The organism is Hymenobacter sp. B81 (assembly GCF_044628455.1).
Classification (GTDB): Bacteria; Bacteroidota; Bacteroidia; order Cytophagales; family Hymenobacteraceae; genus Solirubrum.
The window spans coordinates 2,100,037-2,211,488 of the sequence record NZ_JBIYZW010000001.1 but is presented as its reverse complement, the minus strand read 5'-3'; the positions used below and the strand labels follow the sequence as shown (position 1 = coordinate 2,211,488).

The 111,452-nt window shown below is 64.1% G+C and carries 108 protein-coding genes and 2 tRNA genes (2 of these 110 only partly in view); 64 read left to right on the top strand and 46 right to left on the bottom strand.

The window, feature by feature from the left end; translation table 11 throughout:
• From ACE191_RS09795 to ACE191_RS09745, 11 genes are all read left to right on the top strand, one after another.
• Positions 1-444: the final stretch of a glycosyltransferase family 2 protein gene (locus ACE191_RS09795; protein WP_400192021.1), read on the top strand. It extends 501 nt beyond the left edge of the window; the window shows 444 of its 945 coding nt (coding positions 502-945); its start codon lies beyond the left edge, outside the window; its stop codon occupies positions 442-444.
• 88 nt (positions 445-532) lie between these two features.
• Complete coding sequence (locus ACE191_RS09790) at positions 533-1,522, top strand: NAD-dependent epimerase/dehydratase family protein (RefSeq protein ID WP_400192020.1); 990 nt, start codon at positions 533-535, stop codon at positions 1,520-1,522.
• Between the two features lie 3 nt (positions 1,523-1,525).
• Positions 1,526-2,737, top strand: a complete 1,212-nt coding sequence (locus tag ACE191_RS09785) for a glycosyltransferase family 4 protein (protein WP_400192019.1) — start codon at positions 1,526-1,528, stop codon at positions 2,735-2,737.
• Complete coding sequence (locus ACE191_RS09780) at positions 2,734-4,284, top strand: oligosaccharide flippase family protein (RefSeq protein WP_400192018.1); 1,551 nt, start codon at positions 2,734-2,736, stop codon at positions 4,282-4,284. The genes ACE191_RS09785 and ACE191_RS09780 overlap by 4 nt, the downstream gene beginning before the upstream one ends.
• Before the next feature lie 92 nt (positions 4,285-4,376).
• Positions 4,377-5,654, top strand: coding sequence for a glycosyltransferase family 4 protein (locus tag ACE191_RS09775; protein ID WP_400192017.1), 1,278 nt, complete (start codon positions 4,377-4,379; stop codon positions 5,652-5,654).
• 45 nt (positions 5,655-5,699) lie between these two features.
• Positions 5,700-6,668, top strand: coding sequence for a glycosyltransferase family 2 protein (locus ACE191_RS09770; RefSeq protein ID WP_400192016.1), 969 nt, complete (start codon positions 5,700-5,702; stop codon positions 6,666-6,668).
• Complete coding sequence (locus tag ACE191_RS09765; RefSeq protein WP_400192015.1) at positions 6,665-7,387, top strand: GNAT family N-acetyltransferase; 723 nt, start codon at positions 6,665-6,667, stop codon at positions 7,385-7,387. Before ACE191_RS09770 ends, ACE191_RS09765 begins: the two co-directional genes overlap by 4 nt.
• A 179-nt stretch (positions 7,388-7,566) precedes the next feature.
• Positions 7,567-8,814: a glycosyltransferase gene (locus ACE191_RS09760; protein WP_400192014.1), complete on the top strand. Its 1,248-nt coding sequence runs from the start codon at positions 7,567-7,569 to the stop codon at positions 8,812-8,814.
• Positions 8,811-9,998: a glycosyltransferase family 4 protein gene (locus tag ACE191_RS09755; protein ID WP_400192013.1), complete on the top strand. Its 1,188-nt coding sequence runs from the start codon at positions 8,811-8,813 to the stop codon at positions 9,996-9,998. Before ACE191_RS09760 ends, ACE191_RS09755 begins: the two co-directional genes overlap by 4 nt.
• A gap of 157 nt (positions 9,999-10,155) precedes the next feature.
• Entirely contained in the window at positions 10,156-10,866 is a 711-nt protein-coding gene (locus ACE191_RS09750) for a haloacid dehalogenase-like hydrolase (protein WP_400192012.1), read from the top strand.
• 32 nt (positions 10,867-10,898) lie between these two features.
• A complete protein-coding gene (locus ACE191_RS09745; RefSeq protein WP_400192011.1) occupies positions 10,899-11,669 on the top strand; it encodes a hypothetical protein in 771 nt (256 codons plus the stop codon).
• A gap of 296 nt (positions 11,670-11,965) precedes the next feature.
• Here ACE191_RS09745 and rffA read toward each other — a convergent pair whose 3' ends face one another.
• Positions 11,966-13,132, bottom strand: coding sequence for a dTDP-4-amino-4,6-dideoxygalactose transaminase (rffA, locus tag ACE191_RS09740; RefSeq protein ID WP_400192010.1), 1,167 nt, complete (start codon positions 13,130-13,132; stop codon positions 11,966-11,968).
• Between the two features lie 196 nt (positions 13,133-13,328).
• Here rffA and ACE191_RS09735 point away from each other — a divergent pair, with 196 nt between their 5' ends.
• The 3 genes from ACE191_RS09735 to ACE191_RS09725 are packed head-to-tail and all read left to right on the top strand — an operon-like array spanning position 13,329 to position 15,540.
• A complete protein-coding gene (locus ACE191_RS09735; RefSeq protein WP_400192009.1) occupies positions 13,329-13,724 on the top strand; it encodes a MaoC family dehydratase in 396 nt (131 codons plus the stop codon).
• Between the two features lie 12 nt (positions 13,725-13,736).
• Positions 13,737-14,600 (top strand): carbohydrate deacetylase, encoded by an 864-nt coding sequence (locus ACE191_RS09730; RefSeq protein WP_400192008.1) that lies wholly within the window; start codon positions 13,737-13,739, stop codon positions 14,598-14,600.
• Entirely contained in the window at positions 14,584-15,540 is a 957-nt protein-coding gene (locus ACE191_RS09725; protein ID WP_400192007.1) for a GNAT family N-acetyltransferase, read from the top strand. Before ACE191_RS09730 ends, ACE191_RS09725 begins: the two co-directional genes overlap by 17 nt.
• Before the next feature lie 24 nt (positions 15,541-15,564).
• On the opposite strand, the gene ACE191_RS09720 is transcribed toward ACE191_RS09725, so the two are convergent.
• Complete coding sequence (locus tag ACE191_RS09720) at positions 15,565-16,974, bottom strand: hypothetical protein (RefSeq protein ID WP_400192006.1); 1,410 nt, start codon at positions 16,972-16,974, stop codon at positions 15,565-15,567.
• A gap of 9 nt (positions 16,975-16,983) precedes the next feature.
• Positions 16,984-18,246, bottom strand: coding sequence for a tol-pal system protein YbgF (locus tag ACE191_RS09715; RefSeq protein ID WP_400192005.1), 1,263 nt, complete (start codon positions 18,244-18,246; stop codon positions 16,984-16,986).
• Positions 18,247-18,355: 109 nt separating this feature from the next.
• Between ACE191_RS09715 and ACE191_RS09710 the strand changes: the two genes are divergently transcribed.
• The 6 genes from ACE191_RS09710 (at position 18,356) to obgE (ending at position 25,791) form a co-directional block, all read left to right on the top strand.
• A complete protein-coding gene (locus ACE191_RS09710; RefSeq protein WP_400192004.1) occupies positions 18,356-19,270 on the top strand; it encodes a M20/M25/M40 family metallo-hydrolase in 915 nt (304 codons plus the stop codon).
• A 157-nt stretch (positions 19,271-19,427) separates the two neighbouring features.
• Complete coding sequence (locus ACE191_RS09705) at positions 19,428-20,618, top strand: acyltransferase family protein (RefSeq protein ID WP_400192003.1); 1,191 nt, start codon at positions 19,428-19,430, stop codon at positions 20,616-20,618.
• 133 nt (positions 20,619-20,751) lie between these two features.
• The gene (locus ACE191_RS09700) at positions 20,752-23,013 is read left to right on the top strand and encodes a sodium-translocating pyrophosphatase (RefSeq protein ID WP_400192002.1); all 2,262 of its coding nucleotides are present in this window, start codon (positions 20,752-20,754) and stop codon (positions 23,011-23,013) included.
• A gap of 186 nt (positions 23,014-23,199) precedes the next feature.
• Entirely contained in the window at positions 23,200-23,739 is a 540-nt protein-coding gene (gene hpt / locus ACE191_RS09695; protein WP_400192001.1) for a hypoxanthine phosphoribosyltransferase, read from the top strand.
• Positions 23,740-23,825: 86 nt separating this feature from the next.
• Positions 23,826-24,449, top strand: coding sequence for an adenylate kinase (locus tag ACE191_RS09690; protein ID WP_400192000.1), 624 nt, complete (start codon positions 23,826-23,828; stop codon positions 24,447-24,449).
• A 223-nt stretch (positions 24,450-24,672) separates the two neighbouring features.
• On the top strand, positions 24,673-25,791 hold the full coding sequence (gene obgE, locus ACE191_RS09685; protein WP_400191999.1) for a GTPase ObgE: 1,119 nt from the start codon (positions 24,673-24,675) through the stop codon (positions 25,789-25,791).
• Here obgE and ACE191_RS09680 read toward each other — a convergent pair.
• On the bottom strand, positions 25,788-26,276 hold the full coding sequence (locus ACE191_RS09680; RefSeq protein ID WP_400191998.1) for a hypothetical protein: 489 nt from the start codon (positions 26,274-26,276) through the stop codon (positions 25,788-25,790). The two genes, obgE and ACE191_RS09680, sit on opposite strands and share 4 nt — an antisense overlap.
• A 282-nt stretch (positions 26,277-26,558) precedes the next feature.
• Here ACE191_RS09680 and ACE191_RS09675 point away from each other — a divergent pair, with 282 nt between their 5' ends.
• The 9 genes from ACE191_RS09675 (at position 26,559) to ACE191_RS09635 (ending at position 34,729) form a co-directional block, all read left to right on the top strand.
• A complete protein-coding gene (locus ACE191_RS09675; protein ID WP_400191997.1) occupies positions 26,559-27,140 on the top strand; it encodes a nucleotide exchange factor GrpE in 582 nt (193 codons plus the stop codon).
• 120 nt (positions 27,141-27,260) lie between these two features.
• On the top strand, positions 27,261-28,409 hold the full coding sequence (gene dnaJ / locus ACE191_RS09670) for a molecular chaperone DnaJ (protein ID WP_400191996.1): 1,149 nt from the start codon (positions 27,261-27,263) through the stop codon (positions 28,407-28,409).
• A 234-nt stretch (positions 28,410-28,643) separates the two neighbouring features.
• Positions 28,644-29,594 (top strand): ABC transporter ATP-binding protein, encoded by a 951-nt coding sequence (locus ACE191_RS09665; RefSeq protein ID WP_400191995.1) that lies wholly within the window; start codon positions 28,644-28,646, stop codon positions 29,592-29,594.
• A 48-nt stretch (positions 29,595-29,642) separates the two neighbouring features.
• Positions 29,643-30,980, top strand: coding sequence for an ABC transporter permease (locus tag ACE191_RS09660; RefSeq protein ID WP_400191994.1), 1,338 nt, complete (start codon positions 29,643-29,645; stop codon positions 30,978-30,980).
• Positions 30,981-31,075: 95 nt separating this feature from the next.
• Positions 31,076-31,546, top strand: coding sequence for a hypothetical protein (locus tag ACE191_RS09655; protein ID WP_400191993.1), 471 nt, complete (start codon positions 31,076-31,078; stop codon positions 31,544-31,546).
• Between the two features lie 29 nt (positions 31,547-31,575).
• Positions 31,576-32,460, top strand: a complete 885-nt coding sequence (locus tag ACE191_RS09650; protein ID WP_400191992.1) for a ChaN family lipoprotein — start codon at positions 31,576-31,578, stop codon at positions 32,458-32,460.
• A 41-nt stretch (positions 32,461-32,501) separates the two neighbouring features.
• Positions 32,502-33,134 (top strand): hypothetical protein, encoded by a 633-nt coding sequence (locus tag ACE191_RS09645; protein WP_400191991.1) that lies wholly within the window; start codon positions 32,502-32,504, stop codon positions 33,132-33,134.
• Positions 33,135-33,252: 118 nt separating this feature from the next.
• Positions 33,253-33,978 (top strand): YqjF family protein, encoded by a 726-nt coding sequence (locus tag ACE191_RS09640; RefSeq protein WP_400191990.1) that lies wholly within the window; start codon positions 33,253-33,255, stop codon positions 33,976-33,978.
• Between the two features lie 94 nt (positions 33,979-34,072).
• A complete protein-coding gene (locus ACE191_RS09635; RefSeq protein WP_400191989.1) occupies positions 34,073-34,729 on the top strand; it encodes an intradiol ring-cleavage dioxygenase in 657 nt (218 codons plus the stop codon).
• Between the two features lie 98 nt (positions 34,730-34,827).
• Here ACE191_RS09635 and ACE191_RS09630 read toward each other — a convergent pair whose 3' ends face one another.
• Positions 34,828-35,184: a HesB/IscA family protein gene (locus ACE191_RS09630; protein ID WP_400191988.1), complete on the bottom strand. Its 357-nt coding sequence runs from the start codon at positions 35,182-35,184 to the stop codon at positions 34,828-34,830.
• Positions 35,185-35,386: 202 nt separating this feature from the next.
• Here ACE191_RS09630 and ACE191_RS09625 point away from each other — a divergent pair, with 202 nt between their 5' ends.
• Positions 35,387-35,920, top strand: a complete 534-nt coding sequence (locus tag ACE191_RS09625) for a hypothetical protein (protein ID WP_400191987.1) — start codon at positions 35,387-35,389, stop codon at positions 35,918-35,920.
• Positions 35,921-36,072: 152 nt separating this feature from the next.
• Here ACE191_RS09625 and bshA read toward each other — a convergent pair whose 3' ends face one another.
• Complete coding sequence (gene bshA, locus ACE191_RS09620; RefSeq protein ID WP_400191986.1) at positions 36,073-37,212, bottom strand: N-acetyl-alpha-D-glucosaminyl L-malate synthase BshA; 1,140 nt, start codon at positions 37,210-37,212, stop codon at positions 36,073-36,075.
• A 258-nt stretch (positions 37,213-37,470) separates the two neighbouring features.
• A complete protein-coding gene (locus tag ACE191_RS09615; RefSeq protein ID WP_400191985.1) occupies positions 37,471-40,443 on the bottom strand; it encodes a glycoside hydrolase family 3 N-terminal domain-containing protein in 2,973 nt (990 codons plus the stop codon).
• A gap of 420 nt (positions 40,444-40,863) precedes the next feature.
• Here ACE191_RS09615 and mutL point away from each other — a divergent pair, with 420 nt between their 5' ends.
• From mutL to ACE191_RS09600, 3 genes are all read left to right on the top strand, one after another.
• Positions 40,864-42,819 (top strand): DNA mismatch repair endonuclease MutL, encoded by a 1,956-nt coding sequence (mutL, locus tag ACE191_RS09610; RefSeq protein WP_400191984.1) that lies wholly within the window; start codon positions 40,864-40,866, stop codon positions 42,817-42,819.
• A 146-nt stretch (positions 42,820-42,965) separates the two neighbouring features.
• Positions 42,966-43,763: a rhomboid family intramembrane serine protease gene (locus ACE191_RS09605; RefSeq protein ID WP_400191983.1), complete on the top strand. Its 798-nt coding sequence runs from the start codon at positions 42,966-42,968 to the stop codon at positions 43,761-43,763.
• 13 nt (positions 43,764-43,776) lie between these two features.
• Positions 43,777-44,673 (top strand): rhomboid family intramembrane serine protease, encoded by an 897-nt coding sequence (locus ACE191_RS09600; RefSeq protein WP_400191982.1) that lies wholly within the window; start codon positions 43,777-43,779, stop codon positions 44,671-44,673.
• A gap of 58 nt (positions 44,674-44,731) precedes the next feature.
• Here the strand turns inward: ACE191_RS09600 and ACE191_RS09595 are convergent, their stop codons facing one another.
• The 3 genes from ACE191_RS09595 to mdh all read right to left on the bottom strand — a co-directional run bounded on the left by ACE191_RS09595 (position 44,732) and on the right by mdh (position 47,138).
• Positions 44,732-45,445, bottom strand: a complete 714-nt coding sequence (locus ACE191_RS09595) for a DNA alkylation repair protein (RefSeq protein WP_400191981.1) — start codon at positions 45,443-45,445, stop codon at positions 44,732-44,734.
• Positions 45,446-45,447: 2 nt separating this feature from the next.
• Positions 45,448-46,080, bottom strand: coding sequence for a macro domain-containing protein (locus ACE191_RS09590; protein WP_400191980.1), 633 nt, complete (start codon positions 46,078-46,080; stop codon positions 45,448-45,450).
• A gap of 113 nt (positions 46,081-46,193) precedes the next feature.
• A complete protein-coding gene (mdh, locus tag ACE191_RS09585; protein ID WP_400191979.1) occupies positions 46,194-47,138 on the bottom strand; it encodes a malate dehydrogenase in 945 nt (314 codons plus the stop codon).
• A gap of 657 nt (positions 47,139-47,795) precedes the next feature.
• Between mdh and ACE191_RS09580 the strand changes: the two genes are divergently transcribed.
• Positions 47,796-48,377, top strand: coding sequence for a hypothetical protein (locus tag ACE191_RS09580; protein WP_400191978.1), 582 nt, complete (start codon positions 47,796-47,798; stop codon positions 48,375-48,377).
• 51 nt (positions 48,378-48,428) lie between these two features.
• Here ACE191_RS09580 and tilS read toward each other — a convergent pair whose 3' ends face one another.
• A complete protein-coding gene (gene tilS / locus ACE191_RS09575; RefSeq protein ID WP_400191977.1) occupies positions 48,429-49,766 on the bottom strand; it encodes a tRNA lysidine(34) synthetase TilS in 1,338 nt (445 codons plus the stop codon).
• A gap of 149 nt (positions 49,767-49,915) precedes the next feature.
• Between tilS and ACE191_RS09570 the strand changes: the two genes are divergently transcribed.
• The 9 genes from ACE191_RS09570 (at position 49,916) to ACE191_RS09530 (ending at position 59,297) form a co-directional block, all read left to right on the top strand.
• Positions 49,916-50,860 (top strand): glycerophosphodiester phosphodiesterase, encoded by a 945-nt coding sequence (locus ACE191_RS09570; protein ID WP_400191976.1) that lies wholly within the window; start codon positions 49,916-49,918, stop codon positions 50,858-50,860.
• Positions 50,861-50,889: 29 nt separating this feature from the next.
• Complete coding sequence (locus tag ACE191_RS09565; protein ID WP_400191975.1) at positions 50,890-52,623, top strand: OstA-like protein; 1,734 nt, start codon at positions 50,890-50,892, stop codon at positions 52,621-52,623.
• A 115-nt stretch (positions 52,624-52,738) separates the two neighbouring features.
• On the top strand, positions 52,739-53,584 hold the full coding sequence (locus ACE191_RS09560; RefSeq protein ID WP_400191974.1) for an outer membrane protein assembly factor BamD: 846 nt from the start codon (positions 52,739-52,741) through the stop codon (positions 53,582-53,584).
• A gap of 91 nt (positions 53,585-53,675) precedes the next feature.
• On the top strand, positions 53,676-54,020 hold the full coding sequence (locus ACE191_RS09555; RefSeq protein WP_400191973.1) for a DNA-directed RNA polymerase subunit omega: 345 nt from the start codon (positions 53,676-53,678) through the stop codon (positions 54,018-54,020).
• Positions 54,021-54,035: 15 nt separating this feature from the next.
• Entirely contained in the window at positions 54,036-54,578 is a 543-nt protein-coding gene (locus tag ACE191_RS09550) for a flavoprotein (protein ID WP_400191972.1), read from the top strand.
• Positions 54,579-54,649: 71 nt separating this feature from the next.
• A complete protein-coding gene (locus tag ACE191_RS09545; protein WP_400191971.1) occupies positions 54,650-55,363 on the top strand; it encodes a phosphopantothenoylcysteine decarboxylase in 714 nt (237 codons plus the stop codon).
• The gene (locus ACE191_RS09540; RefSeq protein WP_400191970.1) at positions 55,353-56,291 is read left to right on the top strand and encodes a DUF4835 family protein; all 939 of its coding nucleotides are present in this window, start codon (positions 55,353-55,355) and stop codon (positions 56,289-56,291) included. Before ACE191_RS09545 ends, ACE191_RS09540 begins: the two co-directional genes overlap by 11 nt.
• 306 nt (positions 56,292-56,597) lie before the next feature.
• The gene (gene recN / locus ACE191_RS09535) at positions 56,598-58,277 is read left to right on the top strand and encodes a DNA repair protein RecN (protein WP_400191969.1); all 1,680 of its coding nucleotides are present in this window, start codon (positions 56,598-56,600) and stop codon (positions 58,275-58,277) included.
• 189 nt (positions 58,278-58,466) lie between these two features.
• Positions 58,467-59,297, top strand: coding sequence for an enoyl-ACP reductase (locus ACE191_RS09530; RefSeq protein ID WP_400191968.1), 831 nt, complete (start codon positions 58,467-58,469; stop codon positions 59,295-59,297).
• A 71-nt stretch (positions 59,298-59,368) separates the two neighbouring features.
• On the opposite strand, the gene ACE191_RS09525 is transcribed toward ACE191_RS09530, so the two are convergent.
• Together ACE191_RS09525 and ACE191_RS09520 are read right to left on the bottom strand one after the other, a co-directional pair.
• Positions 59,369-59,632 carry a Kazal-type serine protease inhibitor family protein gene (locus ACE191_RS09525; protein ID WP_400191967.1) on the bottom strand — a complete coding sequence of 88 codons (264 nt, stop codon included), beginning with the start codon at positions 59,630-59,632 and terminating at the stop codon, positions 59,369-59,371.
• Between the two features lie 112 nt (positions 59,633-59,744).
• Positions 59,745-60,680, bottom strand: coding sequence for a D-2-hydroxyacid dehydrogenase (locus tag ACE191_RS09520; RefSeq protein WP_400191966.1), 936 nt, complete (start codon positions 60,678-60,680; stop codon positions 59,745-59,747).
• A 231-nt stretch (positions 60,681-60,911) separates the two neighbouring features.
• On the opposite strand from ACE191_RS09520, the gene ACE191_RS09515 reads away from it, so the two are divergent.
• The 3 genes from ACE191_RS09515 to ACE191_RS09505 all read left to right on the top strand — a co-directional run bounded on the left by ACE191_RS09515 (position 60,912) and on the right by ACE191_RS09505 (position 63,664).
• Positions 60,912-61,694: a rhamnogalacturonan acetylesterase gene (locus ACE191_RS09515; protein ID WP_400191965.1), complete on the top strand. Its 783-nt coding sequence runs from the start codon at positions 60,912-60,914 to the stop codon at positions 61,692-61,694.
• A gap of 180 nt (positions 61,695-61,874) precedes the next feature.
• Positions 61,875-62,702, top strand: coding sequence for a rhamnogalacturonan acetylesterase (locus ACE191_RS09510; RefSeq protein ID WP_400191964.1), 828 nt, complete (start codon positions 61,875-61,877; stop codon positions 62,700-62,702).
• Positions 62,699-63,664, top strand: coding sequence for a pectinesterase family protein (locus ACE191_RS09505; protein ID WP_400191963.1), 966 nt, complete (start codon positions 62,699-62,701; stop codon positions 63,662-63,664). Before ACE191_RS09510 ends, ACE191_RS09505 begins: the two co-directional genes overlap by 4 nt.
• An 11-nt stretch (positions 63,665-63,675) precedes the next feature.
• On the opposite strand, the gene ACE191_RS09500 is transcribed toward ACE191_RS09505, so the two are convergent.
• The 3 genes from ACE191_RS09500 to ACE191_RS09490 all read right to left on the bottom strand — a co-directional run bounded on the left by ACE191_RS09500 (position 63,676) and on the right by ACE191_RS09490 (position 66,242).
• Positions 63,676-64,908, bottom strand: a complete 1,233-nt coding sequence (locus ACE191_RS09500) for a porin (protein ID WP_400191962.1) — start codon at positions 64,906-64,908, stop codon at positions 63,676-63,678.
• 91 nt (positions 64,909-64,999) lie between these two features.
• Positions 65,000-65,662 (bottom strand): NAD-dependent epimerase/dehydratase family protein, encoded by a 663-nt coding sequence (locus tag ACE191_RS09495; RefSeq protein ID WP_400191961.1) that lies wholly within the window; start codon positions 65,660-65,662, stop codon positions 65,000-65,002.
• A gap of 85 nt (positions 65,663-65,747) precedes the next feature.
• Complete coding sequence (locus ACE191_RS09490) at positions 65,748-66,242, bottom strand: hypothetical protein (RefSeq protein WP_400191960.1); 495 nt, start codon at positions 66,240-66,242, stop codon at positions 65,748-65,750.
• Positions 66,243-66,358: 116 nt separating this feature from the next.
• On the opposite strand from ACE191_RS09490, the gene ACE191_RS09485 reads away from it, so the two are divergent.
• Complete coding sequence (locus tag ACE191_RS09485) at positions 66,359-66,982, top strand: pentapeptide repeat-containing protein (RefSeq protein WP_400191959.1); 624 nt, start codon at positions 66,359-66,361, stop codon at positions 66,980-66,982.
• A 12-nt stretch (positions 66,983-66,994) separates the two neighbouring features.
• Here ACE191_RS09485 and ACE191_RS09480 read toward each other — a convergent pair whose 3' ends face one another.
• The gene (locus ACE191_RS09480; protein ID WP_400191958.1) at positions 66,995-67,627 is read right to left on the bottom strand and encodes a DUF3885 domain-containing protein; all 633 of its coding nucleotides are present in this window, start codon (positions 67,625-67,627) and stop codon (positions 66,995-66,997) included.
• Positions 67,628-67,777: 150 nt separating this feature from the next.
• Here ACE191_RS09480 and ACE191_RS09475 point away from each other — a divergent pair, with 150 nt between their 5' ends.
• Both ACE191_RS09475 and ACE191_RS09470 read left to right on the top strand, forming a co-directional pair.
• On the top strand, positions 67,778-68,542 hold the full coding sequence (locus ACE191_RS09475) for a lysostaphin resistance A-like protein (protein WP_400191957.1): 765 nt from the start codon (positions 67,778-67,780) through the stop codon (positions 68,540-68,542).
• A 93-nt stretch (positions 68,543-68,635) separates the two neighbouring features.
• Positions 68,636-69,403 (top strand): creatininase family protein, encoded by a 768-nt coding sequence (locus tag ACE191_RS09470; protein WP_400191956.1) that lies wholly within the window; start codon positions 68,636-68,638, stop codon positions 69,401-69,403.
• Between the two features lie 452 nt (positions 69,404-69,855).
• On the opposite strand, the gene ACE191_RS09465 is transcribed toward ACE191_RS09470, so the two are convergent.
• Positions 69,856-70,554 (bottom strand): hypothetical protein, encoded by a 699-nt coding sequence (locus tag ACE191_RS09465; protein ID WP_400191955.1) that lies wholly within the window; start codon positions 70,552-70,554, stop codon positions 69,856-69,858.
• 222 nt (positions 70,555-70,776) lie between these two features.
• Between ACE191_RS09465 and ACE191_RS09460 the strand changes: the two genes are divergently transcribed.
• The gene (locus tag ACE191_RS09460) at positions 70,777-71,256 is read left to right on the top strand and encodes a cupin domain-containing protein (RefSeq protein WP_400191954.1); all 480 of its coding nucleotides are present in this window, start codon (positions 70,777-70,779) and stop codon (positions 71,254-71,256) included.
• 89 nt (positions 71,257-71,345) lie between these two features.
• Here the strand turns inward: ACE191_RS09460 and ACE191_RS09455 are convergent, their stop codons facing one another.
• The 3 genes from ACE191_RS09455 to ACE191_RS09445 form a co-directional block, all read right to left on the bottom strand.
• A complete protein-coding gene (locus ACE191_RS09455; protein ID WP_400191953.1) occupies positions 71,346-72,347 on the bottom strand; it encodes a hypothetical protein in 1,002 nt (333 codons plus the stop codon).
• 58 nt (positions 72,348-72,405) lie between these two features.
• Positions 72,406-74,217 (bottom strand): ABC transporter ATP-binding protein, encoded by a 1,812-nt coding sequence (locus tag ACE191_RS09450; RefSeq protein ID WP_400191952.1) that lies wholly within the window; start codon positions 74,215-74,217, stop codon positions 72,406-72,408.
• An 83-nt stretch (positions 74,218-74,300) separates the two neighbouring features.
• A complete protein-coding gene (locus ACE191_RS09445; protein ID WP_400192303.1) occupies positions 74,301-74,513 on the bottom strand; it encodes a carboxypeptidase-like regulatory domain-containing protein in 213 nt (70 codons plus the stop codon).
• Between ACE191_RS09445 and ACE191_RS09440 the strand changes: the two genes are divergently transcribed.
• A complete protein-coding gene (locus tag ACE191_RS09440) occupies positions 74,460-74,693 on the top strand; it encodes a hypothetical protein (protein ID WP_400192307.1) in 234 nt (77 codons plus the stop codon). The genes ACE191_RS09445 and ACE191_RS09440 overlap by 54 nt on opposite strands.
• A gap of 247 nt (positions 74,694-74,940) precedes the next feature.
• Complete coding sequence (locus tag ACE191_RS09435) at positions 74,941-76,512, top strand: M28 family metallopeptidase (RefSeq protein ID WP_400191951.1); 1,572 nt, start codon at positions 74,941-74,943, stop codon at positions 76,510-76,512.
• An 85-nt stretch (positions 76,513-76,597) separates the two neighbouring features.
• Here the strand turns inward: ACE191_RS09435 and ACE191_RS09430 are convergent, their stop codons facing one another.
• The 6 genes from ACE191_RS09430 to ACE191_RS09405 form a co-directional block, all read right to left on the bottom strand.
• Positions 76,598-77,050 (bottom strand): SRPBCC family protein, encoded by a 453-nt coding sequence (locus ACE191_RS09430; protein ID WP_400191950.1) that lies wholly within the window; start codon positions 77,048-77,050, stop codon positions 76,598-76,600.
• Position 77,051: 1 nt separating this feature from the next.
• Positions 77,052-77,912 (bottom strand): dienelactone hydrolase family protein, encoded by an 861-nt coding sequence (locus ACE191_RS09425; protein WP_400191949.1) that lies wholly within the window; start codon positions 77,910-77,912, stop codon positions 77,052-77,054.
• A gap of 89 nt (positions 77,913-78,001) precedes the next feature.
• Positions 78,002-78,667 (bottom strand): hypothetical protein, encoded by a 666-nt coding sequence (locus ACE191_RS09420; RefSeq protein ID WP_400191948.1) that lies wholly within the window; start codon positions 78,665-78,667, stop codon positions 78,002-78,004.
• Positions 78,668-78,718: 51 nt separating this feature from the next.
• Positions 78,719-79,090, bottom strand: a complete 372-nt coding sequence (locus ACE191_RS09415) for a cupin domain-containing protein (RefSeq protein ID WP_400191947.1) — start codon at positions 79,088-79,090, stop codon at positions 78,719-78,721.
• A 20-nt stretch (positions 79,091-79,110) separates the two neighbouring features.
• Positions 79,111-80,049, bottom strand: coding sequence for a GNAT family N-acetyltransferase (locus ACE191_RS09410; protein ID WP_400191946.1), 939 nt, complete (start codon positions 80,047-80,049; stop codon positions 79,111-79,113).
• 7 nt (positions 80,050-80,056) lie between these two features.
• Positions 80,057-80,314: a Kazal-type serine protease inhibitor domain-containing protein gene (locus ACE191_RS09405; RefSeq protein WP_400191945.1), complete on the bottom strand. Its 258-nt coding sequence runs from the start codon at positions 80,312-80,314 to the stop codon at positions 80,057-80,059.
• A gap of 232 nt (positions 80,315-80,546) precedes the next feature.
• Here ACE191_RS09405 and ACE191_RS09400 point away from each other — a divergent pair, with 232 nt between their 5' ends.
• Both ACE191_RS09400 and ACE191_RS09395 read left to right on the top strand, forming a co-directional pair.
• Positions 80,547-80,981, top strand: coding sequence for a YtxH domain-containing protein (locus ACE191_RS09400; protein WP_400191944.1), 435 nt, complete (start codon positions 80,547-80,549; stop codon positions 80,979-80,981).
• Between the two features lie 148 nt (positions 80,982-81,129).
• A complete protein-coding gene (locus ACE191_RS09395) occupies positions 81,130-81,735 on the top strand; it encodes a YtxH domain-containing protein (protein ID WP_400191943.1) in 606 nt (201 codons plus the stop codon).
• 369 nt (positions 81,736-82,104) lie between these two features.
• Here ACE191_RS09395 and lysS read toward each other — a convergent pair whose 3' ends face one another.
• The 6 genes from lysS to ACE191_RS09365 all read right to left on the bottom strand — a co-directional run bounded on the left by lysS (position 82,105) and on the right by ACE191_RS09365 (position 90,272).
• The gene (gene lysS / locus ACE191_RS09390) at positions 82,105-83,667 is read right to left on the bottom strand and encodes a lysine--tRNA ligase (RefSeq protein ID WP_400191942.1); all 1,563 of its coding nucleotides are present in this window, start codon (positions 83,665-83,667) and stop codon (positions 82,105-82,107) included.
• Positions 83,668-83,964: 297 nt separating this feature from the next.
• Positions 83,965-85,014 carry a hypothetical protein gene (locus ACE191_RS09385; protein ID WP_400191941.1) on the bottom strand — a complete coding sequence of 350 codons (1,050 nt, stop codon included), beginning with the start codon at positions 85,012-85,014 and terminating at the stop codon, positions 83,965-83,967.
• Positions 85,015-85,267: 253 nt separating this feature from the next.
• Positions 85,268-87,400 carry a carboxy terminal-processing peptidase gene (locus tag ACE191_RS09380; RefSeq protein WP_400191940.1) on the bottom strand — a complete coding sequence of 711 codons (2,133 nt, stop codon included), beginning with the start codon at positions 87,398-87,400 and terminating at the stop codon, positions 85,268-85,270.
• A 203-nt stretch (positions 87,401-87,603) separates the two neighbouring features.
• Positions 87,604-88,392 (bottom strand): hypothetical protein, encoded by a 789-nt coding sequence (locus tag ACE191_RS09375; protein WP_400191939.1) that lies wholly within the window; start codon positions 88,390-88,392, stop codon positions 87,604-87,606.
• Between the two features lie 175 nt (positions 88,393-88,567).
• On the bottom strand, positions 88,568-88,945 hold the full coding sequence (locus ACE191_RS09370; protein WP_400191938.1) for a hypothetical protein: 378 nt from the start codon (positions 88,943-88,945) through the stop codon (positions 88,568-88,570).
• 133 nt (positions 88,946-89,078) lie between these two features.
• Positions 89,079-90,272 carry a proline dehydrogenase family protein gene (locus ACE191_RS09365; protein ID WP_400191937.1) on the bottom strand — a complete coding sequence of 398 codons (1,194 nt, stop codon included), beginning with the start codon at positions 90,270-90,272 and terminating at the stop codon, positions 89,079-89,081.
• A 156-nt stretch (positions 90,273-90,428) separates the two neighbouring features.
• Between ACE191_RS09365 and ACE191_RS09360 the strand changes: the two genes are divergently transcribed.
• Entirely contained in the window at positions 90,429-91,511 is a 1,083-nt protein-coding gene (locus tag ACE191_RS09360; protein WP_400191936.1) for a bifunctional 3-deoxy-7-phosphoheptulonate synthase/chorismate mutase type II, read from the top strand.
• A 198-nt stretch (positions 91,512-91,709) separates the two neighbouring features.
• On the opposite strand, the gene ACE191_RS09355 is transcribed toward ACE191_RS09360, so the two are convergent.
• The 3 genes from ACE191_RS09355 to ACE191_RS09345 form a co-directional block, all read right to left on the bottom strand.
• Positions 91,710-91,967: a hypothetical protein gene (locus ACE191_RS09355; protein WP_400191935.1), complete on the bottom strand. Its 258-nt coding sequence runs from the start codon at positions 91,965-91,967 to the stop codon at positions 91,710-91,712.
• 27 nt (positions 91,968-91,994) lie between these two features.
• A complete protein-coding gene (locus ACE191_RS09350; RefSeq protein ID WP_400191934.1) occupies positions 91,995-92,117 on the bottom strand; it encodes a hypothetical protein in 123 nt (40 codons plus the stop codon).
• Between the two features lie 79 nt (positions 92,118-92,196).
• Entirely contained in the window at positions 92,197-92,697 is a 501-nt protein-coding gene (locus ACE191_RS09345) for a DUF1905 domain-containing protein (RefSeq protein WP_400191933.1), read from the bottom strand.
• Positions 92,698-92,781: 84 nt separating this feature from the next.
• Here ACE191_RS09345 and aroB point away from each other — a divergent pair, with 84 nt between their 5' ends.
• Both aroB and ACE191_RS09335 read left to right on the top strand, forming a co-directional pair.
• Positions 92,782-93,825, top strand: coding sequence for a 3-dehydroquinate synthase (gene aroB / locus ACE191_RS09340; protein WP_400191932.1), 1,044 nt, complete (start codon positions 92,782-92,784; stop codon positions 93,823-93,825).
• Entirely contained in the window at positions 93,822-95,060 is a 1,239-nt protein-coding gene (locus tag ACE191_RS09335) for a 3-phosphoshikimate 1-carboxyvinyltransferase (protein WP_400191931.1), read from the top strand. The genes aroB and ACE191_RS09335 overlap by 4 nt, the downstream gene beginning before the upstream one ends.
• 137 nt (positions 95,061-95,197) lie before the next feature.
• On the opposite strand, the gene ACE191_RS09330 is transcribed toward ACE191_RS09335, so the two are convergent.
• From ACE191_RS09330 to ACE191_RS09305, 6 genes are all read right to left on the bottom strand, one after another.
• Positions 95,198-96,022 (bottom strand): ABC transporter substrate-binding protein, encoded by an 825-nt coding sequence (locus ACE191_RS09330; RefSeq protein ID WP_400191930.1) that lies wholly within the window; start codon positions 96,020-96,022, stop codon positions 95,198-95,200.
• A 112-nt stretch (positions 96,023-96,134) separates the two neighbouring features.
• A complete protein-coding gene (locus tag ACE191_RS09325; RefSeq protein ID WP_400191929.1) occupies positions 96,135-97,205 on the bottom strand; it encodes a M42 family metallopeptidase in 1,071 nt (356 codons plus the stop codon).
• A gap of 25 nt (positions 97,206-97,230) precedes the next feature.
• The gene (locus tag ACE191_RS09320) at positions 97,231-97,731 is read right to left on the bottom strand and encodes a DinB family protein (protein WP_400191928.1); all 501 of its coding nucleotides are present in this window, start codon (positions 97,729-97,731) and stop codon (positions 97,231-97,233) included.
• Positions 97,732-97,757: 26 nt separating this feature from the next.
• Positions 97,758-99,326, bottom strand: coding sequence for an acyl-CoA carboxylase subunit beta (locus ACE191_RS09315; protein WP_400191927.1), 1,569 nt, complete (start codon positions 99,324-99,326; stop codon positions 97,758-97,760).
• A gap of 151 nt (positions 99,327-99,477) precedes the next feature.
• Positions 99,478-102,081, bottom strand: a complete 2,604-nt coding sequence (locus ACE191_RS09310; protein ID WP_400191926.1) for an ATP-dependent Clp protease ATP-binding subunit — start codon at positions 102,079-102,081, stop codon at positions 99,478-99,480.
• Positions 102,082-102,132: 51 nt separating this feature from the next.
• Complete coding sequence (locus ACE191_RS09305; RefSeq protein WP_400191925.1) at positions 102,133-102,831, bottom strand: WbqC family protein; 699 nt, start codon at positions 102,829-102,831, stop codon at positions 102,133-102,135.
• 195 nt (positions 102,832-103,026) lie between these two features.
• On the opposite strand from ACE191_RS09305, the gene ACE191_RS09300 reads away from it, so the two are divergent.
• Both ACE191_RS09300 and ACE191_RS09295 read left to right on the top strand, forming a co-directional pair.
• Entirely contained in the window at positions 103,027-103,896 is an 870-nt protein-coding gene (locus ACE191_RS09300; RefSeq protein ID WP_400191924.1) for a hypothetical protein, read from the top strand.
• Positions 103,893-104,792, top strand: coding sequence for a lysophospholipid acyltransferase family protein (locus ACE191_RS09295; protein ID WP_400191923.1), 900 nt, complete (start codon positions 103,893-103,895; stop codon positions 104,790-104,792). The genes ACE191_RS09300 and ACE191_RS09295 overlap by 4 nt, the downstream gene beginning before the upstream one ends.
• 73 nt (positions 104,793-104,865) lie before the next feature.
• Here ACE191_RS09295 and ACE191_RS09290 read toward each other — a convergent pair whose 3' ends face one another.
• The 3 genes from ACE191_RS09290 to ACE191_RS09280 form a co-directional block, all read right to left on the bottom strand.
• On the bottom strand, positions 104,866-105,498 hold the full coding sequence (locus ACE191_RS09290) for an L-threonylcarbamoyladenylate synthase (RefSeq protein WP_400191922.1): 633 nt from the start codon (positions 105,496-105,498) through the stop codon (positions 104,866-104,868).
• Between the two features lie 126 nt (positions 105,499-105,624).
• Entirely contained in the window at positions 105,625-106,455 is an 831-nt protein-coding gene (locus ACE191_RS09285) for a T9SS type A sorting domain-containing protein (RefSeq protein WP_400191921.1), read from the bottom strand.
• A gap of 157 nt (positions 106,456-106,612) precedes the next feature.
• Positions 106,613-107,587, bottom strand: coding sequence for a T9SS type A sorting domain-containing protein (locus ACE191_RS09280; RefSeq protein ID WP_400191920.1), 975 nt, complete (start codon positions 107,585-107,587; stop codon positions 106,613-106,615).
• 132 nt (positions 107,588-107,719) lie between these two features.
• Here ACE191_RS09280 and mltG point away from each other — a divergent pair, with 132 nt between their 5' ends.
• From mltG to ACE191_RS09255, 5 genes are all read left to right on the top strand, one after another.
• A complete protein-coding gene (gene mltG, locus ACE191_RS09275; RefSeq protein ID WP_400191919.1) occupies positions 107,720-108,793 on the top strand; it encodes an endolytic transglycosylase MltG in 1,074 nt (357 codons plus the stop codon).
• A gap of 81 nt (positions 108,794-108,874) precedes the next feature.
• Complete coding sequence (locus ACE191_RS09270) at positions 108,875-109,285, top strand: acyl-CoA thioesterase (protein WP_400191918.1); 411 nt, start codon at positions 108,875-108,877, stop codon at positions 109,283-109,285.
• Between the two features lie 89 nt (positions 109,286-109,374).
• The gene (locus tag ACE191_RS09265; RefSeq protein ID WP_400191917.1) at positions 109,375-110,343 is read left to right on the top strand and encodes a YihY/virulence factor BrkB family protein; all 969 of its coding nucleotides are present in this window, start codon (positions 109,375-109,377) and stop codon (positions 110,341-110,343) included.
• A gap of 134 nt (positions 110,344-110,477) precedes the next feature.
• Positions 110,478-110,564: transfer RNA gene (locus tag ACE191_RS09260), tRNA-Ser, on the top strand.
• A gap of 54 nt (positions 110,565-110,618) precedes the next feature.
• A tRNA-Ser gene (locus tag ACE191_RS09255) sits at positions 110,619-110,703 on the top strand.
• A gap of 143 nt (positions 110,704-110,846) precedes the next feature.
• Here ACE191_RS09255 and ACE191_RS09250 read toward each other — a convergent pair.
• Positions 110,847-111,452, bottom strand: partial view of a Crp/Fnr family transcriptional regulator gene (locus ACE191_RS09250; RefSeq protein ID WP_400191916.1) — the 3' portion only. Its footprint extends 3 nt past the window's final position; the window shows 606 of its 609 coding nt (coding positions 4-609); its start codon lies off the right edge, out of view — the gene reads right to left on this strand; it ends in the stop codon at positions 110,847-110,849.

Here is a 111,452-nt window from a genome sequence, read left to right as displayed (position 1 = left end):
CTGATTCGCCGCGACGTGTTTGCGGAAGTCGGACCCTTCGACGAGAGCCTCTCGTTCGAGGACTGGGACATGTGGCTCCGCATCGCCCGCCAGTACAACATCATATACTCGCCGCAGTTTGCCGGCAGCTACCGGGTGCACAGCCGCTCGTTGTGGCGCAACCGCAACCTGCGCATGTACCAGGACATCATCAAGCTGCTGGCCAAGCACCAGGGCGTGAGCGAGGCTGCCGATCAGATCATCCGCGAGCAGATGATCAGCAACGCCGAGATTATCTACCAGCTGGGCGACCACCGCAGCAGCCAGCCCTGGCTGCGGCTGAAATGGCAGCATCAAGGCGGACTGAACGCGCTGGTACTGTGGCTGGGCTCCACCCTGGGCATTCCCTTCCGCACCTTCACGGGCCTGAAGGGCGCGGCGCGGCGGCTGGGCCTGGTAAAGTAAAGCCGGCCGCCGGCCACGCCTGCGGCCGGCCGTTATCTTTGCGCCGCCGTATAGCCGCCAGTATTTTGTGATGATTGCCTAAACGGTCTTGGAAAACACCTCTTCTTCCCTCGTCACCTGCGTCATCGGCGGCGCCGGCTTCATTGGGCGCGCCATCGTGGCCGAGCTGCTGGCTTTGGGCCGGCAGGTAGTGGTGGTGGGCCGCCAGGCCGCGCCCGCGCCGCTGCCCGCCGGGGTGCGCTACTGCAGCAGCCCCACCGACTCGGACCGGGCCGACCTGCGCCGGGTGCTGGAAGAAGCCGATGAAGTGATTGACCTGGCCTACGCCACCGTGCCGCAGACCAGCTTTCAGGACCCGGTAAACGACATCCTGGTGAACCTGCCCGAGGCCGTGCGCACCTTCGAGCTGGCCCTGGCCGCCGGCGTGCGCCGGTTCGTGTGGGTGTCGTCGGGCGGTACGGTGTACGGGCGCAGCAGCGCCGCGCTCATTACCGAAGACCACCCCACGCTGCCCATCTCGCCCTACGGCATCACCAAGCTGGCCATCGAGAAGTACGCCCACCTGTACTTCGAAACCCGGGGCCTGCCGGTGCTGTGCGTGCGCCCGGCCAACGCCTTCGGCGAAGGCCAGCGCCCCTACGTGGGGCAGGGCTTCGTGGCCACGGCCATTGCCTCCATTCTCGACGGGCGCGAGCTCACGTTGTTTGGCGAGCAGGGCACCGTGCGCGACTACCTGCATGTGCAGGACATGGCCCACGGCATTGTGGCAGCCCTGCTGCACGGCCAGCCCGGCGAGGTCTACAACCTGGGCAGCGGTATCGGGCTGACCAACCGCCAGATTCTGGAGGCGCTGGAACCATTGGCCGCCGCCGCCGGGTTTGGCCTGAATGTGCGCACCCAACCCCCGCGCCTCTTCGACGTGCCCGTGAACGTACTCGACGCCGGGCGTCTGCGCGCCGCTACCGGCTGGGCGCCCCGGCTGCCTTTCGAGCAGGGCCTGCGCCAAACCTGGCAGTGGTACCTGGCCCGCCACCAGGCTGCTTCCTCTTCCGCTATTTCGTCGGCTTCTGCCCGCTAACGCATGAATTCCGTTTCTCCACCGATTAAAGTGGGCTTTCTTACCAGTACCGACCCGCTGAACCGCCGGTCCTGGTCGGGCGTGCACTACTCCATGTTTCAGGCCTCGGCCCGGGTGCTGGGGCCAACCACGGCGCTGGGGCCCGCGCCCATGGTGTGGCCGCTGCGCCTGGGCGACAACCTGAACCGCCGCCTGGTGCAGCCCCTGACCGGCAAGCGCTACCACTACGCCTGGACGGGCTGGATGGCCCGGCTCTACGCCCGGCGCTTCGCCCCCAAAATCGCGGCCCTGCAGCCCGACGTGCTGCTGGCCCCGGCTTCGTTCACTGAAATTGCGCACCTGCGCACCTCGGTGCCCATCGTGTACTGCGAAGACTCCACCCTGGGCCAGCTGATCGACTTCTACCCCGGTCTGAGCGGCCTGCTCGACTACTCCAAGCGCGAGCTGAACGAGCTGGAGCACCGCGCCCTGCAGGCGGCTGCACTGGTGTGCTACTCCTCGGAGTGGGCCGCCGAGTCGGCCATTCGCGACTACGGCGCCGACCCGCGCAAAGTGGTGGTGATTCCCTTCGGGGCCAACTACCCGCAGCCCATTGCCCGCGAGCAGGCCCTGCAGGTGCCCCCGCGCGAGGAATGCCGCCTGTTTCTGCTCGGCGGCGAGTGGGGCCGCAAGGGCGGCGCGGTGGCCTACGACACCATGGTAGCCCTCAACGAGCAGGGCATTCCGGCCCGGCTCACGGTGGTCGGCTGCCAGCCGCCCGACCCGGCCCGCTACACCCATCCGGGCTTCGAGGTCATTCCCTTCCTGAACATGGGCGTGGCCGCCGACCTGGCCCGCCTGGAGGAAATCTTCCGCCGCACGCACTTCTTCCTGCTGCCCTCGCGGGCCGAGTGTGCCGCCATTGCCTTCGGCGACGCCAACTCCTTCGGCATTCCGGTGTTCACCACCAACGTGGGCGGCATCAGCAGCTTCGTGGCCGAAGGCGAAAACGGCTTCATGCTGCCCCTGGAAGCCGGAGGTGCCGATTTCGCCGCCGCCATTGCCCGCATCTGGCACGACCCCGCGCGCTACGCGCAGCTGCGGCAGCAGGCCCGCGAGCGGTACGAGCGGGTGCTTAACTGGGACGTGTGGGCCCACCGGCTGCGCGAAGTGCTGCTGGAGCGGGGTATTGTGGGGGCGGCGCGGCCGCAAACGACTTCTAGTTCGCCGGCATGAGTACATCCGTAGCCCGGGCCAAACCCGCTTTCTGGGGCGCCGTGTCGTCGCAGCTGTTCACCATCGTGGCCATGCTCGTGTCCATCGTGAGCACGCCGCTGATGGTGCGCTACCTCGATAAGGAGGAGTACGGCCTGTCCATCCTGTTTTTCCAGATCATCGGCTACCTGGCCCTGTTCGACTTTGGCTTGTCCACGGCCCTGATCCGGCAGCTGTCGGTGCACCGCGGCGACGACGACCACGCTCGGGCCATGCTCAACCGCATTGCCACCACCGGCCTCTACGTGTCGGCGGCCCTGGGCGCGGGGGTGGCCCTGATCGGCTTCTTCTTCGCACCTTTCGTGCCTGGGCTCTTCAACCTGCGGCCCGACCTGGCCGGGCCGGCCGTGCCCATCGTGGCTACCTTCAGTTTGCTGGTGGGGGCGCAGTTTCTGCAGCGCGGGCTGGGCGGCATTCTGTTCACCTACCACAAGCAAACCCAGGTCGGCGTCACCACCTTTCTGCTGAACATGGCCGGCATCCTGGCCACCATCTTCATGCTCATGAACGGGGTGGGCCTGTGGTCGTTCGTGTACGCCAACATCCTGCAGCTGCTGCTGTCGGTAGGCGCCATCGTGTGGCTGCTGCGCCGCTACTTCCCGCAGCTGCGCATTGCCCCGCGCTTTTTCGACCGCGGCCTGATGCGCGAGCTGTTCGGCTTCGGCATCTTTATGTTCGTCAGCAGCCTCGCTACCCAGGTCATCCTGCACACCGACCGCTTGGTCATCGGCAAGATTCTGTCCCTGTCGGCCGTGACGGTGTTTTCGCTCACCGTGCGCATTCCCGAGGTGGGCATGAACCTGCTGGCCAAAGTGCTGGAAAACGTGGGCCCGGCCACCACCGAAATCGTGTCGCACGAGGGTGGCGAGCGGACGCGGCTGTTCTTCCAGCGCATCATGCTCATCATTGTGGTGGCCAGCGTAGTGGCGTTCTGGCTGATGCTGGCCCTCAACGAGTGGTTTGTGCACCTGTGGGTGGGCCCCAGCTTTTTTGCCGGCCCCACTGTGCTGATGCTGGCCCTGGGCGTAATGATTCAGCAGACGCTGAACCGCACCGGCACCTTCTTCCTGCATGCCAAGGGCATTGCCCGGCCGGTAAGCATAGCGGCCATCGTCGAGGCGGCGCTCAACATTACCCTGTCGGTGGCGCTGGGCTACCGCCTGGGCATGCCCGGCATTCTGCTGGGCACCCTGCTGGCGGCCCTGCTCACCTCGGTGTGGTACATTCCCTTTCTGCTGCGGCGCCACCTGCACATCTCCTTTGCCGACTACTGGGGGCGGCCGGTGCTGCTGCCCGCGCTGAGTCTGAGCGTGGCGGGAGCCGCGGTGTGGTGGGGAGCCGCGTGGGTGCAGGCACAGTTTCTGAACAACTGGTGGGCGTTTTTTCTCGTAGCTACCGCCGCCACGCTCGTGCTGGGCAGCGTAGCCTGGCTGGCTTTCCTGCGGCAGGCCCTGGCCGATTACGTGCCGGTACGCTTCCGCCGCTATTTGTGGCTGCCGGCCGTATAAGCTGAATTAATTGCCGACCTTGCCGGTGCCATACCGCCGGTTCCGCGCTCTGCCGATGTGCGCCACCCCGTTTTCTTTGTTCTCGGTTTCGCATGCCTTATCCTTTTCCGTCTGAGCCCGCCGCCTCGGTTCCCAGGCAGACCGCCAATGCGCGCCGAATCCTGGTCGCCATCGAAGACCTGCGCACCGGCGGTGCGCAGATCTTTGCCATGCGGCTGACGCAGGCCTTGCACGAGCGGGGGCATCAGGTATACCTCTACACGCACTACGCCCACCACGTCAACCACGAGCTGCTGCGCCAGCTGGCGCCCGACGTGCAGGTGGTAGCCTACGAGCCCGCCGTGCCGGGGCTGGACTGGCTGCTGCGCAAAACCGACGGGTTTCTGCGGCGCTTTCAGCGGCCGCCGCTGGTACGGGAGCCGTTTGTGGAGCGCCACCTGCGCCGTACCCTGCGCGAGCTGAACGTGGACGTCATCAACAGCCACATGGTGAAGTCGGACTACGTGGCGGCGCGGGCGCTGGGCCCGCGGCCGCGCCTGCCGCTGGTCATCACCATGCACGGCTGCTACGAGCTGTTTCTGCACAAGCACGACGAGCCCGAGGTAACCGTGAAGTCGCGCTACGCCCTGCGGCAGGCCGACGCGGTGATTTACCTGGCCGAGAAAAACCTGGAGATATTCGGCGAGCAGGACGTGCGCCCTTTGACCAGCCTGGTACACGAAAAAGTGTACAGCGGCCTGGAGAGCAGCTTTTCGGCCGACAAGCCCCGCTGCACCCGCGAGCGGCTGGGCATCGGGGCCCACGATTTCGTGTTCGGCATGGTGGCCCGCGGGATTCCCGAGAAGGGCTGGCAGCAGGCTCTCGACTCGTTTCAGCAGCTCAGCGTCGAATTTCCCCAGGCCCACCTGGTGCTGGTAGGCCAGAGCGAGTACCTCGACGAGCTGCGCCGGCAGGTGAGCAACCCCCACGTGCACTTTACCGGCTTTTCGAGCAACCCCGTCGACTGGATCGATTTGTTTGACGTGGGGCTGCTGCCCAGCTACTTCCACGCCGAAAGCCTGCCCAACTCGGTTACCGAGTACCTGTCCTGCGGCAAGCCCACCATTGCCACCCGCATCGGCGAAGTGGCTTCCATGCTCGAGTCGCCGGCCGGGCTGGCAGGTATGCTGCTGGAAGCGGGCCTCGACTGGCACCGCACCGACCCCGGGCAGCTCACCCGGGCCATGCGCGCCTACCTGGCCGACGCCGCCCTGCTCGAGGAACACCGCCACCGCGCCCAGCTGGCCTTCGATAAGTTTCGCATGGAGCGCTGCATTGCGGCCTACGAACAGATATTCGACCGGGCCACGGCCGCGGCGGTGCGGGCCTAACGCGCCGGGTCTGCTAGCTTAGCCGCCGACTTTACGCCGCTGCCCGTGCCCGCTTCCCCCGTTTCAACTGCTTCTGCGCCCCTGCTCTCGGTGGTCAGCCCCGTATACCGCGGCGCCGATTTGCTGGCCGAGCTGGTCGAGCGCATCGGCGCGGCGGTGGTCCCGCTCACCGGGCAGTTCGAGATAGTGCTGGTCGACGACGGCAGCCCTGACGAGGCCTGGGCGCGTATTCAGGAGCTAAGTGCCCGCGACGCGCGGGTGCGGGGCCTGCGCCTCTCGCGCAACTTCGGCCAGCACCGCGCCATTGCCGCCGGCCTCGACCACTGCCGCGGCGAGTGGGTGGTGGTACTCGACTGCGACCTGCAGGACCGGCCCGAGGAAATTCCGCGCCTCTACGCCCACGCCCGGCAGCACAACCTAGCCTACGTGCTGGCCAGCCGCACCGACCGCCAGCACGGCCTGCTGCAGCGGCTGCTCTCGCGCTGGTTCTACCAGCTGCTGCACTTCCTCACCGGCATTAGCCACGATGCCCGCGTGGGCAACTTCGGCCTCTACCACCGGCGCGTCATCGACGCGGTGCGGCGCATGCCCGAGCGCAGCCGGTTTTTCCCCGTGATGGTGCGCTGGGTGGGCTTTCGGGGCGGCACGCTGGCGGTAACCCACGCGGCCCGGCCCAGCGGCGGCAGCTCCTACAGCTGGGGCCGCCGCGTGCAGCTGGCCTTCGACGTGATGCTGGCCTGGTCCGACAAGCCCCTGCGGCTGGCCGTGCAGTTCGGGCTGCTGGTAGCCGGGCTGGCGTTCCTGCTGGGCGTGGTTACGCTGCTGCGCTTTGTGGTGGGGCAGATTTCGGTGCCGGGCTACACCAGCCTGGTGCTGCTCATGTGCTTTTTCGCGGGGCTGATCATCGCCGTGCTGGGCATGGTGGGGCTGTACGTAGGCCGCACCTTCGAGGAAGCCAAGCAGCGGCCGGTATACCTGGTGGAAGCACAAACCGATTCACTGCCGACGCCGTGAGTGGGTCGGCGCTGGAACCCCTAACCTGGGACTCGGCCTTCTTCGGCCGGGGCGTGGCGCGGCTGCGCGCTTCGCTCGATGCCTGGGGCTTCGAGCAGCTGCGGGCCGCCATGCAGGCCCGGCAGCTAGGGGTGGTGTACTGGCTGGTAGCACCCGACGACCACCTTTCCCAGGCCACGGCCCGGGCCCACGGCCTGCCCTTGCTCGACCGCAAAGCCACCTTCGCGCTCGATCTGCTGACCACACCCGCGCCACCCCCGGCCGGTGAGGTCGCCGTGCGCCTGACTCAGCAGGCCAGCCCGGCGCTGCACTACCTGGCCCGGCAGAGCGGCCGCTATTCCCGGTTTCGGCTCGATGAGAAGCTGCCGGCCGGCGCGTTTGAGCAGCTCTACGCCGCCTGGCTGGAAAACGCCCTGCGCAGCGAAAGGGGCGAGGTGGTGCTGACTACCGGCGCGCCCGGCCACGAAACCGGCCTGCTGACCCTGGCGCCGACCGCCGATAGCGCCGCCCTCATTGGCCTGCTGGCGGTGGAAGAAGCCTGCCGCCGCCGGGGGCTGGGCCGCGCACTGCTACGCGCGGCCCGGCAGCAGGCGCTGGCCTGGGGCGCCCGGGAGCTGCGCGTGGTCACCCAGCTGGCCAACGAGCCGGCCTGCGCGCTGTACCGCAGCGGCGGCTTCGGGCTGCGCGGGGTAGAGCTGGTGTACCACGTCTGGCTTTGAGCGCCCTGTAAATATGCGGCCCGCCGGTGGTTGCGGTGGGGCTGCCTATCTTTGCGGCCGTTTTGGGCAAGGTCCTTGCGGGCGGCGCGGCGGCTGATTGCCGCGGCCCCGTGCCCAGGATGAACCTGCGCCCGGCCGGCCCGCGTTTTCCGCCGCGACTTTATCCGCAACCTGCTTCGATGAACCAACCGCCCCGCAATATCATGCTGCTCATTCCCAACTTCGGGTTTGGGGGTGCCCAGCAAGTATTTCACGACCACAGCGTGGAGCTGGCCCAATTGGGCTACAACGTGACGGAGTGCGTGTTCAACCTCGACCAGGCCGATGCCTACCCCAGCGGCAACCCGGTGGTGAACCTCGACGTGCCCGGCTTCGGCTCGACCCTGGACAAGGTGCGCAACTTCTGGAAGCGCTGCACCCGCGCCCGGCAGGCCAAGCAGGAGCGCAACATCGACGTGTGCATCAGCCACCTGGAGGGCGGCGACTACGTGAACCTGCTCAGCAAGGCCGGCGAGAAAACCATTCTCTGCATCCACGGCTCCAAGGTGCACGACGGCGAAATCCAGGGCTGGGTGGGCTGGTTCCGCCAGAAGGTGTTCATGCCCCGGCTCTACCAGCGCCCCGACCACATCGTGACGGTGAGCCGCGACATTCGCCGGGAGCTGATCGAGCACTACCAGCTTGACCCCGCGCGCATCACCACCATCAACAACTTCTTTCACCCCGAGAAAATCCTGGCCCGCGCCGCCGAGCCCATCGACGCCAAGTACGAGCCGCTGTTCAGCTCGCCGCGGCTGATGATTTCGTCGGGGCGCCTGGCGCGGCAGAAAAACCAGGCCCCGCTGCTCGACGTGCTGGCCGAGCTGCTGAAGGTGCAGCCCGACGCCAAGCTGGCCATCCTCGGCGACGGGGAACTGCGCGAGGAACTGGTGGCCCAGGCCCGGGCCCTGGGGCTGAAGTTCTACCAAGCCTGGAACGACGACCCGCTGGACCAGGAGTACAACCTCTACTTCCTCGGCTACCAGAAAAACCCTTTCCCTTACATCAAGCGCGCCGGCCTGTTTGTGTTTCCCTCGGGCTGGGAGGGCTTCCCGATGGCCCTGGGCGAAGCCATGATCTGCGGTCTGCCCGTGGTGTCGACCGACTGCCCCACCGGGCCGCGCGAGATGCTGGCGCCCAGCTCGGCTGCCGGCACCCAGATTGCCGAAGCTGAATACGCCGAGTACGGGGTGCTGATGCCTTTGCTTAAAGGCGACTACCGCCAGCACGCCCGCCAGGTGTGGGTGGATACCCTGCAAAACATGCTGCGCGACGATGTGCTGCGCGCCCGCTACGCCCAAAAAGCCGCCGAGCGTATGGAGGATTTCACGGCCGAGAAAATCTTCCGGCAGTGGGAGCAGGTCATTCAGCAGGTCGCCGCCCGATGAGCCAGCCCATTGCTTCCGTGCCCGTGCCGGCGCAGCCGCACCGCATTCTGGTGGTCGACAACTGCGTGGCCCTGACCGGCGCGCTCAAAGCCATTCTCAACTCGCTGCGCAACATCCGCATCGAGCACCCGGGCTTGTTTGAGTTCGAGTTTGTACTGCCCACCGGCAGCGCCGCCGTGGGGCCCGTGAGCAGCGAAGGCTACGCCGTGCACACCCTGCCCTGGGTGGAAATCAGCAAGCGGCCCAAGGATTTGCTGCGCTACGGCCCCATGCTGCTGCGCAACAGCTGGCGGCTGCGCACCCTGGCCAAGCGCCGCGGGGCCAAGCTGGTGCACCTCAACGACTTCTTCAACCTCGCCGGCGTGGTGGGCAAGTGGCTGGGCGGCCCCCGGCTGCTGACCCACGTGCGCCTGCTGCCCCAGAACTTTCCCGGCCCGCTGCGCCAGCTGTGGGTGGGCGCCGACACGCGCTTTGCCGACCGCGTCATCTGCGTGTCGGAAGCCGTGAAGCAAGCCTTTCCGCCCGCCGACAACGTGCTGGTGGTGGCCGACCCCATTCCCGAGCGCGAAAAGCACCCGCTGCCCGCCCCCGACCACGCCGAGGGCCGCGCCCGCGAAGGCACGCTGCGCCTGCTGTATTTGGCCAACTACATTCCCGGCAAGGGCCAGGACCACGCCGTGGCGGCCTTCACTGAGGCCTACCGCCAGAACCCGCGCCTGCGCCTGCACTTCTTCGGCGGCGACATGGGGCTGGAGAAAAACCGCGAGTACCGCCGCGGCCTCGAAGCCCAGGTGCGGGCCGCCGGCCTGCAGGACGTGGTGCAGTTCAACGGCTTCGTGCAGGACGTGGAGCGCGAAATCAAGGCCGCCGACATGCTGCTCAACTTCTCCGAAACCGAGTCGTTCTCGCTCACCTGCCTCGACGCCTTGTTCTACGGCACGGCCCTGGTGGCCTCCGACTGCGGCGGGCCGCGCGAATTGTTCGAGCACGGCCGCTCGGGGCTGCTGGTGCCCAACAAGGACCGCGCGGCCATGGCCCGGGCCATCGTGGAGCTGGCCGCCGACGCCGACCGGCGCACCGCCTTTGCCGCCGCCGGCCGCGCCTACGTGCGCCACAAGTTCAGCCCCGACCACACCTACCGCAAGCTGCGCGACGTGTATCTGGAGGTACTGGGTATTAGGTAGTAGGTATTAAGATGGGAGAGGAGGCCCGGCCAGCGCTGTTCCGCAAGTCCGCTCAACCTGTTTCCCCACACCCACCCGTACCCATCAACAGCGCCCTCCAATCCCAGTCCATAATACCCATTACATTACCTACTACCCACTACCTAATACTCAATCCATGCCTCCCGTTCCTTCCCAGCCGCTACCCACCGACGTGGACGTGTTCGTGTTCGACGTGTGCGACACGCTGTTTTACTCCAACACCACCTTCGACTTCCTGGCCTTTGTGCTGGCGCAGAAGAAGCTGGGTGGGCGGCAGTTGCTGCTCAAGTCGCTGACCACGCGCTGGTCGCCGGGCTTTGTGGGGCTGGCCCTGTGGCAGAAGGTGCTGGGCGGCGACCCGGCCAAAACGGCCGCGCTGCGTTTGCTGGCGGGCATTCCCCGGGCCGAGCTGTACGAGTTGGGCCGCCGCTTCGTGCAGGAGTTTCTGCGCACGCGCAAGATTGTGCGCACCCACGCCATGCTGCAGGAGCTGACGCAGGCCCGCACCCGCGTGGTACTGCTCTCGGCCAGCCTCGACCCCATCATCGCCGCCATTGCCGCCGAGCTGGGCGGAGTGGAGTTCGTCTCGTCGCAGCTGGAATACGACGCCCAGCAGCGCTGCACCGGCCGGCTGCTGCGCGAGCTGGGCGGCGACAAGCCCCGCGCCCTGGCCGAGGTGCTGGGCCCCGACGCCGAGAGCCCGCGCCTGGCCGTGGCCACCGACAACTTCACCGACCACGGCCTGGTGAGCCAGGCCGCCTGCCGCTACGTGGTGGTGCACCGGCCCGCCGCCAAGCAGTTCTGGCAAAGCCTCAACCCCGAATTCATCGAAGCCTACACGAAGTAGCCCGGCCCGCGCCGCCTTCGCGCCCTGTACCCATGAAGTTTCTCCGCTTTCTGCTGCCCTACACGTACTTCTACGCCAGCCGGGTTCAGCAAATCAAGTACAACGTCTACCACCTGATTATGGACTGGGTGGTGCCCTTCGCGCTGCTCACCTACTTCTCGGGCTTCGACGTGGTTGGCTCGCTGCTGAAGTTTGCCCTGGCCTACCTGGCGTTCATCTCGGTGTACGAAATCGGCTACCTGGGCAACGACGTGTTCAGCGTGCGCCACGAAACCAACCCGCGCCGCCGCGTCAAGAACTTCGACCCCTCCAACGCCGAGGTGGGCTTGTGGGTGGTGGCGCGCCTGGCGGTGTGGCTGGGCATCAGCTGGTATTTGCAGGTGCTCACAAACCCCATCTGGCTGGTGTACTACGGGGTGCTGGTGCTGTTCTTCTACCTGCACAACGTGCTCAAGGAGAAAGAGCTGAAGGTGATGACCTTCGTGAACCTGGCCTTTACGCGCTACCTGGCGCCCATCTTCATCTTCCTCACGCCCGAGCAGATTACCTTGCTGGTGGGCCCCGTGCTGCTCAACTACGTGCTCTACCGCACGCTCATGTACATCGACAGCAAGGGCATGCTGAACATGCCCAACCGCACCTCGCCGGCCTACAAGGTCAACTTCTATGTGCTGGCCGGCGGCGTGAGCCTGGTCATGTCGATGCTGGCCCAGTCCTGGATTCCCCTGGCCATCAACGCCTACTACCTCGCCTTCTGGTTTGCCGTGAAGCTCTCGGGCAAGGAAGCCCCCCAAACCGACTAAGCCGCCCCAAGGCACGCTTATTCCTGAAAAGCCCTGTCGGCCCCCACGCCGGCCGGGCTTTTTCAGTCCCGGAGCCTTGGGGCAGTGCGCCCCAGTACTCTGCAACAGTCCCGGAGCCCAAGTACAGTGCGACGGAGCCTTCCGGGACAGTCCCGAAGCAATGGTACAGTGCGCACCAACCCTCTGGGACTGTCCCGTAGCGTTGGTGCAGTGCGCAACAGCCTTCCGGGACAGTCCCGGAGCACTGATGCAGTGCGCAACAGCCCTTCGGGACAGTGCCAGAGGCCTTTTTTGCCCTAGGTGCGGCCGAGGAGGCAGTCTGTCACCAGCTCGCAGATGCGCAGTACGTCGGCTTCGCTCAGCTCGTGGAACAGCGGCAGGCGCACCAGACAGTCGGAGTAGCGGTCGGCGTGGGGGAGGGGACGGCCGTCGTGGTGCGGGGCGAAGAAGGGGCTGCGGTGCAGCGACTGGTAGTGAAACACGGCCAGAATGCCGTGGCGGCGCAGGTGCTCGATGAGCCGGCTGCGCTCGGCCAGGGAGCGGCACACCAGGTAAAACAGGTGGGCGTTGTTGGAGGCGCCCGCGGGCACTACCGGCAGCCGGGCCACGCCGGCGGTTTGCAGCGGCTGCAGGGCCTGGTAGTAAAGCTGCCACAGCTGCGAGCGGCGGGCCTGAATGTGGTCTAGCTCCTCGAGCTGACCCCACAGAAACGCGGCCGTGAGGTCGGAGGGCAGAAACGACGAGCCCACGTCGACCCAGGTGTACTTGTCGACCTCGCCGCGGAAGTAGGCGGCGCGGTTGGTGCCCTTCTCGCGGATGATTTCGGCCCGGGCTTGCAGGGCGGCCTCGTTCACGGCCAGCATGCCGCCCTCGCCGGCGCTAATGTTCTTGGTTTCGTGGAAGGAAAAGGCCGCCAGCTGCCCCCAGGTGCCCAGCGGCCGGTCCTGGAAATAGCCGTTGATGGCCTGCGCCGCGTCTTCCACCACCCACAGCCCGTGGCGCTGGGCCAGGTCGGCAATCAAATCGAGCTGGCAGCCCATGCCGGCATAGTGCACCGGCACGATGGCGCGGGTGCGGGGCGTGATGAGGGCGGCGAGCTGTTCGGCGTCGAGGTGGGGCGAGTCGGGGCCGGAGTCGGCAAACACGATGCGCGCCCCGCGCAGCACGAAGGCGTTGGCCGTCGACACGAAGGTGTAGCTGGGCACGATGACCTCGTCGCCGGGCTCGATGCGGCACAGCAGCGCGGCCAGTTCCAGGGCGTCGGTGCCGGAGGTGGTGAGCAGGGCGCGGCCAAAGCCGTAGCGCTGGGTTAGCCACTGGCTGCAGCGGCGCGTGAAGGGCCCGTCGCCCGAGATGTGGCCCGCCCGCACGGCCTGCTCCATGTACAGCAGCTCGCGCCCGGCCAGGTAGGGCTTGTTGAAGGGAATGGCAACGGGGTGGGCAAGCCAGGAAGACGACGACACGGGCAGCAGCGGGCAAAACGGGAAGGCAAAGATGCGCGTATGCCCGCGGATTCGGCTCGGGCCCGGGCGGCAGCTTTCCCGGCTTGCGGTTTCGCTCTACCTTTGCCGGGATGCACCTACGCCAAGCCGGTTCCGCGCGCGGAGCCGCCGCGCGTACCGGCGCCGCTGCAGTCGTTGTTTTAACCGCCTGACTACCATGTTTGAAATCGGCCAGAAAGCCCAGCTTTCCAAAACCATTACCGACGCCGACGTGCGCGCCTTCGCCGAGCTGTCGCTCGACACCAACCCCGTGCACCTCGACGACGAATACGCCCAGCAGAGTTTGTTTGGCCAGCGCATTGCCCACGGCATGCTCTACGCCGGGCTGGTGAGTGCCGTGCTGGGCACCAAGCTGCCCGGGCCGGGCGCCATCTACATGGGCCAGACGATGAAGTTTCTCAAGCCCGTGTTCATTGGCGACACCCTCACGGCCGAGGCCGAGGTGCTCACCATCAATGCGGAAAAGCAGATCGTCACGCTCAGCACCACCTGCACCAACCAGCACGGCAAGGTGGTGCTGGCCGGCGAGGCCACCCTCAAGTACGCCTCCTAGGCGGCCCCGGGAATGCAACGACAGGTTATCATCAACGCCGACGACTTCGGCCTCAGTACCTCGGTCAACCGCGCCATCATCGACGCCTACCGGGCCGGCAACCTTACCAGCACCACCATGATGGTGAACATGCCCGGCACCGCAGAAGGCGCCCGGCTGGCGGCCGAAAACCCGGGGCTGGCCATCGGGCTGCACTTTTGCCTCACCGAGGGCCGCCCGCTCACCGCCGCGCCCTCGCTCACCGACGCCGACGGCAACTTTCTGGAACGCGGGGCCCTGCTCAAGCGTGCCCTGCGCGGACAAGTAAAAGAAGCCGAGGTGCGGGCCGAGTTTGAGGCCCAGCTGGCCAAGCTGGAGGGCCTGGGCATCCGGCCCACCCACACCGACTCGCACCAGCACACCCACATGCTGCCAGCGGTGTTCCGCGCCATTGCGCCGGTGCTCAACGCCCGCCGCCTGCCCGTGCGCCTGGCCATTCCGCACAAGCCCGGCCTGGGTTTGCTGCTGCGCTGGCCGCTGAAGTTCGTGCGCCAGACCATCCTGTACCGCAGCAGCCAGCGCTTCAAGCGCCAAGTGCAGACGCGCACCAACGATGTGCTGGTGTCGGTGCACGATTTGACCACGCCGCCCGCGGGCTACTCGGCCGACACCCTGCGCGAGCTGGTGCATCAGGCCCCGGCCGATGCCCGGGTGGTGGAGCTGATGGTGCACCCCTACGTGCCCGGTGCCGACATCGACGCGCTGTACCCCCACGACCTGGCCCAGCGCCAGCCGTTTTTCGAGAAGTGCTACGCCGAGCACCGCATTCTGAGCGGGCCGGCCCTGTTTGCCCACGACCCCCACGTAACCCTGACCACCTATGGCTCAGCTTCCTGACGATATCACCATCACCCGCGCCACTCCCGCCGACCTGGCCGACGTGGTAGAGCTCAACCGCACCGAAAACGACGACGACCGGATGACCACCGGCTACCTCGACTGGTGGTACTTCAACAACCCGTTCAACTCGTTTTCCTTTTTCCTGGCCCGCTACCAGGGCAAGGGCGCGGGCATGTGCACCTCCAACGATGCCATTTTCCGCATCAACGGCAAGCCCTGGAAGTCGGGCTTCATTCAGAAGGTGCTCACCTCGAACGCCGTGCGCGGCAAGGGTTTGTTCGGCAAGCTTTACGTGAAGACCGACACCGACTTCATGGAGCGCGGCGGCGACTGTTTCCTGGCTTTCCCCAATGAGGTAGCCAAGCCCATTTACCTGGCCAAGTACAACTACAGCCACGGCATCTACCCCGACCTGACGCTGCTCTTCACCAACCCGGCCCACCTGCTGGCCGGCAGCAGCTACGAGGTAACCACCCGGTTGGACGAGGCTTTCTTCCAGGCCGGCACCTTCCAGTTCGACAACGCCATGATCAAGGACCGCAAATTCCTGCAGTGGCGCTACCTCACGTTCCAGTCGCCGCACTACAAGTACGTGACGCTGGCCGTGCAGCGGGCCGGCAAGCTGGTGGGCTACGTGTTCCTGAAGAAAATCAAGAAGAAGGGCTTGCCGGTGCACGTGCTCATGGACGTGGCCTTCCACGCCGAAGCCGACCTGGCCTACCTCATCAAGCAGGCCCGCATCTACGCGGCCAAGGATCTGTCGGTGGGGGTGCTGTACATGGGCAACCCGCTCATCGACGGGGCCACGCGCGGGGTGCTGCGCAAGTTCTGGCCCAACCAGTTCGACTTTCTGGTGAAGGGCAAAAACCAGGGCGAGACGGACGAGCTGGCCAAGGTGAAGTTCAACTTCTTCTTCGGCGACCTGGACTTCGTGTAGCCCCGCTCTGCCCCACCGGGTGCTTTACGCCGCCCCAGCCAGCTGCGGACGCCGCGCCGGGCTGGGGCGGCGCTTTTTAGCGGCGGCCAGCATCTTGCGGCGGGTGAAGTCGTCCTGCAGCACGAACATGGCCGTGACGTAGAACGGCCACATGGGCACCCGGTAGCGCACCAGGTTGCCGAAGTTGCCCGAAGTAATGGCCGTGCCGATGGCAAACAGCACCGAGAACACCACGCTGAACAAGACCAGCGGCGTGCTGCCGATGCGGCCGAAGGTTTTGAAAATCCCGGTACGCCAGAACATGCGCAGCGTCAGGAAAGTAATCCAGAGCACCTCGGCCGCCGAGAGCAGCATCACGGGGTTGCGCACTTCCCACAGAAAGGGCCTAAACAGCCCGATGACCAAGGCCTTGGGTGCCAGCTTGGGAATGTCCTGGGGGCCGGTGAAGTTGTCGATGTGGTAGCCCGAGTTGCCCTGGCCCCGGCCCTTGCCGGCCTCGTTCTGGCTGATTTCGTTGTGGTAGGTCGAGGCTACCTTGGCGCGGTCCTCGATGTTGTCGAAGTCGTAGTTCTTGTTGCCCTCGGCCAGCATCTGGCTGGCCAGCAGCCCGGCTACCGCGCCCACGCCCAGCAGAAACGGCAGCAGCAGCGCCCGCACGAAGCCCGACTGGATTTTGGCGCTCTGCTGAATGGCTACCCACACCATTACGGGCGGCAGGAAGCTGATGAGGATGTAGATCTTCACCGACTTGAGCACGTAGCCCGCTACCAGCAGCGCCACGATGGCGGCCAGGGGCTTGCTGCGCCCCACCATCAGGTGGTAGAAGCCGTAGAACAGCCAGCCCAGCGCGCCGATGCACAAAGAGTCCTTGGCAATGCCCGAGCCCCAGAAGAACACCGAGGGCACGAAGAACACCGCAATGGCCAGCTGCTTGTAGAGGTGCGGGTAGAGGCGCAGGAAGGCCATGTACAAGGCCCAAACCCCGCTGAAGCTCACGAAGGCAAACATCAGCGCCACCACCGTGTAGGTGTGGAAGCAGAAGATGGAAAACAGCCCGCACATCTTCACGATGAAGTACTCGGTTTCCGACTCGAACCAGTGCATGCGGGCCACGTAGCGGGCCATGTCGGGCGTGTAGGTGCCGTCGTTGGCCAGTAGCAGCTTGATGGCTACCGCCGGGTTGTCGCCGAAGGCGTCGTAGATGGCCTTGCTTTCGTTGAAATAGTTGAGCGTATCGCCGCCGCCGTAGTAGAACTGGTAAATCAGCCCCAGCGAAATGGCGCCGATGAACTTGACGGTGAGGGCCGGAATAAAGTAGCGCTTGGTAAGGGCGTTGGTGAAGCGCGGCCGCAGCATGAAGGCCAGCCCGTAGAACAACCCCAGGTACACCGGGGTCAAAAACAGGTCGGTCAGCGCCATTCCTCCAATATCCATACCCTTGGGCTAACCGCGTTTGTGTTTTTTCAGGTAAGCCTTGGCCTCCCGGTACTGCTCGCTCTTGTGGTCGGCCTTGTCGCGCACCACCGTGTAGTAGCGCAGGGCCGTTTTCAGGTCCTTGTCCTTGTCGGCCAGGCGGGCCAGGTTCAGGTTGGCGTACAAGTAAAAGCCGCCGGAAGTTTCGTTGGTGCTTTCGGCAAACACGATGCAGCGCTGGTAGTACTCCTTGGCTTTGGGCAGGTCCTTGTACTTGTTCTGCATCAGCCAGCCCAGAAAGTAGGTAGCGTAGCGGCCGCTGATGGCCTCGTAGCCGGGGTAGCCGCGGTTAAGCTTGTCGAGAATGTCGCGGCTGGCCCGCTCGCACTCGCGGAATTCGCCCTCGTTGAAGCTCAGCAGGGCGTAGAAGCGCTGGAAGTAGCCGTTGTCGGGGTAGCGCGTGGCCAGGTAGCGCGCAATGGGCATCGACGCGGCCGGGTTGTTTTCCTCGTTGTTGAGGATGCGCATCAGAAATACCTTGGCCTCGGGCCCCACGTAAATGCCGTTGTCGGCCACGTGCTTGAGCTGCTGCAGGCCCAGCTGCTTGTTGCCCTTGGGAAAGAGCAGCAGCACGGGCTTGAGGATCTTGTAGTGCTCGGGAATCCAGACGGCGTAATAGTTGAACAAGGCCTGGCCGAACAAAAACTCGGGGCTCAGACCGTTGGCTTCGTTGCTGATTTCCACGTACTTCAACGCCCGCTTGGCGCTGACGGTGGCCTTGGGCCAGTTGCCCCGCTCGGCGTGCAGGCGGCCGCTGAAGCCGTAGGCGGCGGCCAGGAAAAAGCAGGCCTCGTAGTTTTTCTCGTCGCGGTCGTAGAGGGTTTCGGCCTTGGTAATGGCCGTGTCCATGTAGGCCAGAAACACCCGGTCGTACTGCTTGGTCTGCACGTTGGTGGGCACGATTTTCCACCACTGGCTCAAACCCATCAGGAAGTAGGGCATGGGGTGGTTGGGGTAGCGCCGCCGCAGGGAGCGGAATTGCTTTTCGGCCTTGTCGTACTTGAAGTTGTAGAGGTTGTGCACGGCCCCGTCCAGCTCCAGCTGAATGTCCTTGTCCAGCAGCAGCCAGCCGGAGTAGTCCACCGCGCCGGGCACCACGTCCACGGTGTCGAGCTGAATGTTGCGCACGGGGGCCGACCTGCGGGTCGTGTCGGGCTGCTGGGCCCGGGCGGGCAGCAGGGCCAGGCCCCACAGCAGCCCCGATAACAGGAAATAGCGCAGATTCGGATGCATGCAGCAGGTAATAGCGAACGGAAAGCGGGGAAGGTGGCGGCGCTCCGTAAGCAAACGGAACAGCGAAAATAGGATATTTAAGCCGGAATGAACCCTTTACCCCTCGTGCATGGAACTCCTGGAAGCCTTGTGCCGGCTGCCCGCGCCCTCGGGCAGCGAAGCCCCGCTGACCGCTTTTTTGCTTGAATACATCGAACAACACGCGCCCGGCTGGCGGGTGCAGCCCCGGGTGCTGGCGGGGGAAGAGTTCCAGGATTGCATCATACTCTGTTTCGGGCAGCCGCGCACGGCGGTATTCGCCCACATCGATTCCATTGGCTTTACGGTGCGCTACGGCCGGCAGCTGGTGCGCATTGGCGGCCCCGATGCCGAGCCCGGCTACCGGCTGGTGGGCCAGGATTCGCAGGGCGCCATCGAGTGCACGCTTACCGTAGACGAGCAAACCGGGGCTTTGGGTTATGAGTTCACCCGCGACATCGAGCGCGGCACCCCGCTCACCTTCGCCTGCGACTTCCGCCAGACCGACACCACCGTGCAAAGCTGCTACCTCGACAACCGCCTGGGCGTGTGGACGGCCCTGCGCCTGTGCGAAACGCTGGAGCACGGCCTGGTGGTATTCAGCTGCTACGAGGAGCACGGCGGTGGCACGGTCAAGTTTCTGGCCAAGCACATCTACGAAACCTACGGCGTGCACCAGGCCCTGGTGTGCGACATCACCTGGGTAACCGAGGGCGTACACGCCGGGCAGGGCTGCGCCATTTCCCTGCGCGACTCCCTGATTCCGCGCCGCAGCTACGTGGAGCGCATTCGCCGCATTGCCCGCGAGTCGGGCATTGCGCACCAGCTGGAGGTGGAGGGCAGCGGCGGCTCCGACGGCAAGGAGCTGCAGCACGGCGCCCAGCCCTGGGACTGGTGCTTCGTGGGCGCCCCGGAGGATAACGTGCACACCCCCGACGAGCTGGTGCACAAGGCCGACATCGACAGCATGCTGCGCCTTTACCAGGTGCTGATGCGGGAGCTGTAGCCCAGATGATCAGCGGCTGACGCGGCAGAACTTCGGAACCGGCGGCCGGGTTCATGGCCGGTGGCGGCGGGCGCCCGGAAAGTAGCGGCCGGCCGGGGTAGCAGCTCTGCGCCGGGGCCGCTACCTTTGCGGGTCGGTTTTCTTCCCCTGAATTGCTTTGAATCATACTTCTACCGCTACCCCGGTTTCGACTCCGGCGCCGGCCCGCAGCCTCTCGTACCAGGAGCTGGATATACTGCACTCGCTCCGCGGCTTCTGCGCGTTTTACGTGGTCATCTTCCACGCCAAGTTTCTGCTGTGGTCGGGCGGGCAGCAGTACCTGCAGGCCTTTCCGCGCACCCAGTGGGGCAGCACCGACTACGCCAGCTTCGCCCTCGACATGTTCAGCGCGGCGGGCTACGAGATGGTGATTTTCTTTTTCGTGCTGTCGGGCTTCTTCATTCGCTACGCCCAGCTGCGCAAGCACCGGGCCGCCGGCGCCTTCTACCTCAACCGCATCGTGCGCATTTACCCGCCCTTCCTGGTGTCGCTGGTGCTGGCCGCGGCGGTGCTCACGGTGGTGGCCACGCAGGTGCCGCAGGTGCTCAACCCCGGCCTGGGCCGCGAGCTGAACGCCACGCTGGCCGAGGCCTGGCAGGAGCTGCGCGCCTTCGATGCCGGGGGACTGGTGCGCGCGCTGCTGTTTCTGAAGCTGGGCCTGCATTACCTGGGCGACAACGTGGTGTACTGGTCGCTGCTGCCCGAGGCGCTGTTCTACCTACTGATTCCCGTGGCCTTCCGCTACGTGCGCTGGTACTACCTGCTCTCGGCGGCGCTATTTGGGGTGGGTTTGGTGCTGAGCTGGCGCGGGGTGCCGCAAAACGACCTGCTGCGCTTTGCCTTGAGCTACAACGTGTACTTCGCCCTGGGCGTGGGCCTCTACGACGTGGTGGTGCGCACCGACTGGGTGGAGCGGGTGCGACGCATTCCGCGCTTCATCACCCTGCCGGGCCTGGGCGGCATGCTGCTGGCGCTGGTCGGCCTCTCGCTGCTGAAGTGGACGGTAGCCGCCACGGTGCTGTCGGGCGTGCTGGCGGTGCTGGCGGTGCTGGTGCTGCTGGCCGGGCACGTGTCGCGCCAGAACCTGCTGGTGCGCGGGCTGCACAAGCTGGGATTGTTCAGCTTCTCGCTGTACCTCTACCACTACCCGCTGCTGCTGCTGTGCTACGCTGCCCTGGTGAAGTTCACCGGCAAGCTGTTCATCTACGAGCGGGTGTACTGGCTGGCCGTGCCGCTGGTCACGCTGGTTTGCTACGGGCTCTACTGGATTACCGAGCGCGTGTCAGTCAACTACTTCCGCAAGGTGTAGGGCGGAAAGAAGCCGGAGTTGAAGAAAAAAGTTGGGCTTGGACTTAAAACGTCTATTTTTCAAGCGCCAACCCTGGTCCGCTCCGCAGTGAGCGGCTTCATCCTCCCTTCTTACCAACCCTTAACACCGCTTTATGACCATTCTTTACCTCGCACCCGGCCTCGGCGTGCTGGCGCTGATTTACACGGCGCTGCGCTCGGGCTGGGTAGCCCGGCAGGACGCCGGCGACGAACGCATGCGCACCATTGCCGGCTACATCGCCGATGGCGCCATTGCCTTCCTGAAAGCCGAGTACCGCGTACTTACCCTGTTTGCCATCATTGCCAGCGCCTTTCTGGGCTTCCTGAGCTACGATAACGACCGTTCGCACCCCATCATCATCGGGGCCTTCCTGCTCGGGGCCGTGTTTTCGGCCCTGGCCGGCTACATCGGGATGAAGATTGCCACCAAGGCCAACGTGCGCACCGCCCAGGCGGCCCGCACCAGCCTGTCGCAGGCCCTGAAGGTGTCCTTTGCCGGTGGCTCGGTGATGGGCATGGGCGTAGCCGGCCTCGCCGTGCTGGGCCTCGGCGGCCTGTTCATTGCCTTCTACTACATGTTCGTGAACGGCGCCTCGGCCAACGGCCCCGAAATGGAGCGGGCCCTGGAGGTGCTCACCGGCTTTTCGCTCGGCGCCGAAAGCATTGCCCTGTTTGCCCGCGTGGGCGGGGGCATCTACACCAAGGCCGCCGACGTGGGGGCCGACCTCGTGGGCAAGGTAGAAGCCGGCATTCCCGAGGACGACCCCCGCAACCCCGCCACCATTGCCGACAACGTGGGCGACAACGTGGGCGACGTGGCCGGCATGGGCGCCGACTTATTTGGCTCGTACGTGGCCACGATTCTGGCTACCATGGTGCTGGGGCGCGAGGTGGTGGCCGCCGGCGACCAGTACAACGGCATGTCGCCCATCGTGCTGCCCATGGTCATTGCCGGTTTGGGCATCGTTTTCTCGCTTATCGGCATTCTGTTCGTGCGGGTGAAGGAGGGCGGCGACGTGCAGGCGGCCCTTAACCGGGGCAACTGGATTTCGGTGATTCTCACGGCCGCCGCGTCGTGGTTCGTCATTCACTACATCCTGCCCACCGGTACCATGAGCATGGGCCGCCTTGGCTCCACGCCCTTCACCGCCACCGACGTGTTCTGGGCCGTGTTCGTGGGTTTGATCGTGGGGGCGCTGATGAGCATCATCACCGAGTACTACACCGCCATGGGCAAGCGCCCGGTGATGAGCATCGTGCAGCAAAGCTCCACCGGCCACGCCACCACCGTCATTGGCGGCCTGGCCGTGGGCATGGAGTCCACGGTGCTGCCCATTTTGGTGCTGGCCGCGGGCATCGTGCTCAGCTACGAGTGCGCCGGCCTCTACGGCGTGGCCATTGCCGCCGCCGGCATGATGGCCACCACCGCCATGCAGCTGGCCATCGACGCCTTCGGCCCCATTGCTGACAACGCCGGCGGCATCGCCGAAATGAGCGAGTTGCCCAAGGAAGTGCGCGAGCGGACCGACATCCTCGACGCCGTGGGCAACACCACCGCCGCCACCGGCAAGGGCTTCGCCATTGCCTCGGCCGCCCTCACCTCCCTGGCCCTGTTTGCCGCCTTCATGGGCACGGCCGGCATTTCAGCCATCGACATCAGCAACGCCCGCGTGCTGGCCGGCCTGTTCATCGGAGCCATGATTCCGTTTATTTTCTCGGCCCTGGCTATTTCGGCCGTGGGCCGGGCGGCCATGAGCATGGTGCAGGAAGTACGCCGGCAGTTCCGCGAAATTCCGGGCATCATGGAAGGCACCGGCCGGCCCGAGTATGAGAAGTGCGTGGCCATTTCAACCCAGGCCGCGCTGCGCGAAATGCTGCTGCCCGGCGCCATTGCCCTCATCACGCCCATTATCATCGGCTACGCCTTCGGTCCCGAGGTGCTGGGCGGCACGCTGGCCGGCGTTACGGTGTCGGGCGTGCTGATGGCCATGTTCCAGAGCAACGCCGGCGGCGCCTGGGACAACGCCAAGAAGTCGTTTGAGAAAGGCGTGCTGGTGAACGGCAAGATGGAGTTCAAGGGCTCCGATGCCCACAAGGCTTCGGTAACCGGCGACACTGTGGGTGACCCGTTCAAGGACACCTCGGGCCCCTCCATGAACATCCTCATCAAGCTCATGAGCATTGTTTCCCTGGTTATTGCCCCGCACATTGCCGTCGATGGTCCGGCCCCCGTACGCGGCGTAGCCCCGCGTCCGCTCAAGCCCGCCGTCGAGCACCTGGTGCAGCCCGTAGCCCAGCCCCAGGTGCGCTACGCCGAGCTGGCCCCCGCCGCCTCCCGCGTGGTGCTGACCTCGCTGCTCAAGCGCGCCGAATAGAGCCCTGAGGGGCCGTTGGTTGCGGGTGGAGCCCCGGCGGGAAGCTGGGGCTCCACTGTTTTTGTCGGGGCCAAACCGGGCGGTCCGGGTGCCGGCGCCCGGGCTGAAAGCGGGGTAGGGGCCGGGCCGCTCGGTTTTGGTTCGTACCTTCGCCGCACTTTTCGCCCAGGTCCCTAACCCGCTGGCATGCCGCAAGCCTCTATTTCGCTGCACAACAAGGCCTTCGCGCCGTATCTGCCCGAAGCCCGGCTCACCGACGCGGTGCGCGCCGTGGCGGCCCGCCTCAACCAGGATTACGCCGACCAGGTGCCGCTGTTCGTGGCCGTGCTCAACGGCTCGTTTATGTTCGCTGCCGACCTGCTGAAGGAAATAACCGTGCCCTGCGAAGTGACCTTTATCCGCGTGGCCTCGTACGAGGGCACCGGCTCGACGGGGCAGGTCAAGGAAATTCTGGGTTTGCAGGAAGACGTGCGCGGCCGCCACCTGGTCATCCTCGAAGACATCGTGGACACCGGCCACACCATGCAGGCCCTGCTGGCGCAGCTGCGGGCGCTGGAGCCGGCCTCGGTGGAAGTCGCCACCCTGCTCATCAAGCCCGACTGCCTGCAGCACCCGCTGCACGTCAAGTACCAGGGCTTGGCCATTCCCAACGACTTCGTGGTGGGCTACGGCCTCGACTACGACGGGCTAGGCCGCAACTACCGCGACCTGTACCGGGCCGTATAAGGGCCAAAACCCGCCCGGCGGCTGGCCGCAATTCCGTAACTTACTCTCGCTCCTTCTCTCACCTCTCCCCGCTACCACTTCCGATCATGCTCAATATCGTGTTGTTTGGCCCCCCCGGCGCCGGCAAAGGAACCCAAAGCCAGAAGCTGATTCAGCGCTACGGTCTGGTACACCTCTCCACCGGCGACCTGCTCCGCTCGCAGATTGCCCAGGGCACCGAGCTGGGCCTGACGGCCAAGAAACTCATGGACGCCGGCGAACTGGTGCCCGACGCCGTGGTCATTGGCATGATTGAAAGCCAGCTGGCCAGCAACACCCAGGCTGCGGGCTTCATCTTCGACGGCTTTCCGCGCACCATTCCCCAGGCCGAAGCCCTCGACGCGCTGCTGCAGCGCTACGACACCGGCATTTCGTGCATGGTGGCGCTGGAAGTAACCGAGGACGAGCTGGTGAAGCGCCTGCTCGAGCGCGGCAAAACCTCGGGCCGCCCCGACGACCAGAACGAGGAGCTGATTCGCCGCCGCGTAGTGGAGTACAACACCAAAACCGCGCAGGTGGCCTCGTACTACGCCGAGCAGGACAAGTTCCACGCCATTCCCGGCATCGGCGCCATCGACGACATCTTCTCGCAGCTCTGCGGCCTGATCGACTCGCACCAGCCGGCCACCGTTACCGACGGCGGGCAGGCTGCCAACGAGGTAAAGGCGTAACTTTGCCGGGCTGCTCCGGCAGCGCCTGACAACTTCTGTCATCCTGAGCGTGAGCGAAGGACCTTATCAGACCGGAACGACGTTCTTCAACTCGTTCCAGCCGGGTACGGTCGCTTGCCCCGCTCAGGATGACGGCTTTTTTCACGACACGCCAACCGAGAATCAGGAAGGGCTGAGGCTACCTCAATTCCTACTACCTAATTCTTAATTCGTAATTAAAAAATTGGCTTCCAACAACTTCATCGACTACGTTAAAATCTGCTGCCGCTCCGGTCGGGGCGGGGCGGGTTCGGCCCACATGTTCCGCTCCAAGGGCCGGCCGCTGGGCGGGCCCGACGGCGGCGACGGCGGCCGGGGCGGCCACATCATCCTGCGCGGCAACAAGCAGCTCTGGACGCTGCTGCACCTGCAGTACAAAAAGCACGTCATTGCCGGCCACGGCGTGCCCGGCAGCGGCGGCCTCTGCACCGGCGCCGAGGGCGAGGACGTGATTCTCGACGTGCCGCTGGGCACCATTGCCCGCGACGCCGAAACCGGGGAAATCCGCGCCGAAATCACCGAAGACGGTCAGGAAATCATCCTGACGCCCGGCGGCCGTGGTGGCTGGGGCAACGACCACTTTAAAACCAGCACCAACCAGGCGCCCACCTACGCCCAACCCGGCGAGCCGGGCCAGGAGGTGTGGAACGTGTTGGAACTGAAGCTGCTGGCCGACGTGGGTCTGGTAGGTTTCCCCAACGCGGGCAAGAGCACCCTGCTGTCGGTAGTGTCGGCCGCCACGCCCAAAATTGCCGACTACGCCTTCACTACCCTGGTGCCCAACCTGGGCGTGGTGGGCTACCGCGACTACCAAAGCTTCGTGATGGCCGACATCCCGGGCATCATCGAGGGCGCCGCCGAAGGCAAGGGCCTGGGGCTACGCTTCCTCAAGCACATCGAGCGCAACGCCACCCTGCTGTTCATGATTGCCGCCGACTCGCCCGACATTGCCGCCGAGTACCAGGTGTTGCTGAGCGAGCTGGCGCAGTTCAACCCCGATTTGCTGGACAAGCGCCGGGTGCTGGCCATTACCAAGGCCGACATGCTGGACGAGGAGCTGGAAGCCGAAATCCGCGCCACGCTGCCCGCCGACGTGCCGCACGTGTTCATCTCCAGCATCACCCAGAAAAACATGCAGCAGCTGAAGGATCTGCTCTGGCAGCAGATTCAGGAGGCCCGCCGCGAAGACCCTAAGCCTTTGCGTCACAGCATCTGGACGCCGAAACGAGCCGACAACGCAAACGAATTCGACGACGAAGACACGTTCGACGACGAAGATTCGCCGGAAACCCAGCGGGATTAGGCAGCTGGGTGCAGCTGTCGGTAAAGCAGCTGCGCGGCGGCTTCGAGCAAGGGCAGATCGGTCGTGCGCTCCTGGCAGCGCTGCATGTCGTAGTGGCAAAGGGTCCCAAAGGCCTTGCCCGCCGCGTCGCGGATGAGGACGCCGCAGTAGGATACCACCGGCGTCTCAATAATTCCCTTCACCCGCGCATCGGTGGTGGCATCGTTGATTTCCAGCGGCGCCTGCTGTCGGCCCACCAACGAGCAGTAGGTGGCCTGCATCGGAGCATCGGCTCCTTTCAGTTGCTCGGGCTGGTAGCGGTCAAACAAAGCTTCGTTGCGCAGCACGTCGCCGTCGAAGCGGAAGACGCCGGTGTAGCGGTGCGGCGTGCGGCCGTTCAGGAATTGCAGGGCCGCATGCACGCCCCGGGTGTGCAGAATACTGGCAAACGCCTGAATTTCGGGTTGCTGAGAATCGGCGGCCGATTGGGGAGAAATTCTGGTCATGGAAAAACATCTGGCTGGTACCGCGGCCCAAGGAGCGCATCCAGTCTGTGCGCAAAGAAATAACAGGTGTGGCGGCTGCAAGGTAGTACCATGCTGCTTGCCAGCTGTCGGCCGCTTGGCGTGGCGCAGTGGCTGAAGCAAACTGCCGCCTCGTCCGAACCATTTGGGCCGACCGCGCGGTTTCCGTGCCACTATGTCACGCATCGGGGCTTTGGCAAACTCCTTGTCCGGGGCCCTTTACCTAGTAGAACATCCATCTGCCTGAAATACTTGACCTAAGGAATGGCTGACGCAACGTTTCCGAACCCCGACGAGCTGCAGAACGAAGCTGCCGCTCCCGCCAGTGCCGACCACGTAGCCGGCGAAATGATGGAAGAGCCGGCTGGCCAGCCGGCCGATGGCGGTGCCCCTAAAGCCGAAGCTACCCGTACCGACCAGGAAGTGAGCGAACTGAAAGACAAGTACCTGCGCCTGGCGGCCGAGTTTGAGAACTACAAGCGCCGCACCACCAAGGAGCGCGCCGAGCTGTTCAAGACCGCCAACCAGGAGCTGATGACCGTGCTGCTGCCCGTGCTCGACGACTTTGACCGCGCCCGCCAGCACACCCAGACGACCGACGACGCCAACGTGGTGCGCGAGAGCATCGACATCATTCACGGCAAGCTGCAGAAAGCCCTGCAGCAGAAGGGCCTGCAGCCCATGAACGCCCAGGGCGGCGCCTTCGACCCCGACCTGCACGAGGCCATCACCCAGATTCCGGCGCCGAGCGAGGAGCTGAAGGGCAAGGTGGTCGATGAGATTGAGAAAGGCTACTACCTGGGCGACAAGGTGATTCGCCACGCTAAGGTGGTGCTGGGCCAGTAAATTTTTTGGTAGTAAGTATTGGGTATCAGGTAACAGGACCAGTGTCAGGCCGCTTCGGCTGCCTGGCTGCCTTACCGACTACCAACTACCCAATACCATTTACCTGATACCGACAACGTCATGTCGACCAAGCGAGATTATTACGAAATTCTGGGCGTAGCCAAAAACGCGTCGGGCGACGAAATCAAGAAGGCCTACCGCAAGGTGGCCATCAAGTTTCACCCCGACAAAAACCCCGACGACCCCACGGCGGAAGACAAGTTCAAGGAAGCTGCCGAGGCCTACGAGGTACTGAGCGACGAGCAGAAGCGCGCCCGCTACGACCGGTTTGGTCACCAGGGCGTGGGCGGCGCCGGCGGCAACGGCCACGGCCCGAGCATGGAAGACATCTTCTCGCAGTTCGGCGACATCTTCGGTGGCGGCGGGGGCTTCGAGAGCTTCTTCGGCGGGGGCGGCCAGCGCGGCGGCCGCCGCGTGCGCAAGGGCTCCAACCTGCGCATCAAGCTCAAGCTCGATCTGGAGGAAGTGGCCAACGGCGTCGAGAAAAAGATCAAGGTGAAGCGCTACACGGCCTGCAACGGCTGCCAGGGCACCGGCGCCAAAAACGGCACCGAACTCAAGGACTGCGGCACCTGCCACGGCCAGGGGCAGGTGAAGCGCGTGGTGCAAACCATGCTGGGCCAGATGGTGAGCAGCTCGACCTGCCCCACCTGCCACGGCGAAGGCAAAATCGTGAGCCAGAAGTGCGACGTGTGCCACGGCGAAGGCCGGCAGCTGGCCGAGGAAATCATCCCCATCAACATTCCCGCCGGCGTAGCCGAGGGCATGCAGCTCTCGATGAGCGGCAAGGGCAACTTCCCCGAGCGCGGCGGCGTGCCCGGCGACCTGCTCATTCAGATTGAGGAAGAGCCCCACGAATTCCTCAAGCGCGATGGTAACAACGTAGTGCTCGACCAGTACATCTCCATCATCGACGCGGCCCTGGGCGCCAGCATCGAGGTGCCCACCATCGAGGGCAAGGTGAAGGTGAAGATTGACCCGGGTACCCAGGCCGGCAAAATCCTGCGCCTGCGCGGCAAGGGCATTCCCGACCTGAACGGCTACGGCAAGGGCGACCAGCTCATTCACGTGAACGTGTGGACACCCAAGAACGTGACCGGAGAGGAGCGCGCCGCCCTCGAGAAGCTGCGCTACTCGCCCAACTTCACGCCCAGCCCCGGCAAAAACGAAAAGGGCTTCTTCGAGAAAGTAAAGGAATACTTTCAGTAAGCCCGGATGGCCGCGGATTGCGCGGACAGCTTATAAAGCCCGCTCCAGCTGCTGGAGCGGGCTTTTTTGCGTCGGGTGAGCACGGGCAGCCGCCCATCAGCGGCGGCAGTTGGGAGCCGGTTTTGGGCCGTTGGGGCCGGGAAAGCTACCGTTGGTAGAAGATTGGCCGCGGCGATATGCGCCGCCCGGTGCAACCTTTCTACCTTGGCGGAGCAATCAACCTCCTCAACTGCCGTGAAACCCATTCTTCAGGCCATCGACGTACGCAAGCAGTACGCCAGCCACACCGCCCTCGACGGAGTGAGCATCGATATTCCCGAGGGCTCCATCTTCGGGCTGCTCGGGCCCAACGGCGCGGGCAAAACCTCCCTGATCCGCATCATCACCCAGATTACCGGCGCCGACGCGGGCGAAATCCGCTTCCGCGGCGAGCGGCTCAACCCCTCGCACATCGGCCAGATCGGCTACCTGCCCGAGGAGCGCGGGCTCTACAAAAAGATGAAGGTGGGCGAGCAGCTGCTGTACCTGGCCCAGCTCAAGGGCCTCTCCAAAGCCGAGGCGCGGGAGAAAATCAAGTACTGGCTCGACCGCTTCGACATCAAGAGCTGGGTAGACAAGAACGTGGAGGACCTCTCCAAGGGCATGCAGCAGAAGGTGCAGTTTGTGGCCACCGTGGTGCACGACCCCAGGCTGCTGATCCTGGACGAGCCGTTTTCGGGCTTCGACCCCATCAATGCCAACCTGCTTAAGGACGAGATTCTGGCTTTGCGCGAGCAGGGCGTGAGCATCATCTTCTCGACCCATCGCATGGAGTCAGTGGAAGAGCTCTGCGACCATATTGCCCTGATCAACCGCTCGAAAAAGGTGCTCGACGGACCGGTGCGGCAGGTGCGCGACGCCTACCGCTCCCAAACCTACGAGGTGGAGGGCCGGGGCCGGCTGCTGGTGATGCACCCCGATTTTGAGGTGCTCGAGCACAAGGAGCGCGAAAACGGCCACTTCTACGACCGCATCCGCATTGTGCACGGCACGCCCAACGATTTGCTGCGCTACCTCATCGGGGCCGGCAACGTGGAGGTGCACGCCTTCCGCGAGAAGGTGCCCAGCATCAACGAAATCTTTATCCGGCGCGTGCGCGAAACCCAGCCCGACTACGTGCCCGAAACCGACTCCGTCCTGGCCTAACCCGGCCCCTCCCGACCACCGAAAAACTGCCCCTGGCAACTTCTACCCATGTCTAAAACCTGGCTTATTGCCCAGCGCGAATACCTCTCGCGGGTGCGCAAAAAGAGTTTCATCATCATGTCGCTGATTGGGCCGCTGCTCACGGTGGGGTTGTTTGCCGTGCCCGTGCTCATCGCCAAAATGTCGGACAGCGGCAAGGTGGTGGCCATTGCCGATGCCGGCGGGCTGTTTGCCGATAAGCTGCCCGAGGCCAAGGACGACATCAGCTTCACCCGCGTGTCGCCCGACCTGGCCACGGCTAAAAACGAGTTCAACAAAGCCAAGTACGACGCGCTGCTCTTCGTGCCCAAGATGAGCATGGCCGACCCGGGTGCCGTGCAAGTGTTTTCGCGCAAGGGCCTGGGCATGTCGCTGGAAAACGACATCCGCCGGGCCGTCAACAAGGAAATCGAGAACCAGCGCCTGCGCCAGGCCGGCCTCGACCGCAGCGTGCTCGACAACCTGAAGGCCGACGTGGATTTGCAGACCATCAGCCTGAGCGAGGACGGGGAGAAAAGCTCCAGTACCGGCGTGAGCACCGGTATTGCCTACTTCGCGGGCTTCCTGATTTACATCTTCATCTTTATCTACGGCGTGCAGATCATGCGCGGGGTGATGGAGGAGAAAACCAACCGCATCGTGGAGGTGATGATTTCCTCGGTCAAGCCCTTCGAGCTGATGATGGGCAAGGTGCTGGGCATTGCCGGCGTGGGCTTCACGCAGCTGGCGCTGTGGGTACTGCTCTCCATGGGCATCAGCTCGGTAATGGCCGGCTCGGTGGCCCCGGCCCAGGTGGCCCAAGACCGCGTGAACCGTACTACCGCCGTGGCCGCTCCCACCACGCCCGAGCAGAAGGAAGGCGCCAAAAAAGACAACATGGTGGCCAAGATGATGCAGGCCGTGGACAACGCCGACCTGAACGTGCCGCTGCTGGTGGGCTGCTTCCTGTTCTACTTTCTGGGTGGCTACCTGTTCTACGGCGCCTTGTTTGGGGCCATCGGCTCGGCCGTCGACAGCGAAACCGACACCCAGCAGTTTATGATGCCCGTGACCATGCCGCTGGTACTAACCTTTGTCGTGTCGCAGGCCATCCTGACCACCAACCCCAACGGGCAGGTGGCGTTCTGGATGTCGATTTTCCCGTTGACTTCGCCCATTGCCATGATGATGCGCCTGCCCTTCGGGGGAGTGCCCGCGTGGCAGCTAGCCTTGTCGATGGCCCTGCTGATTGCCGGGTTCGTGGGCGCTATCTGGATTGCCGGCCGCATCTACCGCGTGGGCATTCTGATGTACGGCAAGAAAGTAACCTACGGCGAGCTGTCGAAGTGGCTGTTCTACAAGGGCTAAGCCTGACGCCGACTGCCGTTAAGAAAGCCTCTTCCTGCCGGGAGGAGGCTTTTTTGCTGCCCGCCCGGCTGCCGATAAAGCCGTACTTTGGCCCCATGAACCTCCTGCCGCGACTACCGCTGCTGCTGTGCTGCCTGACGTTGAGCTTGGTCGGCTGCGACGACGACGCGCTTAGCCCCGCCGAAACCCCGGTGACCCTGCGCGTGTCGGGGGCCAACCTCAAGCAGCTGGGCGCCGAGCTGCGCTACGCCACCACCTACCAGTTTCAGCAGCGCGCCAATCCCGGCCCCACGGCCCGCGTGAGCTTCGACAGCCTGGCCAGCCAGACCTACGACCTGGGCCGGCTCGGCCCCGCCGACCGCGTGGTAGCCTCCATTGCCTTCCGCCGCGTAACCTGCAGCGACACGCTGCTGCCCGCGCCCAACACCGTGCTGCGGCTGGAGCTGCTCATCAACAACGTGGTGGTGCAGCAAGCCGAGCTGAACGCGGCCTCCCGCCCCCGCATTGCCTGCGCGCCCTACTGGCAGCAGACTCTGAGCGCCGAAGGCCCGGCCTTCAGCCAGTAACAACCCGTGCCGCTGCCAAACCCCTGCCCATGATGCGTATGCTGCTCGCCCTGCTGCTCGCGGTCCTGCCCGCGCTGGCCGCCGCTGCCCCCGCCGACGATTTGCCGGCCTACCGGCTGTTTACGGCCGAAGGCAAGCCGGTGAGCTTCCCAAAGATGCTCAGCGAGTTGGCCAAGGCCGAGGTGGTGCTCTTTGGCGAGCAGCACAACGACCCCATTGCCCACTGGCTGGTGCGGCAGGTAGCCCGCGAGCTGGCCCGGCGCCGGGCCGGACAGCTGGTGCTGGGCCTGGAAATGTTTGAGCGCGACGTGCAGCCGCTGGTAGAGCAGTACAACGTGGGCGAGCTGGACGAGCAGGCCTTCGAGGCCGGCAGCCGCCCCTGGCCCAACTATGCCACCGATTACAAGCCCCTGCTGCAGCTGGCCCGGCAGCAGAAGCTGCGCGTGGTGGGCACCAACGTGCCGCGCCGATACGCCCAGCAGGTGGCCAAGGGTGGCCTAGCGGTGCTCGACGCGCTGCCCGCCGCCGAAAAAGCCTGGCTGGCCCCGCTGCCCATCACGGTGGATTACGCCCTGCCCGGCTACCAGAACATGCGGAAGATGTTCGGCGGCGACGCCTCCCACGCTGCCGGGGTGGAAAACATCATCCAGGCCCAGGCACTCAAGGACGCCACCATGGCCTACTTCATCCGCCAAAGCCGCCAGCCCGGCCAGCTGCTGCTGCACCTGAACGGCGCTTACCACTCCGACCACCACGACGGCATCGGGTGGTACCTGCGCCAGGCCGAGCCCCAGTTGCGCATTCGCACCATCAGCACCGTCACGCAGGAGCAGTTGGGCAAGCTCGAGCCGGAAAACCGGGGCAAGGGCGACTTCGTGCTGGTGGTGCCGGCCGACATGACCAAGACCTACTAAGCCTGCGTTTAGGGCCGAAGAATCCCCTAACCCGTATTGCCATGATTTCGACCCGCAACTTTTCGGCCCTGCCCGACGCGGCTGCCCTGCAGCGCCTGTGCAAATCCCTGGCCGTGCTCGACGCCATTAACTCGCCTGATTGGGAATACCGCTACTATTCCTACAACCCCCAGTGGGGCGAGGGCGAAACGCTGTTTGAGATGCGCGACGGCGAAGGCGACCAGATGCTGGTGCTGTTCCGGGCCGAGGGCTGCTGCATCAGCGGCTACCTGCACGAGTACGAGCAGCCCGACAAAACCCAGGTAACCCGCGGCCTGCCCGCCGCCTTCGACGAGTTCATGTTCGGCGAGCCGGTCAACTCCATCGGCACCACGTTCTGCCTCTGGTACACGCCCGCCCACGGCTGGCAAACCGGGCTGCCCGCCGCGGAGGATGGCTCGGACGAGCTGCTGTTCATCTTCGACGGCCAGCCCGAGACCTACACGGACTGGGCCAACGAGTACTTCGTGGAAGACAGCGGCCGCAAGCTCATCGACGGCGAGGCCGTGGCCGCCATCTACCGGGGCGAAGCCGTAACGAAACCCCTGGTGCGGGCCATAACCGACGAGCTGGACGACTGGGGCCAGCTGGCTACCGACCTGCAGGAAATCGGCTACCCGTACCAGTTGGCGTAGGAAATGCCGCGTGACCTGCAGCAGGACAACAAAAGAATCCGTGGTAACAGGAAGAGTAGTTTCAACTAAGGTCAGGCCGTAAAAGCTGCGGCTGGCAGCCACTCAATTTTACTTTCCCATGCCCACCACCTTCCTCACCGCCGAGTGGCGCAACCTGCTCATGGCCAACTACGCCGTGGACCCTGCCATCCTGCGGCCGTACCTGCCCTACGGCACCGAGCTGGACGACTGGCAGGGCACGCACTACGTGAGTATGGTGGGGTTTCTGTTTGAACATACGCGAGTGCGTGGCTTCAGCGTGCCCTGGCACCGGCACTTCGAGGAAGTGAACCTACGTTTCTACGTGCGCCACCGCGACCCCACGCACGGCTGGCGGCGGGGCGTGGTATTCGTGAAGGAAATTGTGCCGCGGGCCATGATTGCGGCGGTGGCCAACACCTTCTACGGCGAGAAGTACTTGGCGCTGCCCATGCGGCATCGATGGCAAATGGATGGGGCTGGACCCGGGGAAATGGAGTACGGCTGGCGGATTGATGGCGAGTGGAACCACCTGCGGGCCGCCGTTGAATCCGTGGCGGTGCCCATTGCCGCGGGCAGCGAAGCCGAGTTCATCACCGAGCACTATTGGGGCTACACCCGTCTGGGCGAGCGGCGCACGGGGCAGTACGAAGTGGTGCACCCGCGCTGGAACGCTCACCAAGTGCTCGACTACCAGCTGCACTGCCGCGTGGCCCGGCTCTACGGCGAAGTCTTCGTGGAGCCGCTGCGCGAAGCGCCCAGGTCTGTGTTCATGGCCAACGGCTCGGCGGTGAAGGTGATGGGCGGGGAGCGAATCGGGTACTAAAAGCCCGGCCATTGAGGCAGTCAGGGCAGAAAATAGCCCACGCAAAGCCGTAACTTATGCGTGCCGGCGGCGCTGCTCGTGGCCGGCGGTGGCCATGAAAAACCGACTAGCCTCCCTCGTTTTCCTTCCGTTGCTAAGTGGGCTGCTCACGGGCAGCGGCTGCGGCGAAACCAGCTCCCAACCCGCGGGTCGGGCCGAGCACCCTACCAGGCAAGACGCCTGCGATAGCCCCGACGCGCCCATTGGCTGCTGCTTCGCCCGGGTTCCGGCCGCGCTGACCGCCACCCTCATTCTGGGCCAGCCCGGGGAGCCCGGCGAGCCGCTGCTGATTTCGGGCACGCTGTTGCGGGCCGATGGCCGAACTCCCTACCCGGGCGTGCTGCTGTATGCCTACCAAACCGACCACACCGGGCACTACACCAAAAAGGGCGACGAAACCGGGGTGCAGAAATGGCACGGGCACCTGCACGGCTGGGCCCGGTCCGACGCGCAGGGCCGTTATGCTATCCGCTCCACCCGGCCCGCACCCTACCCCAGCCGCACCATGCCGGCCCACATTCACGCTGCCATTAAGGAGCCGGGCAACCAAGCGCCGTACTACATCAGCGACTTTGTTTTCCAGGACGACCCGCTCGTTTCGGCGCAGTATCTGGCTACCGTACCGGCCATCGGGGGAACCGGGGTGGTAGCGCTGCGGCGCACTGTCGATGGCGGGTGGGCTGGCCGCCGCGACATCGTGCTCAAACAATAGGCTTGGGCATCGGCAGGCGAAACCAGGCATCAAAGCGAGAAAAAGCCCCGGCAGCGCGAACTGCCGGGGCTTTTAGTATGCTGAAAACTGAGCCGGTACTACGCCGAGAACGACGAGCCGCAGCCGCAGGTGCTCTTGGCCTGGGGGTTGTTGAACACGAAGCCGCGGGCGTTCAGGCCGTCCTGGAAGTCGACTTCCATGCCCAGCACGTACATCGCGTGCTTTTTGTCCATCACCAGCAGCACGCCGTCGAGCTCGTAGGTTTCGTCCTGCTCCTTGGGCTTGTCGAAGCCCAGCAGGTAGCTCAGGCCCGAGCAGCCGCCGCCCTGCACGCCAATGCGCAGGCCGTACTCGGTGGGGACTTTTTTCTCGACGAGGATATTCTTTACCTCCGCCAACGCCCGCGGAGTGAGCGTGATGGGAGCAATTTTAGCGGGAGCAGTGGCAGTGGCCATGGTCAAAGGAAGTTGCGTAGCGTCAGGAAGAAAAGGCGTTGCCGCCGGTGGGGCAAAGATACGTCCCGGGCGGAATTTGCCCGCGACATTGCTTTAACAGCGACCCTGGGCGCGGGGTTCACCGTAGTATATTTGCCCGCCCCCGGGCATCCCCGTTTTTTCGTTTCACCCCCGCCAGCCTGGCCTGGCGCCTTCCGCCTATATGGATAGCACGCTTCTGTTCGACCTGCTGAAAATTATCCTGCCCGCGCTCATCGTGGCCGCCACTACCTACTACCTCATCCAGCAGTTCCTGGACAAAGAGCAGCAGCGCCGCCTCATCGAGCTGAAGCTGGAAAACAGCAAAACCACGCTGCCGCTGCGCCTGCAGGCCCTGGAGCGCATCGCCCTGCTGCTGGAGCGCATCACGCCCAACAACCTGATGGTGCGTCTGAGCTCGGCCGGGCAGACCGCGCCCGAGTACCACCGCCTGCTGATGCAGGAAATCCGGGCCGAGTACGAGCACAACCTCTCGCAGCAGCTCTACATGAGCCCCGACACCTGGAACCAGGTCAAGTCGGCCAAGGAAAACATCCTGACCATGATCAACAAGGCCTACCACACCCTGCCTAACCAGCAGCAGGCCCGCGGCACCGAGCTGGCCAAGAAAGTGCTCGAAACCCTGATCAACGAGGAAACCGACCCCACCGCCACGGCGCTGCTGGCCGTGAAGCGCGAAGCTGCTGGGCTGTTCTAGGGTTTGGTTATTGGTTACTCGTTGTTGGTTGTTCGTTTTTTGTAGGCGGCTTCACGGCGGCCTTCCCAAAACAAGAGCCCGGTCGAATATTCGACCGGGCTCTTGCTGTAAACAAGCCTTTGGCGTTCCAGGCACCAAAAACCAACCACCACCTACACTGCCGCCAGCACCACGTCGATAGCGCGCTGGTAGCAGGCTTCGTAGCGGGGCACGATGTGGTCGACGGCAAACTCCTCGGCGCGGGCACGGGCCGCGGCTTTGAAGCGGGGCAGGTTTTCGTCGGCCAGCACGTAGAGGGCGTTTTTTACCATGTCATCAACGGCGCCCACCTCGCTCACCATGCCGGTCTGGCCGTGCAGGTTCAGCTCGGGAATGCCGCCGGCGTTGGTGCTGATGACGGGCACTTCGCAGGCCATGGCCTCAAGGGCCGCCAAACCGAAGCTTTCCTTTTCCGAGGGCATCAAAAACAGGTCCGACACGCTCAGCACTTCCTCCACCGCTTCGAGCTTGCCCAGGAAGCGCACGTCGTGGCTGGAGAGGTTTAGCTCGCGGCACAGCTTCTCGATGCGCGGGCGGTCGGGGCCGTCGCCCACCAGCAGCAGCTTGGCGGGCATCTGCTGGCGCACGCCATCGAAGATGTGCACCACGTCGTCGACGCGCTTGACGGAGCGGAAGTTGGAGGTGTGAATCAGCAGCTTCTCGCCCTCGGGGGCAATGGCGGTGCGGAAGTGCTCCTTGGCCTGCTTGCGGAACCGCTCGAGGTTGATGAAGTTGGGAATGACCTCAATGTCCTTCTCGATGGCAAAGTAGCGGTAGGTTTCCTCCTTCAGATCGGCCGACACCGAGGTAACGGCGTCGCTCTGGTTGATGCTGAAGGTAACCACCGGCTCGTAGCTCGCATCCTTGCCCACCAGGGTAATGTCGGTGCCGTGCAGGGTGGTGATGACGGGAATGCTGATGCCCTTGGTGCGCAGAATCTGCTTGGCCATGTAGGCCGCCGAGGCGTGCGGAATGGCGTAGTGCACGTGCAGCACGTCGAGCTTCTCGTTCTGCACGATGTCGACCATCTTCGAGGCCAGCGCCAGCTCGTAAGGCGGAAACTGGAACAGCGGATAGGGCGGAATGTAAACCTCGTGGTAGAACAGGTTCTCGTTGAAGAAGTCGAGGCGCACCGGCTGGCTGTAGGTGATGAAGTGCACCCGGTGGCCCTTCTGGGCCAGGGCCTTACCCAGCTCGGTGGCTACAACGCCGGAGCCGCCGAAGGTGGGGTAACAGACAATGCCGATGTTCATAGGGGTGGGGCGGCGGGAGAGGGAAGGGGTGGTTTGCAGCCTAACAGCGCAAGGGGCGGCAAGTTGGGGAAAGCCGGAGAAATACTGCAAGAATGGGTTTGTGCCCCGGCAGGTAGGCTTTCCAGGCTACCAGAAATGGAGGTTACGGCCGCTGAAAGCAATAAAAAAGCGCGCCGCCCGGTCAGGGACGGCGCGCCGGTCAAGGGGTTGCTTGTTCCACACCACATAGTAAAGCTTCCCCTCGGGCCTGGCCGCGGGTCAGGATTTGTCCTTGGCCGCGTCGGTGATGATGGACTTGTAAATCACGTCGTGAATGCGCGTGCGGATGTTGTACTGGCGCAGCTTGTTGTTGCCCGCGTCGGGGTACACGCGGTTGGATAAGAAGATGTAGAGGATTTTGTTTTCGGGGTCCATCCACACGCAGGTACCCGTGAAGCCGGTGTGGCCGAAGGTGCTGGCCGGCGAGAGGTTACTGGTGGGACCTTCCGGCTTGCTGGGGTCGCCGTGGTCCCAGCCCAGGCCACGGCGGCTGCCCGGCTGGGTGCGGGCAAACTCGGCCACCACCGGCGTGGTGAAGTAGCGCTGCCCGCCGTAGCGGCCGTTCTGCAAATCCATCTGCATCAGGATGGCCAGGTCGCGGGCGTTGGAAAACAGCCCCGCGTGGCCCGCCACCCCGCCCAGCAGCGCCGCCGATTGGTCGTGCACCGAGCCCTGCAGCAGGGCCTTGCGGTAGTACGTGTCGTTTTCGGTGGGCGCAATGCACGACTTGGGAAAGCGCTGCAGCGGGTTGTAGGTCATGGTGGTCAAACCCAGCGGCGCGTAGAACTGCCGCTGCAGGAAGCTTTCCAGGGGCTGGTTCAGCACTTTTTCGGCCAGGCGCTTGAGCACCATGAAGCTCAGGTCGGAGTACTCGATGGGGTACTTGCCGTTTTTGGCCTTGGGCAGCAGCCCGCTGCGCTGAATCCAGGTCCAGACCGAGTCTTCGGCGGTGCGCACCACGTAGGTGCCGGGAATCACCTCGCGCGAGAAGTCGTCGGTGCGGGTGCTGGCGTAGAAGGTGGGCTTGAGGCCGCTCTTGGTAACCGTTCGCTCCCAAGTGGGAATACCGGCTTTCAGCCCGGCCTGGTGCATGAGCACCTCGCGCACGGTCATGTCCTTCTTGTTGGTGCTTTTCAGCTCGGGCAGGTAGTCCGACACCTTGGCGTCGAGGTTGAGGCGGCCTTCGTCCTTGAGCCACATGATGGCCTGCAGCGTGCCGGCCACCTTCGTCACCGAGGCTAGGTCGTAGAGCGTCTCGTTGGTAACCGGGTGCGACTTGTCGTAGGTGGCGTAGCCGTAGCTTTTCTCGAACACCACGGCGCCGTCCTTGGCTATCAGCACCTGGCAGCCGGGGGCGGCGGCGTAGGCAATGGCCTCGGTGGCCACGTTGTCGATCTGGCTCAGCACCCGCGAGTCGAGGCCCACAGCCTCCGGGGTGGCGTAGCGCAGGCGGCGGAAGTCGGGCGTGGGCAGGCCGGCGCCGGCCTTCAGCGTCTCCGACACCGTAACGGGCAGGCGGCCCAGCGCCGGCAGTGCGCCGAAGAGCACCTGCGGCACCACGCGCTGCGAGGCCGGGTTGTCTTCGTAACCGCACACCAGGGTGCGGGAGCTTTCCACGTACTTGAGGGCGTAGGCGTTACCCATCACCACCACCACCGTTTTCAGGGCCGGATTTTCCTGCAGCTTCTTCACGAAGCGCAGGGCCGCGTCGCCCAGGCCGTAGTTGTGGGTAGGCGTGTTGTTGAGGTTGTGCAAGCTCACCACCACCGTGTTGTAGGGCCCGAGCTTGGAGGCCAGGCGCTCAAACGTCGAGTCGGCGGCGTAGCGGTTGGGCACCGAGTAGGTGGCGCAGGGCAGGTAGTTCTGCATCATCTGCCCGAAGGGGTTGCCCGTGGGCGCGCCGATGTTCACCGTGGCCAGGCGCAGGGTGTCGAGCCGGGCAAAGGGCAGCAGATCGTCCTCGTTGCGCACCACCGTGGCGGCGTGCTCGTAGATTTCCTGCTGCACGGTGCGCGCCAGCGGCCGGTCGAGGTTCTGCATCAGGTTGGGCACGTCTACCGGCTGCCGGCGGTTGAGGCCGGCCCAGAACTTGGCGCGCAGCATCTTGCGTACCCGCTGGTCCACGTCCTCCATGGAAATCTGGCCGGCGGCCATCTTTTCCTTGATTTTCTGAATGGCCACGGGCACGTCCTCGGAGAACAGCAGCACGTCGTTGCCGGCGGCCAGCGCCAGGGCATCCACCTCGCCGGGCTTGAACAGGTTCGATACGCTCTTCATGTTGAGCGCGTCGGTAAACACCAGCCCACGGTAGCCCATCTTCTCCTTCAGCAGCCCGGTTACCAGGTTACGCGAGAGGGTGGTGCTCTGGGTGCGCACGGTGTCGATGAGCGGCACGTAGAGGTGGGCCACCATTACGCCCATCACGCCCGCCTCAAACGACTTCTGGAAGGGGTAAAGGTCCACGTCGGTCAGGCGGGCCAGGTCGGAGTTGATGACCGGCAAAGCCAGGTGCGAGTCCACGTCGGTGTCGCCGTGGCCGGGGAAGTGCTTGGCTACGGCAATGACGCCGTGGTCCTGTAGCCCGCGGATGTAAGCCAGCCCGCGCTTGGTGACCTGCTCCTTGTTTTCGCCGAAGGAGCGGTTGCCGATAACCGGGTTGTTGGGGTTGGAGTTGATGTCGATGACCGGCGAGAAGCTCACATGCACGCCCAGGGTGCGCAGCTTCATGGCAATTTCGCGGCCCATGCGGTAGATGTGCTGCTCGTCGTCCATGGCGCCCAGCGTCATCTGCTTGGCGAAGTGCATGCTGGAGTCAAGGCGCATATCGAGGCCCCACTCGGCGTCCATGGCAATGAGCAGGGGCGTGCGGGCCAGGGCTTGGTAGCGGTTGGTGAGCCGGGCCTGCCGGCGCGGGCCGCCCTGCAGAAACATCAGCCCGCCGATGTTGTAGTCCCGAATCAGCCGCTCGGTGTGCAGCACGTGCTTCTGGTCCTTGTTGGAGTAGGCCGCCACCATAAACAGCTGGCCCAGGCGCTGCTCGGGCGTGAGCGAGTTAAACACCGAGTCGACCCAGTTCTGCTCGGCCACCGACGCGGGGCGCGCCCCGTTGTCGTAGGGGTGCGAAAACGACACGATCAGACCTGTAATGGCCAACAGCAGCAGTACCAGTCCAATCCGAATATCCTTGCCCATCGGCCCCTGAGTCGTGTCGCGTACTAAAAGAGTGGTTCGCCCGGTCCGCTGCACCGACGCCCTCCGCCAGCAAGCAGGGCTTGTGGCAAAGGGCGCCCGATCAACGGTGCGGAAGTAACCGACCGAAGCCCGGAAGACGTCGGCCGAGGAGCGTGCCTTGGCGGCCCGCAAGCAAAAGCTGGCCACAAACTTACGCATTATTTCCCGAGCCGGATGCCTGCGAATATCAAGCCAAGTGCGGGGCATGGGGCTAACGGCTTCATTTTCAAGGAAAGTTCCGGTGGTTTATAGGAGAAATTCAATATCGGTATGCAGGTTGGTGTTGTTCAGCGCCTTAGGGAAAACTCCGGCAAGCCGTCCGCGGCGGGCTTACCTTTGCGGCTTTCCAACGCCGCCGCGGCGGCCGTTCGTATCCTGCTTATGTCCGATATCATTCAACTGCTGCCCGAGTACTTGGCCAACCAGATTGCAGCGGGCGAGGTGGTACAGCGCCCGGCCTCGGTGGTGAAAGAGCTGCTGGAAAACGCGGTCGACGCCGGCGCCACCCACATTCAGCTCATCGTGAAGGAAGCCGGCAAGCAGCTGGTGCAGGTGGTCGACAACGGCTCGGGCATGAGCCCCACCGACGCGCGCATGAGCCTGGAGCGCCACGCCACCAGCAAAATCCGCACGACCGACGACCTGTTCCGCATCCGCACCCTGGGCTTCCGCGGCGAGGCGCTGGCCTCCATTGCGGCCGTGGCCCAAGTGGAAATCCGCACCAAGCTGCGCGACCAGGATACCGGCACCCTGCTGCTGGTGGAAGGCTCGCAGGTAACCGGCCAGCAGCCCACGGCCTGTGCCGACGGCACCAGCATTGCCGTCAAGAACCTGTTCTTCAACGTGCCGGCGCGGCGTAACTTTCTGAAGAGCAACGCCGTGGAGATGCGCCACATCCTCGACGAGTTTCAGCACGTGGCCCTAGCTCACGCCGACCGCACCTTCACGCTCTACCAGAACGACCTGGAGGTGTTCAACCTGCCGGCTGGCAAGCTTAGTCAGCGCATCGTGGCCCTACTGGGCCAGAGCTACAAGGAGCAGCTGGCCCACGTGGAGGAAGTCACGCCCTTTATTTCGGTGAAGGGCTACATCGGCAAGCCCGAGGCGGCCAAGAAAAGCCGCGGCGACCAGTTTTTCTTCGTCAACGGCCGCTTTATCCGCTCGGCCTACCTCAACCACGCCGTGCTGGCCGCCTACGAGGGCCTGCTCCCGCGCGACACGCACCCCTTCTACGTGCTGTTCCTGGAGCTCGACCCCAAGGCCATCGACATCAACGTGCACCCGACCAAGACGGAAATCAAGTTCGAGGACGAGAAAACGGTGTACGCCATCATGCGCGCCGCCGTGAAGCAGGCGCTGGGGCTGCACAACATGGCGCCCTCGCTCGACTTCGACAGCGACGTGAACTTTGCTCCCCTGCGCGGGCTGCGCACCGGCGCCCCCTCGGCCCTGGCCGACGCCGACGATGCCGCGGCCCAGAGCCGTAGCTACGAAACCGACCGCGAAGGCGGCGCCCTGGCCGCGGCGTTTGGGCCCGCCCGTGCCCCGCGCGAGCCGCGCTGGCCCGACGAAAAGCCCCTCACGCCGCGCCCCACCGAGCAGGCCCGCCAGGCCCTCGACGATTTCTACCGCTCCATCGGGCAAACGCCGCTGGCCGACATCGAGGCCGAAGCTGCCGACCTGGTCGGCGCGGCGCCCGAGCCGGTGCCCACGCTGCCGCTGGTGCACCCCGAAATTGGGCGGCGGCCAAATGCGCCCGAGCTGCCCGCCCCAGGCCGCCGGGCCGTGCAGGTGCAGCAGTTCGTGCTGGTGCCGGTCAAGTCGGGGCTGATGCTCATCGACCAGGTGGCGGCCCGCGAGCGGATTCTCTACGAGCAGTACCAGGACACGCTCACCAACGAAACCGGCGCCTCACAGGCCCTGCTGTTTCCGCGCACCGTGAGCTTTTCACCCGCCGACTTTGCCGTGCTGCGCGAGATGAGCGAGGAGCTGACCAGTATTGGCTTCCGCTTTTCCGAGTTCGGCCCGAACACCATTGCCATTGAGGCCCTGCCGGCCGAGGTGCCCGCCAGCGCCGACGAAAAAGCCTTATTGGAAGGGTTGCTGGAGCAGTTCCGGGTGAGCGGCAGCCGGGCCCAGCTCGACCGCCGCGAGCAGCTGGCCCGCACCCTGGCCCGGCGCGTGGCCGCCAGCGTGCCCAGCCGCCTAGCCGAGGTGGAAATGAACGCGCTGGTCGACGCGCTGTTTGCCTGCCAGCTGCCCGGCTACACCCCCGACGGCCGCCGTACCCTGGTGATGCTCGAAGCCGCGCAGCTACAGGGTTTCTTTGGCCGCTAAGCTATGGCGCGCGGCGCCGCGGGCAGCCCAGTGGGGAAGTTCTACCTTCGTGGGCGGCCCTGCCAGACCGCAAAAAGACGGTGGAAGCGGCCCCAATGGCTGCTTTTTCGTAAGTCAGCTCATTCTTTCAGCTTAGCCTGCGGCTTATGTTCAACCTGACCCCCGTGGTGCGCAACCTGCTCTTCCTGAACCTGGGAATGATGCTGCTCACCTCCGCCCTGATGCCCGGCCTGATGCGCTGGCTGGCCTTGTTCCCCCCGCAGTCGGAACTGTTCCGGCCCTTCCAGTTCGTTACCTACATGTTTCTGCACGGCGGGCTGATGCACATCTTCTCCAACATGTTCGGCCTGATTTCCTTCGGCCCCATGCTGGAAATGCGCTGGGGCGCCAAGCGGTTTCTGCTGTTCTGGATGGTGTGTGGGGTAGGCGCGGGCGTGCTGTACTCGGGCATCCGCTACTACGAAATAGCCCAGATGGATCGGGCCCGGCAGGAGTTCGTGCAGGACCCTACGGGAGTGGGCCTCAGCGACTTTTTCCGCGACTACGCGCCGCTGTACGGCGGCTACGAGCCGGTGGCGCGGGAGATGGAGCGCAATCCAGGCGACCAGGAGCTTAAGCAGTCGGCCACGCGAACGGTGAATGCCATCTACAACGACGCGGTCAACAATCCCCGGGCCTCGGGCATGGTGGGGGCCTCGGGGGCCTTGTTCGGCATTCTGCTGGCGTTTGCCTACCTTTTCCCCAACACCGAGCTGATGCTGCTGTTTTTGCCGTTTCCCATCAAGGCCAAGTACTTCGTAGCCCTGTATGGCATCTACGAGCTGTACGCTGGCATTCAGCGCAACCCCGGTGACAACGTGGCACACTTCGCCCATTTGGGCGGAATGTTGTTTGGCTTCCTGCTGTTGAAATACTGGGAAAAGCACCACTCCCGCTTCTATTGATGCCCACCCGTCCATGAGCATAATCGCCGACATCAAATCCGCCTTCAGCCGCCGCGACAACGCCCTCAACCAGCTCCTGCTCATCAACGTGCTGGTGTTTGCGGTGCTGGTGGTGGTGAAGGCGCTGCTGTTTCTGAGCGGGGCGCGCCCGGCCTACGAGGTGCTGATGCGCCAGCTGGAGCTGCCGGCCGATCTGCCCGGCCTGCTGCGCCACCCCTGGACGCTGCTCACTTACGCTTTCACCCACGAGGGCTTTCTGCACATCATCTTCAACCTGCTGAACCTGTACTGGTTTGGCATGCTGTTCCGCGAGTACCTGGGCGACCGGCGCCTGGTAGGGCTCTACATCCTGGGCAGCCTGGCCGGGGCGCTGCTGTTTCTGCTGAGCTACAACCTGCTGCCGGTGCTGCGCCCGCAGATGCTGGCCGGCATGTCGATGGTGGGGGCCTCGGCGGCCGTCACGGCCATCATCGTGGGGGCCGCTACGCTGCTGCCCGACTATACCTTCAACCTGTTCCTGTTCGGGGCGGTGCGCATCAAGTACATCGCCGCGGCGGTGGTGCTGATTTCCATTGCCGGCATCAGCGGCAACAATACCGGCGGGCAGCTGGCGCACCTGGGCGGGGCCATTATCGGCTTCGTGTTCGTGAAGCAGCTGCAGGCGGGGCGCGACCTGGGCCGGCCCATTCTGGCCGTGGGCGACTGGATCAGCGGCCTGCTGCACGGGCGGCCTCGGCTGCGGGTGTCGCACCGCAACACGCCGCCGGCGGCCGCCGGCAAAACCCGCGGGCCGCTGGTGCAGCCCGAGCAAAACGAAATCGACCTGATCCTGGATAAGATTTCCCGCTCGGGCTACGAAAGCCTCTCGAAGGAGGAAAAGCAGAAGCTTTTCAAAGCCAGCCAGCAGTAAACCGGAAATTCTTTCAGCCAGCGCGCCCCGCCGAACTTTATTGGCGGGGCGCGCTGGTTTATTTCTGCAGGTAGAACTGCCGCTGGGCGGGGCTGAGCTTTTCGATGGCGTAGCGCAGCGTGGTGCGGGGCATGTGGGCGCGGTGGTCGTGGAGGAATTCTTCGAGGGCCTCCTCGTTGCGCTTGCCCACTTCGCGCAGCAGCCAGCCCACGGCTTTGTGAATGAGGTCGTGGCGGTGGGGGAGCAGTAGCTCGGCCAGGGCCAGGGTATCGGCAAACTGCCCCTGGCGGATGAAGGCCAGGGTGGAGACGATGCTCATGCGCTGGCTCCAGAGGTGGTCTTCGACGGCCAGCTCGTAAAGCGGGCTGCGGTCTTTCCGGAGCAGGTAGGCCCCCACGATGTGCGGGCAGGTGACGTCGACCAAATCCCAGCTGTTGACGAAGCGGCGCAGGTGCAGGTACCGCTCGTAGAGTGCCTGTTGCCCGGCGGGGTCAGCTTTGGGAAACTGCAGCGTCCAGATGATGAGGCCGACGGAGCGGCAGTCGTGCCAGGGGCTGCGCACCAGCTGCTCGACTTCGGGCAGCGGCAATGCTTTGAACTCGCGGGCCAGGGCGCGCTGCTGGGGCATGGTGAGGCCCAGAAACCGGTCGCCCTCGCCGTACTGGCCGGGGCCGGTCTGGAAAAAGCGGGCCACGGCCACGGCACGCTCGGGGTCGGCCAGGGTGTGAATGCGGGCGAGCAGGTCGGCAGCCGATAAAGCAGTGGTAGGCATGGCTAGGGAATGGGGTACTTCAGGTCGCGCTCGTCGTGGGTGTAGAAGTAGGCGTAGTTCGAGCGCAGCTCTTCCCAACCGGCCTCGGTGGCGTGCTTTTCCTGCATCACGTCTTCCCAGGCGATGCGCATTTGCCGGGCGCAGTCCAGGGGCCGTACCTGCCCCACGCCGGTGCCCAGGCCCGGAATGGCTACCGACTGCACGTTGCTGGCCACCGGCTCGCCGGTGCTTAGCCGGCCGTAGCGCAGCAAGAGCAGGATGGCTTTCATGGCCAAATACACGTTGGGTCCGCGGCTGATGGTCATGGGCGTGCGCATGGTGGGCGCCGCAATCAGGTAGGGAAACAGGGCGCTGCCGGTTTCGAGGATGTCGGCCTGACCGACGAGCAGCTCGCCGTAGTACTTCTCGCGGATGAGGTGCTGCAGATCTTTTTCCAGGTGCCAGCCCAGGTGCTTGGAAATGGCAAAGTCGATGCCGCCGTTCATGTAGCCGAAGCTGTTAGCGGGGCTGACCAAGGCGTCGGCCGGGTGGTCGAAGATGGACGCGTGGCGGACGGTGACCGGCCCGACGCCGGCAAATACCTGCTGCCAGGCAGCGGTTACTGCCGGGTTGGTGTCGATTAAGTAAAGGTGCATCAAGTGGGTTTCGGCGGCAAGGTACGGGGTTCGGCCCGGGGCCGCCAAACGCAAAACGGGCCGCCCCGCGGAAGCGGAGCGGCCCGAAAGCTGGCCGGAGCCAATGGGGGCGCTTAGGCGGGCTGGGCCTGGGTCATCTTGTCCAGGGCGTCCATCACCTCTTTCACGTGGCCACGCGAGGTTTCCAGCAGGGCCTTCTCCTCGTCGTTGAGCTGCAGCTCGATAACTTTCTCGATGCCGTTTTTGCCCAGGATAACCGGGGCGCCCAGGTACACGCCGTCGATGCCGTACTCGCCCTTCAGCTCGATGCAGACGGGGAATACGCGGCGCTGGTCGCGCACGATGGCCTCGACCATTTGAGCCGCGGCGGCGCCGGGGGCGTACCAGGCTGAGGTGCCCATCAGCTTCACCAGCTCGCCCCCGCCCACGGCGGTGCGCTGCACGATGGCGTCGAGCTGCTCTTTACCGATGAGCTCGGTAACGGGAATGCCGCCCACGGTGGTGTAGCGGGGCAGCGGCACCATGGTGTCGCCGTGGCCACCCATCAGGACGGCCTGAATGTCTTTGGGGCTCACGTTGAGGGCCTCGGCCAGGAAGGCGCGGTAGCGGGCCGTGTCGAGGATGCCGGCCATGCCGAACACCTTTTCGCGGGGCAGACCCGAGGTGAGGTGGGCCTGGTAGGTCATCACGTCGAGGGGGTTCGACACGACGATGATGATGGCGTTGGGCGAGTACTTCACTACCTGCTCGGTGACCGACTTCACGATGCCGGCGTTGACCGAAATCAGGTCGTCGCGGCTCATGCCGGGCTTGCGGGGCAGGCCCGAGGTGATAACCACCACGTCGGAATCGGCGGTGCGCGAGTAGTCGTTGGTGACGCCCACCGTGCGCGAGTCGTAGCCGATGATGGGGGCCTTCTGCCAGATGTCGAGGGCTTTGCCCTCTGCAATGCCCTCCTTGATGTCAACCAGGACGATTTCGTTGGCAATTTCACGGGTGGCAAGCACATCGGCGCACGTGGCGCCCACGTTGCCGGCCCCTACAACGGTTACTTTCATGGGGTGGTCAGTTGGGAAAATGAGAAAACGGTTTGGGCTGCTAAGGTAAGGACTGCGGTTTAGTGCGTGGTACCCGGCGCCGGGTTTTTGGTGCGGGAGCGTTGCGGGGCCCAGGTTGGGCATGCAACGCTCAGTTGGGCTTGCAGACCGTCGGTTGGGCGCGCAGAGCGGCAGTTACGGGTGCAGAAGGCGAGGTTGGGCCCGCGAAACGCCGACCACGGCCGACAAAACGATTCGCACGACCCACAAAACGATTCGCACGGGCGACAAAGCCATTTGAAGGCCCCGCGAAACGATTTGCAGGGGCAACAACGCCACACGTTGGGCCCACAAAGCCGCGGGTAGGGGGGCGACGCGACGCGCATGGGTGCAGTGCCTCACCCCCCGGCCCCCTCTCCAGGGGGAGAGGGGGAGCCACGCCGGCGCGGGCGGTTTTTCTCTTCGTCGCCCTGAGGGGCAGCCGAACGACCCCACGCTGGGGCTATACACCTGCCGTATTGCCACAAGGAACGCTAAACGACTTTGGGCATTTCAGGGAAAAACCCTGATACTTTGATACGCTTCTGTTTAGCTTGGCCAAGCACCCTACTAAGGTGGCTCACTCAGGAATCGAGTGCAACAACCCTTGGAATGTAAGTCCTTCTTAGCTTCTCTTGTATGAAAATGTTGCTGTCAATCTTTTGCCTTTACTTATTGATTGACTCTGCGTATGCCCAATCCTTGGGAGGGCTACCCGTTGACCGCGCCACGGGCCGCATTCGGTACCAGGCAGTCGTGCCGGTTGCGGGCGTCAGCCAAGCCGACTTGGTAGCTCGCGCGTGTGAATGGGCCACCGCGGCTGCCTCACCGGACACGCCGCCGGTGATTTGGCACCAGCCAGACACCGAGGTGCTCGTCCTGTCGGGGGCGCAACCGTTTGCCTATACTTATGCCATGGGGGGCACGTTCAATGGCCGTCCCCGCACCCAGACCATTCGTTCGGTGCTGCACTACACCCTGCGCCTGTACCTCGAGGAAGGGCGCTACCGGTACGAGGCGACGGATTTTGCCTTTGTACGGCCGACCTCGCCCACGAAGGAGCCGGCCGAAGACCCGCTAATCAGAACGAAAGCCATTACCGAAAGCGGGGCCAGCAGCCTCGCGGCCGAGCGCCAGCAATTTCAGGTGGTCACCGCGAAGCTGCTCACCCAACTCCAGGACGCGATGCGCAAGCCGAGTGGAGAGTCGGCGGCCAACTGAAATCGGGTGCTGGCATGAACGGGTTGGGTGGCCCTAAGCATACCGCCCCCGCTAGCCGCGGCGCTGGAGGCGGATTTCGAGCACGCGCTGGGTTTCTTCGGTCACTTTGTAGCGGTCGTCGGGGCGCAGGCCCACCACCCAGGCTACTTTGCCCTCGGCGGTGGTGAGCAGGCGCACGCGGTCTTTCAGGTTCAGGGGTACTTTCTGGTCGATGAGAAAGTCGCTGAGCTTCTTTTTACCCTTGAGGCCGATGGGCATAAACCAGTCGCCCTCGCGCCAGCGGCGCAGGGTGAGCGGGAACCGGAGCTTGTCGGCGTCGAAGGCGGCCACGTCCTTGTTGCGGTTGATCTGGTAGCCCTCGGCGGGCAGCTCGCGCTGCATCAGGCGCACATCGTCGACTTCCAGCTGCGCCTGGCCCTCGGGCCAGAGGTGGGTGCCGAAGGCGTCCAGGTTTTTGGCCGTGACGACCAGCTGCTCGCGGTCTTTCACCAGGCGGTGGGTGGGCGAGTCGAACTGCCGGCCCGGCTCGGCCCCGAACGCGGCCACGATGTCCTTGACCACCAGCCAGGGAAAATGGAAGGGGCGCAGCAGCTCGTGCAGCACCAGGGCCGGGGCGGGCGTGGCTTGCAGGGCGGCAATGGTGAAGTAGGTGACGCCGTCTTCGTCGCGGCGGGCCAGGCGGGCGGTTTCATCCACGAAGTGCTGCACCAGGGCCTCGGCGCCGCGCACCCGCTCGGCGGTGTGCTGCAGGGTGTGGTCGAGGGAGGGGTTCAGCTCGCGCAGCACGGGCAGCACCTCGTGGCGCAGCTTGTTGCGCTGGTAGAGGGTGCTGTCGTTGCTGGCGTCTTCGCGCCAGGCCAGGCGGTGCTCCACCAGGTAGTCGTAGAGGTCTTCTTTGCCGGTGGCCAGCAGGGGGCGCACCACGCGACCCTGGCGCACCGGAATGCCGTGCAGGCCGGCCAGGCCGGTGCCGTGGGTGAGGTTGAGCAGCATGGTTTCGGCCGCGTCGCGCTGGTGGTGGGCGGTGGCCACGTAGGCCAGCTGCTGGCTGCGGCGCAGCTGCTCAAACCACTGGTAGCGCAGCACGCGGGCGGCCATTTGGGTGGAGAGACCTTCCTGCTCGGCAAAGCCCTGGGTGTCGAAGAACTCGGCGAAGTAGGGCACTTCGTACTTCTTGGCCAGCTTGCGCACAAACTCCTCGTCGGCGTCGGCCTCTTCGCCGCGCAGCCCGAAGTGGCAGTGGGCCACGGCCAGCGGGGTGCCCAGGCGGTGCAGCACGTCGAGCAGCACCACCGAGTCCATGCCGCCGCTCACGGCAACCAGCACCGAGTCGGTAGTGGGGTGAAAGAGCTGGTTTTCTTCGATGAAGTGGCGGACGCGGTCGAGCATAGCAGGGGAGGCCCCAGGAAAGGGCCGCGCAAAGGTAGGCCGCGGCGGGCGCCGCGAAAAAACCATCGGCCCCCAACCCGGTTACCCGTTGCGGAGTACGCACGCAGACCGGCCAACGGGGGCCGCCGCGCAGCAAGCAGGGCATGAAGATGAGTCGACGGTTGGGCGCAGTGCTGCTGGGGCTGGGGCTGCTGAGCGGCTGTGCCCGCTCGGCCGGGCCGGGCGCGGCGGCCGGGCGCCCCGCGCCGCTCATCATCGGGCACGCCGGCTCGGGCTTTCTCACGCCGTTCAACCGCTTCAATCCCCTGCCGCCGAGCAGCCTGGGCGGGGTGACCCAGGCCCTGGCCCACGGCGCCGACGGCGTGGAAGTGGACGTGCAGCTGAGCCAGGACAGCGTGCTGATGCTGTTTCACGACCCCTGGCTGCAGGGCATTACCCCGGCCCAGGGCTGCGTGAGCCAGTTTGCGGCCGCCGAGCTGGCCCGGCTGCCCTACCGCGGTGGCTGGCCCTACGACTGGTTTCAGCACGAGCGGGTGGCCCCGCTGGAAACCTTGCTGGCCCGCCTCAGCCAGCACCCCGCGGCCTACCCCGTACTGCACCTGGATTTGCACGAGGCCGACTACTGCGCCCCCGCGGGCCAGACCTACGCCCGCTCGCCCGCCCTGGTGCGCGCCCTGGGCCGGCTGCTGCGCCGCTACCCCGTGCCGGCGGGCCGCCTGCTGGTGCTCACCGAGCACATTCCCTCGCTGCCCCGGCTGGCCCAGGAGCTGCCCGGCGTGCCCCTGGGCCTGGAAATTACGGGGGCGGTAGACGAGCGGCTGGCCACGGCCCCGCAGCTGCCGGTGGCCGCCGTGGTGCTGCCCAAAACCCTGGCCACGCCCGCGCGGGTGGCCCAGGCCCAGGCGGCAGGACTCCAAGTGGTGCTGTTTGGGGGCCGCTCCCGGGGTACCATCACCCGGCTGCTGGCCTGCCGCCCCAACGCCCTGCAAACCGACCACGTGCCCCGGGCCCGGCGGCTGAGCCGGCACCTGGCTGCGCCGGCCCGTCCCCTCGAAGCCACCCTGCACGCACCAAATCGGGAAGGCACGCGTTAGGGCCGGGGTTCCGTACTTTTGCGCCCCTGATGCACCTTCGTTTCCTTCTTCTTTCGCTGCTGTTGCTGGCGCTGCCCCTGGCGGGCTGGGCCCAGCGCCGGCCCGCCACGCCGCCGGCCGGGCAGGAGCCGCCCAAAAAAGGCCAGCGCATTGAGCTGCTGCCCGGGGCCGGCCAGCTCATCGGCGGCGACTTCAATGGCCAGCAGATTCGCAAGCTGATCGGCAACGTGAGCTTCCGGCAGGGCGACGCCTATTTGTACTGCGACTCGGCCTACCAGTACCTCGACCGCAACGCCATCGAGGCCTTCAGCAACGTGCGCATGGTGCAGAACGACACGGTGACCATCACCGGCGACCGGGGCTTCTACGACGGCGACACCCGCCGGGCGCGCATCACCGGCAACGTGGTGCTGCGCGACCCGCGCATCACGCTCACCACCCAGGCCCTCGACTACGACCTGACGCGCAAGGTGGCCTACTACAGCACCGGCGGCCACATCACCGACCCCGAAAACGTGCTCGACAGCCAGAAGGGCTACTACAATACCCAGACCCAGGTGTTCAGCTTCCGCACCAACGTGAAGCTGGTCACCAAGGACTACACCATCACCAACGACACCCTGCAGTACAACACCCAGAGCAAGGTGGCTTACTTTTTCGGCCCCACCCGCATTGTGGGCAAGCAGGGCAACATCTACGCCGAGAAGGGCACCTACAACACCGTGTCGCGGGTGTCCGACTTTCAGCGCAACGCCAAGATCGAGACGCCCAACTACCTGCTCGGCGGCGACCAGCTGGTGTACGACGAGGCACGGCAGTACGGCGTGGCCCGCGGCAACGTGTCGATGACGGCCAAGAAAGACAACGTGGTGATTCGCGGCGACGTGGGCCGCTACTGGCGGGCTTTGGGTCGGGCCAAGGTGTACGGCTCGCCCGTAATGCGCAACATCACCGACCGCGACACCCTGTACCTGGCCGCCGACACGCTGGTGAACGTGGAAGCCCGCGTAAACGACCCCGGCATCGTGTATGCCTACCGCCGCGTGCGCATCTACCGCCGCGACTTGCTGGGCCGCTGCGACTCGCTCACCTACAACCGCCGCGACTCGGTTATCTACCTCAACACCCGCCCGGTGCTGTGGAACGAGCAAAACCAGCTCACCGCCGACTCGATGGAAATTCGCATGCGCCGCCAGAAAATCGACCAGATGCGGCTCTACGCCAACTCCTTTATTGTGGGCCAGGACACACTGCTGAACTTCAACCAGGTGAAGGGCCGCAACATGGTGGCTTACTTCCAGAACAGCAAGCTGCGCAAGGTAGACGTACTGGGCAACGCCGAAAGCGTGTACTACGCCCTCGACAACGACACCGCCGTGACCGGGGTAAACAAGGCGCTGTCGGCCAACATGGCCCTGCGCTTCGCCGAAAGCAAGCTCTCCACCATTAGCTTCCTGACCAACCCCGACGCCAGCTTTATTCCGCCCCACGAGCTAAAGCCCGAGGACACCAAGCTCAAGGGCTTCCAGTGGCTGATTGCCCAGCGGCCCACCCGCCAGAACGTGCTGGGCAAGCACTTTGCCCCGCCCGCCAAGGCCAAAGCCAAGCCCAAGAAAACCACCAAGCCGGCCGCCAAACCCAAGACTAAAGCGGCCCCCGCCCGCAAAGCTGCCCCGGCCAACGCTCCCGCAACCAAAGCCAAGCCCGCGCCAGCCAAGCCGGTACCGGCCAAACCTGCGGCCCGCACCAAAACGCAGCCCTGAATGTTCTGCTGAACCCGGGAAAAGCGGCAGCCGCGCAACCTTGAGCGGCCCGCCCGGCTCCTGGGCCTGAGCGGCTTTTGCGTTCGGCCGCCAATCCGTTACCTTTGCCTTTCTTATGCCCGCATTCCGCCCCCGTGTTCTTGTCCTGCTGCTGAGCCTTGCCGTGCTCGGCGCGTGCAGCCCCTACCAGAAGCTGCTCAAGAGCACCAACGTCAACGAGCGGTACGAGGCCGCCGTGAAGTACTACGAGCAGGGCGATTACGTGAAGGCCGAAACCCTGCTCGAGCCGCTGATTCCGCTGCTCAAAGGCCGCCCCGAAGCCGAAAAGGCCGAGTTCTACTTTGCCCGCGCCAACTACGAGGAAGGCAACTACACGCTCAGCTCCTACTACTTCCAGACGTTTGCCGAAACCTACCCCTCGTCGCCCTACGCCGAGGAGGCCCTGTTCATGCACGCCAAGTCGCTGTTTCGCGACTCGCCTGAGTACGAGCTGGACCAGACCAGCACCGTTACGGCCATCGAGAGCATTCAGGCCTTCCTGAACCGCTACCCCGAAAGCAAGTTCCGACCCGAGACCGAGAACATGTCGAACGAGTTGCAGCGCAAGCTGGAGGTGAAAGCCTTCGAAGCCGCCAAGCTCTACCACTCGGTGCGCTACTACCAGTCGGCGGTGGTGGCCTTTAACACCTATCAGCAGCAGTACCCGGCCTCGCTGTACGGCGAGCAGGCCGCCTTCCTGAAGCTGGCCTCGCAGCACGAGCTGGCCAAAGAAAGCGTGGAGGAAAAGCAGCGTGAACGGTTTCTGGAAGTGGTGGTGTTCTACCAAAACTTCGTGGATACCTACCCGCAAAGCAAGAACCTAAAAGCCGCGGAAGCCATGTACGACTACGCGCAGAAGTTCCTCAAAGAGCACCCCGACCCCGCCGCCAAAACGGCCCCGACCCAAGCTTCAACGAATTAATTGGTTGCCGGCTGCAGCGCTCCACGACCCGGCTATTTCACTTGGCGTGGCAGGCAGCCCAATAACCATTCAGCCTTTAGCCCTTCGAACCATGAAAGTACCCAGCCACGTTTCTCCCTCCATCGTTACGCGCAACCTGTCCGATTTCACGGCGGAAACCGGCAACGTGTACGAGTCCATTGCCATCATCTCGAAGCGCGCCAACCAGATTTCCGTCAAGATCAAGGAAGAGCTGAACGGCAAGCTGGCCGAGTTTGCCACCACCGTCGACAACCTCGAGGAGGTGTTCGAAAACCGCGAGCAGATCGAAATCAGCAAGCACTACGAGCGCCTGCCCAAGTCCACCAACCTCGCCATCGAGGAGTTCCTGGAAGGCAAGGTGACTTTCCGTCATCCTTCCGAGGAAGAGCTGCCCTCGGAGCCGAAAGCCGAATAAGTAGCGTCCGCACGCATGCTGGCCCACCGCCGCATTCTGTTGGGCGTGAGCGGGAGCATTGCCGCCTACAAAGCCGCCGCCCTGGTGCGGCTGCTGGTGAAAGCCGAAGCCGAGGTGCAGGTAATCCTGACGCCCTCGGCTTCGGCTTTTGTGACGCCCCTCACCCTGGCCACCCTTTCCAAGCGCCCCGTGCTGCAGGGCTTTCTGCAGGACGAGCACGCGGGCGTGTGGCACAACCACGTGGACCTGGGCCTCTGGGCCGATGCCCTGCTGATTGCCCCGGCCAGCGCCAACACCCTGGCTACGCTGGCCCAGGGTCTGTGCCCCAATTTGCTGGCGGCCGTGTACCTCTCGGCGCGCTGCCCTACCTGGGTGGCCCCGGCCATGGACCTCGACATGTACCAGCACCCGGCTACCCAGCGCAACCTGGCCACCCTGCGCCAGGACGGCGTGCGCGTACTCGACTCGCCGGCCGGCGAGCTGGCCAGCGGGCTGGTGGGCCCGGGGCGCATGCTCGAGCCCGAGCAGATTGTGGAGCTGCTCGCAGCGGCATTCTGACGGCGTCTGGCGCGGGCTTGCCCGCGAATAAGGCGTACTTGCGGGCTATTCAGTGAACCTCTACCCGCACCATGTCTGCTGAGTTTTCCGTACCGCCTTCCGCCGTCGACGTTCAGAGCCCGCCCCGTAGGGTGTTGCTTACAGCCGGCCCAACATACGAGCCCATCGATCCGGTGCGCTTTATTGGCAACCACTCGACCGGCAAAATGGGCTACGCGCTGGCCGAGGCCTTTGCCGAAGCCGATTTTGCCGTAACGCTGGTGAGCGGCCCCACGGCCCTGACCGTTGAGCACCCAGCCATTGAGCTCGTGCGCGTGCAAACCGCCGACGAGATGTACCAGGCCGCCGCCGCCGCCGCCCCAACCGCCGCTGTGTGGGTGTTTGCCGCCGCCGTGGCCGACTACCGCCCGCGCACGGTGGCCGCCGAGAAAATCAAGAAGCGCGAGGACGGCAGCGAGGAAGTGCTGGTGCTGGAGCTGGTGAAGAACGTGGACATTGCCGCCACGCTGGGCCAAACCAAGCGCGCTGAACAATTTTCCGTGGGTTTTGCGTTGGAGACGCACCAGGAGCTGGCGCACGCCCAGGACAAGCTCCGCCGCAAAAACTTCGACATGGTGGTGCTAAATTCGTTGCGCGACCCCGGCGCCGGCTTCCGCCACGATACCAACAAAATCACCCTGGTGGAGCCCGACCGCGTGACGCCCTTTGACCTAAAGCCCAAAGCCGACGTTGCCCGCGACATTGTTTCCGCCATTCTTGCCCGCCTTGCTGCCCATGTTGCCTAAGCGTATTCTGATTTGTTTGGTGCTGCTGACCGCGGTGCTCGGGCTGCGGCCCCAGGCCGCGCGGGCCCAGGAGCTGCTGGCCACCGTGAACGTGCGCGCCGAGGGCGTGACCATCACCGATCCGCAGCTGCTCACCCAGATGCAGAACGAAATCACCCAGTTTCTGAACGTGCGCCGCTGGACCAACGACGTGTACAAGCCCGATGAGCGTATTCGCTGCCAGCTGTACATCAGCATCCAGGAAATTCCCCAGAACGGCACCTACGGCGCCACCGTGCGCATTCTGAGCACGCGCCCCGTGTACGGCACCTCCTACGAAACCAACCTGCTGAGCTACGCCGAAAGCTGGCGCTTTACCTACCTGCCCGGTCAGCCGCTCGACTTTTCCGAGAACAGCTACGTCAACAACCTCTCGTCCATCCTGAGCTTCTACGCCTACACCATCATCGGCATGGACCAGGACTCCTTTGCCCCGCTGGGCGGCTCGCGCACGTTCGACCGGGCCCGCAACATCCTGCAGGTAGCCTCGACCCAAAGCACCGACGGCGACGATGGCTGGAAAGACAACGGCAAGGCCAACCAGCGCAGCCGCTTCGCCCTGCTCAACGGCCTGCAGGACCCGCAGCTGGAGCCCCTGCGCACGGCCGTGTACAACTACTACCGCCAGGGCCTCGACGTATTCATTCAGAAGCCCGACGAAGCCCGCGCCACCATTCTCACGGCCCTGCAGGGCGTGCAGGGCGCCAGCCAGCGCCGCCCTGGCTCCACGCTGGTGCGCTCGTTCTTCGAAACCAAGGCCGATGAAATTGCCAACATCTACCGCAGCAGCCCCCAGGCCGACCAGAAGCAAACCGTAGTGGCCCTGCTGCAGGACGTGGACCCCACTAATTCGGCCAAGTACCAGAGCATTATGCAGCCGCGGCGCTGACCCGAGCCACCCCTTTCCTGAACCATGCATGCGAGTTGCCGCGGCCCGAAGCCGCGGCAACTCGCGTTTTTAAGCGGCTATATATCCGGTTTACGGGCGAAGCGGCAGCGGCTGACCGTGCCCAAGCCGGAGTGAATACCGGGCTGAATCGGCCCGCGGACGCAGCAAAGCGTTATGTGCTAAATAGATTGGGGGAATGGCTTGCGCTTCTGCTAAATGATTTAGTAGGTTTGTAAACGGCTGATGCCCGGCTGCTTGGCGGCCCGGGCAATTAGCAGGCTATTGTCTCACGCAACCACTACCGCTATGTTGGTGGATCTTCGCATACAGAATTACGCCCTGATCGAGTCCCTGGAGCTGCGGCCCTCGGCGCGGCTCAACATCATCACGGGCGAAACCGGGGCCGGCAAATCCATCATGCTCGGCGCCATCGGGCTGTTGCTGGGCAACCGCGCCGATTCCAAGCTGCTCTTCAACACCCAGAAAAAGTGCGTGATTGAGGGGCAGTTCGACGTGTCGGGCTACCAGCTGCAGGACATCTTCGAGGCCGAGGATATCGACTACGACGCGCAGTGCATTCTGCGCCGCGAAATCAGCCCCTCGGGCAAGTCCCGCGCCTTCGTCAACGACACGCCCGTAACGGTGGAGACGCTGCGTAAGATCGGGGCCAACCTGATGGACATTCACTCCCAGCACGACACGCTGCTGCTCGGGGACCCGGTGTTCCAGCTCAACCTCATCGACCTCTACGCCGGCCTCGTGCCCACCCGCACCCAGTACGGCAACGCCTTCCGCCAGTACCGCAAGCTGGCCGCCGACCTCAAAACCCTGGAAGATCAGGTGGCCCAGGCCAACAAGGAGCTGGACTACCACAGCTTCCTGCTGAGCGAGCTGGAAGAAGCCCGGCTCGACGGCGAAGACCAGGAGGCGCTGGAAACCGAGCTGCGGGAACTGGAGCACGCCGAGGAAATCAAGCTCAAGCTCGGGGGCGCCCTGCAGGCCCTGGCCGAGGGCGAGTACTGCGCCACCGGCAGCCTCAAGGAAGCCGCGTTGCTGCTGGGCCAAATTGCGGCCTACTCCGACGCCGCCCGCCAGCTAAAGGAGCGCGTGGATTCCTGCCTGATTGAGCTGCGCGACGTGGCCGCCGAGGCCGAGCAGGCCGAGCAGCGCACCGAGGCCGACCCCCGGCGCCTCGACGAGTTGCAGCAGCGCCAGAACGTGCTCTTCAACCTGCAGCGCAAGCACCAAGTGCGCGACGTGGCCGAGTTGATTGCCGTGCGCGACGACCTGCAGCAGAAAGTCGGCTCGGTGCTCAACCTCGACAAGGAAATCAGCCGCCTGCGCCGCGACGCCGAGGGTGCCCTGGCCACAGTGCTCAAGCGCGCCGCCCACCTCTCGGAGCAGCGGCGGGCCGCTTTCCCGCAGTTCGAGCGGGAGCTGGCCGATCTGCTCGCCGACCTGGGCATGCCCAACGCCCGCCTGGTGGTGCAGCACCACACCGGCTCGCCCGCCACTTCCGGCACCGACGTCATTAGCCTGCTGTTTACGGCCAACAAGGGCGCCCAGCCCCAAACCCTGAGCAAGGCCGCCTCGGGCGGGGAGTTTTCGCGCCTGATGCTGTGCATCAAGTACCTGCTGGCCGACAAGACGGCCTTACCCACCATCGTGTTCGACGAAATCGACACCGGCATCAGCGGGGAAATTGCGGTGAAAGTGGGTCGCATGATGCAGCAAATGGCCAAAAAGCACCAGTTGGTGGCCATTTCGCACCTGCCGCAGATGGCCGCTGCCGGCGAGGCGCACTTCTTCGTGTACAAGGAAGACCGCGCCGACCGCACCGTGAGCCGCATCCGCAAACTCACGGAGGAGGAGCGCATCCGCGAAATTGCCCAGATGATTTCGGGTGCCCGGCCCAGCGAAAACGCCTTCCAGAGTGCCCGCGAGCTGCTGGCCCTGCGCGGCGAAAGCGACCTGGTGCCGGCCTAGGAGGCGCCAACTGGCCTAAGCAATTGTCATGTCGAGCGCAGTCGAGGATTCTGCTATCTGATGTCAGCAGGCGAGATTCTTCGCCTTGCCCAGAATGACGTTCTTGCGCGCTGGGCTTACTGGTTCGGCGGCCTGTTCGGCGCGAACCTCTATTTTTGCCCGTTCCATCGACCCGACTCAACCTCCTTTATGGCCAACAACCTACTCGCCGGCAAGCGCGGCATCATTTTCGGCGCCCTCAACGAACAGTCCATTGCCTGGAAGGTAGCCCTGCGCTGCCACGAAGAAGGCGCCACGTTCGTGCTCAGCAATGCCCCGCTCGCCATGCGCATGGGCGAAATCAACAAGCTCGCGGAGCAGTGCTCGGCCCCCATCATCCCCGCCGACGCCACGGTGGTCGAAGACCTGGAAAAGGTGTTCAGCGGCGCCGTGGAGCAGCTCGGCGGCAAGATTGATTTCGTGCTGCATAGCATCGGCATGAGCCCCAACATCCGCAAGGGCAAGCACTACGGCGAGCTGAACTACGACTGGTTCCAGAAGACGCTCGACATTTCGGCCCTCTCGTTCCACAAGATGCTGCACGTGGCCGAGAAGCAGGACGCCCTGAATGAGTGGGGCTCGGTGGTAGCCCTCTCGTACATCGCTGCCCAGCGCGCCTTCCTCGACTACACCGACATGTCGCAGGCCAAGGCCGTGCTCGAAAGCATTGCCCGCAGCTACGGCCAGCGCCTGGGCAGCCTGAAGAAGGTGCGCGTGAACACCATTTCGCAGTCGCCCACCAAGACCACCGCCGGCACCGGCATCAGCGGCTTCGACGCCTTTTATGAGTACGCCGACCGCCTTTCGCCGCTGGGCAACGCCCCGGCCGAAGCTTGCGCCGACTACTGCGTGTCGCTGTTCTCGGACCTGACGCGCTACGTGACCATGCAGAACCTGATGCACGACGGCGGCTTCAGCACCACTGGCATTTCCGAAGGCATTGTGGAAGCCATTACCAACTCGATTCAGCCGCAGGGTTAAGCTGAGAATACCAGGCATAAAAAAGCCCGACCGCAAGGCCGGGCTTTTTTATGCGTTGGTAAAGCGCAAGGCTAGATCGGCCCGCCGCTGCCGTCGCAGGCGCCGCGGGTGTAAGAGGTGACGCCGGCGCGGCGGGCGTAGCAGGCGTTGCTGTAGGTTTTGCCGTCGCTGCCACAAACCGGGTCGTACACGTCGAGGCACTCGTAGCCGGGACCGGCCTTCACGTCGCTGCTCGCCGCGGCTGCGGGAGCGGCTACCGGCGCCGCGTCTTCTTTGCTGCAGGCGCCCGAAAAGGCCAGCACGGCCAGCAGGGCCAGGGTTTTCACAGTTTTCATAAGGGTTTGGGTTGTGGATGGTGAAAGAATGTTGTAATACCAATGTAATGGGAAAATAATAAGAAGCCAGCTTGTATGCAGCCGCTCAGCGGCCCTGAATCGTCGAGCGGGGTTAGTAGCCGCGGGCCAGGTCGACCAGGTTTTCGGGCGATTCACCGCGCAGCAGGCGGCTGAGGCTACGCAGGAACACGTCCACCTTGCCCTCGTCTTCGCGGGGCTGGCCGCCGCCGCTGTGCTGGGTCAGAATTACCTGCGGCAAGGCCCAGAGCGGGCTGTCGGCGGGCAGGGGCTCCACGGCCGTTACGTCGAGCACGGCGCCGCTGAGCTGGCCCGACTGCAGGGCGGCAATCAGCGCGGGCTCGTCGGTGGTGGTACCGCGGCCCACGCTGGCGTACACGCTGCCCGCGGGCAGGGCCGCCAGCAGCTCGGCCGAGACAAAGCCCGTGGCCGTACCCGGCAGGCAGTTTATCACCAGGTCGGTATGCGGCAGGGCCGCCCGCAGCTCGGCGCGGGAGTGCAGCTGGGCGGCGGGGTTGGTGCGCGCCAGCAGCTGCACGGCGCAGCCGAAGCCGCTGAGCTGCCGGCGCACCGCCAGCCCAATGGCCCCGGCCCCAAGTACAACCACGCGCTGCTCGCGCAGCAGCCGCAACGTGGGCCGGATTAGGCTGCCGTGCCACTCGCGGCGCTCCTGCCAGCGGGCCAGGTCGTGAATGCGGCGGTACAGCGCCAGAATGCCGGCAACCATGGTTTCGGCGCAGGGCCAGGCAAAATAGTCGCCCACGTTGGCCACCGGGAAATTTGGCTGCAGCCCCGCGTACCGCTCGAAGCCGGCCGAGTCGATCTGCCAGAACCGCAAGCCCGGCGGGAAGCCCGCGGCAAACCAGTCGGCGGGCGGGTTGCCAAACAGCAGCTCGGCGCGTTGCAGCGCGGCTGGCTGCTGCCCGGCGGGCAGGTCGGTGCGGAAGCTGACGGTGAACTCGGGCGGCAGCTGCCGGAGTAGATGGGCACGGGCGCCCGCATCGAGCGAGGCGTAAACGAACAGGTGCATGCGTAGCGGAATGAGCGGGAAGCAAACGGAGAAGCGGGTAGGGGCTATACGCGGTGGCAAATAAATGGCCGGACCAGCAGCCGTAACTGGGCAGTGGGTTCCGGCAACGTTCCCGGTAACGTTGGCGCAGATAAAGTGGCCGCCGCCCTGCCCAAAACCGCCGGTTTTCAGCTATCATGCCCTGGCAAACAGCTTTTTGGCCGGCTGGTTGGCGCCCGAATTTCTTTGCTCATGTCTTTTCGCCTACTGAGTTACTGCGTGGTGGGGTTGCTCGCGCTGGGGGCTTTTCGGCCCGCCGCGCCGGGGCGCATCACCGTGTACCTCATCGGCGACTCTACGATGTCGGTCAAGCAGGTGCGCTACTATCCCGAAACCGGCTGGGGCATGCCCTTCGCCGCTTTTTTCGACGAAACCGTGGCCGTAGACAACCGCGCCCAGAACGGGCGCAGTACGCGCACGTTCATCGCCGAAAACCGCTGGCAGCCCGTGGCCGCCGCCTTGCAGCCCGGCGACTACGTGCTGATTCAGTTCGGCCACAACGACGAGGTGCCCACCAAGCGCAGCTACACCACCGAGTCGGAATTTCGGGCCAACCTGGTGCGCTTCGTGACCGAAACGCGGGCTAAAAAGGCCTCGCCCGTGCTGCTCACGCCCGTGGCCCGCCGCAAGTTCGACGCCGCCGGGCGCAGCGAAGACACCCACGCCGCCTACTCGGCCATTGTGCGGGCCGTGGCCCAGGAGCAGCACGTGCCGCTGATTGACCTCAATGAGCGCAGCCGGCAGCTGCTGGAGCAGTTCGGCGTCGAAAACTCCAAGCTCCTGTTCAACCAGCTGGCGCCCGGCGAGCACCCGAACTACCCCGAGGGCCGCGACGACAACACCCACTTCAGCGAGCTGGGCGCCCGCAAGATGGCCCAGCTGGTGCTGGCCGACATCCGCCGCCTGAACCTGGAGCTGGCCGGGCGGGTGGTGAAACCGGAAACCAAGAAAACCGTGGACCCGCAGGCCCGCTGACTACTGAACTACCGCTGATGAAAGCCTGAAAGAACGTCGTGCCGAGCTGGTGCCGGGCCGCTGCTGATCAAGGGAAATGCAGCTGCAATGGTGAGTGAACAAACCGCAACTGGGGAAGCAGCGGCGGCCCGCACCACGCCCGGCACGACCGTTCTTTTTTTTGTTACCGATCTACTTGCCGTGCTGAACCTGCTCGTCAGAAAACTTGGGCCGCTGGCCGCCCTGCTGGGTTTGGGGCTGCTCTGGGCGTTTGCCGCGCCGGCGCCGGACAAGGTGCGGGTGTACCTTATCGGCGACTCCACCATTGCGCCCAAAGTGCGGCAGACGTTTCCCGAAACCGGCTGGGGAATGCCGCTGCCCACGTTTTTCGACTCGACGGTGGTGGTAGAAAACCGGGCCGTGAACGGACGCAGCACGCGCACCTTTCTGGCCGAAAACCGCTGGCAGCCCATCGTCGATGCCCTGCAGCCCGGCGACTACGTGCTGATTCAGTTCGGCCACAACGACGAATCGACCCAGCACCCCGACCGCTACACCTCGCCCGCAGACTACCGCCAAAATCTGATTCGGTTCGTGCAGGAAACGCGCGGCAAAAAAGCCCAGCCGGTGCTCATCACGCCCGTTACGCGCCGCAAGTTCGACAAGCAGGGCCGCATCCAGGAAACCCACGCGGCGTATTCGGCCGCAACGATGGAAGTGGCCAAAACTCAGCAGGTGCCGCTGATTGACCTCGACCGCCTGAGCCGGGAGCTGCTGCAGCAGTTCGGGCCCGAGCATTCCCGGCTGCTGTTTCTGCAGCTGGCGCCCGGCGAGCACCCGAACTACCCCTTCGGCCGCGACGACAACACTCACTTCAGCGAGCTGGGGGCCCGCAAAATGGCCCAGTTGGTGGTGGGCGAAATCAAGGCCCTGCAGCTGCCGCTGGCCCAGCGCCTGGCCCGGCCCCTGCCCAAAAACGCCGTGCCGCCCGCCAAGTCCGGCGCCGACGCCCAACCCACCACGCCGTGAAGCCGCTGCTGGCTTTTTTGGCGCTGAGCTGGCTGCTGCTCGGCCCCGTGCGCGCTCAGCCCGGGGCCCGCTACGACTTTGTGGTGGCCCAGGACGGCAGCGGGCAGTTTCGCACCGTGCAGGAAGCCTTCAATGCCGTGCCCGACTTCCGCAAGAAAGTCACCACCATTCTGGTGAAAAAAGGAGTGTACAAGGAAAAGCTGATTCTGGCCGGCTCCAAGAACCTGGTGAAGCTGGTGGGCGAAGACCGTGACCAGACCATCCTGACCTACGACGACTACAACCAGAAGAAAAACATCTTCGGCGAGGAGAAGGGCACCTCCGGCTCGGCCAGCTGCTACCTCTACGGCGGCGACTTCACGGCCGAAAACCTCACCTTCCAGAACTCCTCGGGCCCGGTGGGGCAGGCCGTGGCCGTGTGGGTGGCCGGCGACCGGGCCCGCTTCCGCAACTGCCGCTTCTTGGGCTTTCAGGACACGCTCTACACCTACGGCTACGGCTCGCGTCAGTACTACCAGGACTGCTACATCGAGGGCACCGTCGATTTCATCTTCGGCTCGAGCACGGCCTGGTTTGAGCGCTGCACCCTGTTCGGTAAAAAGGGCGGCTACTTCACCGCCGCCTCCACGCCCGACAGCACCCGCTACGGCTACGTGTTCAGCAACTGCCGTCTGGCGGGTGATGCGCCGGCCGGCTCGTTCCTGCTGGGCCGGCCCTGGCGGCCCCACGCCCAAACCGTGTTTCTGCGCTGCGAGCTGGGTCCGCAGATTGCCGCCGCCGGCTGGGACCATTGGGGCAACGAAGCCAACAAGCAAACGGCATACTACGCCGAGTACCAGAACCGGGGCCCGGGCTACCAGCCCCGGCAGCGCGTGCCCTGGAGCCGGCAGCTCACCGACCAGGAAGCCGCCCAGTACACCCTGAAAAACGTGCTGCGGGGCTGGGACCCGACCCAGGACTAACCAGCGGCGAGCTAGAAATTCAGCTGGGCCTGCAGGCGCAGCAGGCCGCCGCGCTGCCGGTTGTTGCGCAGGGAGTAATCTTCGAAGCGGCGCGACGAGCGGGTGTACATCGTCACCAGCTCGAAGTGCGGGCTGGGCTGCCACTCTACACCCATTTCGGCCTCGCGCACGGTGTAGCTGCGGGCGTCGCGCTCATGCTTTTTGCCGCCGTCGTAGTACTGCAGGCGCACGAAGGGGTAGAACTGGTGCTGCTGGTAGCGGGCGCGGTAGTTCAGCAGCAGGTAGCCCCCGTGCAGGCGCCGGGTTTCGATGCTGTCGGTGCGCGGGTTGAACTCGGGGCCCCGGCCCACGTTGTACTCGGCCTGCACGCCGAAGGGCTGCGGATACAGCACGAAGCTGGCCGCCGCTCGCTGGTCGGCGTAGCTCAGGTCGGGGTGGTGCTTCACGTTGCCCGAGAGCTGGTCTTTGGCCACCACGTAGCGGCCGGAGTAGGCCTGCAGGCCCGGCTCGATGATTTGCTTGCCCACTGCGAAAGGGTAGCTCAGGCGGGCTACCACGTGCTGTTGGTCGTTGAGCTCGGGGCGGTTGGCCGTCTGGCCGTTGAAGGCGCCCAGGGCCAGCACGCCATAGTCGCCCGAGCCCTTCAGGCCCTGCTTCACCAGCTCACTGAAACGCCGACGCACCACCAGCGGCGCCCAGTAGAAAAACACGCCCAGGTCGCGCTCGTTGGAGAGGGCACTGTTCAGCGCGTCGTTGCGGTCCAGGGCCAGGCGGTTCTGGCTCGACTGCATGTTTTCGAAGCCGAAGGGCACCTTGCTCTGGCCTACGCGCACCCGAAACCGGCTGCGGCGGTCGAGGCCCAGGTCCATGTAGGCGTCGCGGATCTGCAGAAACATCAAACTGTTGCTGCCGCTGGGCGCGCTGGCAAAGTCAGGCTGCAGATAAAAGGAAATACGCTCGGTGAGCTGCCCGTACACAATCAGGCGGATGCGCCGGAACGAGATACCGCCGTTGGCGCCCCACGACTTGTCGCACTGCTCGCACTTCAGGTCGGGGTTGGTTTCGAGCAGGCGGTTGTAGCGCGCCTGCATGTACCCGCGGATGGCAAACGACTCGTACCACTTTTTGGCCGGGGCCGGGCGGGGTTCCGAAGCCGCGGCACCGGGCGTGACCACCGAGTCGGCGGTTTGAGCGGAGGCTGCTGCCGCTACCAGCAACAGCATGATGCTTAACAGTTTCCTCATGCAATGGTAATGCTGAGGCAAAGTGCGGCATTTACTGTTTCTCTATTGTGACGCCAATGTTAAGCCAGTGTTATAAGTACGCGCCGCGCCCTCAGGCCCGGCTCAGGGCCACGATGTCGCGCACCTCGAGCACCGGCCGGGGGTAGCCCACGCGCACGGCGTTGATCATGGCCAGCGCCTGCTCGCGCAGGGTCGACACGATGCCCGGCGTGAGGCGACGCAGCAGCGGATACAGCCACGACACGGCGCCAATCCAGCGCGGCGTGTTGCGCAGCCCCGGCGTGGGGTGCATGTAGCCCGGCCGGAACAGGTAAACGGCCCGGAAGGGCAGCTGCCGCAGGGCGTTTTCGGTGCGGCCCTTCACCCGCGCCCACATCTGCCAGCCCCGCTCGCTGCCGTCGGTGCCGGTGCCCGATACGTAGCAGAACGTCAGGTCCGGGTTCAGGCGGGCCAGGGTTTGGGCTACGTGCAGGGTTAAATCGTAGGTCACGCGGGCGTAGTCGGCCTCGTTCATGCCCACCGACGAGGTGCCCAGGCAGAAAAAGCAGGCGTTGTAGCCCGTAAGCTGGCTTTCCAGCGCCGACAGATCGTGGAAATCGGGCACCAGCAGCTCGCGCACTTTGGGGTGCTGCACGCCGCTGGGCCGGCGGCCCAGCACCAGCACCTGCTCCACGTCGGGGTGACTCAGGCACTCGTGCAGCACGCCTTCGCCCACCATGCCGGTGGCGCCGGTAAGAATGACTCGGATTTTCATGGCAGAAAAAGTAAAGGCCGCCCGGTGGCGGTTCAGCTCCGTAGACGCCCGGCCGTGCCGAATACCTTAACCGCCCCGCCGAAAATCAGGCCCGCAGCCAGCGCGTGAGGCGCGGGTACTCGGTGGGGGTAGTCAAACCCATCCACACCAGCAGGGGCAGGCCGGGGTAGTAGCCCTGGCTGAACTGCTCGATAAACCAGGCGCTGCTGCCGCGGTAGCCCGCCGGGTGAAACAGCACGTCGGGAGGCAGGCCCAGGGCGCGGCAGGCGGCGTAGGCCCAGCAGTGCACGGCCATTTCCTCGCCCTCTTTCTCGGGATGATGCTCAGTTACGTTGCCGCCCACCGTGGGGCGCTCGGCCGCCGCCGTCACGGCCAGGTGGCCGGCTTCGTGCAGCAGGTCGCCGGGGTACAGCAGGCGGCGGCGGTCGACCACCAGCGCGCCGCGCTCCAGCAGAATGCCCGGCAGAAAGGTGGCCTGCCCAGCCAGATCGGCCTCGCGCACTTCCAGCCCGATGCCGCGCACGAACGCCAGCAGCTGATCGACCAGGGAAACGGCGGCGGGGGCAGGGGCGGGCGGCATGGGCAGTAACGACAGATCAGGGTTGGCGAAAGATACAAGCCGGGCGCCGGCAGTGGCGGCAAAATCCCAACTTTACTGCCGGGGCCGGCCGCTTTTCCGGCCCCGCCCGCCCCTGCATGAACTCCCGCCGCAAACCCGCCGCCCGCGCCAAAACCGCCGGCTCGCGCAAGCCCCAGCATTTCCCCGCCGACCGCGTGCTCAGCGGCCTCGACGCGCCCGGCCTGCGGGCCCTGGGCCCCGAGCTGGAGCAGTACCACTTCATCGGCTGCGAGCTGGGCGAGGCCGACCTGAGCCGGCTGCGCTTCGAGGACTGCTTGTTTGAGCGCTGCAACCTGTCGTCGGCGCGGCTGGCGGGCAGCTCGCTGCAGAACGTAGCCTTTGCCGACTGCAAGCTGCTGGGCCTCTCGTTCGCGGCCTGCCACGACATGCTCTTCGCCGTGCACTTCGACCGCTGCCAGCTGCGCTACGCCTCCTTCGCCGGCAAGCGGCTGGCGGGCACCCGCTTTGCGAACTGCACGCTGCCGGAGGCCGATTTCACCAACGCCGACCTCAGCCAGGCCGTGTTTGCCGACTGCGACCTGACCCGCGCCGTGTTCCACGACACCCGCCTAGAGGGCGCCGACCTGAGCACCGCCACCGGCTACCGCCTCGACCCCGAGGCCAACTTCCTGCGCGGGGCCCGCTTCAGCCTGGCCGGCCTGCCCGGCCTGCTCGACAAGTACGGGCTGGTGGTGGAGTAGCCGGGGAGGCGGTTACCCCCGCGGTGGTTCAAACACGGCCCGCATCCGCGCCCGGTCGTAGTCGAGCAACCAGGCATGGTGGGTGTGATACAGGTCCTGCAGCGCGGCGGGAGCGGGGGCAAGAATGTCGAGGCCGCGGTCGTCGTACATGTGCCAGATCAGGCCCCGGCGGGGATGAATGAAGAACACCTCACCGTGCAAAGCGGGCTTGCGGGGCGGGAAGTCCTGGTGCGCCAGGGCCGTGAGGATGGCCGGAAAATGAATGGCAGCCGCTGGAGTCAGGAAGGATGCCCGGTGCCACTGGCGGCAGTAGCTATCGGGGTGGGGGGCGGGAATTCGTTGAAAGCGTACCTGGCTCCGGCCGATGCCGCATTGCCGCAGCAGGAAGTTGCCCACCCGGATGCGCCGCCGCTTATCGGCCGGCTGCTGGTACACCACCAGCACTTCGTCGTCGGGCTGAAAAACGGCCTGAAATAGCACGCTGGCCCGGTGAACGGCCTCGCGGAAGTAGTCGTCGGTAGTTGCTATGTGGGTGTCGGTAGCCAGCTCGAAGCGCAGGCCCACGGGCCAGGAGTAGAACAACCCGGTTTGCAGCTTCAGGCCGGGGAAGTGCTGGTGCAGGAAATGGTTGAGCGGGTCGGGCATAAGGAGCGGCAAGTGAGCTGGCTCAGACAGCGCAGAGGTGGTTGTTCGTCTGGGATGCGGAACAGCTCCAAAGTAACGAGGACGGAGCTGCCCGGCACAGTGGCCCTTTCCGCTACATTTAGCCCCATCCACGCCCAACCGTCCTTCGCCGTGCTAGCCGCTACTACCTTCGTAAAGCCCTTTGCCGCGGCCCGCTTCCGCTTTGGCTGGCAGGCCGGGGCCGGGCTCATTGCCTTGTTCAGCCTAGTGCGGTTTGCCCTGGTGCTGCACGCCAACTTGGTGCGCAGCTACCACCTGGTGGCGTTCATTTTCGTGGCCATGATGCTGCTGCCGCTGCTGCTGCTCACCCGCGCCGGGCGCCAGCGCATCGGGCTGCAGTGGCCCACGCGCTGGAGCGGCGTACTGCTGGGGGCGGCGCTGGGCGCTGGGAGCTGCGTGGCGCTCTACTACCTGACGCTGCTGGCCTTTGGCCGGGGCGAAGGCAACAGCCTGGTGTACATCGCCCGCACCTACGGCGACGTGGCCCCCGTGCTGAACGAGCACAACCGGCTCGGCTTCTTCCTGATGTTTACCATCCCCAGCCTGCTGTTCAGCCCCATCGGTGAGGAGCTGTTCTACCGCGGGCTGGTGCACGAGTGCCTGGCGCAGGACTTCGGAAACCGGCGCGCTTCCTGGCTCGACAGCGCCGCCTTCGCGCTGGTGCACCTGGCTCACTTCGGCCTGGTGTACGGGGCGGGCGCGCCGGGCTGGCGCCTGTTGCCCGTGCCGGCCCTGCTGTGGGTAGTTGCCTTATTGGGCACCAGCCTGCTGTTTTCCGTGGCGCGGGCCCGCAGCGGCTCCATCCTGGGCGCCATCGTAGCCCACGCGGCCTTCAACCTGACGATGAACTACTTCATCTTCTACCACCTGCTGTAAGGCCAGGCCGCCCGGGCCGAAGCCCCAAGCGGGCTGCTTGGCCGGGGACCGGGCGCGCGTACCTTGCGGCGCATCCCATCAGCCACCCTGCCTATGTCTTCGCGTCCCTACATCCTGGCCGAAACCACCTGGAAAACCGTTCGTGACACCCCCTACGAGGTGGTGGTGCTGCCCTGGGGCGCCACCGAGGCCCACAACTACCATCTGCCCTACGCCACCGACAACCTGCAGTGCGACTACGTGGCCGCCGAGGCTGCCCGCAAAGCCTGGGAGCAGGGCGCCAAAGTGGTGGTGCTGCCCTGCATTCCCTTCGGCGTCAATACCGGCCAGCTCGACATCACCCTCGACATCAACCTGAACCCGAGCACCCAGCTGCACATTCTGCGCGACGTGGTGCAGACGCTGGCCCGCCAGGGTATTCCCAAGCTGGTGGTGCTCAACGGCCACGGCGGCAACGATTTCCGGCAGATGCTGCGCCAGCTCCAGGCCGAATTCCCCACGGTGTTTCTGAGCGTGGTAACCTGGTACCTGGCCGCCGACCGCAAGCAGTTCTTCGAGGCTCCCGGCGACCACGCCGACGCCCTCGAAACCAGCGCCATGCTGCACATTGCCCCCGGGCTGGTGCGCCCCCTGAGCGAGGCCGGCAACGGTGCGGCCCGGCGGTTCCGCATCGAGGCGCTGCGGCAGCCCTGGGCCTGGGCCCAGCGCGAGTGGAGCCAGGTATCGGCCGATACCGGCGTGGGCGACCCGGCCGAAGCCACCGCCGAAAAAGGCCGGGCTTTCCTCGACGCGGCCACCACCAACATCGGCCGCTTCCTGCTGGAGCTGGCCGCCGCCGACCCCGCCGACATGTACGAGTAGGGGGCCGGGTAGCTGCCCCAGGCGGTGGGCGACGACGCAATGTGCTTTTGCCACTGCCCGTATGCTCCACGACTTGGCGCGACGGGCTTCCGGAATTGCTTTTGTGCCTCGTGAGTTGGCGTGAAGGCCTTCCTGAACTCCGGAAGTGCCTCGCGCCAACTCACGAGGCACTTCTGCCTTCCCAAATGCCCGCCGTGCCACCTCGCGAGGGGCTTCCGGAACTTCGAATGGGCCTCGCGCCAACTCACGAGGCACTTCTGCATTACCAAATGCCCGCCGTGCCAACTCGCGAGGGGCTTCCGGAACTCCAAATGGGCCTCGCGCCAACTCACGAAGCACTTTCGCAACCCCAAATAGCCCTCGCTGCCTGTCGCGGGAGGGCTGCCGAAAACCAAGCGGCCGCCCGCTTCAGGAAGCGGACGGCCACGGTTAGCCCGTGAGGAAGTGCCGCCTCAGGCGACGATGGCCGCAGGCACCTTAATGGGGGCTTCGGGGCGGCGGGCCTTGCGCACTTTGCTGAAATCGAAGAAGCGGTACACCTCGGCGGGCTCGTCGAAGCGCAGCTCCAGCTGGGCCTTCACGCGGCGCAGGGCGCGGGCCAGGGCCAGCCAGTCGGCCGAGAGGTCGGTGCGGGCGGCGGCAATGCCGGCGTCGGTGGTGTCGCGCGCGTCCCAGGCGTCGGGCAGGGGCTGGTAGGCGGCGCGGGCTTCGGCGGGCAAGGTAGGGCGGCCCAGGGCGGCAGCGTGCTCGGTGTAGAGGGCCAGCAGCTGCTGCGAGTCCTGCAGCAAATCGGCCTGGGCCAGCGCGGCCAGCCGGCTCTTGCCGTAGCGGCGGAAGTCGGCGTAGGCGGGCAGGCGGCGCAGCTTGGGCGTCACGTAGTCCTTCATGGTATCGTCGACGAAGGCCAGCCAGGCTTTGCGGGCGGCGCGGAAGGCGGCCGTGTCGCCGGCCGTGGGGGCGTCGGCCTCGGTGAGGGCATCGTCGAAGCCGGCCAGGGCGGCTTCCAGCTCGGTCAGGTGCGGGGCGAAGGCCGTGCCCAGGTCGGCCTCGCGCAGGGCGGCCAGGGTGCTGGTGCCCGAGGCCTTGAAGTTGACGCGCGAGAGGGGCAGCGTGGCAAAGAAGTGGTCGAAATAACTCTGGTAAGCGGGCATGTGGGTAAGAATGAAAGATGAACAGAATAGCCCGACCCGGCAGGGGCCGGACCGGGCGTAAGGTATTGAATGGCTGCACCTGAGCAAGCGCCGGGCGCGGGAAATTTTTCGGTCGGCTGAGGGGCGCCTGCCCCCGCGGCACCAGCGGCCCGGGCCCGCTGCCTACCTTGGCCCTCCGGCAACCCTTGCTGCTTGCTGCCCCATCCGCTTCACCCGTTTCCCATGCCCGCCGCCGACCTCATCCAAACCCTGCAGCTGCTGCCCCACCCCGAGGGCGGCTACTACCGCGAAACCTACCGCGCCAGCCAGCAACTGACGGTGGACGGGGGCGCCACCCGCCAGGTGAGCACGGCCATCTACTACCTGCTCGAAAACCACGATAAGTCGCACTTCCACCGCATCCAGTCCGACGAGCTGTGGTTTTTTCACCAGGGCCAGCCGCTGGAAATCATCCTACTGTCCGGCCCCGAGCCCACGTTCATCACCCTCGGCAACGACCTGGCGGCGGGCGAAGTCCCGCAGGCCGTGGTGCCGGTCCATACCTGGTTTGGCGCCCGCCTCAAGCATCGGGAAGGGTACGCTTTGGTCAGCTGCACCGTCGCCCCCGGCTTCGACTTCGCCGACTTCGAGCTGGCCAGCCGGGAAGCCCTGACGGCGGAGTTTCCTCACCTGGCCGGGCTGATTGCGGAGCTGGCGGTGTAGCTGGTCAGAGGCCAAATAAGGTAGCGCCATTTTTTGCCAGGCAAGTCATGTGTTGGACTACACTGAATTTCCGATAGGTAGAGCACACCTTAGCTATAATAACCAAGGTGTTTGATTTGTTCTTTTATTACCTTGTCGAGGTTCGATTTTGCAGTGTAAAAACGAAAATTACCTAAGGATTTAGGTAAGCTGTTTTCAATAAGATTGTCAAAGTCAATATTAGTTTGATAAATCGACAAGTTTTTCAATCCAGAAAGGTTTTTGAGCCCAGGAAGAGCTGAAAGCTTCTTGCAGTTAGATAGTGTAATGGTCGAAAGGCTCTGAAGCGTGTCTGGAAAATCAATACTTTGCAACTGGATCTGGTCTTCGATAGTCAACTCCTTTAGAGCAGGAAAGTTGCCTAGGTTGTCCAAATAATTGAACCCGCGCACACGGATAATCTTCAGCTTCTCCAAAGAATCAAGATTAACTTCCACTAAATTCGGCCGGCCCCCTAGAAGTAAAGAAAAAGATTGTAGCTGCTTAAGCCCATTGAGAAAGTCGAGTGGAGTCTTGCTAATGGAAGTTAGCCAAAGACTTTCTAGCTGCTTTAATTTACCGACTGTAGCTATTTGCTTTGTGTGACCGGATATTGCCAGTTCCTGTAGTCGATTATAGGTTTCTAAATAAGTAAGATTCAGTTGCTTGTTTTTAGTAGGTCCAAGACTTAATTTTTTAATATTTTGTAGGTTGTCAAGCCTGAGGATTTCTGCATCATGCAGCTCATAAATTCCTAGAGAGAATACTTCCAAGTGGAGTAAATCAGCAATTACTGAAGTATTAACGGCGGAATCGAGGCAGTCAATAGACAAGTGCTTTACATAGGATATATGCTTTAGTATATTACAGTCGAAAGGTGTGCCATAGTGACCGTAGAATCTTATATGTAACTTATTGTTGCTAATAGAACATAGGTTGTTTATTTCGTTTAGAACGTCGAGTCGATACCGGGGGTGAGAGAACTGAATAAGTACCTCTTTGCCATTATTCAGTTCTGTTATTATTTCTTCTCGATTTAAAATCGGTGGATCATCAATGCGGTGCCAGCTCATGAATGCAATGAAGTATGTGTGTTGATGCGAAGCTAGTGAGTTGCTCTTGCTGCCTCACTTATGCCGCCGTGTCGCCCACCTCGTCCTCATCATCCACCATCACCCGGGCCAGCTTCTCGATGTTGAGACTGCGCGCCGAGGCGTCGAAGATTTCGCGGTAGGTGCCGCGCCGGTCGTAGAGCTGCTCGTGGGTGCCGCTTTCCACCATGCGCCCCTGCTTCATCACGTAAATGCAGTCGGAATCGACAATCTGGGCCAGGCTGTGGGAGATGATGACCACGGTGCGGCCCTGCTTGATGGCGTCGAGCGAGTTTTTGATCTGCTCGGTGGCAATGGCGTCGAGCGAGGCGGTGGGCTCGTCGAGGAAGATGATGGGTGGGTTTTTCAGGAACAGCCGGGCAATGGCAATGCGCTGCTGCTGCCCGCCCGAGAGCTGCTGGGCGTCCGACTGGTAGCCCTTGGGCAGCTGCATGATCTGCTCGTGCAAATACGCCTGCCGGGCCGCGTGCTGCACCTGCTCGAAGGGCACGTCGGTGGTGCCGTAGCGGATGTTTTCCTCGATGGTGCCCTTGAAAATGTGGTTTTTCTGCAGCACCAGCCCGATGCGCTGGCGCAGGGCCTGGGTGTCGTAGTCGGCCAGGGGCTGGCCGTCGAGCAGCAGCCGGCCGCCGTTGGGCTCGTAGAACTTGCAGAGCAGGTTGATGACGGTGCTCTTGCCGGCCCCGCTCAGCCCCACCAGCGCGGTGGTTTTGCCCTCCTCAATGGTCAGGCTCACGTCGTGCAGGGCCTGGGTGCCGCTGGGGTAGGTGAAATCCACGTGGCGCAGCTCGAAGGTGCCGCGCACCTGGCCGGGCTGAATGGGGCCGGTTTTCTCGGTGGCCTCGGTGGCGTCGAGAATGTCGAAGAAGCCCTCGGAGTAGGTGAGGGCCTCGTTCATTTCGTCGTAGATGCGGTGCAGCTGCCGGATGGGCGCCGACACGTTGTTGAACAGCAGAATGTGGAACATGATGGCCCCGATGCTGATCTGCCGGTCGAGCACCAGGTAAGCCGTGAGAATGATGATGAGCACCACGCCCACCTGCTCGACGAAGGTTTTGAGGCCGTCGTAGCGGAAGTTGGTTTTGCGGGTTTCCAGCTGGGCGGCCTGCAGGTTCTGCTGCAATTGGGCCTGCTTCTGTTCCTCGTAGTCTTCGCGCACGAAGCTTTTGATGACCACCGCCGAGTCGATGAGGTTCACGAGACCCTGGCTTTTCTGCTCGCGCAAACTGCGCAGCCCGCGGCGGGTGCCGTTCAGCCGGTCGGCCTGCCGGTAGCTGATCCAGAAGTACACCGGCATCACGGCCACGGCCACCAGCCCCACGTAGAGGTTGGCCGAAAACATGACCACCAGGGCCACGGCGGCGTTGGCAAACAGGGGCAGGATGTCGATAAAGAAGTTCTGCACCAGCTTCATCAGGCTTTCCACGCCCCGGTCTATGCGCGTTTGGAGTTTGCCGGTCTGGTTGCCGCTGTCGGAGTAGAAGCCGAGCTGGTAGGAAAGAATCTTGCGCACCGCGTCCTGGGCTAGCGTGCTGGCTACGTTGATGCGGATTTTCTCGCCGTAGAACTTCTGCCCGAAGGTGATGAACGTGTTCACGACTTCCTTGCCCAGCAGCAGCCCGCTCACCAGCAGCAGCATGTCGGCGCCCTCCGCGAGGCCCAGGCCGCGGTCGAGCAGGCCCTGCACCGTATCCACCGTGTAGCGCAGTACGAAGGGGTTTACCTGCGCGGCTAGGGAGCCTACCAACGTGAGCAGCAGCGTGCCGATGACCAGCGGGCGGTACGGCCGAACGTAGGGGTAGAGGCGCTTGATGATTTCCCAGAGGCTCATGCAGAATCGGCTACGGTAGAGTTGGTAGCCGGTTAGACGAGCGGGGTGGGGTGGGGGTTATTGAAAGGCGCAGCCGGGAAGTACTACCGGAGGCGGAGCGTAATTCTTAAATCATAGGCGGCCCCGCCCAGCTGCAGGGTATCGAGCTGATGGGGCTGGTATTCAGCGGCTCGTACCGTCATCTGCCAAAGGGCGCCGGGAATGTGGCGGAACCCGAATCTGCCTTGCTCATCCGAAACTGCTTGTTCAATTTGATTGGTGCTGAGATGCTGGAGCCTTACGGTTGCCTTTGGGATTGGGGCGCGGGTGGCCGAATCCTGAATGATTCCATTGACCCAAGCAGTAGTGGTATCAAAAACGGCGGTTCTTTTCAGTTCAACCCACCTGCCCTCTTTGGTGACCCAGCTTCTGGCAAAACCACCGGTAGTACGCCGAAAGGCAAGTTTATGCGGCTGATCCTGTTGGCAGGCATTTAGCAGACAAGCCGTTGCAAAGAGCCAGAAGCCTGGTAGAAGTTTAGTGGTCATTTGCGTGGCACTGTTCGACGAAACGGCTGGGGAATCAAGCAAAGCAGCGCAAAACGGCTGCGGCAGGGCCTGAAGCGCGCTGGCAACCGGGTTGCGCCCCAAGATATAGCAACAGTTCGCGGCAACGCCTGGGTCGAAAGCTCGTCTCTTCGTCGTTTCTTTGGCGGCAACCCGCCATCATCCCGCGATTATTCAAATGCAGAAACTGCTTTACTTGGCCGTAGCCTACGGCCTCGGCACCGCCGCCCCCGCGCTGGCCCAGCAAACCGAAAAAGTCGATCAGGCCATCGTGGCCAAGATCAAGGACGAGGGCCTGAACCGCTCGCAGGTGATGAAAACGGCCTTTTACCTCACCGACGTGTGCGGCCCGCGCCTCTCGGGCTCCGAGGGGCTGAAGCGCGCCAACGAGTGGACGCAGAAGCAAATGGCCATCTGGGGGCTCACGAACACCAAGCTGGAGCCCTGGGGCGACTTCGGCCGCGGCTGGGACATCGAGAAGTCGTACGTGGCCATGACGGCGCCCTACTACCACGCCATGATTGGCGCGCCCAAGGCCTGGACGCCCGGCACCAACGGGGCCGTCAAAAAGCAGGTGGTGCTGGTGAAAGCCGCTGCCGAAGCCGACCTCGACAAGTACAAGGGCCAGCTGCGCGACAAGATTGTGCTGACGGAAGTAGCCCAGGAGCCCAAAACCACCTTCACCGCCGACGCCAGCCGCTACACCGACGAGGAGCTGCGGAAAATGGCCGCGCCCGCCGAGCCGCGCCCGGCCAACGCCAGCAGCAACGACGCGGCCCGCACCGCTTACCGCGCCCGCCTCGCCCTGCGCGCCAAGATGACGGAAATGTTCGTGCAGGAAGGCGCGGCGGCCGTGCTCAGCACCCGCGGCGGCTCGCACGGTACCTTCTTCACCTCCAACGGCGCCCCCTACGCCGCCGACGCCAAGCCCGTGCTGCCCGAAATCGAAATGGCGCCCGAAGACCAGCTGCGGCTGATTCGCCTGGTAGAGGCCGGCGTGGCGGTGGAAGTGGAAATGGAGACCAAAACCCGCTTTCAGACCCAGGACCTGAAGGGCTACAACGTGGTGGCCGAAATTCCCGGTACCGACAAGAAACTGAAAAGCGAAGTGGTGATGCTCGGCGCCCACCTCGACTCCTGGCACGCCGCCACCGGCGCCACCGACAACGCCGCGGGCTGCGCCGTGATGATGGAAGCCGTGCGCATTCTGAAGGCCCTCGACGTGAAGCCGCGCCGCACCATCCGGGTGGCGCTGTGGGGCGCCGAGGAGCAGGGCCTGCACGGTTCGCGCAACTACGTGAAAAACCACTTCGCCGACCCGGCCACCATGAAGCTGCTGCCCGAGCACGAAAAGCTAGCGGCCTACTTCAACCTCGACAACGGCGCGGGTAAAATCCGCGGCATCTACGCCCAGGGCAACGAGCAGGTGCAGCCCATCTTCTCGGAGTGGCTTAAGCCCTTCGCCGACCTGGGCGCCACCACCGTTACGCCCCGCAACACCGGCGGCACCGACCACCTCGCCTTCGACGCCGTGGGCTTGCCCGGCTTCCAGTTCATTCAGGACGAGCTGGACTACGACACGCGCACCCACCACACCAACATGGATACCTACGAACGCCTGCCCGCCGACGACCTGAAGCAGGCCTCGGTAGTGGTGGCCTCGTTCGTGTACCACGCCGCCATGCGCGACCAGAAGCTGCCCCGCAAGCCGCTGCCGCAGGTGCCGGCCAAGTCGCAAGCCGGCCAGTAGAAAATCGACCACGCCAGCACCACGCCCCGCTGATTCAGCTAATCAGCGGGGCGTGGTGCATTAGGTTAGGTGCAGAGCGAAGCGGTTATCTGCTTTCCGCCACCTGCTTGAGGAAATAATTCCGTTGCTGCAAAAAGCGGCGGAGGTAGCCGGCCAGAAACAGGCGGTCGAATAGCTGCCCCGGCCACCCTAGCGGTACGGTGTAGGCAAACACATCGGTCATCAGGGTAAAACCGCCTTTCGACTCAAAAAGGTGTTCGTGCTCCATGCTGCGGAAAGCACCTTTTCGCATGATGTCCCGGAAAAAATACGGGCGGCGCAACTCGGTTATCTGTACCGTCAGGCGCTGCCGAACGCCGAGGTGCCGGGCTTCCCAGGTGATAAGGTCCTCCAGCTCGCACAAGCCGGAAGTACGTCCGGCTACCACGAACTCACGGGTATGGGCCGTGGATTGCTGGTGAAGGCCTACATCCAGAGCCAGATCGAAGCACCGCTCAATTGGGGCCTCAATACGGGTAGTTAGCACCAGCCGCGCCATGCTAGCTCAGCTGCTCCTTAAACAGCCGCAGCGTCCGTTCCCAGGCCAGCTTGGCGGCCCCGGCGTTGTAGCGGGCGGGAGAGGAGTCGTTGTTGAAAGCGTGGTTGACGCCCTCGTACACGTACTGCTGGTACTGCACGCCGGCCTTTTTCAGGGCTTCTTCCCAGGCCGGCATACCGGCATTCACGCGCTCGTCGAGGGCGGCATAGTGCAGCATCAGGCGGGCCTTGATGCGCGCGGGGTCTTCGTCCTTGGGTGGCACGCCGTAGTAGGCCACGGCGGCGTTCAGCTTTGGGTCGGCCAGGGCTAGGCGGTTGGCCAGCGCGCCGCCCCAGCAGAAGCCCACGCAGCCGGTTTTGCCGTTGGCGTCGGGGCGGGTGCGCAGGTACTCCAGGGCGCGCAGGTAGTTGCTTAGGTTCTGCTGCGCGTCGAGCTTGCCGATGAGCGTGCGGCCCTCGTCCTCGTTGGCCGGCGTGCCGCCGAATACCGACAAGGCGTCCACGCCCAGCGCCAGGTAGCCGGCCTGGGCCACGCGCCGCGTTACGTCCTTGATGTGGGGCGTGAGGCCGCGGTTTTCGTGAATCACCACCACCGCGCCGCGCTTCTTCTTGCCCTTGGGCTGCACCAGCAAGCCTTTCATGGTCACGCCCGCCTCGCCGGCCCAGCTTACTTCCTGGCTCACCAGGTTCTGGTCGTCCTCGGCCACGGTAGCCGCCTGCGCGTAGCCGGGGTCAAGGATGCTCAGCGCCGACATGGCCAGGGCCAGGCCGCCGGTTAGCTTCACCAGCCGCTCCATGAATTCCTTGCGGCTGAGCGGCTGGTGGGTGTACTCGTCGAAAAGATTGATAATGCGCTGATCCATACTGGGAAGGTAAAGGGAATTAGGTTGAAGGTAGCTACCGCCTCGGCAAGCCCATCGAGTGACTGGTGAGTTGGTGAGAGGAGGGCTTTTCAGTAACCCCGCGTAAACTCCCGGCTCATGAACGAATTGGGATGGTCGCGCCGGTACAGCTCCAGGGTTTGCTGCAGGAAGCGCGTGAACAGTGGGTTAGTGCCGGCGTCCGGGGCATACATGCTGAACCGGCGCGGCCGTTGTCCGGGTGAAGCAAGTTGCAGGCTGAACGTTGTACCGTGCAGCACCATGGTTCTTTGTTCGTTTTGCCGCCGGATATGGCCCGGATCGGCAAAGTGCTCGTTACCGGCCCGGTACACCGAATCGAGCAAGGCCAGGTACGTCCGGCTCGTGGGGTGCGAGTTGCGCAGCACGATGCTATCTTGGGTATATACCGTGTGCCTTGCGCGTACAGCCTTGTACTGGTCCATTAGGTTGGCCAGTTGCTGGTTGTGTACTGCCCGGGCAGCAGTGTCTTTGGGCGTATTTCTTATCAGGGTCTGAGCTTCCGTCAACAGGCGTTCCTCAGTCGGGTCGAAGTGGCGTTTTACGCTGTCTTGCCGGGCATACCGGACCGTGGTGTGCCGGGTACCGCGGCTGACAACCACATGGTAGGCCACGTTGCGGTCCATGTTTCGGGCTTCAAGCCGTAGGGTGTGAGGCGGAGAACCGGCGGGCGGATCGGCAGGAGTAAACAGCCAGCCCAGCAAAATCAGATGCAGCATGGAGGTATAGCGAAGTAGCGCAAAGAATAGCTTGTCGTCCGCTCAGCGGCCTTATTCGTCTTCGCGGTTCACGGTAGCGGGGCTGAAGGCCGGCACGCAGATCGACCAGTACTCGCACTCCTCGTCGAAAGGGTTGGAGTAGCGGATGCGGGCCCCGGCCTTGATGAGCAGCGCCTGCCCGGCGCCCAGCTCTACTACCTCGCCGTCGATTTCGAAGCGTTTGCGCCCGCGCACCACGATGGTCATTTCGTCGAACTGCGGCGATTGGTGCGGCTCGCTCCAGTGGGGCGGCGCCACCATGTGGGCCAGGCTGTACTGGCCCGTGCCGGTGCTGGCGTGGCCCACGTGCTCTTCAATGAGCTTGCCATCGGTGGTAGGCACCACGAAGGGCGCGGGGTTCAGGACGTAGCGTTTCTCAGCCATGATGCGGGCGGTAAGTCAGGTTAGCGTTTGAGTTGCTCCAGTAGTTTAAACCAGCGGGAGTGGTATTTCCAGACATAGAAGTACGGCGTTTGTTTGGCCCCGAACTGCACCCGGATGCGCTCCACCGCCGGCAGCATGCTTCCCTCGAAGTCGAAGCAGCTTAGCCCCAACTGCTCGCTGGCGTAGCGAATGGCTTCCCAGATCAGCAGCAGGCCCGCGCCGCTCTCGCGCAGCGCCGGGTCGTCGCCGGAGAGGTGGTAATAGGCTGCTTGCTGATCCCAGATCAGGTACGCCGCCGAATGTATACGCCCCTGGTCATCGACGGCAAAGAAAAACTGCCGCGCCTGGTGCTCGGCCAGGGCCGCGTCGTGGCGCCGAAACTGTTCCCAGCTGTAGGGCACGGACAGGCCCTGCCGCTCGAAGCTCATGCGGTTGAGCTGGTAGAACTGCTCGGCCGACAGATCGTGCCGTACCGTCACCTGCTGCCGGGCCTTCTGCAGGTTGCGCCGGATGTTGCGGTTGAAGTCGGCCTGCACGCGCTCCAGGTGCTGCAGCCCCTCGATGCGGTAGGTGTAGTAGGTGGTTTGCTGGTAGCCCTGCCAGTACAGCGGCAGCCAGTTGGTAAGAGCCGGATGGAAGTTCTGCTTGAAGGCGGCCAGCTTGGGCAACTGGGCCAGCAGCTCGGGCAGCAGCGCGTGCTCTTTTTTCAGCACCCCCCGGTACTCGGGCACCAGATAGGGCCCCATCGTTTTCGCGAAGGGCGGCATGGTCACGTACCGGAAGGGGCCCTTCTGCTTCCAGAAATACGGCAGGCTGGCCACAATGCGGTCGGCCTCGCGCACCAGGGCTACGTCCCACTCGCCGCCTTCGCAGCAGGCGTCGAGGTACCAGGGCTGTACGTATACGGGCAGGTCGGGCTGGCTGGGGCACCATGTCCGGTAGCTGGCTTTATCCGGCATCGGGGGCTTAGCGAGGCGTAGCGGCGGCGCACTCGCCCTTGGTGGAGCTGGTTACGCCGGCGTTGGCGGCCACGCAGGCATTGCTGTAGGTTTTGCCGTCGCAGCCGCACACGGGGTCGTACTGCATGGTGCAGATGCCGTCGGGGTTGATCTTGCTGCGGTCGATGCAGTCGGCCGCCGTTGCGGTGTCGGCCGCCGGGCGGGTGCAGCTACCGGCCAGCAGCAAGCTCAGTAGCGCCGAGGCGCAGTAGGTGGAAAGAGACATGGGCGTAGAAAAGGGTGGAGGCCCGAAATTACGGGGAAAGCGACGGGCGGGGATAATTCTGCGCGCAGCAACCTGGGTTTGACGTTATATTTAATAAGGTCTATCTTTTGGCGCGGCTGCTCACAACCTCAACGGTAACCTGCCGTATAGTCCACTCAACCGGCCGGCTTCGGCAAGGCCGGGCCGCTTCTTCCGACGTTATTTCTTTCCTTCACCCACACTCTCCTTCACCATGTCTTATAACGAAGACAACAACTCGGGCAAGATCCTGCTGGCCGTGCTGGCCGGCGCCAGCGCGGGCATCGTAGCCGGCCTGCTCATGGCTCCCGACAAAGGCAGCGCCACCCGTGGCAACCTGAAAAACTACGCCGGCAAATACGGCGACCAGCTCGGCGACCAGCTTTCGAAGTTTGGCACCCAGCTCGACGGTACGTTCAAGAACCTGGTTGAGAAACTCGAGGACCTGGGCGTATCGGGCACCGGCAGCAGCCTGAACCTGAAAGGTGACTGGAATACGGCCAAGGGCAAGCTCAAGCAGCAGTACGCCCAACTTACCGACGAAGACCTCACGTACGCCGAAGGCCAAGGCGACGAGCTGGTGGGCCGCCTGCAGGAAAAGCTGGGCAAGGGCAAGCGCGAAATCGTGAAAATGCTCAACGATTTGTAGGCTTCGCCGCTCGATCGGATAAAAGCCCGCTGCCGCTACCGGCAGCGGGCTTTTTGTATAACCTTCCGTGGGCATTCGCGTTAGGAAGCTACCAGCCTGCGGGCTGAAGCATTGCGTTCCTTCCCAAACCTCAACACCCTCCTTTACTATGAAAGACAACAGCGGCAAAGTACTTCTGGCCCTGCTGGCCGGCGCCAGCGCGGGTATCGTCGCCGGCCTGCTCATGGCCCCCGATGCCGGTACCGCCACGCGCGAAAGCCTCGGCAAGTCGCTCGGTAAATTCGGCGACGACCTCAACAAGTTGCTGCAGGACGGCCTCTCCAAGTTCGATGCCATGAAAGGTGGCAAAGGCGGGGCTGATGCCGACGCCGACCGGGAAGGTGCCGAAAGCGCGCTCAGCGGCATGAGCGGCTCGGGCAGCAAAGGCGGCAGCAATGCCGGTGCCCGTTCGGGTGGTGCGTCCTCGGGCAGCAATGCTTCGGGCGGAACTGCCTCGGGTGGTGCTGGTAGCAGCACTGCAGCCGGTAGCGGCGCGGGTAGCTCTGGAGCCTCTGGCAGCAGCACCTCGGGTGGCACCGGTACTTCCGGCAGTGGCGCCACGGGCAGCTCGGGCAATGCCTCGTCGGGCGCTGGTTCGGGTTCGACGGCTGCGTCGGGCACCGGTAGTGCTTCTACCGCCAGCTCCTCGCGTGGCACCGGCGCCTCCTCGGGTAGCCAGGGCAGCACGGGCGGTGGCAGCGGCGTAGGCAGCTGATTCGAAAAAAAAATTGCGCGATGCGTAACCCTCGGGTAACGTGCCCCGTTAAAGCAATCATAAGACCGGTTTGAATTGAAGATCGGATAGACTGCTTAAAGTAAAATTGCCGATTAAGGGAGCTTCTGGCAGGATTGGTTAAACAACCAGCTGGTAAAATCACTTAGTCCATCGCACACTTCTTTAGGTAGTACCGATTGGAATGGTAAACTGGTTTTAGAAAGAAAGCCTCCCGCACACGTTTCTTCGTGCGAGAGGCTTTCGATTTTTAACCCGGCTTCTCATTTGATGCTGGGCTGGTTAGTAGAAACACCGCGGCCCGCTTCTCCATTGGAGAGGCGGGCCGCGGTGTTGGGTACGAGCAGCAGCCTACTTGGCTTCCTCCTCCGATTCGGCTTTGACTGTTTCCTGCTTTTCGGGCTTCATCTGCGGGAAGAAGAGCACGTCCTGAATGGAGTTGGAGTTGGTCATGATCATCGACAGGCGGTCGATGCCGATGCCCAAGCCGGCCGTGGGCGGCATGCCGTACTCCAGGGCGCGTAGGAAGTCCTCGTCGAGCACCATGGCCTCGGTGTCGCCGCGGCGGCCCAGCTCCAGCTGGTCCTCGAAGCGCTGGCGCTGGTCGATGGGGTCGTTCAGCTCGGAGAAGGCGTTGCAGATTTCCTTGCCGTTGCAGATGGCCTCGAAGCGTTCCACCAAACCCGGCTTCGAGCGGTGCTTCTTGGCCAAGGGCGACATTTCTACCGGGTAATCGGTGATAAACGTGGGCTGAATCAGCTTGGGCTCCACGTGCTCCCCGAAAATTTCGTCGATGATCTTGGCCTTGCCCATGCTCGGGTCGAGGGCCACTTTCAGGTCCTTGGCGGCGGCGCGTAGTTCCTTTTCGCTCTTGCCGTCGATGTTCAGGCCGGTGTAGTGCTCAATGGCCTCGGCCATGGTGAAGCGCTTCCAGGGGCGCTGGAAGTTGATCAGGTTGTCGCCCACCTTCACTTCGGTTTTGTCGTGCAGGGCCAGGGCCACGCGCTCCACCATTTCTTCCACCAGGTCCATCATCCAGTAGTAGTCTTTGTAGGCTACGTACAGCTCCATCTGGGTGAACTCCGGGTTGTGGAACCGCGACATGCCCTCGTTGCGGAAGTCCTTGCTGAACTCGTACACCCCATCGAAGCCGCCCACAATCAGGCGCTTCAGGTACAGCTCGTTGGCAATGCGCAGATACAGCGTCATGTCCAGCGTGTTGTGGTGGGTCTTGAACGGGCGCGCGGCGGCCCCGCCGTACAGGGGCTGCAGGATGGGCGTTTCCACCTCCAGGTAACCTTTGTCGTTGAGGTAGTTGCGCATGGCCTGCACCAGCTGGGTGCGCTTCACGAAGGCGTCGCGCACGTGCGGGTTCACCACCAGATCCACGTAGCGCTGGCGGTAGCGCATTTCGGGGTCGGTGAGGCCATCGTACACCACTTCCTCACCCGTGGCCTCGTCAATGCGCTTTTTTACCACCGGCAGCGGCCGCAGGCTCTTACTCAGCAGCGTAAAGCCGGTTACGTGCACCGAGGTTTCGCCCACCTGGGTTTTGAACACGTGGCCTTTTACGCCCACAAAGTCACCCAGGTCCACCAGCTTCTTGAACACGACGTTGTAGAGCGTCTTATCTTCTCCGGGGCAGATTTCGTCGCGGTTGATGTAGAGCTGAATGCGGCCTGAAGCATCCATCAGCTCGGCAAACGAAGCTTTGCCCATTACCCGCACCGACATGATGCGGCCCGCCAGGCTCACTTCCTGGAAGTTGTTGAGCTCGGGATGGTAGTTGTCCTGGATTTCCTGGGCGTAGAAGTTCACGTCGAACAGCTCCGACGGGTAGGGCTCGATGCCGAGCTTCTGCAGCTCGTCGAGCTTGTTGCGGCGGATGATTTCCTGTTCGCTAAGGTGGTGCATGGCGCAAGGCTTAATAACAAGGCCCACAGCGGGCCGCAAAAGTCAAGCTGCAAAGATAAATCACGGATTCGTGCGGATTTTTCGGATTACCCGGATTTTGTGCAGCACGGATTATTTGGAGTTGACGGATTACCTGGATTTTGTGGATGATTAGCCGGATAACGCCCTTCTGATTTCTGGAATCCCCTTCATTATGGGCTAGCTAATCGTAGAAATAAAAACGGCCCGCCTAACTGGCGGGCCGCTGCTATCTAATCAATCGTTCACAAAATCCGGGTAATTCGTCGAATCCATGTTTTAGGCAGCCATGCCCAGTTGCGGAGTTCCCGTCAGCACCGGTTCGATGCGCTGGCGCAGACGCTCGGCTACGAAGCTATTCTGCAAGTGCTGGGGCAGGTTGGCCACCAGTTCGCGGTAGCGCTCCAGGCCTAGGGCCTTGGCCACGTAGGTTTCGTGAATGCCGTTGAGGTAGCTCACGATGTCGAGCAGGGAGTGGTGGAAGAGGTTGAAGTCGATGTCCGCCTCCACGTAGCGCTCAATCTCGCGGCTGGTCTGCGAGATGCGCAGGCGGCCCAACAGGTCGAATATGGTGGTATAGCCCAGGCGCCAGGTAATCTGCTGCCAGTGCTGGGCCGTCCACTTGTCCAGCAGCTTGCCCGTCTTCTGGCTGCGCAGCGCGGTGCTCGGGTTAGCCTGCACCTGCTGCCGCACGGCTACGGCTTTGTACTTGCGCGTGGTGCGCAGAAACTGGCCGATCTGGGCCTGGGCATCGATAGCCTTACCGGCAATCTGCAGCCCGGCCTTGTAGCCCGCCAGCGGCAACCGGTGGATGCTGAAGTCGCCGTAGGAACCGGCGGCATAAAACGACACCGGGCGCGGGTAGGCATTGCGCACAACCAGCCGACCCACTTCGCGCCGAATCATTGCCGGATTGTTGGTGCACACGCCGGCCGTGTACAGGAAGGCCTGCAGCCCGGCCGTCACGGCATGGTAGGCCTGGGGAAACGTCCAGTGCAGCGCGTGCCGCAGGTAGTCCTCGTTGCCCAACTCGGCGGTAGCACGCAGGGCGTACTCGGTGCTCCAGCAGTTAAGCAGCATCTTCTCCACTGCGGCCTGGTCGGCTTCGGTCAGCTCGGCCTGGTGGGCGCGGAAGTAGGGCAGGTGCTGCAGGCCCCCGGCGGCATCATCGGCTTCGCGGATGTGGTAGCTGAGGGCGAAAAAATAGTTGAGAAAAACCTGCGCCGGAATCGACTTCCGCCACGCCTCATCGTGCTCGAGCTGAGTCGGCTCAGCGCCGGCCGGCAGGTGCAGGATGTTATCGTTCAGTTGCTCGCTTGTCGTCATCATATCAGCACAACGCCGCCAGGTGCTTGAAAGTGCCGCAATGCTAAAAATATTGGTGTGAATTACTTGAAAATTTAGCGGTGATAATCAGTGAGTTGTATTATGATTGCGGAATATGGTTAGTAATGAAAATCAACGCCTATTATGATCTTGTGAGGGTTGCTTAATTGAAGCGTCTTTTTGGTGCAGTAACCTCAAAAAAAGCAGCCCTGACACCGCAAGGTATCAGAGCTGCCAGCAAAGGGAGTTAAGCGGTTTAGCGCTTCGTCACCGAAGAAGTAAGCTCGTCATTGACCACCGCCACGGCCTCGCGCAGGTTGATGTCCTTCACCAGGTTCTTGGTCAGGCGGCGCACCCGGTTCTGCTTCACGGTATCCGACTGCACGGCGCGCAGGTCGATGGCCAGCGGGGCAATGTTCAGCGGGGCAGCGGCTTTCTGCGACTCTTCATAGCGCTTCGATTCGGCCTTGGCAATTTCCTGCTCGGCGCGGAACGAAGCCAGCTTCAGCGAAACCACGGTGTCGTCCTTGCGCTTGCGCATGCGGGCCACGATGTCCTGCACCGACTTGAAGCTGGGGCTGGCGGCTACCCGGGCGGCGCTGTTAGCGCGCAGGCGGTCGATGGGGGGCGGCTGGTTCCAGGCACGGTAGCGCGCCGGGCTGATTTCGTCCCACTTCAGCGGGTAGTCGGTGTCTTTCTCGCCCTGGTCGAGGTAGCTGTCGGCGCCGGGCAGGGTAATGTCGGGCGTCACGCCCTTGAACTGGGTCGAGCCGCCGTTGATGCGGTAGAACTTCTGGGTGGTGAGCTTCAGCGAGCCGAACGGCTTAATGGCGTTGAACTCGGCCGGCAGCGCGTCGTCGAGGTTGAAGATGCGCTGCACCGTGCCCTTGCCGTAGGTGCTGGTCGAGCCCATCACCACGCCGCGCTTGTAGTCCTGGATGGCGGCAGCCAGAATTTCGGAGGCCGAGGCGCTGTACTTATTCACCAGCACCACCAGCGGGCCGCTGTACTGCACGCGCGGGTCGCGGTCGTTGAGCACCTGGGCCGAGCCCTGGGGCGAGCGAACCTGCACGATGGGGCCGCTGTCGATGAAGAGGCCGGCCATTTCCACCGCGTCGGTGAGCGAGCCGCCGCCGTTGTTGCGCAGGTCCAGAATGACGCCCTGCACGTTTTCCTGCTTGAGCTTTTCCAGCTCCTTCTTCACATCGTCGCCCGAGCTGCGGCCGCCGTTGTCGTTGAAGTCGGCGTAGAAAGCCGGCAGGTGAATGTAGCCGAACTTCTTGCCGCCGTGGTCGATGGTAGCCGACTGAGCAAACTTCTCTTCCAGCACCACCACGTCACGCACGATGGGAATGATCTGCATGCTGCCGTCGGCTTTCTTCACCGTCAGGCGCACCTCCGTGCCTTTGGGGCCGCGGATGTAGGTAATGGCTTTATCGAGGCGCATGCCTTCAATGGAAATGGGCTCGGCCGCTCCCTGCGCCACGCGCTGGATAACGTCGCCCACCTTCAGCTGGCCCTGGCGGTACGAAGCCGAGCCGGGTACGATGTCGGCCACGCGGATCTGGCCGTCGCGCTGCTGCAGCGTAGCGCCGATACCCTCGAAGCGGCCGGTCATCTCGATGTCGAAGGTTTCCTTGTCGCGGGGCGCGAAGTACTCGGTGTGCGGGTCGTAGGTGTTGGCAATGGTATTGGCCCAGAGCGCCAGCCGGTCGTTGTCGTCGTTCTGCAGCAGGTCGTTGAACTGCTCGTCGAAGTTCTTGAGCACCCGCTTGCGGGCTTCGGCTTCCATTTCAGCAGCCGACAAAGCGGGGGTAGCGGCCTTCTTCGGGTCGCGCTTGGCCTGCTCGTCCTGGATTTCGGCCAGGCGAATCAGGGTCTGGTACTTCACGTACTTGCGCCACTCCTCGCGCTGCGCGGCGGCATCGGCCGGGAACTGGGTTTTGTCGGGGTCGGTCTGAAACGACTCTTCCACCGTGAAGTCCATGGGCTTGCTGAGCAGGTCGCGGTACAGGGCCTGCACGTCCTTGGTGCGCTGCTTGGTGAGCTGGGTGGCCAGGTCCAGAAACTCGTGGGAGCCCCGGCGCACCTGATCGTCGATTTCCGTCTGGTACTTGCGCAGCTGAGCTACGTCGGATTGCAGCAAAAACTTCTTGGCGTAGTCAATGCGCTTGAGGTAGAGGTCGAACACCCGGCGCGAGAAGTTGTCGTCGACCTGCTCGGGTTGGTAGTGCGCGGCGCTCAGGCCCTGCAGCATGGCCTTGATGAGAACTTCTTCTTTCTGCGGGGCGCGGGCGTCGTTGCTCCGGTAAAGCTTATAAGAAGCTAGCACGAACACGGCCGCGACAACGGCAGCATACAGTCCTAGGCGAAGGCGGGGAAAGGACATAGAGAAAGGCAAAAAAGTGTCTAAGCAAACATACGCAAAAGCCGCCCGCACGGGTAAGCTTCGGGCCGGCAAGATGCGCCGCTTATTTGCCAAACGAAGCTTTACCGCCAATAAGTGCCATCGGGGCCCGGCGCACTGGCATAGAAACAAAAAAAGCCTCCCCGGTTGCGGGGAGGCTTTTCGAAGCCGAAGAAAAGAATCGGCTAGTAGTAGATACGGTCGCCGTTGTTGCGGCGGAACTCGTCCTGGAAGTGACGGGCGTCCTCATCGTTGCGCGGGCGCACGCCCATCACAATGCCGCCGTTCTTGATGTCGTGCTCGTACTCAGCCGCGCGCTCTTCGGGAATGCCCGAGCCTACCAGGGCGCCTACCAAGCCACCCGTCAGGCCACCGGCCCCGGCACCGGCCAGGGCGGCCGCCAGCGGACCAGCTACAATCAGGCCCAGACCGGGCAGGGCTACCGAAGTACCGATAGCGGCAATGGCGCCGATTACGGCACCGGCCGTGCCACCGATGGCCGAGCCAACGCCGGCACCTTCCATGGCCTTGTTGCCCAGGTCCGAATCAGGCGTGTGGTCACCGAAGTGGGTTTTGCGGGTGTCATCCGACATCAGCAGGTTCACGTCGTCCTTGGTGTAGCCGCGCGAGGAAAGAGACTCGTAAGCGCGCTCAGCCGAAGCCCGGTCGCGGAAAGTAGAGGTCAGGTAGCCACCCGAAGTCGAGCCGCTGCCCGAGGTAGAACCCATATTGCTGTTGCCCATGGACGAACCGGAGTTCGACATGCTGGAAGAACCCGTGTTGGTACCCGAGCCTACCGTGCCGCCCGACGACATGTTGCTGCTCGAGTTCAGGCCCGAGCTGCCCATGGAGCCGCTACCCGAATGCTGGGTGCTGCCGTAGCTGGCGCCGCCGCCGGTGCCCTGGGTGTTGGGGTTCATGCTGGAGCCGGTGCCGGGCGTGTTGCCCTGGTTGGAGGTGTTGTCGGTATTCATTGGGTGAGGTTGTGGTATGTGAAAGGGAAGGAAAACACAGACGGAAGCGTAGTCAGCAGCACCAGGGCTGTTGTCGCTCCGTTGGCTCCCTTAACGGCAGTGTTCCGGTCGGGGTTACAACCAACCGGGCCTGAGTACAACTTTCACCGGCCACAACCTCGGCCAGTCGGCGCACTTACAACTCGTTAGAAAAGCGGGTAAAGTTTTCGTCGTCGCGCCAGAAGCTGCGGCAGTCGTTGCGCAGGTTGGTCAGGAAGTCGGGTTGCTGCTTCAGCTCCCGCCACGGCCCCAGGCCCAGCCGCTCACAAAGCTTAAAAAACGAGTCGCCCTGGCCCTTGGAGCCTTCCACCTTTACCAGGCAGCTGAGGATGGGGCGGCCTTCGCTGTGCTCGGTGTCTGAAATTTCGGCCAGGATTTCGTTGAGGCGCGACTTTTCGTGCGACACGTCGAGGTTGAGGCCCAGCTCGGCTTCCTGCACCAAGGTAAGGTAGCTGACGGTGCCGCTCTGGTGGCGGGAAAGGTTGATCAGATAGCGGCGAATTCGCGCGTTCATCGGGGAGAGTAAGCGAGGAGAAGAAGCGGTAATGGGCTCGGAAAATACAAAAAAAGGCCCGCCGCGCCGGAAATCTATCCAACGCGGCGGGAAAATGCGCTAAAACGGGGCCGAAGACGTCATTGATTGATGCCTACTTGCGGCGGCGGCGCTCCATTTCGCGCTTGATGAGCAGGAATTCGCGGCTGCTCTGGCCCGCAATGGCGGTGTTTTCGTCGGCGCGGCGCAGCAGGTAGGGCATCACGGCTTCCACCGGGCCGTAGGGCACGTACTTGGCCGTGTTGTAGCCGGCGTGGGCCAGGTTGTAGCTCAGGTTGTCGCTCATGCCGTAGAGCTGGGCAAACCAGATTCGCTCGTCGCCGGGCGCCACGCCCTGGTCGGCCAGCAGCTCGGTGAGCAGGCGCGACGAGGCTTCGTTGTGGGTGCCGGCGCAGATGGCCAGCCGGTCGAGGTGCGTGACGGCGAAGCGCAGGGCGTCGTCGTAGAGCTGGTCGGTGGCTTGCTTGCTGGGGTTGATGGGGTTCTGGTAGCCGCGCTGAGCGGCCGTGCGGGCTTCCTTTTCCATGTAGGCCCCGCGCACCAGCTTGGCACCCACGTAGAATCCCTCCTGCACGCCCAGCTCGTAGTCGGCCTGGAAGGCGACGAGCCGGTCGTGGCGGTAGAGCTGGTAGGTGTTCCACACGATGGGGCGCTGGCGGTTGTAGCGGCGCATCATTTCCCGGGCCAGCTCGTCGATGGTATCCTGAAACCAGCTTTCCTCGGCATCGACGAACACGCGCACGTTGCGCTCGAAGGCCCGGCGGCAGATGTCGCCCACGCGCTGCCTGGCGCGGTCGTAGCGGGTTTGCTCGGCGCCGGTCAGGGGCTGGCCGGCCTGCACTTTTTCCAGCAGGGCGCTGTCGGCCACGCCCGTTACCTTAAACACCGAGAAGGGAATGTGCGGGTGGCCGGCGGCCAGGTCGATGGTGCGCAGCAGCTCGGCCAGAGTATGGTCGAAGCTTTGCTCGCTGCCTTCGCCCTCCACCGAGTAGTCGAGGATAGTGCCGATGCGGTAGCGGCCCAGCTCGGCAATGACGGGCTGACACTCCTCAATGGTTTCGCCGCCGCAGAACTGCTGGAAGATGGTGTACTTGACGGCCGTCTTGGCGCCCGGAATGCCCCAGTTCAGGGCCCGCTTCATAAGCCCCCCGCCGAAGCTCACCAGCGGCTGGTTGTTCATGGCCGCAAACAGGGCGTACATGCGCCGCAGCTCGGCGTCAGATTTGGCGGCAAAGGCAATGGCGGTGTTGTCGAACGAAACACTGGGGCGGGTTTGGGGAACGGGCATGCGGGGCGGTAAGTTTGGGGCCGTAAAGATAGCCCCCAAACATCGTTCGAGGGCTGCTGGTTACCCCGGCGCTACCTGACGCGGGACCCTTGCTCTTCATTCTTACGCGGCCGCGGCGGTTGAAGTCAGCCGACCTCCCCAACTGGGCCCTCTTCCATGGAAATCGACACTTTTTTCACCCGCCTGCTGGCCCGCAAAGGCCAGCCCCTGCTCATTGCCGGCCCCTGCTCGGCCGAAACCGAAGCGCAGGTACTGGCCACGGCCCGGGGGCTGCGGGGCCTGGGCGTTGATTTGTTTCGGGCCGGCATCTGGAAGCCGCGCACCCGGCCGGGCTCGTTCGAGGGCGTCGGCACCGAGGGGCTGCGCTGGCTGCAGCGGGTGCAGCGGGAGTGCGGCCTGCCGGTAGCCGTGGAGGTGGCCACGCCGCGCCACGTCGAAGACTGCCTGGCCCACGGCGTGGACGCGGTCTGGATTGGGGCGCGCACCACCGTCAACCCCTTCGCGGTGCAGGAGCTGGCCGAGGCCCTGGGCGGCACCGGCGTGCCCGTGCTGGTGAAAAATCCCGTCAACCCCGACCTGGCTCTGTGGGCTGGGGCCCTGGAGCGGCTCGACCGCGCCGGGGTGCGCGATTTGGCGGCCATTCACCGCGGCTTCAGCACCGGGGCGCCCTCGCGCTACCGCAACGCGCCCACCTGGGGCATTCCCATCGAGCTGAAGACGCGCTTTCCTCAGCTGCCGCTGATCTGCGACCCCAGCCACATCACCGGCCGGCGCGATTTGCTGCTGCCCGTGGCCCAAAAAGCCCTCGACCTCGATTACGACGGGCTGATGCTGGAAACCCACCCCAACCCCGACCAGGCCTGGAGCGACGCCGAGCAGCAAGTCACGCCGCAGCGCCTGGCCGAAATGCTGCAGGAGCTCAAGCACCGCTACCGCTCCACCGACAACGCCGACTACCTCAACAAGGCCGAGGAGCTGCGCCAAAAGATGGACGTGGCCGACCAGGACATTATCGAGGCGCTGGCCCGGCGCATGGCGCTGGTGGAAGAGCTGGCCGAATACAAAAAGCAGAACAACGTGAAGATTCTGCAGCTGGACCGCTGGAACGAAATCTTCCACAGCCGCCCTGAGTGGGCTGCCCGCCTGCGCGTCAACGAGAAGTTCGTGGCCGAACTCTACAAGCTGATTCACGTGGAAAGCATCCGCAAGCAAACCGAAATTATGCAGCGGCCGGAATAGCCAGGGTAGTAGTTGTACAGAATCGCGGAAAAAATCGGCGGTTCTGTACAGCCTGGGTAGCGAACTGGGAAAAAAATCTACGATTGGCTACAGCTTGTGTGGCCAATCGCGGAAAAAATCGGCGGTTCGCTCCAAGCTCTGGGGCGAACCGCTGAGCGCAGGGCATACGGTAAGCAAGCCTGGGCTGACTGGCCGGGCTCAGCGCGAGTACACGTGCTGCTGCCCGTCGGCGGCTTCGTCGCGCAAAATCAGCTCGGAGTTGCTCAGGATGGCCGACTGGCCCAGGCCGCGACCGTACTGCACCAGGGTAGCGGGCTGCCCGTCGAGGCGGGAAAGGCCGCGGCGCAGCTCGTAGGTGTCGGTGCTCACCAGGCGGCCGTTGCGGTAGTGACGCACCTGCCCGTCGGGACCGAATTCCAGCTGCTGCTGGTCGCCGGTGCCGGCCGGCGTGAGCACCTGACCCGTGAACCCGCCGCTGCTTTGCTACCAGGTCCAGCTGTCCTGCAGCAGCCGCGCGGTGCTGGGCGCGGGCACGTCGGCTTCGGTACGGCAGGCGGTAAACAGGGCGGCGGACAACGCCAGAAAAAGAATCGAACGCCCAAACATGGCAGCGGCATTAGGTGAAAACACCAGCAGGAGCCCCGCAGGCGCTGGGAGGTTGCAGCTTGGCTGAAAAGGCCAACCGCTACGCGCCGGGCGGCCGTTGGCGGCCCGCTGCCAGCTGCTCGGCGGCCGTGCGCAGGCGCGCTACCCGTGCTGCATCGTCGGCGCCGGCGCGCACCCAGCCCAGCCAGGCGCGCTGCGGGGCCTCCGCCAAGAGCTGGTAGGCCGCCAGCGCCCCGGGCACGTCGGCCAGGCAGTCGTGCAGGTCGGCCTCCGAAACTTCCTCCACCGGCTGGTCGGCAAACAGCAGCAGGTGCACTTCGTCGCCGGCCTGCTTGCCGAGCTGCCGGCGCAGGGCGGCATTCAGGGGTAGAAACTTGCGGCCCTGGCCCAGCGGCATCAGGGTAGCGGGCGGCAGCGGCAGGGCGTCGATGCGGCCGCTGACTTTGAGCAGACCGAAGGGCGTGGCGGGCAAGGGCGGCAGGGGCGGCAGCGGGGCGTAGGTCCAGCCGCCCTTGCCCGCAAACCGTTCCAGCGTCACCCGGCCGTCAAACAATTTGCTGGACGCGGGGTCAGGTATCATGGCGGGCCAAGATACGCACCGGCCGGGGCCGGCCCGGCGGCCGCGCCGCCAGCAACATTCCGCCAAACCGCGACCTTTGCCGCAATGACTGACTCTGCTTTGTACATCGGCCCCGAGGCGCTGCCGGCCCTGGCCGCGCTGCTGGCCCGGCCCGGCACCAGCCGCGTGGCCGTGCTGGCCGACACCAACACCGCCCGGCTGTGCTACCCCGCCCTCAAGCCCCACTTGCCCGAGGAGCACCTGCTCATCGAAATATCGGCCGGGGAAGAGCACAAGACCCTGGCCAGCTGCGAGCGGGTGTGGGCCGAGCTGACCGAGAACCGCTTCGACCGCCACAGCGTGCTGGTGTGCCTGGGCGGCGGGGTGGTCACCGACCTGGGCGGCTTCTGTGCGGCCCTCTACAAGCGGGGGCTGCGCTGCGTGCCGGTGCCCACCACGCTGCTGGCCCAGGTCGACGCCGCTATCGGGGGCAAAACCGGGGTCGACTTCCAGGGGCTGAAAAACCACCTGGGCGTGTTTCAGCTGCCCGAGGCCGTGTGCATCGAGCCGGCTTTCCTGGCTACCCTCGACCCGCGTGAGCTGCGCGCCGGCTACGCCGAAGTGGTGAAGCACTGGCTTATTGCCGACGCCGATGCTTTCGAGCAGGGCCGCCAGCAAGGGCTGTTCGTGGAGGATTGGGCGCCGCTGGTGCGCGCGTCGGTGGCCACCAAGCAGGGCATCGTGGCGCAGGATCCGCTGGAGCGGGGGCCGCGCAAGCTGCTCAACTTCGGCCATACCGTGGGCCACGCCCTGGAAAGCTACCTGCTGGGCCAGGCTGGCCGGGCGGTGCTGCACGGCGAGGCCGTGGCGGCGGGCCTGGTGTGCGAGGCCTGGCTGTCGGTGCAGAAAGGACTGCTGACGGAGCGCGAGCTGGACCAGATAGAAACGTTCCTGTTCTCGGTCTACGAGAAGGTACAGTTCGTGACCCTCGAAACCGAAGCCATTGCCGAGCTGGCCCGGCAGGACAAGAAAAACCAGGGCGACACCATCAACTGCACCCTGCTCAACGGCATCGGCTGCGGCGTGTACGACCAGTCCGTATCGGTGGCCGAGCTGGCCGAATCCCTGCGTTACTACCACCGCCTGTGAGCTACCCCGAATCCTTCACCCTGCACTGGGACGGCCGCCCGTTGCGCGGCACGGCCCTGCTGCCGGCCTCGAAAAGCGAAAGCAACCGCGCCCTGATTCTGCAGGCCCTGGCCGGGGGCGGCGAGCTAACCAACCTGTCGGAAGCCAACGACACCCAGCTGATGCGCCGCCTGCTGACCCAGCCCGAGGCGGCGGAGTTCGACGCCGAGGATGCGGGCACCGTGATGCGCTTTCTCACCGCCTACTTATCAGCCACCGGCCGGCAGGCCACGCTCACCGGCTCGGCCCGCATGCGCGAGCGGCCCATCGGAGTGCTGGTAGACGCCCTGCGGCAGCTCGGAGCGCGCATTGAGTACGCCGACCGGCTGGGGTACCCGCCCCTGCAACTGCGCGGCTGGCAGCCGGCGGAACCGGCCCCGCTGAAGGTGCGCGGCGACATCAGCAGCCAGTTCATCTCGGCCCTGATGATGATCGGGCCCCGGGTGCCCGGCGGCCTGGGGCTGCAGCTCACCGGGGCCGTTGGCTCGCGGCCCTACATCGAAATGACGGCCGCGCTCATGCGCCATTTCGGGGCCGAGGTGGAGGTGGGCGAGCAAAGCGTGCGGGTGGGCACCCGGCCCTACGCGCCGGCCCACTACGCCGTGGAAGCCGACTGGTCGGCGGCCAGCTACTGGTACAGTTTGGTGGCGCTGGCGCCCACCGGCTCGCAGGTGCGGCTGCCGGGCCTGCGCCGCCAGTCCCTGCAGGGCGACCAGGTGATTCGCACGCTGATGGAGCCGCTGGGCGTGGCCACCGCCTTCGACGACGAGGGTGTGGTGCTGACTCAGCGGCCGGCGCAGGAGCGGGTCCGCCGGGTGGCCCTGAACTTCACCGACTGCCCCGACCTGGCCCAGACCGTGGCCGTGGTAGCCGCTGCTACCGGCGTGCAGGTAGACATGACCGGGCTGGAAAGCCTGCGCATCAAGGAAACCGACCGCATTGCGGCTTTGCAAACCGAGCTGGCCCGCTTCGGGGCCGCGCTCGAAGACCAGGGCACGGGCGTGTTCCGCGTGACGAGCCGGGAGTTTCGGGTGCGGGGGCAACGCGTGGCCACCTACCACGACCACCGCATGGCCATGGCCTTCGCGCCGCTGGCCCTGCGCGGCCTGCTCACCGTCGAGCAGCCCGCGGTGGTGCGCAAATCTTATCCTTCGTTCTGGGAAGAGCTGCGCCAGGCCGGTTTCCGGCTCGACTGAAGCTGGCCCCAGTCCCCCATTAGCTTTCCGGCTTTTTATTCCGCGCAAGGCTAGCGGCCCTTTGCTTTCAGCGGCAGCGCTAAAACAAATGCTAGTGGTCATTAGCCTTTACTTCTTGCGTTGCCGCTGAAGGCTAATCAACCGGTTATGCCCAGCCGGTAGCGCAGCTCCTGGAAGTAGGCCGCGGAGTGACGCAGGCGGCTGCCGTACCAGCTGAACAGCTCGCCGTCGACGATTTCGATGCGGGCCTGCGGGCAGATAACCTGGAACTCGGCCACGTGCTTGGCGGCGAAGGGGTAGGGCTCCGACGAGAGCAGAATCACCTGCGGTGCGGCCCTGGCCAGCTCGTCGGCGCCGATTTCGGGGTAGCGGCCGCGGTCGGCAAACACGTTGCGGAAGCCAGCTCGGGGGAGCAGATCGTCGATGAACGTACCGGCGGCGGCCACCATGTAGGGCTGCCGCCAGATAAAATACGCGGCTGAAACCGGCTCTGCTACCGGCGGCAGCTCGGCGAAGCTCCGCGCAACCTCAGCCGCCAGCGCCTCGGCCTGGGCCGAGCGGCCCGTAAGCAAGCCTACTTGCCGCATCATGCGCAGCGAGTCGTCCAGGGTGAAGATGTCGCTCATCCACACCGGGTACTGCGCGGCCAGTTGCTCGATGCCCGCTTGGTAGTTCTCTTCCTTGTTGCCGATGATCAGGTCGGGCTTCAGCTCGGCAATGCGCTCGAAGTGGAAGTTCTTGGTGCCGCCGATAACGGTAGCCTGTGAGCGGGCTTCTTTCGGGTGAATGCAGAATTTGGTGAGGCCCACCACCCGACTGCCCAGGCCCAGGTCGAACAGCAGCTCAGTTTGGGAAGGCACCAGCGACACAATGCGCTGCGGCGGCAACGGCACCGCCACGCGCCGGTTCATCTGGTCGGTTACGTTCAGCGGGGTTGGGATGAAAGGCGGAGTTGAAGGCATGGCGAATAAAAAATATCATCCTGAGCAACGCCAAGGACCTTACCACTGCTGAACGACTTGTTCGGGCGTGATAAGGTCCTTGGCTGTACTCAGGATGACAAGGAGAAAGCGCCTATTTGAAGTAGCGGAAGTCGTGCTGGTCTTCAATGCGCAGCAGCGACTCGTAAATCAGGTCGATGACGTGCTGCACGTCGGCCTCGTGCACGGTTTCCACGGTGGTGTGCATGTACTTCAGCGGCAGCGAAATCAGGGCCGAGGCCACGCCGGCGTTGGAGTAGGCGAAGGCGTCGGTATCGGTGCCGGTGGCGCGGGTAGCGGCGGCGCGCTGGAAGGGAATTTCAGCTTCCTGGGCAGCGCGAATGATCAGGTCGCGCAGGTTGTTCTGCACGGCCGGGCCGTAGGTTATCACGGGGCCCTTGCCGCAGTGAATGTCGCCCGAGGTTTTCTTCTCGTACATGGGCGACTGGGTGTCGTGGGTCACGTCGGTGATGATGGCCACGTCGGGCTGAATCTTGTGGGCAATCATCTCGGCCCCGCGCAGGCCGATTTCCTCCTGCACCGCATTCACGATGTAGAGGCCGAAGGGCAGGGTTTTGCCGGCTTCCTTGAGCTTGCGGGCCACCTCGGCAATCATGAAGCCGCCCACGCGGTTGTCGAGGGCGCGGCCCACCAGGAACTTCTCGTTGAGCTGCATCAGCTCGTCTTCGAAGGTCACCACCGAGCCCACGTGAATGCCCATTTCCTCCACCTCTTTGGCCGACGACGCGCCGCAGTCGAGAAAGATGGTTTCGATGGTAGGGGCCTTGTCCTGCTCCACCTTGCGCACGTGAATGGCCGGCCAGCCGAACACGGCCCGCACCGGACCCTTGGCGGTGTGAATGATGACGCGCTTGGAAGGGGCAATCAGGGCGTCGGAGCCGCCGTTGCGGCGTAGGTAGAGGTAGCCTTCCTTCGTGATGTAGTTCACGAACCAGCTGATTTCGTCAGCGTGCGCCTCGATGACGACCTTGTACTTCGCCTCGGGGTTTACCACGCCCACCACCGTGCCGTAGGTGTCCACGAAGTACTCGTCGATGTAGGGCTTGAGGTAGTCCAGCCACACTTTCTGGCCCTCCTTCTCGAAGCCGGTAGGAGAGTGGGTATTGAGGTATTTCTCGAGGAAGTCGAAGCTTTCTTTGCGCATGAAATAAGGAGGCTAAAATGGAGAGTTAGGCCGGGGCAGATACGCCCAGGTCAGCCCATTCTTCGCGGGCCGGGCCGTATACGCCCGGCACCCGCAGGCCGGCCTGGCGCATCAGTACCGTGAGCTGGCCGCGATGGTGCGCCTGGTGCCGGATTAGTACGGATAACACCGTGCCTTTGGCCCAGTTGTCGCCGTACATGGGCACCAGGTCCCGCAGCTGCTCGTCGGTCCAACGCGCGGTAACGGCTGCGGGTAGCCGTTGGGCCAGGCACTGGTACGTGTCATGAATTTCCTGGGCGCTAACGGGCACGGCCTGGCCGTGCAGCTCGTCGGCGGGCACAATACCGGCCGTATGCGGCATTTCCGTCAGGCTTTGCGTAATGTGCCAGGCCACCAGGCCTAGGCTGCGGCCGCCGGGCGCCACCAGCTGGGCCAGCGAGGCATCGGTAAGAGCAGCCAGCACGCGGACAGTGGCGGCGGTTTCAAACTGCCAGTCGGCTGCGAAATCGGCAATAGAAGCGTACATGATTCGGGGAAAGAAGATGGACCGATTTAGAGCGGAATGTTGCCGTGCTTTTTGCGGGGCAGCTGGTCCACCTTGTTTTCGAGCATCTTGAAGGCCCGGATCAGCTTCTGGCGCGTCTGCGAGGGCAGAATCACCTCGTCCACGAAGCCGCGGTGGGCGGCGCGGTAGGGCGTGGCAAACTTGCGCTGGTACTCGTCTACCTTTTCCTGCAGCTTGGCTTCGGGGTCGTCGGCGGCGGCTATCTCGCGCTTGAAGATGATTTCGGCCGCCCCCTTGGCGCCCATCACCGCAATTTCGGCCGTGGGCCAGGCGTAGTTCATGTCGGCGCCAATGTGCTTCGAGTTCATCACGTCGTAGGCCCCGCCGTAGGCTTTGCGGGTAATGACGGTGATGCGCGGCACGGTGGCTTCGCAGAAGGCGTAGAGCAGCTTGGCACCGTTGGTGATGATGCCGCGCCACTCCTGGTCGGTGCCGGGCAAAAAGCCGGGCACGTCCTCGAGCACCAGCAGCGGAATGTTGAACGAGTCGCAGAAGCGCACGAAGCGGGCCGCCTTGGTCGAGGCGTTGATGTCGAGCACGCCCGCCAGAATGGCCGGCTGGTTGCCCACGATGCCGATGCTGCGCCCACCCAGCCGGGCAAAGCCCACCACGATGTTCTCGGCGAAGTTCTGGTGCACCTCCATAAAGGAATCGGCGTCGATGATGCCGTGGATGACCTCGCGGATGTCGTAGGGCTGGTTGGGGTTTTCGGGGATGATCTGGTCGAGCTCGGGGCGCAGCTCGTCGCCCTGGGGCTCGTAGGGGTAGCTGGGGGCCGTGTCTTCGCAGTTCTGCGGCAGGTAGCTCAGCAGCTGCTTGAGTTGCTGAATGATGGCCACCTCGTTGGGCGCCGTGAAGTGGGTTACGCCGCTCTTGGTCGAGTGGGTGCTGGCGCCGCCCAGCTCCTCGCTGGTCACGGTTTCGTGGGTCACCGTTTTCACCACGTTGGGGCCGGTCACGAACATGTAGCTCGTGTTTTCCACCATCAGGATGAAGTCGGTAATGGCCGGCGAATACACCGCGCCGCCCGCGCAGGGGCCCATAATGGCCGACAGCTGCGGGACCACGCCCGAGGCCAGGGTGTTCTTGTAGAAGATGTCGGCGTAGCCGCCCAAACTCACCACGCCTTCCTGAATGCGGGCGCCACCCGAGTCGTTCAGGCCGATAACCGGGGCGCCGTTTTTCATGGCCAGGTCCATGATCTTGACGATTTTCTCGGCGTGCGTCTCAGAAAGCGAGCCGCCCAGAACCGTGAAGTCCTGCGAGAAAACGTAGGTGAGGCGGCCGTTAATGGTGCCGTAGCCCGTTACGACGCCGTCGCCGAGGTAGTACTCCTTATCGAGGCCGAAGTCCTTGGAGCGGTGCATCACGAACTTGCCGATTTCCTCAAAGGAGCCTGGGTCCATGAGCAGGTCGAGCCGTTCGCGGGCCGTGAGCTTGCCCTTTTTGTGTTGGGCGTCGATGCGGTCCTGGCCACCGCCCAGCAGGGCCTCGGCGTTCTTCTTTTCCAGGATTTCGAGGGCACTCAGCGTCGGGTCGGCGTGCGGATCGGACATATCAGGCAGGAGAGGGGAAAAGTCAGGGAAATGGGAGCCAAAGGTAACCCGCGGCCACAAAAAAGCCGAGTTGCGGAGGAAATCAGTTTACAACAAAAACGGCCGGCTGCTTGCGCAACCGGCCGTTCTGCTTTCAATCAATCGGCAAAGCTTACTCGCCCTTGCCTTCCTTGCCTTCGGGCGTTTCCGGCGTTTCGGCCGGCCGCTCGTCGCTGGCCAGGGTAGAGGCTTCGTCGCTCTTGCGCGAGGTGAAGGTGAGTTCCTCCTTGCCTTCCTCGTGCGTGGCTTCAATCACGTCGCCCTGCGAGAGTTGGGCTTTCAGGATTTCCTCGGCAATGGGGTCCTCGATGAACTTCTGAATGGAGCGGTTCAGCGGACGGGCACCGTATTTCGGGTCGTAGCCTTTCTCAGCTACGAAGGTCTTGGCCGACTCGGTCAGCTCGATGCGGTAGCCCAGGGCCTGAATGCGGCTGCGGAGCTTGGCCAGCGAGATGTCGATGATCTTGAAGATGTCCTCCTTCTGCAGGCCGTTGAACACGATTACGTCGTCCAGACGGTTCAGGAACTCCGGCGAGAAAGTCTTGCGCAGGGCGTTCGTGATGGTGCTCTTCGTCAGGTCATCGATGCTGTCCTGGCGCGCCTTCGTGCCGAAGCCGATGCCCACGCCAAAGTCGGCCAGATCACGCGCCCCGATGTTCGAGGTCATGATGATGATGGTGTTGCGGAAGTCCACCTTGCGGCCGAGGCCGTCGGTCAGGATGCCGTCGTCGAGCACCTGCAGCAGTAGGTTGTACACGTCCGGGTGCGCCTTTTCAATCTCGTCGAGCAGGATTACCGAGTACGGCTTGCGGCGGATTTTCTCCGTCAGCTGGCCGCCTTCTTCGTAGCCCACGTAGCCGGGAGGCGCGCCCACCAGGCGCGATACGCTGAACTTCTCCATGTACTCCGACATGTCGATGCGCACCAGCGAATCTTCCTTGTCGAAGAGGTAGGTAGCGAGAACCTTCGCCAGCTCCGTTTTACCCACGCCGGTCGGGCCCAGGAACACGAACGAGCCGATGGGCTTCTTGGGGTCTTTCAACCCTACGCGGGTGCGCTGGATGGCCTTCACGAGCTGGGCAATGGCCTTGTCTTGGCCGATTACCTTGCCCTTCAGCTCCTCACCCATGTTGAGCAGCTTGGCGCTTTCGTTCTGGGCCACGCGGCTCACCGGAATGCCGGTCATCATGGCAATAACTTCCGCCACGTTTTCCTCCTTCACGGTGTAGCGCTTCTTCTTGGTTTCCTCTTCCCAGTTCTTTTTGGCCTGGTCGAGCTGTTCGAGGAGCTTTTTCTCCTTGTCGCGGAGCTGCGCGGCTTCCTCGTACTTCTGCGACTTCACCACGCGGTTTTTCTCCTCCTTGATGTTCTCGATGCTGGCTTCCAGCTTCACGATGTCATCAGGCACCACGATGTTGTTGATGTGCACGCGCGCGCCGGCCTCGTCGAGGATGTCGATGGCCTTGTCGGGCAGGAAACGGTCCGACATGTAGCGGTCCGAGAGCTTCACGCAGGCCTCAATGGCCTTGTCGGTGTACACCACGTGGTGGTGGTCCTGGTACTTGTCCTTAATGTTGTGCAGAATCTCGATGGTTTCCTCGGGCGTGGTGGGGTCCACCATCACCATCTGGAAACGACGGGCCAGGGCGCCGTCTTTCTCGATGTACTGCCGGTACTCATCGAGCGTGGTCGCGCCGATGCATTGAATTTCGCCGCGGGCCAAAGCCGGCTTGAACATGTTGGAGGCGTCGAGCGAGCCGCTGGCCCCGCCGGCGCCCACAATGGTGTGCAGCTCGTCGATGAACAGAATCACGTCGGGCGACTTTTCCAGCTCGTTCATCACGGCCTTCATGCGCTCCTCAAACTGGCCGCGGTACTTGGTGCCCGCCACCAGCGAGGCAAGGTCGAGCGTGACCACGCGCTTGCCGAAGAGCACGCGCGAGACCTTCTTCTGCACGATGCGCAGGGCGAGGCCTTCGGCAATGGCCGTTTTACCCACGCCGGGCTCACCGATGAGAATGGGGTTGTTCTTTTTACGGCGCGACAGGATCTGGGCCACGCGCTCAATTTCCTTTTCGCGGCCCACGATAGGGTCCAGCTTGTCGTCTTCGGCCAGCTTGGTCAGGTCGCGGCCGAAATTGTCGAGCACGGGCGTGCGCGATTTTTCACCGGGTTTCTTGGTGGTGCCGGCCGACGATTTGGACGAGCCGAACAGCTTGTCGTTGTCGTCGTCGTCGGTGTCGGAGGGGCCCGAAGTGGGGTTTTGGCTGGTGCTACCGGTTCCGTGGTAATCCAGCGAATCGCGTACGGCTTCGTAGTTCACGTTGAACTTGCTCAGGATTTGGGAAGAAATGTTGTCTTCATCGCGCAGAATCGAGAGCAGCAGGTGTTCGGTGCCGATGATTTCGCTCTTGAAGATTTTCGCTTCGAGATACGTAATCTTCAGCACCTTTTCCGTCTGCTTCGTGAGCGGGATGCTGCCCGTTATACTGATTCCCTGGGTAGCAGTGTTGCGGGTGGCCTGCTCGAGGGCGTATTTCAGCTCCTCCACCGACACGCCCAGCTTCTTGAGCAGGGCAATGGCCGTGCCCTCGCCCTCGCGAATCATCCCCAGCAACAGGTGCTCGGTACCGATATAGTCGTGGCCAAGGCGGATTGCCTCTTCCCGGCTGAGGGAAATGACTTCCTTGACGCGGTTTGAGAATTTCGCTTCCATGCAGATAAGGTGAGAAAGAATCCGGTCAGGCGCAAGCGCGCCCGGAGAGTGTTACCGGATGTCAGGTATTAAACCGGCCGTTTGGGTCAAAGGTTCGGCACCTTGTTCGCCCCCGGCACTGGATGCGGGCACCAGAAAAGTGCCGGCCGCCGGACCCACCGCGAACAAGAGGTCCAGCACGCTCAGGCCGGGTACAAAGCCCGCGCCAAAGCACTGCCGGTAGCCTTGCCGCAGCCCCGCGCCTGACGGGCTGTCAGGCAGGGCTTTCGGGCTAAGCCAATCCCGCCGATCCGTCAGCTGGCCGGCGGGGTAACGCGGGTGCCACTCGGTAGTAAACGCAACGGGCAGGGTGAGGCGCAGGCAGCGCAGCAGCAGCTGGAGCATTGCCAGGTTGAAATCAAAGAGCCGTTCGGGCCTGCTTACGTAAATGTCGTGCAAGTAGTCGGCGTAGTATTCGAAATACGAGCTGTTGCCGTAGGCCGTCTGCAAGGTGCGCCAGTGGCGGTGTACCCAGTTCTGCCGGTAATCGATGGCCAGCTCGTCGATGGGCGCTTTTTCGGAACGGTTGCCGTCGATGACCGGCACTGTGAGGGGCTGCACGCCCTGGGCCGTGAGAATGAGGCAGCGGTTGCGGTAAGTCTGCTTGCGGTAGTTCTCGTGGCGCTCCAGTACCAACCGCTCGGCCGTGAGCAGCTCGGCAAAAAATGCCGCGGGCGGGCAGTAGGGCAGCTCAAACAACACGGTGGACATGGGCAGCAACTGGGGGAGCGGGGCCGGGCCGACAACGCGGGCGGCCGGTCGGGTTGACAGAAACAAGGATGCGAAATACGGCCGGAATCCATAATTATTGCGCTGCGCCGGCCCGGCCGCGGGCCGCCGCGGACACTTCGGCCACCTTTTTGCGTTGTAGGCGCGTTAGTGCCTGTGCTTACTGCTTTGCTGCTTATGCTGTTTCGTCTGCTTCTGCCCCTTTTGCTTGTGCTGACTTCGGCGGCCATGGCTGCCACCCCGCAGCTGCTGCTCGACGTGGCCCGGTTTCGTACCCTGGCCGCGGGCAACAACTACGAAGTGGAAATCTACGCCACCGTGCCCGGCAACGGCCTTATCTACGTCAAGCGCGCACCTGGCAGCTTTCAGGCCGCCGCCGTGGTTACGCTGCAGGTGCTGAAAGCCAATGGGCAGGCCGCTTACTCCGAAACCATCACCCTCAAGCCCCCGGTCATTGGCGACACCACCATCGACCTGAAAAACCCGCAGAGCTTTCTCAAACGCATTACGCTGCCGGCGGGTCAGTACACCGTGCGCGGCGAGCTGCGCGACCAGTACCGTAAAAGTGCCACCCCGACGCGGGTGGAGCAGCCGCTGGCCTTGAATTTCGCCGCCAGCGGCCCCGTGCTCAGCGACCTTGTGTTTCTGGCCCGCCCCGCCAGCCAGACCACTGCGCAGAGCAACTTCACCAGGGGCAACTACCTGCTCACGCGCACGCCCGGCGGCAACTACGCCCGCGGGGCCGAGCAGCTGTACTTCTACCTCGAGCTGTACCAGGTGCCGGGCGGCCAGCCGCTGAAGCTGCACTATCACCTCGAGTCGGAGGAGGGTGCCGCAGCCGACGCCGACGCGGCCATTGCCGAAACCAAGTCGGGGCGGCCCACGCCGGTTGCGGGTGAGCTGCCGCTGGGGCCGCTGCCGGCCGGGGCCTACACGCTCACGGTGGAGGTGCGCAACGCGGCCGGCAAGGTGCTGGCCACGCAGAAAGGTAGTTTGCAGCGCCGCTCGCAGGAGTACGCGCCCGAGGGTGCATCTTTGCCCCGATGAATCACCCCAAGCCCACGCGCAACTTTGCGTGGTACTACCTGCCCGTCGAGGCCCTGCTGCTGGGCCTGTCGCGTTTGCCCATGCCGGTGCTCTACGTGGTGGCCGATGGGTTTTACCTGCTGATGCGCTACGTGCTGCGCTACCGCCACCGGGTGGTGTTCGGCAACATCCGCAACTCGTTTCCCGACAAACCGGAGGCCGAGGTGCGGGCCATTGCCCACGGCTTCTACCGCCACTTTGCCGATACCATTGTCGAGATTCTGAAGCTGGCCACCATCAGCCCCGCCGAGTTCAACCGGCGCGTGGTCATCACCAATCCCGAGCTGGGCGACGCCTACTTCGCCAAGGGCCGCACCATCATGTGCCTGGGCTCGCACCACGGCAACTGGGAGTGGATTGCCCCGGCGGGTGCCCAGCGCTGGCCCGGCCAGGTGGTGGGCGTGTACAAGCCCCTCAGCAACCCGTTCTTCGAGTACTTCGTGTACCGGCTGCGCACCCGCCTGGGTACTGGTCTGATTCCCATGCGCGAAACCATGCGCGACATGGAAGCCAACCGCGGCAAAGTCCGCTCGCTGAGCATGCTCTCGGATCAGTGCCCGCCCAAGAGTCGCTACGCCTACTGGACGCGCACGCTCAACCAGGACACGGCTTTCTTCACCGGCTCCGACCGCCTGGCCGTCACGTATCAGTGCCCGGTGCTCTACGCCAGCATCCGCAAGGTGAGGCGGGGCTACTGCACCATCACGCTGGATGAAATTTACGACGGCACAGCTCCGCTGAATCTGGCGGAGCACCCCATTACCGAGGCGTTTGCCCGGCGCGTTGAGCGCGACATCATGGAGCGCCCCGCCGAGTACCTCTGGTCGCACCGCCGCTGGAAGCTGAAAAAAGAGTGACAGGTAACACGTGATAGGTCAGTCCAGCCAACCTTATTACGTGTTACCCGTCACCTGTTACTTTCTCGCCCAATCACAGGTACTGCTCGATGTCGCCGGCGCCGGCGCGGATAACGTCGAAGTCCTCGGTGGTGCAGTCGACCACGGTGCTGGCTACGTTGTTGCCGTAGCCGCCGTCGATAACCAGGTCGACGAGCACGCGGTACTTCTCGTAAATCAGCTCGGGGTCGGTCGAGTACTCAATGATCTGGTCGTCGTCGTGAATGGAGGTGCTCACAATGGGGTTGCCCAGCTCGCGCACTAGGGCCAGAGCTATAGGGTTGTCGGGAATGCGGATGCCCACGGTCCGGCGCTTCACGCCGCCGTACTTGGGTGCCTTGGCACTGGCTTCGAAAATGAAGGTGAAAGGGCCGGGAAGCGCTTTCTTCAGCACTTTGTACACCGGCGTGGTAATGCCGTGGGCGTAGTCGCTGATGTGGGAGAGGTCGGAGCAGATAAACGAGAGGTTGGCCTTGTCGGGCTTGAGCCCGCGGATGCGACAGAGCTTTTCCACGGCCCGGGCGTTGGTGATGTCGCAGCCCAGCCCGTAAATGGTATCGGTAGGGTAGATGATGACGCCCCCGTTGCGCAGCACCTCTGCGGCCTGCTGAATGCGGTTTTGGGGCGGATTTTCGGGGTGAATACGCAGCAGCTGAGCCTGGGCCATAGGGTTTCGCGGATGAGGGTGGAAGAAGCCGGGTAATTACGAAATACCGTTATGACGCGCAAGTACGCCGGTAGGTTGTCCCGCGGCCGGCTGCTGCGCGGCGGCCGCATCGGTCGCAGGAGCTGGTCAGAGCTTGTTAAAGCGCTGCGTGCTGCGGCTCTCCCGCAGCTGCAGCTGCAGCACGTACAGGCCCGCGGGCCAGTGCCGCACGTCGAGCCGCAGCGGCTGCTGGGCTAGCACCGGGGCCCGCAACACTGCCCGGCCCTGCGCGTCGAACACCGTCATTATGCCAGCCGCCGGGCTGCTGACGGTGAGGTGAGGACCGGCGGGCAGTGGATATACCGCCAGCTGCGGCGCAGCCGCCTGCCGGCTGGCGGAGGCGAGGCGCACCGCCCCATACAAGCGCACGTTGTGCAGCCGCCAGGTGCCCGAGCCCTGTTCGGCGCCGTAGCCATAGAGGCGGAATTCCACGGGGCCTGCCAGGGAGGCAAATGCCGCGGGCAGCGCTACCTGCCAGTCGGTGCGGGTGTCGGTGTTATCGGGCACGGGGGCAGCGGCGAGGTCGGCACTGAAGCCGTCGAGGCTGGAGCGCAGGGCCCAGGCCCGGATGCCCGAGCCGGAGCGCCGCTCATCGAAGCGCAGGCTGTCGAGGCGCAGCCGGGCGGCGGCCAGGGGCTGCAGGCGCAGGGCAAAGTAGTCGGCCGTATCGGGCGCGGCGGCCAGCGTCCAGCCAGTAGCCGATATGGAGTTGCTGGCCAGCGAAACCGCTACGCCCGGACCGCGCGTCATGGGCGCCACCAGGGCGCCGGCGGGCTGGGCATCGGGGGGCAGCTGAACCTCGGCGCCGCTGGCGTTGGCAAACGAAAACGTTACCAGCTGGGCCTGGGTCGCCCGGGTGCTCAGGCCCAATCCCAGCAGTAGCAGGGCCCGGCGGGCCAGCGCGTCAGAGGTCGGCATACAAGTCTATTTGATCGAGGAATAGCAACATACGCATAATTGGCGGCGAGCAGCTAGGCCGGTTGAACGGCGCTGGCAAGCGGCAAAAAAACAAGCCCCGACCGGGTGGGTCGGGGCTTGTCAGCACTCAGCGGTGGGTCCGGGGACCCGGCTGAAATTAGCGCTTGATGATTTTGTGGGTGCTGGCTTCGCTGCCTTCGCCTACTACCACCACGTAGCTGCCGGCGGGCAGCTTGCTCACGTTCACGCGGCCTTCGGCAGCGGTGGTGCTGAGCACCTTGCGGCCCATCAGGTCGGAGATGGTAACGAGGGCTTTGGCGTTGCGGCCGTCCACCTGCACGTTCAGCACGGTGCTTACTTCGGTCGGGAACACGCTCACGTTGGCCTTGGCCGTGTTGCGGCGGGCGCTGGCAATGGCGCTGGTGCTTACCGTCAGGTCGTCAACGGCCAGCATAGCGTCGGTGCCGAAGTCGTTGGCGTCTTTCCAGCGGATCCACAGGGTGGTGTTGCTGGGCCAGTTCAGGGTGATGGAGCTGTTGAACGCGGCGCGGTTGATGGCCAGGTTGCCGTCGAGGGCCGTGCCGCCCACGTCGGCGTTGTTGGGCTCGGTCACGTTCAGGTTAGTTACGGCCGTCCAGGTGCCGGTGCTCAGGCTGGTGGCGTCGAGGCTGTACTCAAAAGCCAGTACCTCGTTCTGGGTGTTGTTCGAGCCCGAGCGCCACTGCTCCGCGCGGCCAGCTACGAACAGCTGGGTGATGGCCGCACCCGTCTGGTTGGAGAACACGGCGCCGAAAACCGGCACCGTCGAGCCCGAGGCGATGGAGCCCAGGGCGCGGTCGTTGGCGTTGGTGGTGCCCACGTTGTACACGGCGCCCGAGGTGCTGTTGCCATCGGAAATCACTGGGGCCAGCGTTTCGTTGGCCACGCCGGTGCCCGAGAGGCGGATACCCGTCCAGCCGTCGGGGTAGGTGGTGCCGCCGGCCGTCATCACGTCGAAGTTCTCGGTGTAGGGCGTAGCGGTGAGGTTGATGGGCGAGGGGCCCTGGGCCTGAGCCACCGAAGCACCTACGCTCAGCAGAAGTGCCAAGGCGGCAGCGCTGCGCGAAGCAAAACGCGAGTAGGAATGAAGCATGGTAAAAGGAAAAAGGGTTGACAACGGAAGAAGACCTTACTTTTGGCGGGTCAAATCTACGCGGAAACGAGCCGGCCGCCCAAATGGTTGTCCCGGCTTCCGCCAAGATTATATTTTCGTTAATCATTGCAAATGCCCACTCCTGCCGAGTACCGCGCCCGCGCCACCCGTCGCCGCAACCGCTTTGCCTACCCGCTGGGCATCCTTGGGGTGCTGCTGGTGACGTTTTCCTACTACGCCTACCAGATTTTCTTCACGCCCAACGTCGAAACCAAGGGCCGCCCCGCCTACGTGCTGGTGCGCCCGGGCCAGAGCTACAAATCGGTGATGAACAGCATCGACTCCAGCGGCGTCATCATCGACAAGCTCTCGTTTCACTTCGTGGCCAAGCTCATGAAGTACGACCAGCTGGTGAAGCCCGGCCGCTTCGAGCTCAAGGATGGCTACACCAACCGGCAAATGATCAACGACCTGCGCCGCGGCATTCAGGCCCCGCTCAAGCTTACCTTCCAGAACATCCGCCTGCGGCGCGATCTGGCCGGCAAGCTCAGCCAGAGCTTCGCTGCCCGCCCGCAGGAGTTCGACTCGCTGCTGAGCAGCAACGCCTACGCCCAGTCCCTGGGCTTCCGCGACACCACGGCGCTGCTGACCATGTTCATTCCCAACACCTACGAGCTGTACTTTACCACCCCGCCGCAGAAGGTGATGCAGCGCCTCAAGCAGGAATACGAGAAGTTCTGGACGCCCGCCCGCGACGCCCAGGCCAAGGCCCAGGGGCTGAGCCGTGCCGAGGTCAGCACCCTGGCCAGCATCGTGGAGGCCGAGCAGCAGCAGCACGCCGACGAGCGGCCCCGGGTGGCGGGCGTGTACCTCAACCGCCTCAAGCGCGGCATGAAGCTGCAGGCCGACCCCACGGTGGTGTACGCCAACGGCGACTTTGGCATTCGGCGGGTGCTGAACGTGCACCTGCAGAAAGACTCGCCCTACAACACGTATAAGTACGCCGGCCTGCCGCCCGGCCCCATCAACCTGCCCAGCATTGCCAGCATCGACGCGGTGCTGCGCCCCGAGCAGCACAACTACCTGTACTTCTGCGCCAAGGAGGATTTCAGCGGCTACCACGCCTTCGCCACCAACGAGCGGGACCACATCCTGAACGCCCGCCGCTACCAGGCCGCCCTCACCCGCTCGGGAATCATGAAGTAGTCATTTCGTTGTTCGTTGTTCGGCACTGATGCCGGAGGGCGGAACCGCAACGAAAAACAAAAAACGAACAACGAAAAACGAATGTTCTCCTCCGACACCCACATCCGCGTCCGCTACGCCGAAACCGACCAGATGGGCTACGTGTACCACGGCAACTTTGCCGCGTACTTCGAGGTAGCCCGCACCGAGGCGTTCCGCCAGCTGGGCATTAGCTACCGCGAGCTGGAGGCCGAGGGCGTGGGCATGCCGGTGGGGGAGCTGCGCGTCAAGTTTAAGCGCCCCGCCCGCTACGACGATTTGCTGCGCGTGCGCATGCTCCTGCGCCAGATGCCCGAAGGCTCGCGGGTGCTGTTCGAGTACGAAATCTACAACGAGGCCGACGAGCTGCTCACCGAGGGCTCCACGCTGATGGTGTTCGTGAGCAGCGCCACCGGCCGCCCCACCGCCATTCCCCCGCACGTGCTCGACGGCATCCGGCCGTACTTTAGTTAAGTTATCAGTTGTCAGTTGCGGGTTGACGGTTCGCGCTGACGTTGGTCCTGGCAACTCGTAACCGACAACCGGCAACCGGCAACTGCACCATGAACCTGCCCAACCGCTACCGTCGGCTCATTAACTCCCGGCGCACCCGCACCTACCGGCGCTTCATCACCTGGCTGCGCGCCATGCGCTTTCAGGGCGGGCGCGTGTCGATGTACGACGTGGTGGACACCCTGCTGCAGCAGCTCAAGCTCGACTCGCTCACCAAGCGGGCCAGCTACATGGCCTTCAACTTCACGGTGGCGCTGTTTCCCACCATCATCTTCCTGTTCACGCTCATTCCCTACATTCCGGTGCCGGGTCTCAACCAGGATATTCTGCAGTTCCTGGGCGACATCATGCCCCGCGAGATGTACGCGGCCACCCGCGACACCATCGAGGACATCGTCAACATTCCCCACGGCGGGCTGCTCTCGTTTGGTTTTCTGGCCGCCCTGGTGCTGAGCTCCAACGGCATCATGGCCCTGCTCGACGCCTTCGACAAAAAGCACAGCATCTTCCGGCGCCGCAGCTACCTGCGCAAGCGCGTCATTGCCACGGTGCTCACCGTGGGCCTGGCCGTGGCATTGCTCTTTACGGTGGTGGCCCTGCTGTTCGGCACCTACATCGTCGATGCCCTGGTGTACTACGAAATCGTGCCCGAGCGGCTGACCGGGCTGCTGCTGGGTTTGCTCAAGTACGGCTCGGTAGCGGGGCTGTTCTTTTTCGGTACCTGCGCCGTGTACTACTACGTGCCCGCGGTGCAAAGCCGCTGGCCGTTTCTCTCGGCCGGCGCGGTGGTGGCCACGGTGCTCATTCTGCTCGTGTCGCTGCTCTTTGCCCTCTACGTGCGCATCTTCGACAGCTACAACAACTTCTATGGCTCCATTGGCACGCTGGTGGGCTTCATGGTGTGGCTGGATTTCGTGTGCATGACCCTGATTCTGGGCTTCGAGGTCAACATCAGCGTCGACGAGCTGACCGGCCGGGGCCAGAGCCGGCAGCTGCGCCGGGCCGCGGCTTCGGCCTGACAACGTACTGGGCTGGCAGCAAGCCAGATGCTGCCGCGGGCGGGCGCCGGGTAAATTTTTTTGCGCCGAACTGTTGCGTCAACCACCCCGGCCGACTAGTTTTGCCGTCCCAAACCACTCAACATTTGGGTCACAGAGAGGTGGCAGAGTGGTCGAATGCGACGGATTCGAAATCCGTTATACCTGCAAGGGTATCGGGGGTTCGAATCCCCCCCTCTCTGCAAAAAGGCTTTTCCGGGTCGCCGAAAAAGCCTTTTTTTGTGAATACCCGCCACAGAGGAGTGGCAGAGTGGTCGATTGCGGCGGTCTTGAAAACCGTTGAGGGTAACACCTCCGGGGGTTCGAATCCCTCCTCCTCTGCAGAAAAGCCCGTTTCCAGCTTGGAAACGGGCTTTTTCGTTGGTGTGGCTGGGAAGCGAGTAACGGCCTGACTGTTTCTACTGCAGTCAGGTCTGGCCCAGGCATTGGTGGGCAGCTGGCGCAGGCCGGCAGTCGGGCCGATTTCAGCTGCGCTTTGGGGTGGCCGCCTGGGTAGCGGCCGCCGCGGCGCGCAGGCGGCTCAGGCTGACCTGGGTAATGCCCAGGTAGGAGGCAATGTGCTTCAGGGGGCAGCGGTTGAGCAGCCCGGGGTACTTATCGCCCAACTCCTGGTAGCGCCGGGCCGCATCGTGGAAGCGGATGCTTTCGATGCGCTGCTGCCCTTCCAGCATGCCGAAGGTGGCCAGCAAGCGACCGGCCCGCTCCACCTCGTGAAACTGCGCGCCGAGTCGCTCCAGGTCGGCGTAGGCAATGGCGTACACCACCGAATCTTCCAGTACCTGAATGCCCTTGTGCGAAGGCGTGCCCGTGAACAGGCTGGCTACGGCGCCGATGAACTGCTGGTCGATGGCGAAGTAGTCGGTCACGTCCACCGCTTCGTGAAAGTAAAACACCCGCGCCAGCCCCGTGTGCACGAAATACAGGTGCCGCGACACCTCACCCACCGCCAGCAGGGCCGCGTTGCGCGCTACCTCGCGCCGCGCCACGCACTGGTCCAGCGCGGTGGCCGCCGCCGCCGGGAGCGGGCTGAACTGGTGCAGGGTGGCGGTGAGGGGCGAAAGGGGCTGGGG

Bases quoted from the DNA above. Each gene is read 5' to 3' on its own strand.
- ACE191_RS09785 (WP_400192019.1), top strand. From the start codon at position 1,526: ATGAATTCCGTTTCTCCACCGATTAAAGTGGGCTTTCTTACCAGTACC.
- ACE191_RS09780 (WP_400192018.1), top strand. From the start codon at position 2,734: ATGAGTACATCCGTAGCCCGGGCCAAACCCGCTTTCTGGGGCGCCGTG.
- ACE191_RS09775 (WP_400192017.1), top strand. From the start codon at position 4,377: ATGCCTTATCCTTTTCCGTCTGAGCCCGCCGCCTCGGTTCCCAGGCAG.
- ACE191_RS09760 (WP_400192014.1), top strand. From the start codon at position 7,567: ATGAACCAACCGCCCCGCAATATCATGCTGCTCATTCCCAACTTCGGG.
- ACE191_RS09755 (WP_400192013.1), top strand. From the start codon at position 8,811: ATGAGCCAGCCCATTGCTTCCGTGCCCGTGCCGGCGCAGCCGCACCGC.
- ACE191_RS09750 (WP_400192012.1), top strand. From the start codon at position 10,156: ATGCCTCCCGTTCCTTCCCAGCCGCTACCCACCGACGTGGACGTGTTC.
- ACE191_RS09745 (WP_400192011.1), top strand. From the start codon at position 10,899: ATGAAGTTTCTCCGCTTTCTGCTGCCCTACACGTACTTCTACGCCAGC.
- ACE191_RS09735 (WP_400192009.1), top strand. From the start codon at position 13,329: ATGTTTGAAATCGGCCAGAAAGCCCAGCTTTCCAAAACCATTACCGAC.
- ACE191_RS09730 (WP_400192008.1), top strand. From the start codon at position 13,737: ATGCAACGACAGGTTATCATCAACGCCGACGACTTCGGCCTCAGTACC.
- ACE191_RS09725 (WP_400192007.1), top strand. From the start codon at position 14,584: ATGGCTCAGCTTCCTGACGATATCACCATCACCCGCGCCACTCCCGCC.
- ACE191_RS09720 (WP_400192006.1), bottom strand. From the start codon at position 16,974: ATGGATATTGGAGGAATGGCGCTGACCGACCTGTTTTTGACCCCGGTG.
- ACE191_RS09715 (WP_400192005.1), bottom strand. From the start codon at position 18,246: ATGCATCCGAATCTGCGCTATTTCCTGTTATCGGGGCTGCTGTGGGGC.
- ACE191_RS09710 (WP_400192004.1), top strand. From the start codon at position 18,356: ATGGAACTCCTGGAAGCCTTGTGCCGGCTGCCCGCGCCCTCGGGCAGC.
- ACE191_RS09700 (WP_400192002.1), top strand. From the start codon at position 20,752: ATGACCATTCTTTACCTCGCACCCGGCCTCGGCGTGCTGGCGCTGATT.
- hpt (WP_400192001.1), top strand. From the start codon at position 23,200: ATGCCGCAAGCCTCTATTTCGCTGCACAACAAGGCCTTCGCGCCGTAT.
- ACE191_RS09690 (WP_400192000.1), top strand. From the start codon at position 23,826: ATGCTCAATATCGTGTTGTTTGGCCCCCCCGGCGCCGGCAAAGGAACC.
- ACE191_RS09680 (WP_400191998.1), bottom strand. From the start codon at position 26,276: ATGACCAGAATTTCTCCCCAATCGGCCGCCGATTCTCAGCAACCCGAA.
- ACE191_RS09675 (WP_400191997.1), top strand. From the start codon at position 26,559: ATGGCTGACGCAACGTTTCCGAACCCCGACGAGCTGCAGAACGAAGCT.
- dnaJ (WP_400191996.1), top strand. From the start codon at position 27,261: ATGTCGACCAAGCGAGATTATTACGAAATTCTGGGCGTAGCCAAAAAC.
- ACE191_RS09660 (WP_400191994.1), top strand. From the start codon at position 29,643: ATGTCTAAAACCTGGCTTATTGCCCAGCGCGAATACCTCTCGCGGGTG.
- ACE191_RS09655 (WP_400191993.1), top strand. From the start codon at position 31,076: ATGAACCTCCTGCCGCGACTACCGCTGCTGCTGTGCTGCCTGACGTTG.
- ACE191_RS09650 (WP_400191992.1), top strand. From the start codon at position 31,576: ATGATGCGTATGCTGCTCGCCCTGCTGCTCGCGGTCCTGCCCGCGCTG.
- ACE191_RS09645 (WP_400191991.1), top strand. From the start codon at position 32,502: ATGATTTCGACCCGCAACTTTTCGGCCCTGCCCGACGCGGCTGCCCTG.
- ACE191_RS09640 (WP_400191990.1), top strand. From the start codon at position 33,253: ATGCCCACCACCTTCCTCACCGCCGAGTGGCGCAACCTGCTCATGGCC.
- ACE191_RS09635 (WP_400191989.1), top strand. From the start codon at position 34,073: ATGAAAAACCGACTAGCCTCCCTCGTTTTCCTTCCGTTGCTAAGTGGG.
- ACE191_RS09630 (WP_400191988.1), bottom strand. From the start codon at position 35,184: ATGGCCACTGCCACTGCTCCCGCTAAAATTGCTCCCATCACGCTCACT.
- ACE191_RS09625 (WP_400191987.1), top strand. From the start codon at position 35,387: ATGGATAGCACGCTTCTGTTCGACCTGCTGAAAATTATCCTGCCCGCG.
- bshA (WP_400191986.1), bottom strand. From the start codon at position 37,212: ATGAACATCGGCATTGTCTGTTACCCCACCTTCGGCGGCTCCGGCGTT.
- ACE191_RS09615 (WP_400191985.1), bottom strand. From the start codon at position 40,443: ATGGGCAAGGATATTCGGATTGGACTGGTACTGCTGCTGTTGGCCATT.
- mutL (WP_400191984.1), top strand. From the start codon at position 40,864: ATGTCCGATATCATTCAACTGCTGCCCGAGTACTTGGCCAACCAGATT.
- ACE191_RS09605 (WP_400191983.1), top strand. From the start codon at position 42,966: ATGTTCAACCTGACCCCCGTGGTGCGCAACCTGCTCTTCCTGAACCTG.
- ACE191_RS09600 (WP_400191982.1), top strand. From the start codon at position 43,777: ATGAGCATAATCGCCGACATCAAATCCGCCTTCAGCCGCCGCGACAAC.
- ACE191_RS09595 (WP_400191981.1), bottom strand. From the start codon at position 45,445: ATGCCTACCACTGCTTTATCGGCTGCCGACCTGCTCGCCCGCATTCAC.
- ACE191_RS09590 (WP_400191980.1), bottom strand. From the start codon at position 46,080: ATGCACCTTTACTTAATCGACACCAACCCGGCAGTAACCGCTGCCTGG.
- mdh (WP_400191979.1), bottom strand. From the start codon at position 47,138: ATGAAAGTAACCGTTGTAGGGGCCGGCAACGTGGGCGCCACGTGCGCC.
- ACE191_RS09580 (WP_400191978.1), top strand. From the start codon at position 47,796: ATGAAAATGTTGCTGTCAATCTTTTGCCTTTACTTATTGATTGACTCT.
- tilS (WP_400191977.1), bottom strand. From the start codon at position 49,766: ATGCTCGACCGCGTCCGCCACTTCATCGAAGAAAACCAGCTCTTTCAC.
- ACE191_RS09570 (WP_400191976.1), top strand. From the start codon at position 49,916: ATGAGTCGACGGTTGGGCGCAGTGCTGCTGGGGCTGGGGCTGCTGAGC.
- ACE191_RS09565 (WP_400191975.1), top strand. From the start codon at position 50,890: ATGCACCTTCGTTTCCTTCTTCTTTCGCTGCTGTTGCTGGCGCTGCCC.
- ACE191_RS09560 (WP_400191974.1), top strand. From the start codon at position 52,739: ATGCCCGCATTCCGCCCCCGTGTTCTTGTCCTGCTGCTGAGCCTTGCC.
- ACE191_RS09555 (WP_400191973.1), top strand. From the start codon at position 53,676: ATGAAAGTACCCAGCCACGTTTCTCCCTCCATCGTTACGCGCAACCTG.
- ACE191_RS09550 (WP_400191972.1), top strand. From the start codon at position 54,036: ATGCTGGCCCACCGCCGCATTCTGTTGGGCGTGAGCGGGAGCATTGCC.
- ACE191_RS09545 (WP_400191971.1), top strand. From the start codon at position 54,650: ATGTCTGCTGAGTTTTCCGTACCGCCTTCCGCCGTCGACGTTCAGAGC.
- ACE191_RS09540 (WP_400191970.1), top strand. From the start codon at position 55,353: ATGTTGCCTAAGCGTATTCTGATTTGTTTGGTGCTGCTGACCGCGGTG.
- recN (WP_400191969.1), top strand. From the start codon at position 56,598: ATGTTGGTGGATCTTCGCATACAGAATTACGCCCTGATCGAGTCCCTG.
- ACE191_RS09530 (WP_400191968.1), top strand. From the start codon at position 58,467: ATGGCCAACAACCTACTCGCCGGCAAGCGCGGCATCATTTTCGGCGCC.
- ACE191_RS09525 (WP_400191967.1), bottom strand. From the start codon at position 59,632: ATGAAAACTGTGAAAACCCTGGCCCTGCTGGCCGTGCTGGCCTTTTCG.
- ACE191_RS09520 (WP_400191966.1), bottom strand. From the start codon at position 60,680: ATGCACCTGTTCGTTTACGCCTCGCTCGATGCGGGCGCCCGTGCCCAT.
- ACE191_RS09515 (WP_400191965.1), top strand. From the start codon at position 60,912: ATGTCTTTTCGCCTACTGAGTTACTGCGTGGTGGGGTTGCTCGCGCTG.
- ACE191_RS09500 (WP_400191962.1), bottom strand. From the start codon at position 64,908: ATGAGGAAACTGTTAAGCATCATGCTGTTGCTGGTAGCGGCAGCAGCC.
- ACE191_RS09495 (WP_400191961.1), bottom strand. From the start codon at position 65,662: ATGAAAATCCGAGTCATTCTTACCGGCGCCACCGGCATGGTGGGCGAA.
- ACE191_RS09490 (WP_400191960.1), bottom strand. From the start codon at position 66,242: ATGCCGCCCGCCCCTGCCCCCGCCGCCGTTTCCCTGGTCGATCAGCTG.
- ACE191_RS09485 (WP_400191959.1), top strand. From the start codon at position 66,359: ATGAACTCCCGCCGCAAACCCGCCGCCCGCGCCAAAACCGCCGGCTCG.
- ACE191_RS09480 (WP_400191958.1), bottom strand. From the start codon at position 67,627: ATGCCCGACCCGCTCAACCATTTCCTGCACCAGCACTTCCCCGGCCTG.
- ACE191_RS09470 (WP_400191956.1), top strand. From the start codon at position 68,636: ATGTCTTCGCGTCCCTACATCCTGGCCGAAACCACCTGGAAAACCGTT.
- ACE191_RS09465 (WP_400191955.1), bottom strand. From the start codon at position 70,554: ATGCCCGCTTACCAGAGTTATTTCGACCACTTCTTTGCCACGCTGCCC.
- ACE191_RS09460 (WP_400191954.1), top strand. From the start codon at position 70,777: ATGCCCGCCGCCGACCTCATCCAAACCCTGCAGCTGCTGCCCCACCCC.
- ACE191_RS09455 (WP_400191953.1), bottom strand. From the start codon at position 72,347: ATGAGCTGGCACCGCATTGATGATCCACCGATTTTAAATCGAGAAGAA.
- ACE191_RS09450 (WP_400191952.1), bottom strand. From the start codon at position 74,217: ATGAGCCTCTGGGAAATCATCAAGCGCCTCTACCCCTACGTTCGGCCG.
- ACE191_RS09435 (WP_400191951.1), top strand. From the start codon at position 74,941: ATGCAGAAACTGCTTTACTTGGCCGTAGCCTACGGCCTCGGCACCGCC.
- ACE191_RS09430 (WP_400191950.1), bottom strand. From the start codon at position 77,050: ATGGCGCGGCTGGTGCTAACTACCCGTATTGAGGCCCCAATTGAGCGG.
- ACE191_RS09425 (WP_400191949.1), bottom strand. From the start codon at position 77,912: ATGGATCAGCGCATTATCAATCTTTTCGACGAGTACACCCACCAGCCG.
- ACE191_RS09420 (WP_400191948.1), bottom strand. From the start codon at position 78,667: ATGCTGCATCTGATTTTGCTGGGCTGGCTGTTTACTCCTGCCGATCCG.
- ACE191_RS09415 (WP_400191947.1), bottom strand. From the start codon at position 79,090: ATGGCTGAGAAACGCTACGTCCTGAACCCCGCGCCCTTCGTGGTGCCT.
- ACE191_RS09410 (WP_400191946.1), bottom strand. From the start codon at position 80,049: ATGCCGGATAAAGCCAGCTACCGGACATGGTGCCCCAGCCAGCCCGAC.
- ACE191_RS09405 (WP_400191945.1), bottom strand. From the start codon at position 80,314: ATGTCTCTTTCCACCTACTGCGCCTCGGCGCTACTGAGCTTGCTGCTG.
- ACE191_RS09400 (WP_400191944.1), top strand. From the start codon at position 80,547: ATGTCTTATAACGAAGACAACAACTCGGGCAAGATCCTGCTGGCCGTG.
- ACE191_RS09395 (WP_400191943.1), top strand. From the start codon at position 81,130: ATGAAAGACAACAGCGGCAAAGTACTTCTGGCCCTGCTGGCCGGCGCC.
- lysS (WP_400191942.1), bottom strand. From the start codon at position 83,667: ATGCACCACCTTAGCGAACAGGAAATCATCCGCCGCAACAAGCTCGAC.
- ACE191_RS09385 (WP_400191941.1), bottom strand. From the start codon at position 85,014: ATGATGACGACAAGCGAGCAACTGAACGATAACATCCTGCACCTGCCG.
- ACE191_RS09380 (WP_400191940.1), bottom strand. From the start codon at position 87,400: ATGTCCTTTCCCCGCCTTCGCCTAGGACTGTATGCTGCCGTTGTCGCG.
- ACE191_RS09375 (WP_400191939.1), bottom strand. From the start codon at position 88,392: ATGAATACCGACAACACCTCCAACCAGGGCAACACGCCCGGCACCGGC.
- ACE191_RS09370 (WP_400191938.1), bottom strand. From the start codon at position 88,945: ATGAACGCGCGAATTCGCCGCTATCTGATCAACCTTTCCCGCCACCAG.
- ACE191_RS09365 (WP_400191937.1), bottom strand. From the start codon at position 90,272: ATGCCCGTTCCCCAAACCCGCCCCAGTGTTTCGTTCGACAACACCGCC.
- ACE191_RS09360 (WP_400191936.1), top strand. From the start codon at position 90,429: ATGGAAATCGACACTTTTTTCACCCGCCTGCTGGCCCGCAAAGGCCAG.
- ACE191_RS09350 (WP_400191934.1), bottom strand. From the start codon at position 92,117: ATGTTTGGGCGTTCGATTCTTTTTCTGGCGTTGTCCGCCGCCCTGTTT.
- ACE191_RS09345 (WP_400191933.1), bottom strand. From the start codon at position 92,697: ATGATACCTGACCCCGCGTCCAGCAAATTGTTTGACGGCCGGGTGACG.
- aroB (WP_400191932.1), top strand. From the start codon at position 92,782: ATGACTGACTCTGCTTTGTACATCGGCCCCGAGGCGCTGCCGGCCCTG.
- ACE191_RS09330 (WP_400191930.1), bottom strand. From the start codon at position 96,022: ATGCCTTCAACTCCGCCTTTCATCCCAACCCCGCTGAACGTAACCGAC.
- ACE191_RS09325 (WP_400191929.1), bottom strand. From the start codon at position 97,205: ATGCGCAAAGAAAGCTTCGACTTCCTCGAGAAATACCTCAATACCCAC.
- ACE191_RS09320 (WP_400191928.1), bottom strand. From the start codon at position 97,731: ATGTACGCTTCTATTGCCGATTTCGCAGCCGACTGGCAGTTTGAAACC.
- ACE191_RS09315 (WP_400191927.1), bottom strand. From the start codon at position 99,326: ATGTCCGATCCGCACGCCGACCCGACGCTGAGTGCCCTCGAAATCCTG.
- ACE191_RS09310 (WP_400191926.1), bottom strand. From the start codon at position 102,081: ATGGAAGCGAAATTCTCAAACCGCGTCAAGGAAGTCATTTCCCTCAGC.
- ACE191_RS09305 (WP_400191925.1), bottom strand. From the start codon at position 102,831: ATGTCCACCGTGTTGTTTGAGCTGCCCTACTGCCCGCCCGCGGCATTT.
- ACE191_RS09300 (WP_400191924.1), top strand. From the start codon at position 103,027: ATGCTGTTTCGTCTGCTTCTGCCCCTTTTGCTTGTGCTGACTTCGGCG.
- ACE191_RS09295 (WP_400191923.1), top strand. From the start codon at position 103,893: ATGAATCACCCCAAGCCCACGCGCAACTTTGCGTGGTACTACCTGCCC.
- ACE191_RS09290 (WP_400191922.1), bottom strand. From the start codon at position 105,498: ATGGCCCAGGCTCAGCTGCTGCGTATTCACCCCGAAAATCCGCCCCAA.
- ACE191_RS09285 (WP_400191921.1), bottom strand. From the start codon at position 106,455: ATGCCGACCTCTGACGCGCTGGCCCGCCGGGCCCTGCTACTGCTGGGA.
- ACE191_RS09280 (WP_400191920.1), bottom strand. From the start codon at position 107,587: ATGCTTCATTCCTACTCGCGTTTTGCTTCGCGCAGCGCTGCCGCCTTG.
- mltG (WP_400191919.1), top strand. From the start codon at position 107,720: ATGCCCACTCCTGCCGAGTACCGCGCCCGCGCCACCCGTCGCCGCAAC.
- ACE191_RS09270 (WP_400191918.1), top strand. From the start codon at position 108,875: ATGTTCTCCTCCGACACCCACATCCGCGTCCGCTACGCCGAAACCGAC.
- ACE191_RS09265 (WP_400191917.1), top strand. From the start codon at position 109,375: ATGAACCTGCCCAACCGCTACCGTCGGCTCATTAACTCCCGGCGCACC.